This is a genomic window from Flavobacterium sp. Root420 (genome assembly GCF_001427905.1).
Taxonomy (GTDB): domain Bacteria; phylum Bacteroidota; class Bacteroidia; order Flavobacteriales; family Flavobacteriaceae; genus Flavobacterium.
Window position 1 is genome coordinate 1 of the sequence record NZ_LMEF01000007.1, and the last position, 104,569, is coordinate 104,569.

Sequence of the window (104,569 nt, forward strand, 5' to 3'; positions counted from 1 at the left end):
CGCTTACAACGGATCTTTTTAAATCCCGTTATAAGCGTTTTTTTGTTGTCTAAAAAATAAACCTGATTAAAATAAGGGATGTTTTTCAGTGCCCTCTTATTTCTAATAGCGTTTTTTTATGTTCTAAATTTTCTATAGAAAACAGTTAACAAACCAACAACTCTAATCACCAATATCTGGAATATAAAGCTTTGCTATTTTTTCAATGATTTCTTCCGGAGAGCTGCCTGTAAGATTTGTAAAAAGAATGATTGTAAGATTATCTTTTGGGTAAATAATAAAGGCTGCACGGCCACCGCCTATAGGCGCAACTGCGGGATGGTTTTGTCGGGTAATTACTGGCCAGCCTAAAGCATACGCATTTAAAAGTCCGCCAAAACCATCATAAGATCCATTGTTCAGTTTTACAGGCTCCCAAATAATATCGATATCCTCATTTTTTTTAAGAAGTTTCCCTGATTGCAGACCCATTATCCATTTTGCCATTTCCTCAGCTGTGGTAAATGCACCGGCATCGGTTATCATTTTTGATGGAAATTCTTCATATGTTTCCTTTAATTTAGTTCCCTTTATATTTTCATACGTTATTTTGTCCTGATGATAGTAGCTATACGTAGGGCATTTATTTTGAATTACATCATAGGAATTTCCATAGTATATCTCCTTCATTCCCACGACATCGAACTGATTTTTGCGAACAAATTTTTCAAATCCTACAGCGCTGCATTTTTCAATAATACGTTGCAAAATATAATAGTTGGTAGCATTATAATTAAACTTTTCTCCAACTTCAGATTGTAATGGTAATTTTTTGACCATTAACCACGCTGAATCTTGTCCCTTGTCTCCAATAAGACCTTTCTCATCCTCAATATCCGGAAGCCCGGATGTATGGCTCATCAATTGTTTTATTGTTATTTTTTTCCAATTTTCGGGAATAGAGTCTATATATTGGGAAATACGATCATTAATATTGAGTTTATTTTGCTCTTGTAATTGCATTATAGCAACTGAGGTAAAAACTTTAGAGATAGAATTTATCGAAAAGATGGTATTCGTTTTCACAGGTATTGAAAATGCTATGTTAGCAACTCCAACTGCTTCGGATAATAGAATCTTATTGTCTTTAAGGACAACCAGCTGGCAGCCAGGAATTTTTTTCTCCTCCATTTCTTTTTTGAGGCAGTTAATAATTTCCTTTTTTTTATTTTGAGATAAAACCAAATTGCCGGAAAAAATTACTATCAATAAAATATAAATTTTAATTCTCATTATAGTGTTAGGTTTCTCAAAGTTACATATTTATATATTAGTCTAAAATTAATTCAATTCGGCAAAACTGTAAAGGGATAAAGTTGACAAACTAGTCAGGAATTATTTCAGCAAAGCTTCTTAAAATCGTGTATAAAATGGTTCGTAAACAGGTTCTTAAGAACCCTTAACCTATAAAACTCTATAATATTTTTTCACTATATTTGACCTGAATACTGGTTTGCTTATTAACTTCAAAGTAATAAATATCAATACATTAACCAATACTCAATCAATTTTTATAAACCCCAAATTTTAAAAATGAGAAAAAACCTAATTGCGCTCTTATTTGTATTTACTGTTCTAAATATGTCTGGGCAAACGCCAACCCTTTCACAACCTGTCGAAACTAGTGCTACTAATACAGTTTCAGCCATTAGTGATGTGGTCACTAATAAAACCATAAGTCCGGTTAAAAAAGTTCCGTTAGACGAAGCTTTAATCCTAATTTATGATTATGATGGTACCCTTTTTACATTTGATTTAGAATCTGAAACAATTGCCTGGACTGTAAAAGCTACAGATTCACATACTGAAATGTGTGCCAATAAAGTAACACTAAATGATGGAGTTCTATACGTTCCGTTTATTAATGGCGAAATTTTTGCGATTGATAACCAAACCGGTGCTGTTTTTTGGAAATCAAGAATAGGCAATAGCACAGATCAAATTGTTTTAAAAGATCAAATTCCAATTATACAGGATGGGAAACTGTTTATAACAGCTCAAAATCAAAATATTTATGCTCTTAATTTAAAAGACGGCAGTTTACTATGGAACTACAAGCTGGATTCGCCAAATAACGATATTCCGGTTCTCTTTTTTGACAACAAAGTTTTTACCCAAAGCGGGAACTATTTATATAGTTTTGATGCCAATACAGGAAAACTTATTTATCAAAAAGACTTTGGAGAAACGATGCACGGAAAACCAGTTACAGATGGTGAAAATGTATTTATAGCAAATGAAAAAAATGTGCTTTTTGCTTTAAGTTCTACTAAACCAGATATTTTATGGCAATTTAAATTCGATGAAAATCAACATAATGTTAAGGAACGTATATTTTGCAAAGACAAAAAAATATATTTGGCAGCACAAGGCCCGGAAGTTTCTTCTGTATACGCTGTTGATTCAAAAACAGGAACTCAGCTTTGGAAAACGGATTTTAAAAATGAAACTATCGAATACATCATTGAAGAAAGTGATAATATTTGGGGCTATACCCGTAAAGCGAAATTTTTTCAATTGGACATAACTAATGGTGAGATAGCAGCCGAAGCAAAATTAACAACCCAGCCTATTTCAAATTTTGAATTTCCGGTTGATGAGTCCTTGTTTTATTATTCAGATGCCGCTTTAATTCAACTTGATTTAAAAACCAAAGATGAAAACGAAGTTTATTTGAGAACTTCAATTAAGGACAATGCTTATAGTGCATATGTAAAGATAATTCGACAATAAAAAAAGAAGCTGTCTCGATAATGAGGCAGCTTCTTTTTTTTATTTCTCTCCATAAATCACCAAAGCACTTGAGTCAATTACAATATTCCCGTCCGGAAATTTTTCATTAACTGCGGCATACGTTTCGGTTTTTATTTTTTCTTTCATAGTATCATTGGCATTTGCAAGAGCAGCAACTATAGGAGCAGCAACTTCTGTCTGCATACCCCAATAAGCATCGACTGTTTTGCAGTTCAATTTTCCTGACACTTCTACCTGAGAAACATTCTTCAATCCGGCTTGCAAAAATAAATCTGAAATAAATCCGTCTTTGGCACAACGAAATATCCCCGGCGAACCTGGAGGCGGGGCCGGAAGCTCCATATTTCTGTTTATTGTTCCCATAGTAGCAGTGACCCAAAAATTCTTTTCGGGAACATTCCAGACAGCCGTAGCAATTCTTCCTCCGGGTTTAAGAACACGAACCATCTCTTTGGCGGCTAATAGCATGTCTGGAAAAAACATAAATCCAAATCGACAACTTATAGCGTCAAATGTATTATCAGGAAAAGGAAGTTCACACACATCGCAGGTAACGGTTTCAATATTTTTAATACCTCTTGAAGCTGCATTTTCACGGGCTATTGCCAGCATGTCATCAGCAAGATCCGTCATGATTACTTTACCTCCGGATAATTTTTCAGCAATGGTCAATGCGGGCTCTCCAGTGCCCGACGCAACATCGAGGATAAGATCATTATGCTGTGGGTTTAATAACCGAATTATTTCATCTCCCATGGGTTTTAAAAAATCCATTACGAGTTCATCCCATTTCTTCCAGCCTCCTGAAAATTTGTTCCAGGATTGCTTTTGTTGATCACGAATTTGTTCTAGGTCTTGTTCCATTTTCTTAAATTTTTGATGTTTAATAGAATTCTTTCTTCCAATGTGAGAATGGCGTACAACTAATTAATACCAACAATAAAAACAAATCAAATGAAGGAAGTATATGGTATGGAAGAAGATATTTTTTAATAAACAAAGATACAAAATATTAAAAATACAAATCATTGATTATCAGTTTATTAATTTGAATTAATTTCTTCAAATCTTTTGTAAAATGCTTTATCAACCATTGTAAACCACCAAAAACTCCATAATTTGAAATACCCCCAGACAATGTCTAACTTCTTGGGGCATTTCAAATTATGGAGTTTTTTATGAAATTATATGAAAACTATTCTTTTTACATCGGTTCCCAAAGTTCTATTTTATTGCCATCGGCATCCATGATATGAACAAATTTTCCGTAATCGTAAGTGGCAACTTCATCCAGAATGGTTACTCCGTTTTCTTTTAGATTTTCCAAAAGTCCTTCAAGATTCTGAACTCTGTAATTAATCATAAACTCTTTTTTGGACGGTGCAAAATAGTCATCTCCCTTCTTAAAAGTACTCCACTGAAGTGCTTCGATTTCATCCGGATTATTAATGTTTCTGGACTTAAAAGTCGAACCCCAATCATTTACATCTAGTCCTAAATTTTTCGCATACCAATCTTTTGTCTCTTTCGGATTATCTGAAAAAAAGAAAATCCCGCCAATTCCTGTCACTTTTGGTGTTTTATCAGAAACTGAGTTGTCTGATTTTTTTGAGTCTTCCATAGTTTTTGATTTTAGTTATAGTCTTACAAATTTAAGACATATAGCATTTTATATTACTTAAGATGAATTAAATCTTCGTATGCACTTATATTTCCTTTGTTAACCGGTCCATTTCTTTTAGCAAAGTTGGCATTCTAAATTCGCCGGCCATACTTTCCACTTTTTGGAAAGCATCATCCAATTCAATTCCAATTGCCGTAACATATAACGGTTTCTGACTATCGCCTCTAAATAAACTTCTTTTATCTTTTTCTATTGATGCAAAATTGGTTTTAGCAACGCCAATTATTGGAATTTCCTGATTCAGTTTTTCGTATAAATGACCTCCTAAACCATATTTCTTTTCATCATCTAAATAAACAAATCCGTCCACCACAATTGCTTCGACCTTTTTTAAATCGATTTGATTTAATAAACTCAAAATACAAGGCAGTTCTCTTTTGTAAAATTCTCCCGGAATATATTCTGCTACATTATCTATTATTTCTGTGTGAATTTTGAAATCTGTACTTTGATTCCATTCCTGAAATTCCAGACAAACAGTTTTTGCTTTTCCGTCAAAGTAGTAAGTATCGAATGCTACTATCATAAAAATTTAATCTTTATCGGGATAAAACATTTTACCGATTAGGTATTGAAATCCAAAGCCAACAATGAAGCAAATTCCTAGTGGCAACAAGAGCTCAATATATCTGAATTCACTTCTGTTTCCAAAGAAAAAATTAAATGTTACAGGAAATAATCCTGCAATAATTATCGAACGAATCATTCCTGCCAAAGGCTTTTCATTGTATCCCAAATAGCCTGCAATTCCGCACACGATAGCTACAAACAAATACCAGGCTGGATTCGTAACTCCAAATACAGAACCAGAAACAGAAGCAAACAATACAACACAATCTGCAATATGTTTTTCTTTTTCGTTTTCTTTCTTTTCTTCTGCGTCTCTAAAAAGCTCTTCCCTATATTCTTTAATGACTTTATTGACAAGATATTCTGCGGTATATTCATCAAATCCGGCAACTATTAATTTGATAACCTGATTTTCGATTGCGACTTTATCTTCTTTTAAGTGGGCTTCTTTTATGACTTCTATTTGTTGGGGAGAAAGCTTTTTTTCCATAAATTTTATTTCGGATTAAAATATAATGATAGCCGATTTATACTGTTACAGGAATTTCGTTTTCATTAAAACTCACTTTTCCATAAAACACAGAAGGCAACAATGTCATTCCGAGAGCTAATTTGGAATCAAATCCATTTTCTTTAGCAATTTTTTTATTAATGGAATACAGAAAAAAGTATCTGACAAATGGAATAAATACCAATATAATCCAAAGAACAGGTTTTTCGGCAATTTTCAGCAATGTCAATTTATTAAGAATCGGAATTACGCTATACCATTTATTTTGTCCGTATTTTTTGAAAAGAAAAAACAGATTGAATAAATAAAGTACAATCAACAGAACAAATAATTTATTTTGCATTACATTTAAAACTCCAAAGAAATCACCTGAGATTAGTGAATTAAAGAGATTTTGAACAGGGAAAAGAATCGACCCATAAAAAAAGTTAAACTGAGGTTCCATCAACATAAATGGCCGGTCGAAAAGACCCAGTAGCCCTTCGCCATGCGGAATATGAATACTCTCATAGAATATTTTAAAAAAGCTAAAATCAATTAGATAATTTAAAAGATCCGTCAAAAACAAAACAAAAAAAGAAATCACTAAAATATCCTTATAATTGTTTCCGAGTTTAAGATATTCTAAATAGGCTTTTACAATTAAAAAGGCGAAAAAAATCTGATAGAAATATTTAACGTAACTAAAAGGTGTTACTGTCGGAAAATATTTTTCATCTAACGATAAGTGATCATTTATTTTCAATAAAAGGACAAACACAGAAAAAAATAACGAATATTTTAAGGCAATTTTAAGATCAAGTTTTAAATTCATTTATTGGAAGGTTTTAGTTTTTGGTTGGTTTGTTAATGCTAATATAATTTTATTTTTCTTTAAATTCTTAAAAATCAATTTTCCACCAAACAAATCTCAAAACTAGTATTTCCAACTTCACTTTTATACGAAATATAACCGCCGTGCGCTTCAATAATATTTTTGGATAAAGTCAGGCCAATTCCGGCACCTTCGTTTCGTGTCGTAAAAAATGGCAGGAATATTTTGTCTTCTATTTCTTTTTCGATTCCGCGTCCGTTGTCCGTAATTCTGATGAAAGTTCGATTGTCTTTGGCTTCCGCCGAAATTAAAATCTGTTTTTGAGGAATGTCTTTTAAAGCATGAATGCAATTCGTTAATAAGTTGATCAGCACCTGCTCGATTTGCTGTGCATCTACATTAATCGAACTTTTAAACCCAATTCCTTTTACAACTTCAATTCCTTTTTCCTTAAACAACGGATTCATAACCTGAATGCCATTATCAATCAAATGCTGTAATTCTATTTTTTCTTTTTTGGGAGAAGGCAGCATCGCGAGTTTTCGGTAACCTTCAACAAATTTTTGCAGATGATCACTTCGTCTCAACATCGTTTCGACACTGTTTTTTACATCTTCTAAATCTTCTGCCGATAAAGAATCTTGTTCTACTAAATCCTGTAGATTCTGGCAAATTGATCGAATTGGCGTTATCGAATTTAATAGCTCATGCGAAATCACTTTCATCAAATTTACCCAGGCATCTTTCTCTTTTTTTTCCACTACATTTTGAATGGAATCCAGCAAAACAATAAAATAATCTTTTTCAAATATTTCTGTTCTTGAAGCCTGCAAAACAAAGGTTTGCTTGTTTTGCTCATTAATACTGATTTCTACAGAAGTTTTTACTTCCTGAAAATCATCTTCTTCAATAATTTCACATAACGATGGCAACTGATTTTTGAGGTATTTCCATTTTGAAACCTTCGGAACATTAAATTGTTTCGAAAAATATTCATTCATTAAAAAGATATCCCAATCCGAATCCTGTTTTTGCAAAATGATGATTCCGGTTTCGATATTATTTAAAATCGAACGGTAAATAATGTCTTTTGAAACCTGCTCGTTTTGTTTGTTTTTCAGTGTATCATATAATTGAAATAAATCATTGTAGCTTGTGTTGAATTTATGATTAGAAAAATCGGAAGTAAAATCATTCTGCAGGATGGAAGCAATCGTTTTATCGTAAAGCAAAACAAAATTCCGAACATAAAAATACATTTCGCGAATCAGCAAAAAGACAACAAATAGCCCGAAGACACCCGTAAAAAGCAAATCTATTTTAAAAAAATAAATAGCGATTTCGATCATGATAACAATCGCAATCAATCTTAAAAACAGTAGCTTGTATGTCTGAAATGTTTTAAACATAATTAATTAAGATTGATGTTGTATTTCTCTAAACGGCGGTACAAAGCCCCTCTTGACAAACCCAATTCTTCAGCTGTTTTGCTGATATTATTATTGTTCTTCAGCAAAGCCCTTTCAACCGCAGCTTTCTCTACAGAAGAAAGCTGAATATCATCCGCATTTTCTTCGTAAGTCGTGATGGTTTCTAAATCTAAATCAGCAACCGTGATTTTATTGTTTTCACAAAGAATAACGGCGCGTTCAATTTTATTTTCCATTTCGCGGATATTTCCGTTCCAGGCATGTTTTTCAATTTGTTCCAAAACTTTTTTGTCGAAAGTAATTTCGTCTCTTCCGTATTTTGAAATCATTTTTTCTAAAAGATATTCGGCTAGCGGGATTTTATCTTCATTTCGTTCGCGCAACGGAGGCAAAACAATTTCCATGGTATTGATTCGGTAATACAAATCTTCCCTGAAATTTTTATCGGCTACTTCTAACTTTAAATTTAAATTGGTTGCGGTAATAATTCTAACGTTTAAAGGTCTGGGTTTGGTTTCTCCTAATCTTGTTACGGTTTTGGTTTGAATAACCTGTAAAAGCTTTGATTGCAGATGCAACGGAACATTCCCTATTTCATCTAAAAATATAGTTCCGTTTTGCGCCATTTCAAAACGTCCGGGCGTGTCCAGTTTGGCATCTGTAAAAGCACCTTTGGCATATCCGAACAATTCACTTTCGAAAATATTCGAATTCAACGAACCTAAATCAACCGCTACAAAAGGATTATTTTTTCTTTCAGACTGACTAAAAATATGATGCGCCAACACAAATTTCCCGGTTCCGTTTTCACCCAGAATTAAAACATTTGCATCTGTTTTCGCTACTTTATCAGCAAGGGAATACGCTTTTTTAATAATCTCAGAAGTTCCAACAAAAAAGTCATTTTCGACTTCGATGCTCTTGGTTTTCTTTTGATCTTTTCTGGATTTATCAACAGCTTGTTTTACAGATTTCAGCAGTTTTTTGTTTTCCCAGGGTTTCAGGATATAATCAAAAGCACCATTTTTTAAACCTTCAACGGCTGTTTCAACCTTCCCGAAAGCGGTCATTAAAATTACAACGGTTTTTGGCGAAAGCGTTTTTATTTCTTTCAATAAATACAAACCCTCCCTTCCATCTTCAAAACCAATTCGGTAATTCATGTCCAATAAAACGACATCGATAGTTTTTTTCGACAATAATTCGACAATATTTTTCGGATTATTGAGTGTATAAATGTCTTCAAAATACTTTTTCAGGAACACTTTCGACGCAAAAAGGATGTCTTCCTGATCGTCGATGATTAAAATTGAAGCATTTGTTTTTTTCATTGTTGTTCGGTTTTGGACGAAAGCTGTCCAAAAATGGACAGTTTTGATTTCTCTTAAAAAATAAAATTTTAAAAATAAGACAGTTACAATCTTTAAATTTTTGGCATGAAAATCACATTAAGACTAACAAATCATCAAATATGTGAAACATTATTGTTGGTAAAAGTAACAAAAATAGAGAGCTAACAACTATATTGTGAATTATCTTAATTTCGAATTTGTTTCTATTACTTCAATAAAAATTATTAAAAACATCAATCTAAAACAACAATTATGATCAACATTACAAAACTTTCAAAAATTTTTAGAACCGAAGAAGTAGAAACAAATGCGCTAAGCGAAATTTCATTAACCGTAAACGAAGGCGATTTTATATCCATCATGGGACCGTCCGGAAGCGGAAAATCAACTTTATTAAATATCATTGGTTTACTGGACAGTGCTTCTGGTGGAAGTTATCAATTATTGGGTCAGGAAATGATTGGCACAAAAGAAAAAGCAAAATCAAAAGCCAGAAAAGAAAACATCGGTTTCATCTTTCAGAATTTTAATTTAATTGATGAATTAACTGTTTTTGATAATATCGAATTACCTCTTATTTACAACAACGTTCCTGCATCTGAAAGAAAGAAAAAAGTACAGGATATTGCCACTATATTAAATATTTCGCACCGTTTGAAACATTATCCGCAACAACTTTCCGGAGGTCAGCAACAACGTGTGGCCGTTGCAAGAGCATTAATCAATGACCCAAAAATTATTTTGGCCGATGAACCTACAGGAAATCTGGACAGTAAAAATGGTAATGAAGTAATGGAATTATTGACAGATCTGCATGCCAGCGGTTCTACCATTTTGATGGTTACCCACTCCGATTACGATGCTTCTTTCTCTCAAAAAACTATTTTGATGAAAGACGGGATTATACTTTCTGAAAAAGTGAACAATAGAAATGTCGATGTTTTTGCAGCAACTCTAAACAACTAAAGTCATGCTAAAAAACTGGACCAACATATTTATATACCACATCAAAAACAACAAGCTTTTTACAACTTTGAATGTTTTGGGTTTGAGTATTGGAATTGCGGGATTGATTTTCGCAATTTTGTATTGGAATGAGGAACATTCCTATGACCAATGGAATCCCGAAAAAGATAAAATCTATTCGGTAATGAGTAATCTTGGAGGCGGAAATATCTGGGCTGTATCTTCAGCAGTTCCAGCCCCTATTTTAAAATCGACCACTTCGTACTTAGATGAATATTGTTATTTTAGAAATAATTACTCGAAGGAAACGATACAATATCAGGGAAAAACAGAGTTAGTTGATAAGATTCTTACGGCACAAAGCAGTTTCTTTTCTTTTTTTCCTTTCGAATTTATTCGCGGCAGCGCAAAAAGTGCTATTCACGATCGCAACAGCATTGCAATTTCTGAAGAAACGGCTTCACGGTTGTTTAAAGACGAAAATCCGATGGGGAAACAAGTCAGATATGCTGAACGAATTTTCGTTGTTCGGGGAGTGTATCGATTATCAGACAAATCTTCCGTGATGCCTTCTGCCGTTACAACGATAATAGAAGAGGATTTAGAAAAAAACAGAGAAAGCTGGGGTTTGAATTATGGATTAATGCTTAAACTAAAAAAGCAAAGTGACACAACTGCAGTTATTAAAAAACTGGATCAGATCTATCTTGAAGAAAACTACAAAAAACAGGCAAAGAAAGAAGGTTTATCTCTCGAAGCGTTTATAAAAAGATACGGCAAACCTCTTAAAGCAGAGTTATTGCCCCTTACCAAAGCAAGACTGTATCAGGGAAATACCCCGTTTGCGGAAGGAAATGCTAATGTGATTTTTTTGCGAATACTGGTAGGTTTATCGATACTTATTTTGTTATTATCGATTGCCAATTACATTAATCTCGCCACTGCAAATGCTGTAAAACGTGCTAAAGAAGTAGGTATCAGAAAAGTTATTGGTGCCTCAAAATTGCAAATTGTTGTTCAATTTGTATTTGAAACCATACTGATTACGCTTTTTTCCGTATTGCTGGCATTGGTAATCGTAGAACTTTCACTGCCTTTTTACAACGCTTTACTAAACAAAAACCTCATTCTGATCGGAAGCCAATTCTATCTTCAATTAGTATTGGTTTTCATTCTTGTTGTTTTTGTTTCCGGTGTTATTCCTGTGATCTACATCTCCAATTTTGAAGTGTTGAAAGTTTTAAAAGGAAACTATTCGAGGAGCAAAAGCGGTGTATGGCTTCGTAATGGAATGTTGATTTTACAATTTGCTATTGCCACTTTTTTTATCATTGGCTCTTTTATTGTGTACCAACAGGTAAATTTTATGGCTGAAAAAGATTTAGGTTTTAAAGGATCGCAAGTCATAGATATTTCATTTAAGTCTAAAAAAGGAAGAGGACAATTTGAAAGATATAAAGCAATTCAGCAAGAACTTCAAAAAATTACTGGTGTTGAAGCTGTTTCTACAGGATCATTTTCTATTGGAGGTATAGAAAATTCATGGGCTGGTTTACATTACAAAAGTCATCCGGAGGTCATAACTCAGCAAATGGGCGTTGATTTTGGAATGCTGAAGCTGCTGAACATACAAGTGATAAAAGGACGTGATTTAACCGAAAAAATTTCCTCAGACACAATTTCAAATGTTTTATTAAATGAAACTGCAGCGAAAACATTACTGGAGAAAGACCCGATAAATAAGATAGTCAACTGGCAGGATGGCAATTACAGGGTAGTCGGAATTGTAAAAGACTTTAATTATTTTGGGCTTGAAAACCAAATTGGCCCAATGATTTTCTTTCACATTAAAACACAATTATGGACTCAAAATGAAATCCATACGGTCGCCGTTAAAATTTCTCCAAATAATATGTCTCAAACCATTGAAGATATTGGAAAGTTTTGGAAAACAAAGGTCGATGCCGAATATCCTTTTGAATACAATTTTGTGGATAGAAACTTTGCCAGAACGTATAAAAAATATCAGAACCAAAGTCAGTTATTTTCACTCTTAAACGGAATTGTTCTTCTAATCGCTGTTTTCGGACTATTTGCTTTAGCTTCCTTTTCTATGGAAAGAAGGTTGAGAGAAATTGCTATCAGAAAAACATTAGGAGCTGAAACCAACATTTTACTGAAGGATTTATCGAAACAATATGTGATTTTCTGTCTGATTGGTTTTTTCATCGGAATCATTCCAGCCTATCTTTTACTGCGAAAATGGCTTGAAAACTTTGCTTTCAGAATTGATATTCCTGTCCTTCCTTTTTTTGTTGCTCTTATTTCTTTAATGTTTTTGACCTTAACTATTGTTTTGGCAAAAGCCTATCAGGTAACCAAAATTGACGTTTTAAAATATCTGAAATATGAATAAAAAGAAGGCACTTCTTTTTATTCTTAACTCCATAACCAAACTATGATACTAAACTATATCAATATATTTATTTACCAATTAAAGCACAACAAACTGTTTTCGTTCCTTAATATTCTGGGATTATCAATGGGAATTGCGGGTGTAATTTTCGCCCTGCTTCATTGGAACGACGAACACAGTTACAATGAATGGAATTCTGAAAAAGACAAGGTTTATCAGGTTTTGGTTCAGCTAAGTGACATGCCTGCTGTTGCCGAGAATTCGGTTCGCTTAAAAGCCCATTTAGAAAATGATCCAAATGTAGAAACTATTGTTTATGCCGATAGCTGGTATCAGAAAGATAAAATCAGCTATAACGGAAAAAAGGAATTCATTGATAAAATCATCAATGTCGAAAAGGATTTCTTTTCTCTTTTTCCATTTGAGATTATTCATGGAAATGCAATTTCGGCTTTGAAAGACGGAACAAGTATTGCCCTTTCTGAGGCTATTTCCAAACGAATTTTTGGCACTGAAAACCCTATTGGCAAACAAATAAATTGTCTTAATGCCATGTATACCGTTCGCGCTGTATATCGCATTCCCGGAAGTTCCTCCATTGCCCCAAATGTCATTTTAAATCAAATGAAAGATTTGACAGATTTGACTAAAAACAATGGTCTTTTTGTTTTAAAAATACTTTTGAAAGTAAAAGACCCTTCAAAAGTAGATGCGACAATCCGAATGCTGGAAAAAGTTTATTATGATGAAATCATTGTGAAAAGTTCCAGGGAAGCCGGAATGTCACCAGCCGAAATGGAAAAGAAAGTGGGACACTTTAAAGTTTTTATGGAACCACTTTCAAAAGCCAGATTACATTCAATTGTTGAGGGTTATCCGGAAGGAAGAGGGAATTATCAATTTCTGCTAATCATGGCCGGTTTATCGGTTTTGATTCTAATTTTATCGATTGTCAATTATATCAATATGGCAACTGCCAATGCCATAAAAAGAGCCAAAGAAGTTGGAATCCGCAAAATTTTGGGTGCATCAAAAAGTGATATTATTTTGCAGTTTATTTTTGAAACCGTATTGATCAGTTTGTTTTCGATTTTATTGGCTTTAGTTATTGTAGAATTATCTTTGCCTTATTACAACAACTTCTTAGGCAAAGATCTTATGATTGTTGGCGGACAATTTTATCTCCAATTAATTTTGATTTTTATTGTCACTATTTTAGTTGCAGGAATATTTCCGGCCATTTATGTTTCGAATTTTGAAACCATAAAAGTATTGAAAGGCAACTTCTCAAGAAGTAAAAATGGAATCTGGTTTCGAAACGGCATGCTGATTTTTCAATTTGCCATCGCTTCTTTTTTTATCATTGGTTCTAATATCGTATACGAGCAAATACAATATTTAACCCATAAAGATTTAGGTTTTAAAGGCGATCAGGTTCTGGCCATTTCATTACATCTTCCTTCTTCTTATTATGAAGGTAAAGAAATTGGAAAGAAGATTTTCAGCCGATACAATACCATAAAAGAAGAACTGTCTAAAATAAAAGGTGTCGATAACGTTTCGACAGGATTACTTTCATTTAATGGAACTGACAATTCTTTAGCGCCAGTTTGGTATCAGGAACAACTGTTCAAACAAAAGGCAATTGGAGTCGATTTTGGAATGTTTGACCTAATGAAAATCAAAGTGCTGAAAGGACGGGATTTCGACAGCAAGTTGGCTTCAGATACTACTAATTCTGTTTTGATAAATGAAACTGCTCTGAAACTGATGAACATTAAAGATCCTATTAATACTGAAATTAAAATCGGAAATCAGCCGATGAAAATTATAGGTATCGTAAAAGATTTTAATTTATTAAGTCCAGAAGTTGCCGTTGTACCCATGACTTTTTTCCATATCAAAGCCTTAGATATGGCGGAGAGTATGAATGTAGTGTATGTCAAACTAAAATCAGATCAGATTGAAAATAGCATTGCCGATATCGAGAAATTCTGGAACACCAAAGTAGATACCGAATATCCTTTTCAATATGATTTTGTAGACAAGCAATATGCAAGAACTTATGAAACCTACACGAAGCAAAAGAACTTGTTTTCACTTTTAAATATAATTGTAATCGCGATAGCCTTATTTGGTTTGTTCGCACTGGCTTCTTACTCCATACAAAGACGAATGAAGGAAATCGCAATCAGAAAAACACTTGGCGCGGAAACGAATGTTTTATTGAAAGAATTATCCAAACAGTACATTTTGTATTGCATTATTGGTTTTATAATAGCCTTGTTTCCGGTTTATTATTTACTGAACAAATGGCTGGAGAATTTTGCATTTAGAATAGATATCAGCTTATTTCCTTTCCTTTTAGGCTTTACTGTTTTATTAATTCTGACTTTACTTATTGTTCTTTCAAGAGCTTATTCTGCTACGAAAACAGATGTTTTACAGTATTTGAAATATGAATAGAATCATCTTACTTTTTGTAATTTTAATTCATTAAAAACAGAAAACTCCATCAGCCGCGGCTGATGGAGTTTTTGATATTTTATTTTGAGATTTAAACATTTCGCTCTTATGGAGCTTTTAATAAATTGGTTAATTCTTTTCTATAAATATTTCGCTCTTCCAGAGCTAAAAATCTTCTATCGTATATTTTGAAAACTCCAGTGGAGTGTAATATTTATAGAAAATAATAAAGATTAGGATCAAAGCCCCAAAGGAGCGACATATGATTTGACAATTTTAATTTACTTTTACCTTGATCCAAATATAGTAATCAGCAAAGTAGATGAAAAAAAATATTCTTTATATCGTTATGATTTTTGTTTTTTCCAATTGTCAAAACAAAAAAGAAGAAACCAATATTGCTTCTGAAGAAACTAAAAATATCAATGAAATAGTTGAAGCAATCATAATTCAGGACAGCTTGAATGTATTTTTAAAAAGTGAAGACTCTACTATGTTTTGTAACGAACTTAGGAGGTTAAATATATACATTCCGGAAAAAAGGAATGATGGATTAGCTCTACCTCCGCCACCTCAAGATATCTATATTACCGAGTTAATAAATAGTAAAATAAAAGGAGAAAGTTTTTTTTCATCTAAAGATTCTTTATATCTATTAAAACAAAATTCAAACCCGGAAAAACTAAAAATTGAAAAGGATTTAATTAATAGGCTAAACACTATCACAATTGAAAAATTAGAAACACAATATAAAAAAGGTCAGCGAATTAGATTTTATGAAATGACTATTCCTGTTTTCTCTCTTGACAAACAAAAAGCATATGTGCAATTAGGCTATCATTGTGGACGCCTTTGCGGAAATGGAAAAGCTATTTATTTAAAAAAAATAAATAGAAAATGGAAGATCATTACAAAATGGGAAACGTGGATAAGTTAGACATAAGAAAAAACTTAAATTAACATATATAATTCAAAAAACTCCATTACTGCTAATGGAGTTTTTTGGTTTTGTATTTGAGATTTAAACATTTCGCTCTTCCAGAGCTAAAAATCTTCTATCGTATATTTTGAAAACTCCAGAGGAGTGTAATGTTTATAGAAAATAATAAAAATTAGGCTCAAAGCCCCAGAGGGGCGACATAAGATTTGACAATTTAATTTACTTCTACATCTAAAGTAGCAACCGGAATCCCATTCCCCGCCGAAGCCTTAAATTTTATATTTTCATTCTTCCCATTCGACTGAATAATCGCAATACATTTACCATTAAACAATTTACAGGAATTCGCTTTAAAAGAATCCAGATTAGCCTGATAACCGTTATCAACGCCCACTAATTTTCCTCCGCCTGAAACTTCAAAATTGATTAAATCATTCGCATTTGGCAGAAGATTTCCGTCTTTATCTGTAATAGAAGCTGTTACGTAAACCAGATCGTAGCTATCATTTTTGATCGTTTGTTTGTTGGCGCTTAAATCTATTTTGGCAGCCGCTCCTGCGGTATGAATTTCTTTTTCTAAAACTACTTTTCCGTCTTTTCTGGAAATCGCTTTTAGTGTTCCAGGCTCAAATTTTACGCGCCATGAAATATGCAAATCATCATTTTGTTTTGCTTTTTTGCCTAATGACTTTCCGTTGAGAAACAATTCAACTTCATCAGCATTATTGTAATACGCCCAAACGTCAACTTCTTGTCCTTCCTTCCAATTCCAATGCGGAAAAATATGCAAAACCGGTTTAGTTGTCCATTCACTTTGGTACATAAAATAGACATCTTTTGGGAAACCGGCTAAATCTACAATTCCGAAATAAGAACTTCTTGCCGGATACGGATACGGATCCGGTTCACCGATATAATCAAAACCGGTCCAGATAAAAGTGCCCGCCATGAAATCCTGTTTTTTGATCGTCTTCCAGTTTTCTTCGTGCGTCGCGCCCCAGTATGATTTTACCTGATCGAAGGCTGAAACGGTCCAATCTCCATTTCCGTCAAAAGCAGCTCCATGTTTTGTTGGCCAAGCTTTAATGCCATCCGCAGGAAAATCATAATGACCACGCGTTTCTAAAGCCGAAACACTTTCAGAAGCGATGATTTTTTGCCCTTTAAAACGCTTTGGAAAATCTTTGTAATCTTCATGTTTATAATTGAATCCCAAAATATCCAAAGCACCCGATTGATAAATGAAATTTTTCTCAATAACATTTTCTGTCAAGGCCGAAGTCACCGGACGTGTTTTATCCAATGCTTTTACAATTTGAGCCAATTCTCTGGTAATTGCAATTCCGGTACTATCAAATTGTTCCCTGATTTCGTTTCCAATACTCCACATCATTACTGATGGATGATTACGATCTCTTTTGATGAAATCTTCCAAATCTTTTTTATGCCACGCATCCCAATCTTTGTGGTAATCGTTGGTTACTTTTTTCTTTTTCCAGACATCAAAAGCCTCGTCCTGAACTATGAAACCCATTTCATCACACAATTGCATCATTTCCAATGAATGCGGATTATGTGACATTCTGATCGCGTTGGTTCCCATTTCTTTTAAAATGGTCAATTTTCTTTTCACCGCATGAATATTTTCTACAGCGCCCAAAGCGCCATTATCGTGGTGCAGACAAACTCCCAGAATTTTCATCGGTTTTCCATTTAAGGAGAACCCTTTCTCGGCATCAAAATTAAAATAACGAACTCCAAGTGGTGTTTCGTAACTATCGACTAAAGTTGATTTCTCATAAATTTTAGTAACGATTTTATACAAATACGTATTTTCTGTATCCCAAAGAATCGGATTTTTTAATGTGAAATTCTGAATATTTTTTGAAGAAGAATTGGCCGCTATTTTTTGTGTTGATTCGGTTTGGGCGACTTCAACATTATTTTTATTTAAAATGGAAGAAACCATTCTGAATTCCTTTTCCGTTTCAGAAGCATTCTTCACATCAACCTCTAAATGAACCGAAGCTTTTTCTGTTGAAATATCAGGTGTCGTTACAAAAGTTCCCCACTCTTCCACATGCAATTTATCGCTGGCCACCAATCGCACATTTCTATAAATTCCGGAACCGGTGTACCATCTTGAATTGGGCTGAGCCGAATTATCAACTTTTACGGCAATTACATTCTGACCTCCAAATTTCAAATATTTTGATAATTCATAAGAAAATGAAATATAACCATTCGGGCGAATTCCTAAAGAATGTCCGTTTATAAACACTTCACTGTTTTTAAAAACACCATCAAATTCTACACAAACCGTTTTATTTTCCCAATCCTGCGGAATCGTAAATGTTTTGCGGTACCAACCCATCCCCGCAGGCAAAAATCCTTGTGCTTGTTTTGTTTTACTGTCTTTATCAAAAGCGCCTTCAATACTCCAATCGTGAGGCAATTGAAGCATTCTCCAATCCGAAGCATTAAAATCAGATTGAATAGCCGTTGGATAATCTCCTATTTTGAAATTCCAGTCTTTGTTAAAATCTTCAACGATTCTGGCATTTTTACTTTTTGTAGCGCAGGCTGCCAGGAGTAATAATGCTAGTAGTATTGTTGTTTTTTGTAGAATGTTTTTATGTTTATTCATTACAATTATTTTTTTATTCTTTGATGATTTACGCCACGCTTTGTCATTTCGAGGAACGAGAAATCACACTCGGGATTCGACAAAGATTGTTGACCTACTATGCGGAGTTTCTAGTGTGATCCCTCGTTCCTCGGGATGACAAGATTGTGTTTATCGCAATGCGTCAACAATTGGAGCATAGACGCACTGCTGTGCGCCTCTACAATCCTTTGTGCCTTTGTACCTCTGAACCTTTGTGCCTTCCTACTGAAACTCAAAAGAATCCAACAGCAACCCTTTCAAATCATCCCCTTCCAAAGTAATTTTATAAGTACCCGCATTAATATATCCTCCCGAAGTCGTATTCAAAACTTTCCATTTTTCTGTTGCCGGGAAAAATTCGATTGTATCATTTCGCATCAAAATTCCGTACGCATCTTCCATTTTGAATTTTACTTTTAACGGCGTTTCGTTTCTGTTCATGAACTTGAAACGCATTAAATAAATTCCGGCAACGCCAGGTTTTACTTCAAACTCAATGCTGTTATTGGTCTTTTTGGTGAATTCAATATAATCGGCTTTTTTGAAATTTCCTTTTACGATATCGGTTCCTGTTATTTTGGCATTTTCAGCTTCTAAAACTAAGGTCTGGCGCGAGTCATCTTTTTCACCCATATCATAAGTTGGAACAACGGCTATTGAACAACTTTCGAAAAATATTTTTTCTCCTTTTTTTACTTTTTTATGTAAAACAGAAAACGTCATTCCTTTTGAATTTTTAACCATTTCATCCATTCTTTTGTATCCTGAAATAGAATCTTTTGATCGAGTAAATCGATAAACATCTGAATCTTCTTTTGCTACAAATGAACCAAAAGCTTTTGAATTTACGGAAAACTGAAAATAATCTGCGCCAAAAACTTCTGCCGGTAATTGGGTAAAAACAACTTCGGAATCTGAATGTTGTTTTGAATTAATACCAAGCCATGAGCCGATTTTATAGTTCATTTGATTCTCTGAATTAAAAGTAACATTCTGAATGTTTTTAAGAGATTCAGCTGCCGGTCTGGCGTGAATATCTTTGGTCGCGATCGCAATTGCTGAGATAATAGCTTCTCCCACTTTTACATTCGGAAAAGAAATTCTAATTTTTCCTCCTTTGCTTTTTACCACAAATGTTTTCTTCAAAGCTTTGTCGTGTCCAACTTCTGACCAAATATCAAAATCTTTCAAAACGACATTGTCATTAATCGCCACATCAAACAAGCGCCAGCCTTTGCAATCTAAGCCGCCGCCAGTTCCGTACCACGGTTCTGTGAAATACAATTCGACTAAATATTCGCCATCAGCAGTAGGAAATTCATAACTCAATTGATCTGCTCCGTATCTGAAACTTTGAAATAAAGTTTGATCTTTTGTACCCGAAATTGGGTCGAAAGTACTACGCTGACTCGCATAAAAATCCGGCAATTTTTCAAATTTATCGGTCCACGATAAAGATCCCCAGGTATTTTGACCGCTTTTGTGTGTATCCGTCAACCAGGTATTTCCAGTTGAATCTGTAAATTCAGAACCTCCGCAATTGACTCTGTAAATATAATTGTATCCTTTTTTAGCTTTTGTAATATCAGTTTGGTCGGTAAATAATGCGTTTAAATTGGGTGCTTTTGGAAGTGTATTCAAAACAACATAATCTTTCGCAACCGCTTTTCCATTTACATAACCCACAGCATACAAAACATTGTATTGAATATTGACATTATTCCATTGAAAATGCTTTCCTAAACCCGGATTTTTCAATTTACCCAATGAACTTTTATTGACGTCATTGAACAATTCCACGGCATCACAATTCGAATAAATATCGATTCCGTTTTTTATACCTGGCGAATCCCAACGGCTTGGCCACGAATGCGAAACGATATAAACCATCGGATTTGTTTTGTTCGAAACATAATTGGCGCGGTACATATAATACGCGTCAAGTGGTTCTCCCCAAACGGTAAAAAGTCCTTTGTAATTTATTGGGCCAACTTTATCAATATCACGAAAACCTTCGCCATTTTGAGAACGTCCCGGATTTTCATGCGAGGCAAAAAGCCAGTTAAATTGTCCCGCTATTTTATCTTTTACTGATTCGGCTTCACGGACTTTGATTTCCATTAATTGCGAAAAACGGTTTTCGCTCAAAATTCCTTTTTGATCAAATTCGCCTTCGGTATGTAAATCTGCTGTACGCCACGCGCCGTATTCTCCGTTTAGGAGTTGCGTGCTTATTTCGAGATGGTATTTTAAAGGATCACCACCATACGTTCCGGACCAGTTTTGAACGACATTCCAGTCGGTTCCTTCACCACCATTACAAGTCGGTACGATTCTTTGAGAAGCGGATAACGGATCCATTTCACGGATAATTTTCGTGCATTCTTCTGCAAATTCCTTCGGAATCGTGCTTTCATTCTGCAATCCCCACATGACCACTGACGGACTGTTTCTGCGTTCCTTAATCCATTCTCGTAATAAGGTTTTGAAATTCTCCTTGAATTCTGGTGTGTCGTACCAAATATGTGCCGAAAACTGACTCCAAAACAGGATTCCGTTTTCGTCTAATTCTTTTTGGTATACTAAATTATGAGGCTGATGTGCTTCTCTAAAAGCATTAAATCCCGCTGCTTTTATTTGTTCAATTCGAGCATGAATTTCCTGATCTGAAAACGAATGGCTTTTACCAATCAAATGTTCGTATTCGCAGGTTCCGTTTACAAACAGAGGTTCATCATTAATAAAAAACCGATTGTCTTTTCCGTCGCGACTCACTGGCCAACTCACCCAGCGGATTCCGTATGGCGTTATTAGTTCGTCTATTTTTTTTCCGTTTTCATAAACCGAAGTCACCAACTGATATAAATAGGGACTTGCCGGCGACCATAATTTCGGATTTAAAATTTCCGGAAGCGTCTGTGTTATTTCTTTTATTTCTCCTGAAACATTTTTGATATCGCTTTTGCTTATAGCAACTTTCTTTCCGCCAGCATCAAACAGTATATTTTCAATCGTTAAATCACGGTTTGACTTTCCGTAATTTTTGATTTCAGTTGTAGTATGAAGAATCGCTTTTTCTTTAGAAATTGATTTGTCGTTCCAGATATGAACACCAAAAGGCTCGATACGAACCTCATCAGTAACGACTAAAGAAACCGGTCTGAAAATCCCCATTGGCTGAGAACCTTCTGAAAATCCCCATTCGCCTGAACAGCCTCCACAAACCCAAGGAAGATCTGCGATGAAAGAGGGATGTTCTGCTTTGACCATTATATTATTTTCCCCATCAAAAGAAACGGCGTTCGTGATATCGATCGTAAAAGTCGTGCGCCCACCTTTATGTGCGCCCACTTTTTTTCCGTTTACCCAAACTGTAGCGTAAGAACTAACCCCTTCAAAATACAAAAAAAGGCGTTTGCCTTTATCTTTTTTATCAACACTAAATCTTTTATGATACCAGGCTGTTCCGTGCAAATTGCCGTGTTTCATTCTTCGGTAACCGTAATACTGGTCCCAGTTATGAGGCACATCTGTTTTTTGCCATTGCGAATCAATTTTAGGATTGCTCACAAAAGTTTCTTCCTGTTTTACAGAATCGCTTATGATAATAGTTTCCCAAGATGAATTCAGCGAAATTTCTTTACGTAATTTCGCTGAATCATGTTTCACCTGGCTCTCTACCGAGCTAAAAACTAAAAAAAAGCAAATAAAAAAAAATATTTTCTTCATGTTTTTTTACACCATATAAGTGATCTAAAATAATTTTAGTGTTAGTACGTTTTTTTGTGTCGAAATAAACCTGACAGTTTTAAAAACCTGTCTCTTCTAAATTAACAACGAGTTCGCGTGAGGGATTGAGGCGGTATCCTTTTATGTAGCTTCAGCGGAATAAAAGATATAGCCGAAAGCCCGACCCGGAGGGGCACGCCCAAATCATTCTTATTAATAAAACAACCAGTCAATCGCTCCTTTTTCTCCTGCATCAATATAGCCCACATCGCGCGGCGTGATCGTTTGGTTGGCGTCTATAAATCCTAATATCAACACTCTACCTTTTCCTAAATTCAATTCATTTTCTCCCGGTTGAAAAGTATAAGTGTGAATATTTACACGAGGCAATTCTTTAAGATTCATGGCACTTGCCAAAATCACTTCGGCCTGACCGTAAGCATTTCCGGCTGCATCTGTTTCTAAACTTGGCGGAAACAGGAATCTTTTTTGATCTGAATTGAAATAACCTACAACCAATTTTACGGGTTTCGTGTTTTTGAATTTCAAATGCGTTCCTTTTTCGTTTTGTGCGGTTTCCTCAAATGCAATTCCTTTTAAATTTTGCAATTCAGGCGCTATTTTAGTCAATTCTGAAATTGGCGTTCCGTAAACTTTTGTACCATTTTTTACGGCATAAGTTCCTTTACTGTCACTTAATAAAGTTACTTCTGCAGTTTGCCATGGTTTTCCTTCTTTGGTTGCAATTTTACCGTCTTTTGATGCTTTCAGCAATTCCAGATTTCGTTTAAAATTAACCAATTCTCTTTCGTAATGCGGCAATAATTCTGCCCATGTTTTGTTGTTTCCGTCATCGCCGCCAATCGGAATTCGGCGTTGAGCAGTCTGCATACTATTGGCGTACAGATAACTATCTTTTGTTAAATTTACTAAAGTTTCATAATAGGTGATGCTTTTCTCCAAATGCGGAAGTGCTTTATCCAAATCTGAGATATCATTTGAGTAACTGTATCTTAAAACCAATAAGGCCGCTTTTACCTTTTCTGAAAAGAAATCGGCGAAAGCTTTATAGCAATGCATATCGTTTTTAAGACGTAAAAATTCGTCTTTGTCTTTTGTTACTTTTGATTCTGCTTTGTCAATTGCTTCCACAGCCAGTCTTCCGTGTTCCGTGATTTCGGCAATAATCTGCGTTGGAAGTTCACCCACATGTGGTTCGTGATTCCACTCTTTTTTAGAATATTCCAAAAGCAATTCACCAACCGGACCACAAGATTCATGGAAACCAGGATAAACACGCCATTTTGCCGGATTTACCAACTGACTTTCGAACATTCCCAAAAGTAAAGTCTGACGGTTTCCTTCTGTAATTCCGAAACGTCTTAATGTTTTTGGAGCAATTTCTCCGGATTCATCGTACGCCTTTTGAATATTATTGGCTGCTTCTGTATCTGTTCCGTATTTCGCCGCTAAATCTTTATCCCAAAATTTAATTTCTTCCTTTCGGTCTCTTTTACTGTCCCACGCATATCTTGCCCAGGCTTTGTACCAAATCCAGTCGCGATCCATTTCTAATAATCGTTCTCCCGTTTTTGTTTTATCTGCAGAATACGGCCAATCCCAATACGATGCCTGGGGATATAAATGCAGCGCATTTGCACCGTGCACGCTGTGCATTGCCTTTACGGTTTTCTGAATAAAATCTGGCGAACCGTATCTGAAAGGTTCCAGATTGGCCAGAATGTGGACATTCTCAATATGAATCGATTTTAAAGCACTTAGCTGTTTGTGCGTTTCTCCCCAAGGTCCGCCTGGAGTGTAAGTAGTCAAGGATTCTCCGGTATATTTACTTTCTGTATATAAGTTTTTGTAAAGTGGAAGCGATTTTTCCATCACCAAAGGTCCATCGGTATCATGCGAACGCAAAATAATTGGCGGTTCGTCTGTTCTTCCTAATGCTTTCAAACCATCCTGAACACCCGGAATAATCGTTTTGGTAAACCATTCCACATCATCATCCACCGTATTAATGGCTTCTCCCAAGCAAACCATCAATCCCACATTTGGGTATTTTTCGATAAAAGCCGCAATTGATTTTCTGGTATAATCAGAAAGTAAGGGCGTAATTGGACGTGAACGATCTTGTGTTTTGATATTATAATGCTCCGCAAAAGGTTTCGAAACGATAATATTGTAGAACATCTGAATGACCCAGATCCCTCTTTTGTTGGCTTCTACAGTAAGGAATTTATAGACTTCTTCGTTCTTTTTAAAATCTTCGTCGCTTACCTCAACAGCAAAAGGATATTCTTTCAATTTCACCAAGGAAGCGAATGGATGTCCGTTCCATAAATACAAGGAATTCATTCTGTTATCGACCATCATATCCAGATACTTTATCCAAAGCTTTTTATCATAAAACCACGGAAAAGTTTCAGGCGTATACGGATATTCGTAAACGTCCCTTCCCGGAAGATAAGTCGTCTTTTGCATTCCGATACAGGCTCCTCTCAACACCATTTCAGGACTGTCATTAATATTAATTTCTGACGGAAGTTGTCCTGAACTTTTAATACGGTCTGCCAATTCCATTGCGCCGTATAAAGCACCGCTTGCGTCAGTTCCTTCGATATAAATAATATTTTTTTGCGTACGGATCTGGAACCCTTCTTTCTTAGTTAATTTGCTATCATCGATTTTGGCAGACTTCGAATTTTGATTCCAAAAATCAGTTCCTTTTTCGCCAATTACAATGACTTTATCTTTTGAGTTTTTAGCTATTTTATCTTCAGCAATTACTTTGAATCCTTTAGCTGATGCGATTTCAGATAATTTTTCAGCTCCAAACTGAGCTCTTGGCGATTTTGAATCACTAACAATAGTGATATTTTGCGCTGTTGCGAAAGTGGCGTAAAAACATAAAAAAAATAAGGTGATGTATTTCATTGTATTGTAATTTTATTCAACAAGTATGTCAGTACGAAGGACAAATCAAACTAGAAACTCGCCACTCTTTGTCGAGTTACGATTGGGATCCCTCGTCCCTCGGGATGACAAAAAAAGCGATTAAAATCTGCCTAATCCACTCAATCTGCGAGAGTTATTTTTTTTCTCGCAGATTTAGCAGATCTAGCAGATTTTTTTTAAAGTGTGAACTTGTACTGTTTAACTTTTACATATTCAGCACTTTTATTTGAATTTATTAATTCTGAAAAATCTTTTTTAAGTAGGCTACGTTTGCACCATAATTGACTTTTACATTATGCACTTGTGTTACATCTCTGGAGCGCTCCACAATTAGCCAGCCGCTCCATTTCATTTCGTCCAGCGTCTTTTTAATTTCCGGCATATTGATCATCGTGTCATTTTCCAGCCAAACTTTATCGGTGTTTGAAGCGTGAATTTGTGCCAGATGTTTTTTGCCTAATATTTTTAATTCCGAAACTATATCTCTTCCGTTATCTGCGGCATTGGCAAAATTGAAAGAGCTTTTGATATGTTTAGAACCAATTTCTTCTAAAAGTTTTTTCTCTTCAGTAGCATTCAGTGAAGTTTCAATGGCGATAACTCCGCCAATTTTACCTACTTGTTTTCCTGCCCATTTTAGTCTTTCAATAACAATCGGACGCAATTCCGGATTTTTAACCAAATCACTTTCTGTTCCCAACGGAAGATACGCCACTTTTACTTTCATGTCTTTCATTGCTTTTACGCAATCATTAATCATGGGTTCGATGGTTTCTCTTTTCGCAAAAGACTGTGCATAGAATCCGGACATGGCAATAGAACTGATTCCCACATGCAACTCTTTGGATTTATCCAGGAACTTTTGTCTTTCAACCGGATCTCCTAATTTACTATCAAAAGTTGGTCTTTTTCCTAAACCTCCCATGTCCAGTTCTATTCCGTCGGCTTTGATTTCGCTTGCCAAACCAAAAGCACCTAATTTTTGCCTTTTTAAAATCATCCAGTCACAAACCGCAACTTTATATTGTTGTTTGTTTTTTGATGATTGAGCTGTTGCGCAACTATTGAATGAACAGGAAAAAACTGCTAAGATTACGATAATAATGCTTTTCTTGAAATGAGCTAAATTCATAGTTATTAAGTTTTTTTTGCCACAGATTAAATGATTAAAAAAATCTGCTAAATCTGCTAAATCTGCGTGAAAAAATTGACTCTCGCAGATTTAGCAGATTTTGGAGATTTAACTAGAATTAAAAAATCATTTTAATCATTTAATCGGTGGCAAACTTTTTATTTATTCCTCTTCAGCCTTAACAGCCGTTACGGTTTTGTTTTCGTCTCCAGGCCAGATTCCATTTTTAATTGGGAATGCTTTTAATTTACTTGGATCAACCTTTACGTATTTGATTTTTTCTCTTCTCCAGGTATAAACGATATGCACCATTCCATCTGAACTCTGAATCATCGATGGATAGGAGTATTGACTGATTTTTGAATCTTCTAAAACCAGAGCCGCTTTCCAGTGAATTCCGTCATCAGAAATTGAAACATTTAATGGCGTTCTCGGCCCTTTTGCTTCCGTTCCCGGAGGCAATACGTGATTGTAAACCAACAAATGTTTTCCATTTTTAAGTGTCACGGCATCGGTTCCTGAATTGTTATTTGGCAAACCGATTAACTCGATATCTGACCATGTTTTTCCGTTATCTTTTGAGAATGTGCTAAAGATTGCTCTGTTTCTCGTTCTTCCAATTGCCTGAATACTTCCGTCTTTATGGAAAAGAATACTTGGCTGAATCGCATTGATTTTGTTTTTTCCTCTTGATAAAGTATCTCCTAAAACCCATGTTTTTCCGAAATCAGGAGAAGTTTCCATTCGCAATCTCCAACCATCGCCTTCAATACTTGACGGACATAATAAAGTTCCGTTGCTTAATAAAACCGGTTTGTTTTTGATTGGCCCCAAGAAATCTTTACTAGGCATATTCTTAGCCTCAGACCATGTTTTTCCATTATCAGATGAAGTTCTGATCACACCCCACCACTCCGATGGTTTTGGTCCGATTTTGTAGAAAAGCATTAAATCGCCACCCGGAATCTGATATAAAACCGGATTCCATGTTGGTAATCTCGGTCCGTCTTTCATCACACCATCGGCAACATTTATACCTTCAGTCCATTTGTCGCTTCCTTTTGGTTTTCTGCTTACATAAATACAAACGTCAGGATGTCTTTCTTTTGTTCCTCCAAACCATGAAGCTACTAAATCTCCGTTTGTAGCCTCCACAATTGTGGCAGCGTGACAAGACGGATAAGGCGCTTTATCATAGATAAATTCATCAACTAAAATTCCTTCTTTCCAGGTCTTTTTTTCTAAAGCAGATTTACAACTTCCTAAAAGCAATAAACCGAATAAGACAAAAGTTAACTTTATGATCTTCATTCCTAATTTTATTTTGGATTATTTTTTTGAATTTTTATGCAGTACTCTTAATTTTTCGCACAAAAATATTTATTAAGTGTAAAAATGACACTAAAAAATTAAAGATGTATCCTGTACTGTCCCGAAATACTAAAATTAACGCTTTACACTTACATTATAAGCACCTGACGGCAATGTCAAAACAGGTTTAGCTCCTTCGATTTTATAAGTTTCACTAGTTATTTTTTTACCATTTAAGGCAACATCTGAAATATTGTTTGTTGGCAAATAAACCAAAGCCGAAGTGTTCGCCGGAATAGTGATATTCCATTGCAAATTGTTTTTACTTTTCTTCCAGTTGCTTTTTATCAGTCCGTGAATGGATTCATAAGACGCGTTTACGTAAGTTAATCCTGCCTCAAAATCAGGTTTCATAATAATTTGTTTGAAACCCGGAGTTTCAGGATTACTTTTGATTCCGGCCATATTTTCGTAATACCAAATCAATAAATCGCCTAAAAGCATTACGTGATTTTGAGAGTTCATAGTTGGATCTGCTGTATTTCCGTTCCATAATTCCCAAATCGTAGTCGCTCCGTTTTCTACCATATAACCCCAGCTTGGATAGGTTTTATTGGATGCCAGTTTGTACGCCAAATCTCCTCTTCCAAAATTGGTCAGCGTTCGCATCAAAAATTGAGTTCCGATTACACCCGTACTGATATGACCGTTTTTCGTTACCTCAACTTCTTGCACCATATTCTGAAAAACCTTTTCTTTTAAATTTTCAGGAACTAGTCCGAAAGCCAACGGCAATACATTTGCTGTAACCGTATTATTGGCGTACGTATTCGTTGCTGCATTTAAATATTTTGCATTGAAAGCTTTACTGATTCTTTCTGATAAATCAGTATAATGTTCGATATCAGTATCCGCATTAGCGATTTTGGCAAACTTTTTCATAATTCCCAATAACTGATAATAAAAGGCACTTGAAATCAATCCGCCATCTGTTAAGCGAGCCGGATCTTTCGAACGAATTAATTCTAACGATTCAGGCGGCACGCACCAATCGCCGTATTTATCCTTATCCATCAAATCGTTTACCAGGTAATTTTCTTCCATATACAGCATCCATTTTTTCATGTTTGGATATTGTTTTTTAATCACTTCCTGATCTGCAAATTGTTGGTACAACATATCGGCAACCGTAATATAAGTTCCCGGCCAGGTTACATTATCGCCATAATAACGCCAAAATGCTGGCGCTACATCTGGTAATCCTCCATCTTGGGTTTGTGCATTTTTTATATCATCCAGCCATTTGGCATACAAAGTCTGATTATCGAATATAAAACTTTCTCCATAAGCTCCGGTTGTTCGGTCTCCCAACCAAGGCTGACGCTCGTTTCGCTGCGGACAATCAATTGGCATTCCTTTGTAATTTCCTCTGATTCCCCAATAGGCATTTTTGAAAATCTGGTTCATTATCGCGTCTGAAGATTCGAAAGTTCCGGTTGTTTTCATGTCATCATAAACCACTTTTCCAACAAAATTATCTACAGTTGGTTTTGTTGGAAATCCTGAAATTTCTACAAAACGGAATCCGTGATATACAAATCTCGGTTCCCAAATTTCTTCGCCTTCGCCTTTTAAAGTATAAACATCCGTAGTTTTTGCATCGCGCAAATTGGCGATATAAAGTGAGCCATCAGCTTGTAAAGATTCTGCAAATTTCATTGTAACCTGATCGCCACTTTTTCCTTTAACTCTCAATTGCAGCCAGCCCACCATATTCTGCCCCATATCTAAAATATAGGTACCTTTTGCAGTCTCTTTTATAGAAATAGGTTTTACCTCTCCCATTATTTTCATGTTAGGCGTCATTTGCCCTTCATAAAACCCACCAGGTTCTTGCACATATCTGACATTTACCCAATTTTTATCATCAAAATTAGTTGTGTTCCAGCCTTTCATCTCCTTGCGGGCATCGTATTCTTCTCCGTCATATTCGTTGTTGGACAAAATGGGTCCGTCCGTCGTAACCTTCCACGTATCATCTGTTCTGATAATATCCTGACTTCCATCTGTATATTCAACAAACAACTGCAAAGCCATTTTTGGCAAGCCAAATGATTTTATTTTATACGGTTTGTAATCTTGTCGCATGGCAAAAAAACGTCCGTTTCCTAAAATGGTTCCCAACATATTTTTGCCTTCTTTCAATTGCGAAGTCACATCAAAAACATTGTATTTTACGTTTTTAGTATAATCCGTAGGAACGGGTGCCAAAACCTGATCGCCAATTTTATTTCCGTTAATGTATAGCTCGTACAAGCCCATTCCCATGATATAAACCTTGGCATTTTTAACCTGTTTTTTAAGATTGATTTCTTTCCTTAAATATCTAGCCGATAATCTTGCGTACTGAGAAACACTGTCATCTTTCGATAATTTTTCATAACCAATCCAGCGGGTCGATTTCCAGTCGGCATAAGTTAATATCCCAATGCTGAAATGGGCGCTTTCATTTGATTTTATTTCTCCTTTATTGGTCCAGACAATTACTTTCCAAAACGCGTCTTGCCTGTTTTCGAGTTTTTTTCCTTTGTAAATAATATTGACAGCTTCATTACTTTCAACTTTTCCGCTATCCCATAAATCGCCATTGTTAGCATTTAAGTTTCCTAAAGTTGAAGCTACTAAAATTTGATACGCCGTTTGTTTTACATCGTTTACATCTGCATTAATTTGCCAGCTCAGTCTTGGTTTTAAAACATCAATTCCTTCCGGATTGTTCAGCATTTCGCATTGCAAATTGGTAACGCTGATTTTATTTTGGGCTTTCGCCGAAAAGGAAATCGTTGTTACGATGATGCATGTAATATGTAAAAAAAACTTTTTCATAATTTTATTTTAATCAATATAAAGTCCCAGAGGGACGATATATTTATAGATTTTATAATAGTAGGTTCATTAAGCCCCAGCGGGGCGAAATAATTTCCAATATGTGTCGCTCCGCTGGAGCTTTTTAACATTCAGATGTGTATTTGCTATAAATATTATGCTTCTCTGAAGCATGCAAAACTCTATTCCGAAACCAATCTCTGCAATTTCTCAGAAACCGCAATTTCCTTACCGTTTTTAAAAATTCTAAATCCTTTTCCTTTATGATATTTTTCACCGGTTTTATCCCAAAGAATCGTAATGATATTGCCGTGATACAAAACGTTATCTAAACAAAACCAATCCCATTTTTCCTGTGGAATTAACGGATTCACTTCTATCTTTTCATCCGCTCTCGGACGTAAACCTACCAAACCTGTAATCACTAAATCATTAAAAGTGGAGTGATTATAATAACGGCTGCGTTCTCTTTCACCCATTAACCAATATCCTGTGGTTTCATCTAAATATTCGCCCAAATAAGGTCTTCCATGGAAATATTGTGATTCAACATATAAATTCATTTGTTTGAAATAATCCGGTTTACCCACAAAATTCTGGTCGTAATTATTCAAAACATTTGCTAAAGCAGTTAAGGTTTGTGAGCTCGCAAAAGGCCAAATCGCACCGTCCCATTCGCAGGTTCCGGTTCCGTGAGTTCTAAAACGCGAACTCCTTCTTTCTGCCGTTGTTAATCCGAATGGCGCTGAAAATCCTTTTTCATCTTTAATTTGTTCCCAGGCCTTTTCAAAACCTTTGTCTTTTTGCGGCAAATTAAAATACCACGGAATAAATCCGATGGCTTCTCTCACCTGCGCCAAAGTATCTTTCTCTGTAAACGTTTCAAAGAATTCACTTTTAGGATTCCAAAGTTTTGTTTCTACTAATTTCTGAAGTGTATCGGCTTTAGCTTCAAAATAACTTTCTTGTTTTTCATCACCTTTTAGCTTCGCTATTTTAGCTAAAGCCGTTGCATTTCCAAACATATAACTGTTGATTGTCGGTCGTGCATTTCTGAATTTTCTGGCGCCGCTCAACGATTCTTCCATTCCGTCTTTTACATCAAATTGCCAAAACAATCCGTCTTTACGTTTTCTGTCACCTTCCCAGGCTGCATATTCCGCCACTAAATCGGGATACATGTCTAATAAAAACTTATCGCCTTTATTTACCAAATAGCGATTGTACAAAGCATCCGCCGTCCAACTGCTAAAAGTACGAAGCTTTTTCATTGGTTTACCGTCATTTCCTCTAAACCATAAATGAACGTCTTCTTCTAAATATTGCGGATTGTGAATCCATCTGAATTCATTAATGTGATGTCCCAAAGCGCAACTGATCATATTGTATTTATCGGCATACGAACGATCTACCAAAAACTCTGTTATCGCATATCCCTGTGGTGTTTTTTTGATATGCTTTCTCGCACTCCACCAACGGAAATAATAGATCTCCTCAAAATTTTGCTGTGGACATTCAAACAACGGAATATTTTTCTCCATCCACGCCCAAGCAGAATCATTTGGAATGGCGAATTTTAAATTCTCATCTTCCATCGTATTGAAATAATCAACATAATGTTTATAATTTTCTTGTTTTAAAATTGCTGCTGTGCTTTTTGAATGTGGTGATCCTGATTTGCAACTGCTTAAAGTTGCAATCAGGATTATGAAAGCTATTATTTTGTATTTAAGATAATGTAACATATTCAAATTATTATTTTCAAATTCATTGTTTGGGCGTGTTTCGCCGCGGCGAACCGTGCTGTCCGTTCCCGCTTTTTTTTGAAGCTGCAAAATGCTTCCCAAAAAAAGAGCTCCACTTCCATCACTCACGCAAAAGACGTTTACGATTTCTCACTCCTGCAAGGTTTCCAAAACCTTGTAGTGTTTTAACGGCCAATTTATTCACCGTTTTGTTTGTCATTCCGAGGAACGAGGAATCTCCGCAAGTAACTCTATAATCAAAATCGCCAATCTTTGTCGATCCAGCAACGGGGATTGCTTCGCCAGTTCGCTAACGCTCGTGTCCTCGTTCCTCGGAATGACAAACTGGACTTGCTAATTTACTAACAGGTTTTAAAAACCTGTTAGGATAATCCTAATTCCCCTTAAAAGTATAAGTCTGTCCAGCTTTCATCTGAACATCATATTCATTATACTTTGGCAATACTACTTTTTTCAGATTCGCTTTCTCTGAAATAATCGGTTTCTTCACTTCCACATCATAAAACAATGGATTAGAATTCTTCCCTTTTGCTTTTTTAATAGAAGTTCCTTTTCCGGCAGTTAACGTATTTTCAACTTTCAATCGGCAGTTTCCTCCAATTTTAGAATAAATTTTCAATTCAGAGACTTTATTGTTTTTCCACGTCATATCGATTACAAAACCGCCTCGGGATATCAAACCTTTAATGCTTCCGTCTTTCCAAACTGTTGGCAATGCCGGCAATAAATGGATTGCATCTTCCTGACTTTGCATCAACATTTCGGCAATTCCGGCCGTACAACCAAAGTTACCATCAATTTGAAAAGGCTGGTGCGCATCTAACATATTCGGATAGGTCCCTCCGCCTTTTCTTTGTTCAGCAGTAACCAAATGCAATTGGTCTTGTAATAATTTATAAGCATGATTTCCATCTAATAATCTGGACCACCAGCACACTTTCCATCCCATTGACCAGCCTGTTGATTCGTCACCTCTGTAATTTAATGAGTTTTTTGCAGCTTCAAATAATTCAGGTGTTTTGGTTGCCGAAATCTGGTTACTCGGAAACAAACCGTACAAATGAGAAACGTGTCTGTGTTTGTCTTCGGGATTATCCCAATCCGTTTGCCACTCCTGTAACTGACTGTGTTTTCCAATTTTCATTGGCGGCATTTTAGCTAAAGCATCATTTAGCTTTTTATTGAAATTTTCATCCGGAGCAACCAATTTTGATGCTTCGATAACATGTGTAAACAAATCAAAAACGAGCTGATTGTCCATAGTCGTTCCTGATGCAATTGTAGCTTTTCCGGTTCCGCCTGCGTGTGTATTTTCAGGTGAAACTGAAGGAACCACAACCAAATAACCCGTATTTGGATCGATAATCATAAAATCTAAAAAGAACTCCGCTGCTCCTTTCATGATTGGATAAATTTCTGCCAGATATTTTTTATCTCCGGTATACAAATATCTTTCCCATAAATCCTGAGAAACCCAGGCACCACCAGTTGGCCACATTCCTGAAGTAGCATTGTCTACGGGGGCCGTTACACGCCAAATATCGGTGTTATGATGTAAAACCCATCCGTTTGCATTGTACATCATTTTTGCTGTTTCATGACCGGTAACACTCAACTCTTTTGCCATTTGAATAAAGGGCTCGTGCATTTCTGAAAGATTGGTGACTTCTGCCGGCCAATAATTCATTTCGGCATTTATATTTGTCGTGTATTTACTGTCCCATGGCGGTGTTACCATATCATTCCAAATTCCTTGTAAATTGGCAGGTTGTCCGCCCGGTTGTGAACTTGAAATTAAAAGATAACGTCCAAACTGAAAATATAGTGAAGCCAGTTGCGGGTCGAATTGTTTTGAGAAATCCCTGATTCGTTCGTTCGTAGGTTTCTTTGCCGCTTCATTTATTCCTAAATCAAAAGAAACCCTGTTGAAGAATTTTTGATAATAGGCAATATGATCTTTTTTGATGGTTTCGAAATCTTTGGCTTCGGCTTTCGCCAAAAAGCCTTTGCTTTTCGCAACCTCATCTTCTGAAATATCCTGATAATTTTTGAAATTGGTTGCGATCGAAATATAAAGTGTTACCTCATCGGCTTTGTTGATGCTGATGATTCCGTTACTCGAAGAAACTTCTCCTCCTTTATTTTTGGCCGTTAATCTTCCCTGAAATTTAACTTTTCCTTTTTGATTTTCGAAATTAGTTCCAATTCCTGAAAGCAAAATTTGATCTCCGTCTGAAGCCGAAACCGTTTTATCAATCGGACTGTTCATGAAAACGTTGCAGGTAATTTGTCCCGGTTTACTGGCAGATAATTTCACGGCAATAACCTGATCTGAAAACGCAGTCAAAATTTCTCTGGTAAATTCTACTCCGTTTACGCTGTATTTTACTTGTGCAGTAGCGTTTGAAATATCTAAATCTCTGTAATAGTTTGAATATTTCTGATGTCCAGGAAATGAAATATAAACACTTCCAAAAGTTTGGTATGGCATTCCGTCATTGGTTTGCGACATAATATCCTGCGTCGCCAATTCCTGAGCTTCATCAAATTTTCCATCAAAAATCAATTGACGAACAATTGGCAAAGCTTTTATGGATTTGGTGTGCGCATTGCTATTTGGCGACCCCGCCCAAATGGTTTCTTCGTTCAATTGCAAACGTTCCACCGCCGGATCTCCAAAAACCATCGCCCCCAAACGACCATTCCCTAAAGGCAAAGCTTCGTTCCAGATGGCAGCGGGTTTATCGTACCAAAGTTTTAATTCGTTATTGGTTTGCGCCGTTGCTGTAAACGAAAAAATTCCAACACAAATCGCAGTTATTTTTTTTCTTAGGTTCATATAAATATTTTTTTTTCGCCACGAATTCACGAATTGACTCTAATTATTCTTTGCGTTTAATTTCTCAAATTATTATGGTCGCAGATTAAAAAATAATTCGTGAATTCGTGGCTATCTTTTTTTTATCTTACTTCTTAACCTCATAAATCTTGTTATTCTTCTCGCCAAACATTTCATATAATTTGTCGATATCTTTCAGTGCATTTTTAGGTAAATTTTCCGCTTTATTGCCAAAAACATATAATTTGTCATACGGTTCAATCACACAAGTCGATTCGTCGATTTCGCCTTTTGCGTTTTTGACTTTGTTCAAATCCAAACCTAAATATTTCGCCATAAACGGATACAATGCCATACGTTTTGAAACGCCGAAATCATGTCCTTCTTTGGCAAAATGAGCATTTTCTACTAAATCTTTTTTGCCGTAAAGTTCATAGGTTCTTTGGATAAAAGGGAATTCCAATTCCGGAACCGCCAATGTCCAGTCTTTTCCATCAGAAACAATCAATTGTGGTTTTGGCGCCATCATCGCTGAGATTTCAGCATTGTTGGTTCCGTTGCCACAAAGGTGAATTCCGCGACCGCTTTCACATGGACATCCACCGGAAAAATGAGAAGAAACCATTACCACCGGAGCAGAAACTGTAATTCTATCATCCAAAGCAGCTAAAAACATGGTGTGCGATCCACCGCCAGAACCTCCTGTTACACCAACACGCGACATATCAACATTTTTTTGAGTGGACAAATAATCCAATAAACGAATTCCGGTTAAAACCTGTACGGTTGATGCGATACTATTTCTATGTGTTTTTTCTGGAAACTGAAGCAATGATTCTCCCCAGGCAAACAAATCATAACTTACTACAATCGCACCCATTTTCGCCATAATCGCGCAACGGTATTGTTCGTCTTTCCTGTATCTTCCGTCTCCAAAATGTCCATCTGGAGTCAAAATTACCGGAGCTTTTTTATTCAGCGGATAAGGTTTGTAAATCGATCCTGTAGCATAAACCCCTGGAAGAATTTCCAAACCTATATTTTCGATACTGTAATCTTTATAAATCCTTTTTGGCGTTAAAATTGGTTTTGATTTCGGCATTGGCGGTGCTTTATCCAATCCAAAAGACGTAATCATACAGGCTTTTATTTCTTTTTTACGTGCTTCCCATTCCGAAACATTCGAATATAAAGTCGTCAGATAATCTAAACGTTCTCTTCCTTTATCAACTGAAACTTTATGGTTTTCATATTTTCTGATGATGTAAGTTCCGTCCGGCTGTTTGAAGTACATCAATTCAAAAGGAGCTAAAATGTTCGTTAAAGAAATCGCCAGATTGCCCGGTTCGATTCTCCAATCGGCGTAGTCTAATTCTTTTCCTTTTAATAAACCTCTGTCATCATTGATTGTAACATGAAAAGCTGTTTCAATTTTTTTAAGGGTTTCTGAAACCGGTTTTCTGAAGTTTTCATCAGAAGTTATTTGCGCATTTGCAAATGTCACGGCAAAGAATAGTAATATGTATATTTTAATTTTCATCATTTTATTGTGTATTGACAGGCTTAGATTGAACGCGGATGACACGGATTTACTTTGTAAAAACGCGGATAAAAACGGATTTTTTCAATTTTAACTTTGACAAAACGAATAAAAAATCCGTTTTTATCCGCGTCTTCGCTTTAGCGAATCCGTGTCATCAGCGTTCTATATTTCACATTCAATAGTATATTTCCCAGAACCTAATTCTAAATTTCTAGCTATTTTCCCGTTGATTTTTATTTCGGTATTTTTCGGAACAGGCAATTTTATGGTTGCTGAAGTATTCACCGGAATCTCGACTTTCAATATCAATTTCCCCTCTTTCTTTTCCCAGGCCGATGCTATATCTCCGTAAATCGACTTGTAGGTTGCTTTCACAAAAGTCATATCGCCCAACACTTCCGGCTGAATAAAGAAATGTTTGAAACCCGGCTTTTTATTATCCGGAACAATTCCGGCTAAACTTTGGTAAAACCATTCTTCAATTTGCCCCATCATAAAATGATTCCACGAATTTCCTTTTCGCGGATCCCATTGTTCCGTCAAAGTCGTTAATCCGAATTTAATCTGAAAACCATAACCCGGCGCATCATAATGATTGTTCATTTTGTACATCGTTTCGTTCTCGCCATTTTGAGCTAAGGCCTGAAACAAATAGCGATTTCCAACATCACCTGTGGTTAATCTGTCGCCTTTCGCTTTTATATCTGCTAGTAAATTCTGCATTACTGCCGCTTTGTATTGCGGTTCTACAATATCCATATAAACCGGAACGGCATTACTAAACTGGCTGTTTGTGCCATAACTCTTAGTTTGCGGATTGAAGAATTCCTTGTTGAAGGCCGTTTTTATATCAGCAGTCAAAGTTTCATATTTCTGAATATCTTCTGTTTTATTCAACAGCTTTGCTGCTTTCGCTACCAAACTCGCTCCATAAAAATAATGTGAAGTTGCCGAAAGTGCAATCGGACTGTTTTTTGAATATCCCGCAGCGTGTGTTCCGTAATCGTACCAATCGCCCAAGCCGTGCGATACAATATGATTGGTAGCTTTTGTTCCTAAATAATCCACGTACTTTTTCATTACCGGATAATATTTTTCCAATAAAGAAGCATCTCCATAATATTCATAATACATCCAGGGTAGAATTACTCCGGTTACACCCCATTCCGGTGAATCGGTAAAATCACCTCCAAAAACTACGTATTCCGGAACTATGGTCGGAATCAAACCGTTTTCTCTTTGTCCGTCTGCGATGTTTTGCATTGTGGCCGGAATATAACTTTCCAGATTATAATTGAACATTAGACCAGGTCCATTTAAGTGAATTTCTTCCAGCCAACCCAACTTTTCACGCTGCGGGCAATCGGTAAAAACACTCTGAAAATTACTTTTTATGGAATTATTAATCAGCTCATGTGTTTTATTAAAAATGGTATTGGATGATTCAAAAGTACCTGCTTCTCCAGCCGAATTATAAATAAAATTTGATTTTAAATCGACCAGTGTTGGTAAGTTTTTATCTTTCTTTTTTTTGTAATTGATATTCTCAATCTGAACATATTGAAAACCATAATAACTGAATTTCGGCTGCCATTCTTCAACACGATCTCCTTTTAAAGTATAGTCGTAATAGTAGGGTTTCCCGGATCTTCCCTGACCAATTGTTCCATCTTCATTTAATCCTTCACCGACCCAAACACGAACGGTTTGTCCCTTTTTCCCTTTTACTTTTATGGTTGGAAATCCCGAAAGGTTTTGTCCCATATTAAAAACATAAAAGTTGGGTTTCAACTCTTTTACTTCTTTTACATCATAGCGTTTCTGAATCGTAATTGGCGGTGCCGTTTGGGCTCTCAAAACTCCTTTTGGTGCTTCCTGAACCACAATTGATTTCCAGTTTGAGTCATTAAATCCTTTCGAATTCCACCTTTTTTGCTCTAAGTTGGCGTTGTAATCCTCACCTCCAAAAATGCTGTTGTACGTGATTGGACTTTTACTGTATTTCCAGCTTTGATCTGATTTTATGATTTCTTCGGAACCGTCTTTATAAACCACTTTCATTTTGAAGAACAAAGTCGGAGGTCCAAAACTTACAAAAAACTTGGTATATCTTTCAGCCAGCGTATTGTACATTCCGTTTCCTAAAAGAACGCCAATTACATTTTCGCCGTTTTGTAGTTCATCTGCCGATAATTCATAAGTATTATAATTTACGGTTTTATCGTAATCTGTCCATAAAGGTGCAAACTCGCTATTGCCAATTTTCTTTCCGTTGAGTGTCAATTCATAATGTCCTAATCCGGAAATATAAACTACGGCTTCTTTGATTTCTTTAGAAATAGTAAATGATTTTCGAAGCATAATACTTCTACGTGACAATGAATCCGAAGCATTGATTATCGCTTGCTTTTTCTCTCTATTGTAAGTTGCAGAATGGTAACTTCTACCTTCCGGCAAATAACTATCGGCTTTTGTAATTGCTCCGATCCAAATTGGATTTAAGTCGGATTCGTCCGGAGCAATTCTGAAGGAAGCAGTTTTGCTCCATTTAGAAATTTTGCCTTTTTGATTCCATACTTTAACTTTCCAGAAATATTTGGTTTCGGGTTTTAAAGGACTTCCTCCATACAAAATATGGAGATTTTTACTGGAATTTACTCTTCCGCTGTTCCACATATTACCATCGTCATTTTTCAGTTTTTCTTCTGAGGAAGCCACCAAAATCTGATACCCGATTTGTGATGTATTAAATTCTTTCGAAACCAATTGCCAGCTTAATCTTGGTTGTTTTTGTACCGCCAATGGGTTCTCTGTCATCTCACAAGTCAAATGCTCAGCAGCAATCTGCCCATTTGAAATGAAAGTTGTCAGAAGACAAAAGAGGAATAATATGTTTTTTAAATTCTTCATTTCTTATTGTTGAGAATTAGAACGCGGATGAAACGGATTTACTTCGTAAAAACGCGGATAAAAACGGATTTTTTAAATATTTAATTTTAGCAAAGTGAATAAAAAATCCGCGTTAATCTGCGTCTTCGCGAAAGCGAATCCGTGTCATCCGTGTTCTATTTTTTATAACTTTTTCGTCACCAATGATTTAATATTAAATACCGCCTCCGGAATTAGTTTACCTGTATCCGGCAAATCTGTAAAATCTGGTGTGTCTGGTTCTGTATCTGCATTTGGTGTGTAACGCTGATCGCCGGTGCGGAACATAATGCGTGAAATACCATCAACCGGAGCGTAGAATATTTTATTGGTTTCTTTTCCGTCATTTACTTTCACCGTATACGAACGGGAAGTAACATCTAATTTAACTGTTATCGTATATTCTTTTCCGGCTTCGTATTTTGTAAGTCCGCCAAAACGCGCACCGTTTTTCGCTTTCAATTCTCCATCCGAATCAAATACCAATCGGATAGCAGGAAGCCCTTGTTTGTTTTGGAATTCAACTTGCAATAAACCATGATTATTTTGTTCTGGTTTAACCGTAAAAGTCGCTTCCATTTTTTGTGCAAACGGAATTACACGTTCGGCACGAGAATAATCAAAATAATCCTGATCTCTTAAAGTTAACCATTTTACGCCATCGGCTTTCTTTTCTATTTTCGTAGATGCCCATGATAAATCGTAGGTATTCCATAATTTTAATTCATCGCCATTTGGCAAATCATTAAAAACATCTTTTACATCTTCTTTCACTTCGCTGGTTACCGGAACCGGAACCGAAGCCACCCAAATATCTTCTTTATTGACACTGTAACTTACCCAAAGTTTTCCGTCAGGCGGAGTTCCGTCTGTTTCGAGAATACCGCGAACGTATTGCGGTCCTGCAGATTTGTAATTTCCACCGTAACGCATTGGTGTGATTTCGCCATGAACCAACAATAAATCTTTGTAATTTAGTCCGTCATCACTGGTTGAAATTGCTAACGGCCAACGGTATTCTGATGGATTATAAACGGTCGCATAACGATTATCAGACGTTTTTTGTCCCCAGATTTTAGCATTGCTATTTACAAAACCCGGTGCTCTTGTTGGTGTATACTGCCATGTTTTTCCATCATCTTTACTGATCGAAGTCAGCGCAAATTTCCATAAACCTACTACGTTTCCATTTGGTAAATGGTAATAATTGAACGCTTTATATTGTTTTTTCAACGGAATCAACGCGTCATCTCTGTCTGCTTCTTCCACCCATTGCTGCATTAATAAAGGTTTAGACATCATTTCATCACAAGCTTTGATAAATTTCTTGTCTTTGCTTTTCGTGTAAAATGGAAATGTTGTTGGTACTGGATTTCCGTTTTTATTATAACGAACAAAATAAACCGGACCATAACTTCCATCTTTGTAAATTTCTCTTACTACACGACCAATTCCTTTTCCGTCATTTGGATCGTCTTTTTTGTCTAATACCACTCCGTAATAACCTACCGCAAGCAATCGATTATCTAATGAAACATAAAAGCCCATTCGTTGGTGCATAACGGCATCTAAGTTTTTAGCCACACCTTCAACACTTTCTTTTTTAAATCCGTCAGGAACATGGTAAATTGGAAAAAGCACCTGAGGTTTTGTCCACGTCACTCCGTCTTGTGAAGTCATCATAAAGGTCTGTCCCGGTGGAATATGTTCTCCTGACGGATCGCTTAAATAATGTAAATAGAACGTATTATTCCAATACGCCATCATCGGTTGGTGGTTATATGTCCAGCCAAAACCATCTGCTTTTTCAGGATGTTCCCTGCTCGCACGCATAATCTGCGTGGCATGAACACCCACCGCCGGACTTAATTGCCCGTGATGATAATCAACATTTGAAAGTGTTTTGCCAACATAACGCACCGTGTCGTTTTGGGCATTTACAGCTGCACAACTCAATAGAATTGCGGCTGTAGTTATGATGTTGGTTTTTATGTTTTGGAAAGTAATCATTATTATTTTGTTTTTGATTCTGATCAGACCTAACAGGTTTTAAAAACCTGTTAGGTCTCGTCGAGAATTATTTCTTCTCAATTAATCCTTTTAAAACTGCTGCAGAAATTGTCGTTATCGTTCCGTGTTTATGTCCTTCCGGAAGGCTTATTTTTGAAGAGACATCTTCAAAATGAACAAAATCTTTTGTGCTTGAAGCTTTATAGTTTTTCTCGCCATAATTATCATAATAAATTAGCCATTCTTTGCCGACTTTTACAACCGTTGGTCCTTCTGATAAATGCGCTGTAAAAGGCTCAGAACTTTTTCCGAAAGGCCCTAAAGGCGATTTTCCGAAAGCTACCTTTATATTACGCATGGGTCTGGTGTTGTCTTTCAAAACCAAAACATACTCTTTCTTGGCTTTTTTTACAATCACACAATCAATCACGCTAAAGCCCGGTTCGTAATATAATTTCGTATCAGAGAACGTTTTAAAATCTTTCGTTGTTACGTAATACATACGATGATTGTTCTTTTCTTCTTCAATTCCTTTTTCAAATCGAAACGGAATTGTCGATGCCCAAACAATGATATATTCTTTTTTGACATCATCATAAAAAATTTCCGGAGCCCAAACGTTTACCACTTCCGGTTCGTTTTTCATTACCGGAATGTATTCTTGTTTTGACCAATGAATCAAATCTTTAGAACTGGCATATCCAAAACCATTTCCGCCTTTCCAGTCGGTTGTCCAAACCAAATGATAGGTGCCGTCAGCCCCTTTGGTAATCGAAGGATCACGCATAATTTTGCTGGCACCGATTTCAGGTTTTAAGAACGAACCTTCCAAACCTTTCCAGTTGTAGCCGTCTTCACTGTAGGCTAAATACAAACCTTCAGTCGCCGGTTCCCGAAACGACGTAAAAAGATAAATTTCTTTCTTTTTCTGCGAATAGCTTATCGTAGAAAGGAAAAGGATTATTATGATGAATATTTTCTTCATGCTTTTGAAATTAAACACTAATTTCACTAATTAACACAAATTGAATTGGTGTAAATCTGTGAAATTAGTGTTCTATTATTGTGCTATTCTGTAATTGCTTTTTTATCCAGGTCTTTTCCTTTTTTTACGACCGTATTTACATTATGGAATACATTGTTTTTTAGGAAAATATTTTTTGTTTCTTTTCCATCAGCTTCGATGAAAACATCTGTCGCATTAAATGGAAAATTATTGTTGATCATGATATTCGACGCATTTTCAATTTTAATCACCGGGACTCCTTTGATTGGTGTCGATGAACCCGCATTGTCTAAAATAAGGTTTTTAGCATCTGATATTTTGAAAGAAGAACCAACTGTTGCATTTACTTTTACATCGTGAAATTCAATATCTGATGCTGTAATTACCGTAAAACCTTCTTTGCCATCCATATTAATATTCGAGAAAGAAATGTTCTGAATTGGCATTTCGGAAATTCCACGAACAAATCCCGCTTTATTTACATTTCCACCCGTAACATTACTGATGTGAATGTTTCTGAAAGTTGGCGTACGTTCTGTAACCGGTTCTGCCGCATTATCTTTATCATAAAACAAATCCAAAATAATAGCTTCTTCCTTGATGTTTTTCATCACAATATTATCTACACGAATATCTTCTACAACTCCTCCACGACCACGAGCAGATTTAATACGGATTCCACGATCCGTTCCGTCAAAAACACAATTTGAAATCGTGACTTTTTTGATTCCCCCCGACATTTCACTTCCAATAACAACACCGCCATGACCGCTTAACATCGTGCAATTGGTGATGGTTACGTTTTCAGTTGCTTTTCCGTATTTACGGCCATCGGCATCTCTGCCCGATTTAATGGTAATACAATCATCTCCAACACTGATATGGCAATTCGAAATATGAACGTTTGTACAGGAAGAAGGATTAATTCCGTCTGTATTGGGTGAATGCGGATTAAAAATTGAAATTCCGGTAACCGTTACGTTATCACAAAATTCAGGATTGATCGTCCAGAAAGGAGAATTCTGAAAAGTAACACCTTCAATCAAAATGTTTTTACAGCCATACGCCTGAAAGAAAGAAGGTCGGAAAAAGTGTTTGTCAATCGTTCTTTTATAGTAAGGCTCATACACAATTCCTTTGTTTTGCTCGGTCCACATTTTTTGGTATTTGGTTTCGGGAATTGGGCCTTTGGCAGTTTCGATTCGGTACACTTCATTCCACCACGCTTTTCCCTGACCGTCGATTACACCTCTTCCTTTGATGGTGATATTTTCGGCATCTTTGGCATAAAATAATGGCGAGAAAGATTTCATTACCAATCCTTCATAACGCATTTCGACATACGGTAAATAATCATCAAAATTGTCTGAAAACTTCAAAAGCGCACCCGAATCCAAATGAATCGTGATGTTACTTTTTAATTTTAAAGCCCCCGTTAAATATTCCCCGGCAGGGAAAAAAATGGTTCCGCCACCATTCTTTGAAGCTTTTTCAATAGCATTCTGAATGGCTTCGGTGCATTTTATTCCTTTGTTATTTCCGCCTTCATTCAGGATATTCAGCCAGCCATCGTTAGCGAAAGCGGTGTTGAATCCTGTGATGAAGAATAATACTATTATAATGTTTTTGATTTTCATAATGTTTTTGGTTTCTCGCAGATCTTGCAGATTTTGGCAGATCAGCGCAGATTTATTGTTAAAAAAATCTGCAGAATCTGCTTAGATCCTTTTTAAATCTGCGTGAAATTTTTGCTCGCAGATTTAGCAGATTGCGCGGATTTTTTCTAATATTATTGCGTTTAATTAGATCTCAAAATCAAAACCCAGTCATTACCATCTTTTTTAATTCCCAAAGGCTGGAACTCTTTGGTTCCTGTATTATTAATACTTCCAATTTTGATTTCTTTTCCGTTTCTTGGATTGTACCAGCTTGCTTTTACTTTATCACCAGCAATTTTTCCCATATTCACTTCCATTCTTTTCCCGTTGTAAGTGTAAATCAAAGCATAGTTTTGTCCTCTTATTGCTGCCAGATAATCATATCGTGATCCTTGGTTTGCGATTAAAGTTTCATCTGGAACTCCTTCTAAAAACGGAAATTGCAACATCAGCTTTTTAATGTAAATCATTTGTTTAGCGCCCGGGGCATTAATAGCTGAAGTCCATAATTCTTTGTTTCCGTAAGCTGGTTTATCACCTTTTCGGAACATTTGCATTACCGCATTATGTCCGTATGTATAACCTGCAGCGCCTGATAAAACCGACCAATATCCATAACGGCGAACGTCACTTGCTGTCCATTTTGGCTGTAAAGTATCGTGTAAACCATGCGGAATTCCTTCATAAGACGGCTCCCCGTCCAGCGTAGGTTTTGTTGGTTTTAATTCGAAATCTCTTAAAACGAATTTATAATTGTCTTCTTTGAAATTTGTTTTCACTGAATCCTGGTCGTATCTTCTGTGACCCGATTGAAACATATTGAAATCTAACCATTTTGCGTTATGATAATTTTCAGAAGAATCGGTTCTTCCAAAAGGATGAAAAGTCACTAACTGATCTGGATTGCTGGTTTTCAACGTACTTCCAATCGCATTCCAGATATCCATAAATTCGTTTCCGTGTGTATCACCTCCATTTAACCAAATCACGTTGGTTTTGTTTTTATAACGATTGGCCAAAAACGTTGCATATTCAATTGCTTGTTCTTTGCTAACTTTATTTCCTTTTGAAACATTGGTTCCCCAAACAGGAACCATCGCAAGGTAAATTCCGTTCTTGCGAGCTACTTCTAAAGTATAATCTACGTGGTCCCAATAGTCGTATTCTTTTTTGCTATTGAAATTATTTCCAGCCGTAATGAAAGGTTTAGAAACATCCTCGTTAATCAAAGCGGCACTTCCATAAATATTTACAGCGTTGATGTTATGCAAAACCATCACCTGAACAACATTAAATCCTTTTGCTTTTCGGTCCTTAAAATATTTATCTACTCCTGCTCTGTCCAGTTTTCCGAATGTCAGCCAACCGGTATCGCCTAACCAGAAAAACGGTTTCTCGTCTTCGGTTACAAAATAATGCTGGTTTTTTGAAACCTTAATTTTTGGCAAAGCGCCTTTTTCTGCAGATTGAGAATATCCGCTTTGTGCAGTTAGCAGAAAGCTTAGACCGAGGGCGTATAGATATTTAATTTTCAGATTCATTTTGGTTTTATTTTGAATTATTTTTTTTGCGTTTATTAGCCACGAATTCACGAATTTTTTAATTTCAGCACAATTAGAATAATTCGTGAATTCGTGGCTAACTACTATTTTATTTTTTTACTACAAAAAGTACTTTTTCTTTTATTTCAGAAGCCGGAATGGTAGCATTTTTCCCGCCTTTGATGTTTGCTTTTTTAGTGAAATTTCCGGTTGCAGCGTTTATGGCGTAAACTTCGAAATCTCCTTTATAAGCTGAAAGATCAAGGGTTACTTCTTTTTCATTTTTAATATAAAAAAGATAACTGTTTCCTTTATTTTCTAATTTCCAGATGTTGTCTGAAAACGTATTTCCTTCAACTAATTTCATTTGGCTTAAAGCCGAATAAAATTCCGGAAGCGCGATTTTTGGAATATTAGGTAATGACGCTCCTGCCATTAATGCTGGCCATCCAAATCTTGAAGATCCGTCAGTTGAATATAAAATTACTTTATCCCGATATTTTTCGCGGTATTCACGAACGGCGCGATACACCTGATCGTCTGTTTCTTTTCCGGTTTTTAGTTTTCTCGCATGTTGTCTTGGTGCTAAATTTAAACCGCCTTGTGGCGCATACGCTGAGCCGTCTTCTTTGTAATACCAGTAACGAATATCAATTGCGTCTACTGTTTTGGTTCTTTGAGCATCATTCAAAATGGCGTCCTGAACATCTTTGGTAGCACTTAAACCAATAATTCCTTTTTTGCCGGTTTCGTCTTTCCACTTCTGAACTTCATCAATCCAAAATTGCATAAAGTGAAGCGGTCCAGTATATTCGGCACTTGTCAACTGAATTACGTTGCTGTTGTCCTGAAAGTTTTCCAATGATTTACGAATAAATCCCTGATGTAATTTTCTTCTCGCAGGACTGTTAACATCATAAAACTGTTCGGCCATAAAAATACGTTTATCACCTGCATAAGGCGGCGGCTCCGGAAAACCTGTACTATTAATATTATTTGCCGAACGCCATGGAGAGCTTGCCCAATGCGCACCAGCCTCTATAATATTATGCTGAAAATATTGCTGATTGACTAATAATTGTCCTTTGGTTTCTGCCAAATCAGCAAAAAGTGATAGACGATCCCAATACCAGTCATTGAATTTTGTCAAATCATATTTACTCAATTGATCCCAAGCCAAATCTTGGCCGCTTCTTGCAAATGGCTGCTCATAAAACGGAGGCCAGACATCAGCATCAAAGCGGCGAACTCTTTCGTGATCGTCCATTCTGCGCTCGTACCATAAACCGTAGTTATGTTCTAAAGCAACCATATTATTGGTACTTAAATAATCTGTTACTTCACTGATGTTATCCGTAAGTCCGGTTCCTGTTCTTCCGGGAACAAATCTCGTAACATGAGGCAATGACTTTGATAAATCAGTATCTCTCAAACTTCCTCTCCACCAAGGCACACTTAATCTATTTCCGGCAATTACTTTTCCGTCATAAGTCAACCAGCCGTTTTGAGTCACTACTTTAGTATTGGAACTATTATTTTGTGTGGAATTTATTTTTAAATCATTCGCATTTTTTAAACCTGAAGCATTTGTATCGATTGGATTCGCTTTCGAAACTTCGGCAATCCATTCTAATAAACTCTCTTTTGGAGCCACAGAATTTTTAGTTAATTCCTGTGCTACTTCGACAGCCGGACTTGATGACGGTTCAGAACCTAAATCATAAATAAATGCTTTCACAGGAAGTTGTCCCAAGCGACTTTCTAATTGTGCGTAAAACAAACTTCTCGGGCTGATATGACCGTTTACCTCTTTCCAGTGACCATCGCCTGCCATAATTCCGCCCCAAACCCCAAAAGCCCAGTTTTGTGCTGTTGGTGGACTATACAATTCTATTTTAGATGCCGACGTTTCCCAGATCACACTATTCGCTGCTGTCCATCCTGCGCCTCTGCCGTTTTGTTCTCTATTATTATAACTTAAAGCATGTCCGTCTATATAAGTAACATCAAACAATACTCCGGTTGCCCAGCTTCCAATCGCGCCACTATTATTGAAAGGCAAGTAGGATTCGCATTGTATAAACACATTTGGCCCTGTAGTTCCAAATCCACCTACTGCAAAATCGTGGTACCCATATTCTGAATAACAACGTTGAAATAAGGTTTGTTGCCCTTCTGTATAAAAAGTATGACGTCTAAAACCACCGATTTCCGAAACGGGTTCGGTTGCGATACAATCTTCAACGGTAATTTGTTGAGCCGATTTTAATAACGCTACGGCACCACCAGAAAAATGCTTGAAATTCACTTGTTTCACCCAGGCATTCTTCGTGTTTTCGATGCTAATTCCTAACCATCTGTGTTCTTCGTCTTTTGGTTTTGACTGATCATAAGTTGATTTCATCAGAATATTTTCGATTCCGATTTCCTCAATTCTTCCTGGCCATGAATAAACTGTTGCTTTTGACGGTCCGTAAACCTCATCCAAAGTCATAGTCAACGGCGCGTTTAATGTCACTTCATTACCATTGATTTTGGTAACCACTCTGTTCCAGCTAATATCCCAATCATTTTTTTTCCATCCAACCCAACCGGTTTCGGCTCCAAAATCATCCATTTTTAACTCTTTAATCCAATTATCAGTTAAAGGTTTGGTGATGATAATTTCATCAGATGATTTTAATTTAGCAGTATTTTTTAATTGAATTTTTGTTGTTCCAAGTGGTGTATAACTTGTATTGAATTCAACGGTTTCACCCAGTTTTTTATCATCAACGCCTAAAATTCTAATGACAGCCTCTCTTTTTAATCCGGTTCCCAAAAGAATGGTTCCGTCTTCACTGTTTCCGCTTCCGCGTAAAACCACTCCCGATTTTCTGATGAATAAAGTTCCGCCGATTTTAAATGTTCCTTTGTCTAAAAGAACAGCACCGCGAAAACCTGATTTATTGGGTTTCAAATTACTCACATAATCAATTGCAGCCTGAATTCGTTGGGTTGCATCTTCTTCTTGTTTCGGAACAAAAATTTTATTCTCCACATTTGGAATTGCTTTTTCAGAAGTCCTATATCCTGCATACGAAAAATCAGGAATTTGATTTTCTTTAGCATCCATAGTAAAAGAAAGTTTTCCTTCTTTTGTTTTTACGATATCAGGGAAAGTGTTTTGGGCTGTTCCGATGTTTGCATTTAAAAACAAAGCGAAACAAAACACAAACAGTTTGTTTTTTTGAAGAGGGATTATATTTTTTAGATAAGTAAAATTCACCTTAATTTTATTTTAGATTTCTGAGTTTAGATTTTAGATTTAAAATTAGCCATTTAAGGACTAATAAATCTCTAAAATCCTACTTCGCCATCTTGTCAATTTCGACCAAGGAGAAATCACACTAGAAATTCCGCTTTGCAAATCGCCAATCTTTGTCGAGTTACGCGTGTGATTTCTCCTTCGTCGAAATGACAAACTTTGAACTTATTTTAATTTTAAATTTTCGAGTTTAGATTATTTTGAAAGTAGTTTCTCATTTGAGAATCTTGTCTCTTTGCTCTTTATTCTATTCTCTATATTCCATCTTCTAAATTTACTGCAATAACACTTTCGACAATGTATCCGTATTATTTTCAAATTTGGTCCAGTCTACTTTTTTAGTCGGATCGATTCCGTTAAAGTATTTTTCAAGATTGGTATAACCATCTCCATTTGAATCTTTATTAGCATCAGAAGCGTCATTTGGATTCAAACCAAATTTCTTTTCCCATGCATCCGGAATTCCGTCGTTATCAGAATCTTTATAAGCTTTTCCTTTGTATTCCGGATATCCGCCAACCTGATTTGGATTGGTAATAATTCCTTTTTTATACGAATCAGCTGGTAATCTTCTTTTGATAAATGCCGCACCAATTGCATTTTCTAAACCGTCTTTCGCTTCAATTTTCCCTGTCCGAACTTGTTTAATTACGCGTTCATCAACGGCATCTCTTTTTGGTAAAGTTGCTCCAACATTTTTCAATACAAATTCATATGCTTCTTCTGCCTTCATGATTGTAATATTTGGCATTGAGAATGCTTTTGGTTGTTTAATACTTTCTAAATAACCTTTGGTTTCTTCAGCTGAAAGATCTTCTAATTGTATGCCGCCGTTCCAGTTATCTGCTGTAACTTCCGGAGATCCGTCAATATAATTTCCGGCAACATATGCTCTTCCGTATGTTTTAGGTTTCATATATCCAGATTCCGGTTTTAGAATTCTGTAACGAATTGGCTGATCTGTTGGTGTTATGGGTCCCGGTTTAAAATAATTATTGATGATGTTGAACATCGAACGATAATCACCTCCGTCCAAAGAACGATTCCACCAGTTGAAAATCACATTATTTACAAAATTAAAATCACCATACATTCCGATAGAAGCATTTCTTGAAATGTTATCGGCCCATAAGTTACGCATAAATGTGCTATTTAAACCACCAATTGTACTTCCAAATGCATGATTGTAAGTATCTAAGCCTTCAGAAGAGATTGTATTTTGAATGGTAATATTACAGGCAGGCAATTTTTCCAGTTTTGATTTGTCATTTGCCTGAAACTGGTGTCGGTATAAGGAGATGTTTTCATCTAATCCCCAGCTTACAGAACAGTGATCTACAATAATGTTCCCAATAGGATTTCCGCCCAGCGCATCATCTCTACGGGTAACTTCAGTTTCACCTCTGCGGAAACGCATATGTCTGATAATTACGTCGTGTGTATCAATTTCCAATGTTTCTCCGGCAATACAAATTCCATCGCCAGGAGCAGTTTGTCCGGCAATGGTAACATACGGCGCGCGCATGCTGATGCGTTTTTTTAATTTGATGATTCCTGAAACGTTGAATACGATTGTTCTCGCTCCAACAGCTTCACAAGCTTCCCTGAAAGTTCCTTTTCCGCTGTCTTCCAAACTGGTTACAACAAATATTTTTCCGCCTCTTCCGCCTGGTGTAAAAGCACCACCGCCTTCAGCTCCCGGGAAAGCAGGAATATCGGAATGAACAAAATCTTTAGGATAAGAAGCCCAAGGCAAATACGGGCGGCCTAATTTGGCTTCCGCCTGAATCGTACTATAATTAGCTGTCCAGATTTCGGCCAGTCTTTTTTCTTCATCGGCTAAAATCGCATCAGTTTTATCCTGAAGCGGTTTTGGGATTTCTGGGTATTGTGCATACGCTGTAGAGAAGAAAGAACAAAATGACAGGATCATCATTGTTCTTTTCAGGGTGGTCTTTTGGAAATTGTTTTTCATGAGAGTTAGTCTGAAGTTTATAGGTTAGAACAGTTTGACACTATAATTTATAAAAGGTTTAATTTAAAAATGTTAAATTAACACTTATTAAAAATTAGCCTCTATTCCTTCTTTTTATTCTTTTCTCTTTCTTCAACACGTTTGTGCCAATCAGCACTTTCCTTGTTTAAATCGTAACCTTGTTTTGACAAATAGTTATTGATTCTTCCTTTGTATTTACCAAACCAGGCATGTTTTTCTTTAGAGGAACCACCATCCATTGCATGTTCTCTGGCTTCTACTAAAGCTTTATAAATGTAATCTTTTTGTTCTGCCGTTAAATTAGGCAACATATCCTGATATCCCGCATAAGTAATAGGCAAAACACCATACGTCATTCCGTCTTTTACTGCTGTAATTTTATCTTCTGATAATTGAGCTCCTAATTTTTTCAGATAAGCTTTGTGCAGTTTATCAATAGCTGTATCTGCTTTTGATTTTAACTTATCAATTTTCTCGTTTTGTTTCTCTTTTGCTAAACTGGTGTCTTCTTTAATTTTTTTGATTTCAGCATCTCTTTCATCCTGAATTTTACTTAAATCTCTAAATTGTTGTGCAATAATATCGGTTACTGCTTTTTCTTTTGCAGGATTTGCCAACTCGAGTTTTGCAACAATTTTAGAAGCTCTTTCGTTGGTTACTTTGATGTATTCCGGATCTAAATGTTGTTGTGCGATTCCATTAAAGAATACCAATAGCAACATTAAAACACTTATATTTAATTTACTTTTTGACATGATTTTTAATTTTGAAATTTCTGCTTGAAAAAAACATTCTTATTTCACGGTTTTCATCATGAAATAAGAATGTCATTTAAAACTATTCTTGTAAAGGTTTTGTTAAAGTCTCCTGGTTATTACTTAAATCTTTCCAGTCTACTTTTTTAGTCGGATCAATACCGTTGATGTAATCTTCGATGTTGGCGTAACCGTCATTGTTTGAATCTAATTTAGCATCAGCCGGATCATTAGGATTTAAACCATGTTTTTTCTCCCATTTGTCCGGAATACCGTCTTTGTCTGTATCTACATAAGGTTTTCCTTTGTATTCAGGATATCCACCCACTTGAGAGATATCAGTGATAATACCTTTTTTATAAGAATCCATTGGTAAACGTCTGTGCTCAAACTGATAGAATTCTTTTTTCTCTAGTCCTTTTGCATATTCAGGAACTCCGGTTTTAACCGTTCTTACGATTCTTTCGTCTACTTTATCTCTTAATGGTAAAGTTGCTCCAACATTTTTCAACACATATTCATAAGCTTCATCCGCTTTCATGAATGGATGAAACCATGGCATTGGGAAAGGTTTGTCAGCTTTCATTTTGTCGAAATAAACTTTCGCTTCATCATAAGCCATTAACTCTCCTTTTTTATTCTCCAGCTGAATACCGCCATCCCAGTTATCTTTGGTCACTTTATCATTATTAGCAACAATATTTCCATTAACAAAAGCTCTGCCAAAAACCATATAAGGCAATTTACTTCTTCCTGATTCCGGTTTTAAGATTCTGTAGCTAATTGGCTGAGTCAGATCCGTTACAGGTCCTGGTTTGTAATAGTTGTTCATGATGTTGTAGTTCGCTGTATAATCACCACCATCTGTTGATCTGTTATACCAGTTGAAAACTACGTTGTTTGCAAAATTGAAAATACCGTTCCATCCAATTGAAGGATTTCTTCCAGCATTATTTGCCCACATATTTCTGATAAAAGCACAATTTTCTCCACCTAAAGTGCTTCCGAAAGCATGATTGTAAGTATCTAAAGCTTCTCCAAATAAACTATTTTGGATTGTAATATTTACGGTTCCTACTTTAATATCCGGATAACCTGCACCCGGACTGTACATATGTCTGTACATAGACATGTTTTCATCTAATCCCCAAGTCGCAGAAACGTGGTCGATCATAATATTTCCAACCGGATTTCCTCCAATAGCATCGTCACGACGGCCTACGAAAGTTTCTCCTCTACGAAAACGCATATGCCTGATTACAACATCATGTGTATTAATCCAAACCGATTCTCCAGCCACACAAATACCATCTCCGGGAGCAGTTTGTCCTGCAATGGTGATGTAAGGTGCACGGATAATCAATGGACTTTTGATTCTGATAATTCCGGAAACATTGAAAACAATAATTCTGGCTCCACCTTTTTCGCACGCTTCACGTAAAGTTCCAGGTCCGCTGTCTTCTAGACTTGTAACGGTGTAAATATTTCCTCCACGTCCACCAAAAGTGTACATTCCTCCTCCTTCAGCACCAGGAAAAGCAGGAATTTCTGCCTGTGGTAAATCATTTGGTCTTGATGCCCACGGAATAAATGGCTTGCCATGTTTGGCTTCTTCTTCAATAATTACAAGTGCTTTTTCCCAGGCTTCGTCAGAACGTTTTTGAGCCTCATCCATAATAACTTTGGACTGTGCCTGAACTTCCGGAGTGATTTTAGGATACTGGGCAAAACATTGGAAACTTCCCAAAAACAATAGGAAAGCAGCCGATAAAGTGAAATTTTTCATACTAATTTTTTATTATGGTAATCTTTTTAAACAAATCACCTGTATTTTTTAGAATACAGGTGAGTGTTTTTATGTTTTAAATAACTTTTTTTGGGGCAAAAATTATTCTTGGTAATTGTAAGTTCCTGCAGCTCCATTTGCATCTTTCCATCCAACAGTTTGTTTTAACCATGGATTTTGAGCTAACACGGCCTGATTAAGACCCTGAATGTAATAATTTTGCCTCCAGTTTATAGGAGTCGCTACACCACCAATATTATCCATAGGTGTTGGAGGAGCACGGAATTCGAAATTAGCAGTATAAAAAGCAGCTAAAGCAGTAATCTGTGCTTGAAAATTCGCTGCATCAGGGTCTACTGAAATAGAAGCACGAGCAGCTGCTAACGGATCTGTACCAGCAGGACTAATACCATTTTTGTAATGTAAATAGTTTCCAACACGTTGTGTACCATTGATCGGTTCGACACCTAACTTAGCACAAGTTCCTGACTCAGCACCATATAACATCCATCTTTGAATATCCCAAAAACGTTTTCCTTCATAAGCTAGCTCTACTCTACGCTCATATAAACAAGCTTCAAAAGCCTCATATTTAGTCGATAATGTACCAATACCATAATTATTGGCAGAAGGAATTCCTACGCGATTTCTTATTTTTCCTAAATAATTTAAGGTATTTGCAATATCTCCTTTTCCTGCATAACATTCTGCAATGTTAAGTAATAACTCAGCAAAGCGGTAATCAATAATATCCGTACCTGAATACTGAAAATTGGTAGCATTACTTACAGTCGGGCTTGACATTTTACGAACAAAAGCAGGGCTTGCAACATCATTACCCATACTAAAAGCAACACCAGTTGTTGCATTTGTTGACCAACGATATGCCCATACAGTAGGCTGAGCTGCTGTAGTAAGACTATTGTTATATGTCCAGTTACTTCCGGAAAATGCAAAAGTTCTGTAAAAACGTGGGTCACGATCTTTAAAGAATAAAAAATCATTATATCCATTTGCAGTGGTAGGACGTCTACCGTCTTTCATAGGAAACAAATCGATCATTCTTTTTGGTGCTTTAACACCATTTCCTGCTACTCCACCCTGACTAGCAAGTCGAATTGATCTTTCCCAGGAATTATTTGAATTTATTGATGTTGTCCCAGACCCTAAAAGGCGAACTGTAATTGCTTCAGGATTTGCAATATTGTCATTAACATAAAACATTTTTGCCCAATCACTCGCAGAAGCACCATATAAATTATTACCTGAAGCCAATAGTTGTGTTTCAGCTTCTAAACTTGCTTTTAAAGCTACATCCCAACGTTCTGAAGATTCCCAGTTTTTATTAAACAAAGGGCTGGCATAAGTTAATAAAACTCTTGATTTTTGAGCCATAGCAGCGCCTTTAGTATAGCGGCCATAATCAGCAGCACCCCATCCAGATGTTGTAGGTAGTAAACTAGCAGCTAAATCTAAATCACTTACAATTTGAGTAACTAGTTCAGCAACTGTTGCTCTTGGAAGCTGTGTCATTGGGTTATCAGAAACTGCATCTTCAACCGTAGTTACAATTGGAACACCTCCAAAAGTACGCATTAAATCAAAATATTGAATAGCACGTAAATAGTACATTTGTCCTTTTATACGATCACGAAAAACTTGCGATAAATTAGCTCCTTTCGTATCAATACTTGACAACATAATATTACAATCTCTAATTCTATTGTAAGATTCGTTTTTGATAGCATCTGCCAGAGGAGTTCCATAATAAGTTGAAGCATCGGCAGCGTTTTCCCAAGTATAATTAGGATTGATTAAACTTTTGTCGGCGATATTATTTGAAATTCCTCCTACTTCTTCTGTATAAGTAGATTGTGTCGTACTAAATGATCCTACCACAGTGGCCATAGGCGATTTGTAGGCATCAAAAAAGTCATAATACACATTATTTACGTACCAATTTACACGTTCTTCACTTTTAAAAAATTCATCATCAAAGAAACCGTACTGTTTCTTTTCTTCCAGAAAATTATCACTGCACGAAGCGCCCAAGACAACTAAAAGTGCCAGTGTTATATATTTATTAATCTTTGCTTTCATAATAATTAAATTTAAATTTAGAATGTTACATTCAAATTAACTGACCATGTTCTAAGTGTAGGATATCTTGATATAGAATTATCATACATATTACGATAGTGATCAGGATATGGGTTATATAAATCCCAAAGATTGTTTCCTGTAACACCTAAAGTTACTCTTTGAATACCAATTGTTTTAAGAGGTTCTTTTGGAACTTCAAATCCTACTGTAAGGTTTCTAACTGTACATCTAAAATTACTAAGTTCCCAGAAATCTGATGGTGCAAAAGCAGTTCCCTGCTGACCCATATTAGGATATTTACCATTAGGATTTGTAGTAGCATCATACATATCATTCCAAAAAGTTTCGTGTCCCCAATCATTTTGAGTTGAACCAGAACTTTGTTGTACTAAATCAATAGAGTTATAACCTCCCCAAGAAGTAGCAATTTGAGTTTTAAAATAAAATGATTTATAATTCAATCCTAAATTTGAAGTAAAACCATATACTCTATTATTTTTAGCTAATTTAATATAATCTAATTGTTTCGCAATCTGACCATCAGCTGGAGCCTGAGTTTTACTTGTAGCATCATATGCACCACCTACATCCTCATAAGCCAACATCCCTTTTCTCATTAATGTCACATTATTTATTCCTAAATAATTTGGCACTCCACCAACTGCTGTTGCATTGGCTGTCAAATAATTCCAGTAATTAGTAACATCTGCATCTGTACGTAAAATACCGTCACCTGTAGAAGTCCCTTTCCATGTTCTGAATCCCCATACAGGATTGTAACTAGAATACCCCTCCTGAACTGTATTGTATGATGGATGCTGTACTGGTGCCGTAGGATATTTTTTATATTCATTATCAGAATAACTAAAATTCATTCCTATATTATAACTCAAATTTCTGTTAACTTTATCTTTCCAATTCAAGCTAATCTCTGTACCCCAAGCATTTACATCTGCATAGTTTTGTTCAGCAAAAGCACCTCCTGTAGAAATTGGAGTTCCTGCTTCTCCTGCCAGAGAAATTAGCATATCAGTAGATTTGTCGTAGTAAAAATCAGTAGTAACCTGAAGTTTACTTTGAAAAAGACCCAAATCAATACCCAAGTTATGCTTAATAGTTGAATCCCATCTCACGTCTTCATTTGGTGTTGGTCTTGGTGATATACCACCACCTAATGTTCCTCCTCCTAAACCAAACTGGTTTCCTTTATCTGGAATAACATCATAAAGAGTAAGCCAACGCCATGGTTTAATATTATCTTTTCCTGTTTTACCTATAGAATAACGCAATTTCAGGTTACTAATAACAGGAACTGCATCTTTAAACCAACCTTCATTTGAAACTACCCATCCTACCTGAGCTGATGGGAAAAATCCCCAATAATTTTGTGGTGCAAATTTTGTAGAAGCATCACTTCTAAAAAGTACCTGAAACAGATACTTGTCTTTAAAGCTATAGTTCACACGACCTAAATAAGACAAAGTTCCTGATTCTCCTTTAAGTGCTTGTGAATTAGTACTAATTACACCAGCTGTTGTATTAGTACCCAAATAATCTTTTGATGTACCTTCATAAGCTAATCTAACATTATTGAAGTTTGATTCTGATTTCTCTATACCAAATAATGCATCAACACTATGGTCTCCAAAAGTTCTTGCATAAGTAGTAAAAAAGTTTGACTGAATAATTTTATCTGTATCTGTATTATAGTAAACTCTTGAATTACGTACGTTCGTTTCATAAACATACGTAGAATTTGGGTTTACAAGATGATTATCTGCTCTTTCGTAATTTGTAATACGAGCTAAGTCATAAGGTAATTGCACTTGTTCTGAATTTGCACTAGACTGGCTTCTTGCGTAGCTTCCTTTAAGAGCTAATCCTTTAACAAATGGAACTTTATAATTTAGTGACAAATTCACATTATAAGAAAACTCCTGGTCGATTTGTACGCCACTATTTAAACTTGCGAAGTAGTTCCAACCAGCTATTGTATTATTTGCATTTGCACTTCCTAAGTTACGATCTGTACGAGCGATTGGAGATAACCAATATTCTTTGTCATTTTGAGTTACCGACCAAGGAATATATTTTGGCATGTGCAATAAATAGGCGTAATCTGCTTGCTCTCCTCCTCCAGCTGAACCAACACCAGAATCATTTATGTTTGCAGAAGCTTTAGAAAATGATTTTTGAGTATCTACAGTATTTGCAGAAATAGTAGCTGCGAAGTCAAAATCTTTAGACAATTTAGCTGTCATACCTACACGGAAATTCCATTTTTTGTAATCCTGATCTCCAAGATTGGCACCCTGATCAAAATAGGTTATACCTGCAAAATAGGTTGCTTTCTCATTTCCACCGCTGGCAGTCAATGAATGTCTTTGTTGTGTAGCAGGTTTCCATGCCTTCTTTAACCAATCATAATCTAAACCTTTCATTTGCTCTAACTCTGCATTTGAAAAATATTTAGTCTGGTCAGCTTCAAGATTAGAACTTAAAAATCTATTTTTCCAAACACCATGATCATAAGCGTTCATTGTTTTACTATGACTTACGGCATCATTGAATGCAGACTGGCTATAATATGAAAATTTTAATTTACCATCCTGGCCTCTTTTCGTTTTTACAACAATAGCTCCTTGAGAAGCACGAGAACCATAAATCGCAGCAGAACCATCTTTTAAAACAGTAATACTTTCAATTTCAGAAGGATCTAATCTGTTAAAAGTTTCTAGTGTAGCTAATCCGGTTGCTGGATCTATCTGCACCATGTCATCAATTACAATTAAAGGATTAGTTGAATTTCCATCTTTTGAAAAACCAAAGGTTTGACGGATTTGAACACTAGCAGCATCGCCAGGACGACCTGAGCCACCAGAGACATTAAGTCCAGGAGTTTGGCCTCTCAAAGATTCAGATAAATTTGAGACAGGTAAATCCTGAATATCATCTGGCTTTATTGTAACTAATGCACCGGTAATTTTTTGCTTTTTCTGCGTACCATAGGCTACTACAACAATATCATTCAATTCATTAGAATCTGATTGCATTTTATAATCAAGCTTTGTACGTCCTGCCAAAGGAATTTCGGCTTTTCTCATACCAATGTAAGAGAAAACTAATGTTGCATTAGCTTTCACTTTAATTTTATACTGTCCATCAAATCCTGTCGTAACAGTATTTTTTGATGATTTTTCAGTTACGTTAACTCCAGGAAGCAGGCCTCCTAAATCATCCGTAATAGTTCCTGTAATTGTTACATCACTTGAGCTTTGAGCTGAAGCCAAAATACTCATCAGCATAAACAAAAGAAAACTACATCTCTTTATAAGTGTTTGTTTCATAAATGTTTTGTTTTGGTTAGTCATTATTAGTTAGTTAGTTTTTGTTTTATAAAAAAATGCATTCTAAATTTAAATTAACATCTCATATGTTTAAATGTTAAAATCACATTTATTTATTTGCCTCAAAAATATAACGATTGCGAAGTTCAACCGTCCTGTGCTATCCTGCTTTAATTTTATTATTCCAAAAAAAGCTTTTAAAAAAAACCATATCTATAAAAAAATGAAGGAAAAAATATACAGAAACCAAAAATTAAGGAAAAGGTTTGAATATTCAGGAATATCTAAACCGATTTTAATGGAAAATCAGAAAATTATCTAATAAAAACTTTTATAACGTGATTAATTCGCAAAATGAATTCTAAGTTAGATCTGTCATTGAAGTAATTAGCCTTCTTTTTTACAAATATAATTCTTGTAAAAATTATAAAACCTCATTTATCCGAATAAAAAACTTACAGAATAAAATTGAATATTTTTTCTGGATACCTGTTAAATTTGCTTAAAAATTTAACATTTTTTCTGATTAATAAAAGTTAAATCCTACAAAATTAATATCCAGTCAAGACTTAAAAGAAGTTTAATGCGGCATCCAAACCGTCATTTCTGCTGCACCCTTGTTTCCCCAGGCAAAATAGGGGATTAATTTTAACTTATATGCTGCACTTTTCTTAGCAGACACAGGCTGATAAAGCTTTTTATCCCATGAACTATCCTGATCAATTAGAGAAGTTGTATTTATAGTTAGTAATTGTCTGTTATTTACTTCAATAAAATTGGTTGTAAATACTGAATTCGCATTCAAAACAACTTCATTAATACTAGTATTTGCAGGAAGCTGATCAGATTCTAAACAATAAACAATAGGCCCTCTTTTTACGGCAACCTGATTTTTAATTTCTTCTACCAATGGATTGGCTTGCATTAATTCAACCGGCATCGGAATATTTAATTCAATAACGTCGCCTTTTTTCCATTTCTGATTTACTTTTGAATAGGTTCCTGAAGTAACCTCACCCTCTACTTTTTTTCCATTAATCGAAATTACAGCATCCTGACTCCATCCCGGAATTCGTAACAGGAAAGATTGTGCTTCTTTTGGCGCTTTTACAATTTTCAGTGTAATTATTCCATCCCAAGGATAATTGGTTTGTTGCTCAATTTCGATTTTCTCGCCGTTCGGTAATGTAGTTTTTAAGGTATTGCTTCCGTATAAATTGACATATAGACCCTCTTTTGAAATACTATAGGCATAATTGTTAACCTCAGCAATAGTTCTCGTAACATTTGGAGCACAACAATTCGACAAAGCAATGTAACCTTCACGCTGTTTGCTCCATCTTTGCTTAAAAGGTAAATCTTTAGAAACATTTAGCGGATTATTATAACAGAATTTTGTTCCTTCCAAACTCATTCCTGACAAAACACTATTATAAAGTGCTAACTCCACAATATCAGCATATTTGGCGTCGCCGGTAATTTGCAGCATTCTCCAGTTCCATAATACGTTTCCTATATTCGCACAGGTTTCGGTGTGAGCCGTTGCATTCGGTAACTGAAAAGGTCTTCCGTAAGCCTGATGAATTTTCTGTACATCGGTTGGATTATAAGAAGTTCCGTCTGGAGAAACTCCGTCATATAAAGAACCGCAAGCTCCCGTAATGTACATTTTTCGGTAGGTAACATCATCCCAAATCGATTCGAGATTGTCTAACAATTTCTTTTCTCCGGTTTCTGCATATAAATCGGCGACACCGGCATACAGATAATTCGCTCTTACCGCATGCCCCATTGCTGTGGTTTGCTGTCTAAACGGAATTCTATCCTGATTATCATCTGTTCCGTCATTTGTGGTTCCTCTGATATCAATTAAATTATTAGCCAATTCTAAATATTTCGGATTTTTTGTCGTGCGATACATTTCGACAATTCCCATATAATGCGAAGGGCAAATTGCATTTCGGGCCAATTCCGGCGATGCCTTTTTGTAAAAATCATATAGATAATCGGCTACACCTTTTGCAATATCCAGAAAATTGGTTTTTCCGGTAGCACGGTAATGTATACAAGCGGCCGTCATCAAATGCCCCATGTTGTATTTCTCAAAACCCAACTGTTTTTTTACTTCTTCGGGTCCTAAAGTTCCCCAGCGTTCATCAATTAAAACCGGGGTATGAATATAACCGTCTTTACGCTGCACTTTTGCAAATAACGCAATGGCTTTATCCATTTCGGCATCTAACTTTTTATCTTTTGTAACGGCATAAGTAGCCGCCATTCCCTCAAAAATTTTATAAAAATCGCCATCATGAAACGAAGGTCCTTTGAAAGTTCCTTTACTTTCGCCGGCTGCAATTTCAAAATTTTTATAAGCGTGCGAAATCGAATCGTTATGATACAAATCCCACATATAGGGTAATGTACTTTTGGTTTCAACATCAAATTGCTCCTTCCAAAAACCATTTGTCCATTTGACATCTTCTAAACTCACACTTTGTAATTTAGAATAGGGGCTGTTTGAATTTGCCACTAAACCTTTATTCTGAGCAAAAAATGAAGTTGAAATTAAAAACGTTGATATGATGATACTCTTTTTCATTTGATTTGGTATTGTGATGATTTGGAACGCGGATGACGCGGATTGCTAAAGCAAACACAGATTATCGCGGATTTTTTTTATCTGCAAAATCTGCGTGCGAATTATTTTTTCACGCAGATTTAAAAAGATTTAAGTAGATTTTATTTTTGAAAAAAATCCGTGGCAATCCATTTAAATCCGCGTCATCCGCGTTCCTTTTTTTTATTTTACAAAGAAATTAATAGTACGGCTCATAGAATCTCCGTCAGCATCTTTAACAGTGATTACTACTGACGCAAAGCCGTTTTCAATTGCCGTAAACTGAATGTCTTTTCCATTTAAAATTACTTTTCCATTTTTAAGATCTGAGAAAGTATATACCGGCGTTTTCTCGTATCCTTTAAAATAATCAGCCGCTGAAAGTTCTTTAGTTCCACCTGAAGTGATAAAAAAATGAGGTTGTGCCATCCAGTCTAAATACTCGTCCAATTGTGTGAAACCATCTTTATCGGCATCTAAATTCGTATCAGCAAAATCGCCAGCTTTCGAATTTTCATTCAATCCTTTTGCTGTTTCCCACCAATTCGGCAATCCGTCATGATCGGTATCCCAATCTGCTGCACGTTTTTCGGTCGCATATTCACCTAAATCGCCTAAATCTTTTTCAGAATCGATCATTCCGCCTAAACCGCTTTTGCTTCCTTTATAAGTAAAAGTGCCTTTTAAGGTTTCATCTATAATTCGGTTATCGTGTTTGTCGAAAAACGGTTCGCTCGCTCCAACATCCGAAAGGACATTTTTATAAGCACCTGTCGCACTTTCTGTTTTTACATATGATTCGAAGAATGGTTTATCAACAAAAGTTTCATACTTCACAATTTCATTATGCGAAATGGTAGAGGTTCTTCCTTTTTCCTGACTTTTCTCATCAAAATAACCCTGCATGATATTTCCATCAAAATAATAACGCTGCATTCCTTTTCCAACGCCTTCATGTTGTGCATTCAACGCAAAGAAATACTTAGTTGAAGCTCCCGGTTTGTAGTAATTATTTACAAAATTAACTTCATTTGCACCTCCGTCAGTTGTTCTTTGTCCCCAGTTGTAAACGACATTATTTCTAATGTCCAGTCTTCCTGTGTAATATCCGTCGCCATTCAAACCTCCGCCAATACTCCAGTTTCTACCGTAGTTATGTGCCAATAAATTATGATGAAAACTCCCCACATCACCACCAATGGTAGCAGCAAATCCGTGCATTTTTCCTTCTGGATATTTATCATGTCCTGCCACATTCAATGCTTCAGAAATCAAAGTACGTTGCAAAGTAATGTTGTGTGCACTACGTGAACTGAAAGATTCATCAATTGTCCAGCTAATAGAACAGTGGTCAATAATACTATGATTGGCACCAGTAAGTCCCATTCCGTCATAGGTTTTTCCGCTTCCAATTCTAACTTTCAAAAATCGGATTATACCATCGTTTCCGGTTAATCCAACCGGTGCTTTACTAATCGTAATTCCTTCACCCGGAGCCGTTTGCCCTGCAATGGTAATGTTTGGATTGTTTACCACCAATCGATCTGTTAATTTTATATTTCCTGAAACATTAAAAACAATAGTTTTAGGACCAATTCCTTCGTTTACAGCAGCGCGAAAACTTCCCGGACCGCTATCATCCAAATTCGTAACCTCAACAACTCTTCCGCCTCTGCCACCTACAGCAAAACGTCCGGAACCTTCAGCGCCCGGAAAAGCCAATTGTGCCGGTTTAAATGACCAAACTGTTCCTAAAGTTGTATTTCCTTTTGCATCCACTTCGTCAACACGCCAGTAATAGGTTGTCATACTATATAAATCAGCAACTGCAAATTTTGTATCGGTTTGTTTTCCTTTAAACTCCGGTGATTTATCCGTAGCGTCTGTAACTCCTTTCAAATTTGTTCCGAAGTACAATTTATGAGCCACAGCCTCTTTTGAAGCTTGCCAGTTCAACATGAATTTTTCACCCAAAACAACATGTGCATCTGCATCTTCCGGTTTTGGAGTATGTGCTTGTTTTTTAAGATTTGGTGTATCAATTTCAAATCCGTTAATGACCAATTGCTGAATTAAACTAGCATCTTTAGAATCTAATTCAAAACGAATCACTACATTTTTACCGGTCTGAGCATTAAACACAATGTAAGCAGTTGCCGCCTCAATAGTTGAAGTTGCTCTGTTACTAGAAATTACAGTTTCTACTAATTTATTGTTTACAAATATTTTAATTGGAGCAAATGACTTTCCTTCAATCTTGTCAAAAGTATTGTGGAAAGTAAGCAATGAATGTTGTCCAGTTTTTAATCCACTAATGGTAAGTTCTAAGTTTTTATCGCTTACCAAACCGTCACTTGTTAATCGGCCGTAAAATGGTGCGTTCATTCCGACTTTAAACCATTTCGATGAAAAATTTCCTTTTAATTTGAATTTTACGTTATTAAAAGATTTCTCTGCTTCTGTTTGTTCCGTGATTGGCCATGAATTGTAATTTGGGTCACTTACTTCTTCCGCTCTTCTTCCCGAAAAATCGAAATCGACCTTGACGATTTGTTTTTCAGCTGTTTTTCCAGCCGATTGCGCCTGTCCGTTTGTTGTCAACAGCATTGACAAAACAACAGCGCTTAATAATTTCTTTATCATTGTAATTGGTAATAGTTAGTTAGTCTAATTTTTTCTTTTCTTCTATTGAAATCCCTAACAGATTTATAATGTCTTTTTCTCTTTCCTGAGGAATTACTTTAATAATTTTCGTAATTCCGTTTTGAAGCTCGGCTTCTATCATAGTGTTTTGAGAAGCATGTAATTTAAAATGAACATTCCAGTCTTTTGGCCAGGTCGGAAAAAGATATATTTTTCCATTGGCTTCCTGCAGCAGCATTTCCTGCATGCCAATCATGCCGGCACCACCCCAGTTATGATCCGGAACCCAGTCAAAACCAGGACCCCAAAATGCCGAAAATCGTCGCTCGGAATCACTCATTTTTAAGAGATTATATTTTGCAGCTTCTTCGGTTAAACCTAATCTCGCAGCAAAAATATTATCTTGTTTCCAACCAATATGGCTTCTGAATTTAATCGCATCAGCATCGTATTTCCAGGTATTCAAAGCCGTTTCTAAATCTGGTTTTCCTACTCCGTAAATTCCCCACGGATAAACCGGATACAATTGCGGTACTTCAGAATTATTCACTCTTTCCCACGATTTTGCAGGAACTAATACTTTATGATTTTCTATTATTCCAAAATTTAAAGGCGGAATTCGGGTTTGAAAGCCTTTTAAATAATCAACATTTTCTTTCGATAATTGTTCCGAAGAAAGATTTAAAAGCTTTTCTGTAATCACCTGCAAAGCTGCAATGGTACTATTAGAATTATTAGCCATTTTATAGGTTTCGGCACCTGAACCCGGAAATAAAATTAATTTTCCGTTTCCATCCAACGCTTTTCTGCCTCTCTGTTTGGCCAGATATTGATAGTGTTCATCAAAAAATCGAAGACAGCTTATGATGAACGAATTGTATTTCTGAATATCTTCTTTTCCAAATTCCTTTTGCTGCAACATCATTTGACAGAATTCAAAAACAGTATCCCATTCATATTCCAGCCAGGCGTTATATTCCATTCCCGGATCATAATCTGCAGGGCGTTTCCATTCGTATTCTGCCGGATTTGGCAAACCAAAGTTTTCCAATTGTTCTGTGAACGCTGCTCCGTTATGATTCCAATACACCTTGCTTCTTAATTCGGCATTCTTCTGAAGGCTCAGATAATAATCCAATTGTGATTTCATCATATCGAAATCGCCGCTTTTTAGCATCGGAAAATAAACTAATCTTTGATTTTGAGCCGTCATGGTTCCTCCACCCCAATTTCTGAAATCGGGTGTGAAATTTAAATCCGCATTGGTAAAAACCGGATCAACGGTAAATAATCCGCCGTTGAATTTTGTTGGATATTTTCCGTAAGCGTTACATCCCAGCATGTACCGGAACAACTGATAATTTTTTCCTATTTGATAAACTGAATCTTTTTCAGCAACATTATTTTTTTGGGTATAAATAAAACTGCGGTTCCAGAAATTATTCCACCAGGCGATGGTATTTTTCTCCGCTTTTTTGGAGTTGATTTTATAGTCCGAAATTTGATTCTTCAAACCATTTTCCCAAGAAGATTGTTGGGGAGATTGATTGGTATATAAATGAATTTGAAGTTCCTGCTTTTTGGATGGTTTTATACTTGAAAGCGAATAACCTTTAAAATCGGTATCCTGATATTTTCCTAAGTAAGTTCCATCTGATTTTAAATTGGTTCCTGACATGAATCCGCCAAAAATCAAATTCGCCAAAGGATTCATCATCTGATCTTTTACCGATTCCATTTTTTGTTGTTTTACAGCAACATCAAAAACGGTTTGTTCTCTATTTCTATGATAAAATTGGATACCATTATTTCCAACCGAAACCGAATCTTTAAAGGTGAAAATTTCTCCCTGTGGAGCCCATTTATAAGAATTGGCATTATTTGCTTTTCCTTTTGATGGACGATTGAAATGGCGCCAGGTTTCATAAGAAGCCGTCATTCTCAACGCAGTTTTACTTTCTAAATCCAGATGAATTACCGGTTTAAAAACATCAACCCAAAGTTTGATTTTAGTATTATTTTGCGCAATTGAAATATAGCCATCTTTCAGAACCAGTTCCTGATGAAAATCGTCATTATCCTTAAATGGGTTTGGTGTTAAAGTGACTTTTACACGACCTAATTTTAATAAGGTATTATGCTCGTCGAAAGTGCCGCTACGCGAAAAATAAAAATATAAATCGCCTTTTTCGACCCAAACATTCAAACCAATATCGCCGCCGCCTAAAGGCATGGATTCTGATGAATTAGTACTTTGTGTATGCCAAACGGGATTGTAATTTTCAAGCACAGGAGTTTGCGCCTTTATGAAAAGCGTTGTGAAAAGAAAAAATAATATTATTGTATTTTTCACACTTATTTGTTTAGACGTAAATATTCTTAAAAGTAGTGCGCTACTTTATATTTCATTTTTCAAGACAAACCTAACAGGTTTTTAAAACCTGTTAGGTTTAAAAAATCATTAACTAATTAAGTATATAACTTAAATGAATTAGTTAGACCCACTATATTATAAAAGGTTTAATCGACTACCACTCATCTGTTCGAAAAGACGAAACAGGTAAACCTCCTGCACTAAATAATTCTGCTTTTGCAAAGTCTTTAAACAGGTAACGAACCGCAACTGGTTTAGCAACTTTGTCTGAAGTCAAAACCACTGATTTTCTGCGAACTACCGTTTTTGCAGGGTAAAAAACTTTGTCTTCTCCTGCCAATTCAAAACCTGTAACTTCTTTATCATAAGAGGTTATTCCATTCGCAACATCATCAAAAGAAACGATTACCGAGTTCTCTTTTATTTCCATTGATTTGTATTTTGGGCTCTCAAATTCGAAACCTTCAATACCATAAGTTCTCGCCAAAGCCTGATACGCCAAACGACTTCCGCCTTTTTCCTTATCCATTGGATGGATGCTATTTTCTTCTCCAATATCCATTAAAACTGCCATTGCCGAATTCGGAATTTCCTTTGTAGCTTTTAATTGCGCTTCTCTCAAATAAGCCGAATTGTATTTATCCAAGTAATCTTTCGGATGAAATGACGCATAATTAAAAGGTGCAATTTGAGCGTAATAAAAAGGAAAGTCACCTTGTTTCCACAAAGCTCTCCAGCTGCTTACCATTTTTTTCATCAACTCTTTGTACTCAGAAGCTCTCTCGTAATTTGATTCACCCTGATACCAAATACAACCTTTGATTCCGTAACCAATAACCGGCGACAACATTCCGTTAAATAAAGTCGTAGGAACACGATTTGGATCTTTTGCCAATTCTTCTTTTGTGGTTGGAATTTTAGCGCTTGCAAAATCTTTCAGCATTTCCTGATTCATCCAGGCTTCCATGCTTGAACCTCCGTACGAAACATGAATCAATCCCACCGGAACATCTAAAACTTCCTGTAAAAGTGAACCAAAATACCAGGCCGTCGCACTAAAATTTGATGTCGTTTTTGGAGAAGCTACTTCCCATTTTCCTTCAAAATCAGTTAAAGGTTCTAAAACAGTAGCACGCGGAATTGTTATTAACCGAATATTTTTATTGGTTGATCTCACAATAATATCATTACCATTTGTTACAGGTTGTCCCTGAAAACCTTTCAAAGGCATTTCCATATTCGATTGTCCTGAACACAACCAAACTTCACCGATCAAAACATTTTTCACAATTACTTTTTCAGTTCCTTCTGTAACTTCAATGGTGAACGGTCCTCCGGCAACCGGCGTTTGCAATGCTGTTTTCCATTTTCCCTGATTGTCGGCTTTTGCTTTGTAGATTTTAGAATTCCACGACGTTTTTATCGTGATATTCCCGTTTTTCTCTGCCCAGCCCCACATTGGTGCGTTGGCTTTTTGCTGCAGTATCATGTTGTCTGAAAACAATGCCGGCAATTTGATTTTTGCGTTGATTTGAAGGCATGCCAAAAGCGTAATCAGTGCAATAAAAATGTGTTTAAAATCTTTCATTTAATTTTATTCTTTAAATTATCTTAGAGAGATGTCGCTCCTCTGGAGCTAAACTAATCTCAACATTCTTTTTCTATAAACATTTCACTCCTATGGAGCTTAGTCCCATCGGGACGAAATATTTATAGAAAGAAATAATAGCTCCGAAAAAATAGCTCCGTAGGAGCGATATATTCCTACTTAATCTTTTATTCTTTTGAATTGCCTCCAGCTTTAGCTGGGGGAATAAAATTGATCTGGCATTGGCTTTAGCCTAATCTGTGCATTTTGGCTAAAGCCCCCCACTTGCTCTTCATTATTTACATCCCGCTAAAGCAGGACGCTACTCATTTTTTTCCGCCACGAATTCACGAATTTATTCTAAATCTTTATCCACAATCATTCGTGAATTTGTGGCTATTTTATACACAGAATTAATCCTTTTAATCTGTGAAATCTGTGGCTATTTTTTCTTTTTTTCTTTTACAATCGTAACCGGCCCTAACAATCCCGCTTTCAATAATATTCCTTCCTGTAATCTAAACGGCGCTGTTGTCCAGGTTAATCTCTCTTCTTTTGGTAATTTTTCATCACCAATTAATCGGTTTGCCCAAGTATTTGTGATTTTAATTTCAATCGTGTTTTTTCCTTTTTTCAAAGCTTCAGAAATATCTGTTTTGTATGGAAAAGTCCAGATTGTTCCGCAGTTGATTCCGTTTATAGTTACCTCAGCAATATTGGCAATTGTTCCTAAATCAAGCCAGAATTTTTCTTTATTGTTTCCTTTCCAGACGAAATCTTTTTTGTAAACTGCTGTTCCTGAATAATATTTAATCCGATCATTTGCTGAAGTACTCCAATCAAACAATTTGTTTGTTTGTACCACTTCATTTGGTCCGTGAAATTCAGGATCAAATTGTAATTCCCAATTTTCATCTAAAGTTTGAACTGACTCTAACTCAGCATAATTCTGCTTTTTATTCGAAACTGATTCTTTTGTATTTTCTTTAAAGATGATAAAACAAGATTCATTTGCATCTAATACAATTGGAATAATCGTTCTTCCGTTTTCTACTTTCCAATCAGACAAAAAAGTTTTTTTATCTGTTACCGGATTATATAATTCGGGAATTTTTCCGCTTACGCGAAAGGAAGCTTCAAAATTTCTCTTTTCTACTTTCTGATTCGAAAGAAAATAGATTTCTTCTTCATTCGATTTTCTGTGTGTCCAGGCAATTGTTTCTGAATCGGCTCTGTTTAATTTAGGAAAATAAATATCCTGCTGAATTCCGATTGAAGCAAAATCATTTCCTAAATACGGCAATTTAATAAGCATTCCTTTTCCGATTTTCCAGGTTGATGCATTAGAAGTATTAGTCCAAATTTCATCAACAACATTTTGCCATTTTTTATGATCTGCTTCTGATTGCATTCCCGGCTGTAAATTCGGTTTTTCATCAACAAAAATAGTTGCACCCTCTTTTACTAACTGCAGTATTTTTTCGGCTACAGCCAAAGAAATCATTTTATTCGGCGCCATTTTATGACTTCCCGGAAACAATAACGCACCGTATTCAATTCCGGCTCCAAAAGAGATTTTTCCGTTTACAACTTTGGCATTGTTAATTAAAACATCGGCATTAAAGGAATCGTATTGATATCCATTTAAAGGATTTATCCATTGCGACAAATCAGTATTGTTTTTAGAATAGGTAACTTCTTTGGGCATTTTAGTTGTTGGCTGTCCCTCATTTTCCAAACGTATTTTTTCACTTTCCAGTCTTTCCTTTCCAAATACATTCGGAATAAAAGGCACTAAACGATCCGGAACAAAAGAGCGTGACGGAAAATCTTCGCCAATAAAAACCGCTAAATCAATCACCGGTTTTCCTTTTTGCAATTGTAACTGTACTCTTTGGCAATAGTCAAACCATGCTTTTCCAGGTTTCCACCAGGTCTGGTCCCTTTGGAAAAAACTTCCGATATCATCCAAAGTCATTCCCGGTTTTCTATCCGTCCACGGGTTATGTACAAAAACGTGGTAAAACAATCGGTTAATTCCTAAAGCGTAATTACGATCTGCGGTTGTTTTCAAATTCCCCGGATGTTCGTCCCAATCCATTCGTAACGCCGTGAAAGATTCTGCCTGAATAATATCTTTTCCGTAAATATGTCCGCCAGAAATGGCATCCATCATATCAAAAGGTTTATCGTGCGTTGGGCTTTTTAGCCAAAATTCGCCACTCGGATAATCGACATATTTAAAATGTAATAATGCATCGCTGGTTACAACAGGCGCTACATTTTCTGAACTTAATTTTACATTATTTTCTTTGGCGATTTGAGCGACAGTTCCGTAGAAATTATCGGCAACCAATTCGGCAATTGTTTTTCGAACATCGTATAAAACTTTCTCTGAAACAGCGGCACTTTCTATTGGAATTCCAGCCATTACAGGCAAATAATCTACCAAATTATAACCGCGTCTTTTTTGAAATTCAGCCTGAAAAACGGACGACCAGTTTTGGCTTCCGCATTCCCAACTATCAAAATGCAAAATTTCTAAAGTTTTAGCAGCCAGATCAGGTCCAATCGTGCGAATCATTTCGCCAAACCAATGATCGAGTTGAAAACGAATTAACTCCGGATTAAATTTGTCTACTTCTAAACCTTTCCCTGCTCCACCCGTCGCATTTTCATGTCCGGTCGAAGTATGCCCCATTCGGATAATTTTCCATTTTCCTTTTGGCGCTTTCCAATTTAAATTTCCATTTGCATCAATTAAATTTGAGATATTAAGGATTTCCGATTTTTTGAAAGATTCTGTATCCGAAATTTGTTTTGCAGAAGTTTCAGGACTCAAACGCCAAACAGCTCCTGATTTTCCTTCGTAATTATCTATCAACGCCTGATTTGAAAGTGTAATTTTACTGACTTTTAAATTCTGTTTCCATTTCGCAAAATCTAAATCTTCTGCTCCTGGTTCAGTTCCAACAGGATCGTAAACAAATCTGAAATATTTTGCCGTAACTGGTGTAATTGTATGTGTATGCGCATAATCCATATCCTGCCAGCCGTGACGTGGCGCAACCATTCTTTTGTGGAATTTAAAATTAATCCCATCATCGCTTACTTCAACGATTAAGCGCTGCGCCTGAAAATCTCTTCCTTTGGTTTCAATCACAATGGATTTGCAGGTAAAAGGTTTTTCAAATTCATATTGAATCCATCCTTTTTCAGCAAATTTGAAATTCTCATCTTTTTTAGGATCAGTCAAAAAGGAAGCATCCGTGTTATTTGAAGTGGTAACTTTTGGTAATTGAATTTGCGAATTAGTTTGAAATTCTTTTATCGGAATAGCAAAAGTCGCAATGTCTTTATAATACTCTTTGTAATGTTCTGGAACGGGTAATTTTGAAGTAATCGTTTTTCCTCCGGCAATTTCAGTTGTTGACCAAACGATTTTTTGCATTGACATTTCCGGCGTGATCCATGGGCCACCGGCAACGGCAAAACCATCAGCCCCGTGAAAAGCCATTTTTAATCCTAATCGGTTTGCTTCTTTAAATGCCCAATGAATCATATCCCAAAATTCAGGTGTCAATTGCAAAACGGGCGGATCAATTAATGGCGGATTTGCCGGACCTTTGATTGTCATTAAATAGGCACCTGCGATTCCGGCTTGTTTCATGGCTTCTAAATCGGCTGTGATCCCTGCTTTAGAATAGGCTGATTTCATCCAATACCAATACACCCAAGGTTTTGAGGATTTGATGGTGGGCTGGAATTCCGTTGTTTCTTTTTTATGAAGTTCCTGTGCGGAAACGAATCCTGCAAAGAGTAACAAAAAGACAGTCGAAAGTCCGAAAGTCGAAAGTCGAAAGTCCCTTTTAAAAAGAAGAAATTGTTTTTTTTGAAACATTATTACTGTTTTTGTTCGGTTGTTTTGTCATTCTGACGGAGGAGGAATCCCCGCAAGTAACTCCTCAACGAAAATCCAATCTTTGTCGAGCTTCTCGCGGGGATTCCTCCTCCGTCGGAATGACAAACTATAACTTTAATCTTTAAACGAAAATACCTAACAGGTTTTGGAAACCTGTTAGGATACATCATAAATTAATATTTAAACTTCTTCAAGCTTTCCTCCAATCCATTTTTCGTGGTAGAAAAAGGAACCAAATAAAAACTGTATTGATAATCTCCTGACTTAATTTGATATTTTTCTAAAGGCTGTGCAACTGCTGTCCAGCTGTCATTTCCTCCCACTCCCATCTGAATCAAATCGATATTTATGGTTAAAAATCCCGGATCTTTTAAGTCGAAAGTATGTTTGGCGGCGCTTAAATTTTCTTGTGTATAAGGCCACGCACTCATGCTTAAAACTTTTGCATCATCAACAACCAATAAACCTTTATTTTTTTGAGGCGTTGTAAAAGCCATCCATCTTACTTCGGTTCTGTTAGCATTTTCCTGAGGTTTTACGTAATGCTCCAGAAAATCATTAATTGGCAATGAATATTTCCCTACAAATGATCCAAAACTTCTGTCGATATAGTTTTCTAATTCGCCTTTTCCGTACCACGAAATCTGATCAAATTTTCTTTGAACTCCCATTTGCATTCCGATTTTTGGAATGTTTGGTAATTTGTTTGTGGCTTTCAAACTGTAATCCACTTTTATAATTCCGTTTTCATTGATTTTATAAACGACTTGTACTTGCGCACTGTCTTTGATAACTTCGTAATCACTGGTGATTATTGTTCCATCAATTGCTATTCCCCTTTTTGTACTCAACAATTTTGGTTTTGCCTGATACCATGGCTTTAAGACTTTATGGGATTTCCATCCACGTTTATCATTATCCGTTAGAGGTCGGACGAAGTTAGGCAACAACGGAGCAAAAACCTGTTCTTCTCCATTAAAAATGTAAGAGCTCAACGCGCCATTTTCGAGACTAATTTTGATCTCAAAAGTTTTTCCTTTTATTATAAAATCTGAATCCGTTTCTATTGATTTATAATCTGATTTATCTTCTTTTTTAAATTCTACTATAGCTTCTGATTTTTTCAACAGAAATTGATCTTCCGCGACAGCGTAACCTTTAGAAGCCCACAACTCATCCTTTGAAAGTTGGAATTCAATATTCAGAAAATATTCGGCATCCTTTTTCAATTTTGGAAAATACTGTTTTACATCTAAAACGGTAGATTGCCCGGCTTCTAAATTGAAAGGTTTTAAAATTTGAGTTTTAATAACATTTCCGTTTTCTAAAATTTTCAAAACCGGAGTATAGTCTGCGAGAGATTTTACCGCCTGACGATTTTTAATTTCTAATTGGAAGTTGTCTTTTAAAGTACTTGTCGCTGGCTGATAAATCCATTTGTTTTCATAAATCGAACCTTTTGGTTTTCCGTTAGAATCAACAATTCCTTTTGTATTGAAATTTCCATCGTGGTATTTTTCACCAAAATCTCCACCGTGAGCAAAAAATTCCTGACCCGTTGCAGGATCTTTTTTCACTAATCCCTGATCCTTAAATTCCCAGATACAACCTCCGATAACTCTTGGAAGTGAACGGAATTCATCCCACAATTCTTTTAAATTCCCAACGGAATTCCCCATGGCATGAGAATATTCCACGAAAATAATTGGCCGTGTATCTTTCTTTTGATCCACCAAAAATTTTGGTGTAAAAACGCCCGGATAAAAACGGCTGACCATATCAACATACGGTTCGTCCTGCGGATTTTCAAATCGATACGCGTGATCAATTGTTTTAGGATATCTCGGATCAAGCGGATCGATATAACCTTCTAATCTCGGATTTCCCTGCGCCGGTTCGTAATGTACGGGACGTGTAATATCAAAATCATGAACCCAACCCGACATTGCCGCATGATTTGGTCCTTTTCCTCCTTCGTTACCTAAACTCCAGAAAACTACTGATGGATGATTTTTATCTCTTTCCACCATTCGGGTCATACGCTCTAAATAGGCATTGGTCCATTTTGGATCATTGGCTAATTTTCCACCAATACCATGTGTTTCCTGATTCGCTTCATCCATCACCATGATTCCGTATTGATCGCATAATTCATAGAAATAAGGATCATTAGGATAATGACTGGTTCGGATCAAATTGAAATTGAATTTTTTAATGGTTGTAATATCTTGTTTGATATCTTCTCGATTTACGGCTTTCCCTTTTGTCGGATGCTGATCGTGACGGTTCACGCCATACACATAAGTTTCTTTCCCATTGATGAGCATTTTTCCATTCTCCTTGGAGAATTCAATAGAACGGAAACCAACCTTACAGCTTTTTGCTTCTGTAATATTTCCGTTGGCATCTTTTATAGACATTACCAAAGTGTACAAGTTTGGTTCTTCTGAACTCCATTTTTTTGGATTGGTGATGTTTTCCTTGAACATGCCAAAACGCACATTATCCAGACGAGGATAACTTTCGTTGATCATGTCGATCACCGGTTTTTGAAGCGGTTCTTTGAATAAAGCCACATTATTGGCATCGTATAATTGTGCCTGAAAAATATAATCTTTGATTTTTTCACCTGTTAAATTCTCCACTTTTGGTCTTAGCTGAAAAGAAGCGTCTTTGTATTCTTTATCTAATTTTGTTTGATAAAAGAAATCCTGAATACGCAATTTTGGCTCGGCCATAATAAAAACTTCACGCTGGATTCCGCTAACGCGCCAGTGATCCTGATCTTCCAGATACGAACCATCTGTCCAGCGAATTACCTGTACCGAAACTACATTTTCTCCCTCTTTCAAATAAGGCGTAATATCAAATTCTGATGGCAGACAACTATCCTCACCATACCCTAAAAATTCGCCATTCAGCCAAACCTGAAAACCAGAACTTACTCCTCCAAAATGCAAAGTAACTGTCATTCCTTTCCAGTTTTCCGGAACGGTAAAAGTGCGTTGATAAGAACCAACACCATTATAATCTTTAGGAATAAAAGGTGGGTTTATAGGTCTGAACGGATAAACCGCACTTTTGTAAATTGGAATATCGTAGCCTTTCAATTCCCAGTTGGATGGCACTTCGATTTTATCCCACCCGGCAACTCTTCCTTTATAAAAATCTTTAGATGCTTCTTTTAAGTTTGATGCATATTTAAAATCCCAATCGCCGGTTAACATTTTCATTCGGCTTTTTGTTCGGTCTCCTTTTAGGGCATCTTCAATATTGGTGTATGAATAAGCCGTTGCTCTTGAGGGTTGTCTGTTGATGCTTGTTACCGTCGGATCTTCCCATGGAGCAAATTCGTATTTTTTAGGTATTTCTGGAATTCCCGCAGGTTCGCCGGTAACGGATTGGGCCTGAATGTTACATGTTACAAGTAAGATTACAGTCAAAAAGCCGAAAGTCGAAAGTCGAAAGCTAAAAAAATGACGATTATAAATTGACTTTAACATTAAAAATGCTTTTAAATTATTTCTTAAATTCCATTGAATCTGATTCAAACCAAATTTTTTCATTATACTAACTTTTGACTTTATGACTTTCGACTTTATGACTTATTTCTTCTTCTCTGGCGGTGCCACAAAATTCATTTCGCTTTTTCCTAAATCCTTAGAAGTTGCAATGGCAATTCCTCTTTGTTCTGCTTTATTTACCGCACAATAAAAGTGATACACTACTCCATCGTGTTTTACTACGAATGATTTGTGTGCAAACATATCGTCATAAGGTTCAGATGATTTGATTAAATCTTCGCCTTTCCAGTCGATCCAGTTTACTAAATCATTCGAAACTGCAAAACGGTTAAATGCACCTTGATTCCAGCCCGTCCAAAAAGCTCCAAAATAGAACATCACCCAAGTATCATTAATACGCTGAATATAGGCATCTCCAGAGATTCCTTTATGATGATTGATTAAAGGTTTATTGCCATAACGCTTCCATTGTTTCATATCATTCGATACTGCCATAGCAATACGCTCTGCGCCTTTAGCAGGATTTAAACTATCACCACGGGCATTGTAATACATGATAAAATTGTATCCTGTCAATTTATCCTTATCGCGAATAACACTATTTTTATACATCGTACTATTATCCCACCATCTGGCGTCTTTGTCTTTTGGAGTTAAAACTGGTTTTTCCAAACGTTCAAATTCGTGTGGTTTTGTAGGTGCTTCTTTTGTATACGCCATTCCGATTGACAAAACTCCCGCTTCGTACCCTTTACTGTCTCCACCAAAATAACTCATCCAATATTTGTCATCGTATTTTTCCCATTTATAGCTTCCGCCCCAGGTTGGATCCTGCAATGAAATATATCCTGCTTTTTGGTTGACATCCCACTGTTGTTCGTTTTCGGAGAATGACATTACTTTTCCTAAATGTTTCCAATGCAATAAATCATCACTTTCAGCCAGCCAGGTTTCATAACCTCTTCCACCATAAATCAAATAGGTCATGAACCATTTTCCGTCTTTTCTAAACACACTCGGACAATCCATTTTATAAGAGTTGTCTGTTGGCACCATCACCAAACCGTATTTATAGGGCGTTTTGATTTCGTTGTATATCTCCTGCATTACAGTTTCGTTGATTTCTCTCTTCTTATATTTTTGAGTAGCGCAGCTATTGATGAAAAATGCTGTAATGACAATGATTAAATATTTAATTTTCATTCTTTATGTATTATAGTACGTTTTTTGAACGCGGATGACACGGATTTACTTCGTAAAGACGCGGATAAAAACGGATTTTTTTTTCTTCGGCATCTTTGTCAAAGTTTTGAACTTTGACAAAGATTACACGCATTAAACAATTAAGAAATCAGCGAAAATCCGCGTCTTTACGAAGTAAATCCGCGTCATCTGCGTTCTTCCTTATTTCAGTTCTAATAATCGAGATTCCATTACGTCTTTGTTCAGTTTTACTTTTACCATTCCTGTCGGGTGAAATCTTCTTTTCAGATCGATGGCGTTGTATACGATTGTATAAACGTCGTTTCCTTCAGGGATTAGACAAAGCGGTGTTCTCATGATATCCCACCATTTATTGACTTTTGTTTCTATGGGAAGGTATCTTGCTTCTGACCAGTTTTTTCCGTCTTTTGATAAGGAATACGCCATCATATTGGGTAAATGATGTCCCCAACCGTCTGGGCCTCCATCAAAAACGGCGATATATAAACCGTTTGGCAACTGACTCACAATTGGATTTTCTACAAAAAAAGGATGCATCGATTTGATCGGATTACTTCCGTCTTTTATTCTTGACCACGGGCCTTCTAAACTTTTAGATTCGGCCAAAGCCACAAACCAGCCTTTTGAGGTTTTCTTCGGATAATCTGCCCATGAATTAAATGGGTAAGCTCCGCTATAAAAACCAAAATAGTTGTCGCCAACTTTATACGGAAAAAATGAAGCCACACCCTGACGTCCTTCCCATGGCTCCGAGTCTAAGCCCGGTTCCATAATGATTCCCATATCTTTATATGGACCGCCAATTCCGTCAATTCCATCTACTGTTGATTCGCAACGCCAGATTCTTCCGAAAGAATGATTCGGTTCTATTGTTTTACTAACTGTATACGCTAAATAATAGCCGTACCATTTGTTTGCCTTTTCGTTAAAAACCGGCATATACGACCAAATTGCGGCACGGCGATCATTCATTGGGTTGTCGTCTTCAGTTATAGCGTAAGTTCCGCTTGCCTGAAATATTGTCGATTCTCTTTTCCAGTGAATGGCGTCTTTACTGGTCCAGTGACCGATTCGGGTTTTTACGCGATCGTAATAATAATCTACTCCTTTTTCTCCGGCTCTTTCTGTTGGAAACATGTGATACGTATCGCCAACTTTTACAACGCGACCTCCTTCAAAACCGCCTTGAATTCCTTCCGTTCCTGGCATTCCTTCATCTATAACAGCTTTATTTTCTCCTCCAATAATTTCGAAAAGTGGCTTTTCATCTGAAAATCCTTCAACGATAAAAGTGGGGTTCCAAAGTTTTCCGTCTGGCAATTCTGCATTTCTAAAAGTTAATTGCTGATTAGCTTTTACAACTCCTAAAACGGTAAATAAACCCTTGTATTTAAGGAAATAAGTTCCTTTTGGAAAAGACACTGAGTACACGTTTACTGGTGGCAATCCAGTTATGGTTACTCCATTTTCCAGAACCAATTTAATATTAGGATCATTATTTAATTGAAAATATTCGTCATTATCTTTTTCCTGAAAGATTCCAATAAGGATTTTTACAGACTCTTTAAATTTTAATTTTAAAGGTGCATTTATTCTAATTTTATGATTTTCAAAAGGAAGTTCAAGTCCTGTTAATCCTTCCAGTTCAGGAGCAAGTCTGATTATATTATGTTTACTTCCAGAAAAAACATGAGCATATTGGGTTGTTTTGAAGGTTTTGTATTCCGAATTTAATACTTCAAAAGAGGCTGCTTTCCATGTTGAATTTTGAGCTTTTACTGAAAATTGAAAAGCAGAAAACAACAGTAGAAAAACTGTTTTTACTTTGAAATTGTATTTTGTATTTTTTGAAAACATTGTTTTTTATATTTAAAACTTAAGTTCAATGAAATTACACTCAATCTTGTCATTTCGAGGAACGAGAAATCACATAACGTAACCACACAGTGCGTCGCTCTCTGGATGTGATTTCTCGTTCCTCGAAATGACAAACTGGACGTTACAAACTAAGAACTAAGGACTAATCACTAAGAACTTAAATCGCCTTATAACTCACTTTATACTCAACATTCGGCTTCACAATTAATTGATATTTATTTTTAGCCAAAGTCGTAATCGTTCCTGAATTCGTTTTCGGTTTGCCTGAACTTTCGAAAATCAATTTTCCTTCGCCTTCCCCTGCTTTTACTTTGATTTCTTTGGTGCTGCAGTATAATTCTACTTCACCATTTGGTGTTGGCACTTTTCCTTCCATCCATTGTAAACCGCCTAAATTGGGTTTGATTTCATATTCTGCATAACCCGGAGCAGTTGGTTTTACACCCAAATAATATTTCCCTAATAGATAAATCGGACTAGAACCCCACGCATGGCAAAGACTTTTTCCATAAGGGCGTCCATACATCGCTAGATGTTCTGTTCCTTTTTTGATTGGATTGTATTCTTCCCAAAAAGAAGTTGCGCCTTCTTTTAACATTCCGCCCCAATACTCTTTCATTTCCTTCAACACATAATCCTGTTCGCCCATTGCACACAAGGCTTCCAACTCGTAGAAACGCATGTAGGGTGTTGTGATTTTAAGAACATTATCATTCAGCAACACCTTCTTTTTTATGCTCTGTTTTTGTTCTTCATTAAAATAATTGAAAAAAATACCGAACATATTAGCGTATCTGGTTACGATATCCTGCATTTTACCGTCTATACGCTGGTGCTTCATCACGTTTTCTTTTTTATCCCAAAAGACATCAAATAATTTTGTTTTTAAATCATCAGCTAATGTTTCATATTGTTTTTGGTCATCCTTTTCACCTGCAATTTTAGCACTAACTGCCATGGCTTCTAAACTTCTGGCTAAAAGCATTTGCTCAAAACTGACCTCTCCGGTTTTTGGTAATCCGTCTGCCCAATCAATAAAAACCCAATCGCCTTCTAATGGTTCCAGGAATCCGTTTGTGTTTCTTCTTTTTAAGCAGAATTCCATCAGTGATTTCATTCGTGGATAAAAAGCTTTGATAAATTTCGTATCGCCTGTGTGTAAATAATAATCGTAAACACCTACAAACCAATACAGTGAATAATCCATTATGATATTAATATGAGCCGTCACAGGTTCTTTACCACGAAGTGCCAACAGCGTTCTTTCTACCGAAGCCGAATCAAAGAATAAATAATAATTCATTAAATAACTTTGATAAGCATCACCAGACCAAACCCAACGATCGCGTTTAATCCCGTCTATAAAAAATTCGCGAGTTGTTAGATGCATCGTGTAAGCTGACACATCCCAAATTTGATTCAATTGTTCATCCGAAGATTTGAATGCTCCGCGATAATCTAATGGCAAATATTCATAAAGCATCGATATAGAATCATATTTTACCGTTGCATCTGCTTGTACCTGAACATATCGGAATGCTTTCGATCCATCATGTGTGTAAGTTTCAGGCTGGTTTCCATCAAAAGATAAATGGTCTAGTGTTTCACATTTGGCAGAATCCAGCGCTTCCTCACGAGATTCGCCATAATAAAGTGCTACTTTACCTTTTCCTTTTAAACCGTGAATTTTAATATAACCAAAAGTTTCTTTACCAAAATCTACCAACTCACCAGCTCCTGTTTTTTCTGTTTTTTTTGCGTTCAAAGGTTTGGTTGTTAGTTTAAATCCGGAAGGCTTATTCTCTGGTGAATAAAAATTCCAGGAACCAACAGGTACCCATGGTGTGCCTGACTGTTGTGCTTTTCCAGCTTCGTCAATCCAAAGCTTATCTTCATTGGTCACCTTCCACGATGGATCTGATTTAACATACTTACCGGCAATATAAATGGCTGGCAACACTTCCTGATTGTATACTTTAAAGGAAATTTTATGTTTCCCGGCAGGAATTTTTATTGATTTTGGTTGCCCGTAAACCTGAACACCATCTAAAAGTAACTGAAAAGAGCCTTCCGAGTAGATTTTTACCTCGTCTGGTTGTGGAATATCTACTTCTGTTTGAAAAGTTACCAGGGCATAAGGACTGTAATATTGCCAAAGCGGTGGAAATACTGCTTCGCGTTCTGTACGTCTTACCTGCATTTTATTGCTTAACCAAACTTCGAAATCTCCGGGATACCAGATCCAGGTTTGCGCCGAAGCAGCTTCCGATAAAAAGAATAACGCACCAAGACAAACAACAGTTTTTAAACTTTGGTGTAAAGAAGATAATCTTTTCATATTAATTAAAATTAAAAATGAGGTATAAACTCAAAATGACGATTCCTAAGATAGCAAATAATAATTTGACCTTTTTACTGGTTTTCGGAACATCAGTTTCACTCACAAAATTAGTTTCCGGACTTTTATCTAACAACGAAATAACAATTGCCGATACTAATAAAGTCGCAAAAATGTAAAATGAGATCAATAAAAAGTGAGGCCAAACTGGATATTTATCTGCAGGGAAAATCCATAAATATAAAACCCCAACAAATAAACTAAAGGCTGAACCCCAGGATAATGTTGCGTTTACTGCTTTCTTTGTGGTACGTTTCCAAAAAATACTTAACAGAAAAACAACAGATAATGAAGGCGCCAAAAATCCTAAAACGGCCTGAAAAATATTAAATAAATTTTGTCCTTTTATATTGTCAATCGCAACAGCAATCAAAATGGCGAATAAACATCCGCCTGCAATTGTGATACGGCCAATTTTAATTTGTTCTTTGATACTCGCTGTCGGATTGATTTTCTTCACATAAATATCATTAGTAAAAACGGTACTTAAGGCGTTTAAGGATGAACCAATTGTCCCCACCAAAACCGCAATCATAACACAAATCACCAAACCGTTCATTCCACTTGGGAATAAATTAGTCACCATGGTCATATATGCGAGATCAGAATTAGTGCCTAATTCCGGATATAAAACGTAACACAGAATTCCAGGTAAAATAAATAAAGGCAATGCCATCACTTTTAACCAGCCAATGAAATTAACTCCCAATTGTCCGTGCTCTAAATTCTTCGCTCCCAAAACACTCTGTACCATTGATTGATCAGTACAGAAAAAAGCAACCGCCGCAACCGGGTATCCCAACAAAATAGCAGGCCACGGATAATGTGCGTCGCTTGCAGGCTGCACTAAATTCCAAAAGTTAGAAGGTGTTTTGGCAATTAAGGCGCTGATACCTCCCACTTTTTGCAATCCTAAATAGGATAATGTCAATGAAACAACGATCAATAAAATCATCTGGAAAACATTCACTTTTGCAATGGCTTTCAAACCTCCTGCGAAAGTAAAAATTCCGGAAAAAATGACTAAAACAGTAACACTTTGCCACATCGGAATTCCGAGAATCTGGCGTACCAAAATTCCTCCGCTAAATAATCCTAACGATAACCAACTTACCAAAATTTTCACCAAAGCATACCAGGCCAAAATATTTTGTGTGCTGTCGCCATAACGTTTTCCCATATATTCCGGCATGGTGCTGACTTTGCTCGCAATATAACGCGGCGCAAAAACCATAGCCAAAAGCAGTAAGAAAACAAAGGCGTACCACTCAAAATTTCCGGCTACAATTCCGGTTGCGTAACCAATACTTGCAAACGCCAATAATGAGGATGGACCAACATTGGTTCCCCACATATTAAACCCAATGCTGTACCATTTTAGCGAATTCCCAGCCAGAAAAAGTGTTTCGTTTTTCTTGCTTTGCTTGACACTTACTACGTAACCAATAATTAATAAGGCCACTAAATAAACGGCGACAATAATAAAATCAAAGGTGGTTAACTTATCGTAGATACTGTTCATAGCTTATATTCTTTTAAAACATCAGCTATTTTAACTGGCATTCCGGTTTGTAAAGATTTGTCCATCGCCTGTAATAAAGCCACAGTTCCGATACCTTCTTTCATATCCGGATAGGCTGTGAAATTTTGTTCAATACTGTCTACAAAATATTCCAGATAATTTTGATATTCTCCTGCATGGTGGCTTTGACCTTCAAAACGGAAATAATGTTTTAAGGTTGCATCGCCCCAGGTTATTACTTTTTCTTCTCCATCTTTTGTCGTTACGGCATAACGCAATTCATGATAATCAGCCTGGCTTGCGCCTTCAGTCGCTCTTAGAATTGTGCTCATTCCGCTGTCTCTTTGAGCTGGTTGTGTTGGAGAGGTATAAACCCCGCTAACTCTGGCGATTCTTCCGTCGGTTGCCTTGAAGATGAAATGCATTGTGTCCTCATTTTTTAGTCCAGCGACACTTCCGTTACTGCTGATCATGCCATAACCCATCACTTCTTCAATGTTTGGCAAATACCATCTGATGAAATCTACAGGGTGACTTAAACCTCCGTAAAGCCATTTAAACGATTGTAACAACGACCATTCTTTTTCTAAAAACCATCTGTGATCAGCGTGATAATGCGCTTCGATTGTAATTAAATCGCCAATTAATCCTGCTTCAAAATCATTTCTTTGTCTTTTTGCAGGTTCAAAAAATCTTGAACTTTGACCGATGAAAACTTTCTTTCCCGTTTTTTCGCTCAGGGCTAATAACGCTGCTGCATCAGCCAAATTATCGATAAAAGGTTTGGTACACACTACATGTTTTCCATGAAGTAAAGCTTGTTTCACATGATCAGCATGAAGATGATCCGGTGTATAAATAGCAATAATATCAATTTCGGAATCATTTAATAAATCATCGTAATTGGTGGTATATGAATGAAAATCAAATTCCTTTGCTCTTTGTTTACACAAATCTTCATTTCTGTCACATACTTTTACGAGCTCCAATTTCGCGCTTTTTAAAGCTGCCGACATGGTACTGCGACCTTCTCCAAGTCCTAAAATGGCAATTTTTAACATCTCTATTTAGAATTTTGATAGTTATCCTAACAGGTTTCCAAAACCTGTTAGGTATTATTCTTTTGCCACAGATTAAACGATTTTATAGATTTTTTTTATCTGTGTTAATCCTTTAATCTGTGGCTAAATATTTCTTTTTGGTTTCAAAAGATACCTAACAGGTTTTGGAAACCTGTTAGGAGACTTATATTTTATTTAAGAAAATCCAGGTTTCATCAGGTTTTGCTCCTTCTATTCCGGTTTGGTATTTTTTCATTAGGGCATTCCAATCGTCTACACGTGGATTATTTTCTGTTGTTTTTGGATTCAGTTTGTCCAGATTTTCTCCTTTCGGAATACTGATTACCAACATTAATTGTCTTCCGTTTTTGAAAACCTGTAATTGTTGAAAATCGGCGTTGCAGAAACCTTTTGCGATTTCAGGCCATTTTTCAAATTGAGTAGTATGATAATCTACATACTCTTTTTGCAATTTTTCGTCATTTACCAAATTGACGGTTAAAACAATATTTTCCCATTCAGATGCCGGTTTAGAATCTTTACATCTTTCAAAATTTTGAAAATCGTAAATCGGTTTTTCGTAAATTTTTATTTCTGCCGATGGATAAGCGAGCGCCAACTTCTTTTTCGTTCTTTCCGGCTGATTCATTTTTCCGTAAATCACCAAATGATTTTTCCACTGATAAATGGATTCACCTACAATTCGGAAACCTTTGATAGTTGATTTTACTTTCTCAATATCAAAATCAGAACCGATCATTTCGATGACTACCGATTTAGGTAATTCCTGTAAACCCCAGGCTTCATCAACAATTGCCTCTTTTGTTAAAGCTGCATATGGTGCTCTAATTCCCGCCGCCTCTTTAATTTTTGTGCTGACATACGGATTATTATTCTCCCAAATATTTCCTTCCGGACCGTTATTATTTTTTAGGATTTTCTCTGTTGCAATCCAGTTATTTTTGATGGTAAAACCCTGACTCCCTTCATCTGTATACAAATACAACCATAAAAACGGATCGTGTGCATAGGGACTGTTGTACACTTTATCAATATAATTTCCTTCTATTCGGCTGTTTGGCTGAGAAGAAAGCGTGTAAATTCCGGAAACATCATGAAGATGTTTGGCATAATGATGAATTTTATTGGATAGAATTTTGTTGTTTTCCATCACATTTTTGGTGTGCGTCCAACCCCATCCCATTGAAATTCCGCTATACGCCACATCCGAAATTTCGTTGTGTTCAATAGTAAGGTTTTTTATAAAACCGGCTGCAATTCCTAAACATCCCCAATCTTCGTTCGCGACATTGGTAATTAAATTGTCCGCAATTACTTCATCGGAACAAATTTCTCTTTCATCTTTTATAACTAAAGGTAAATGGGCCTCAAAAGCTTCTTCAGAAAAAACACCAATACTTATAGCATTTCCGCCAATATCTTTAAATAAATTTCCTTTGATTATATTATGATTGCTACCTTTATTCAAATCTAATCCGGTCGAAGACAAATGTTCAAAATGACAAGATTCAAATTGATTATGATTAGCATAATTAACTTCAACAGCTGCTCTTGGTCTCCCAACCCAACCCTGATTTTCCAGATTGGCCTGATTTGGAGTTCCGGGAACTTTCAATTTATAAGCATCCAGTAAATACATTCCGGCCTGCAACGGAACGTGACCTTGTTGCGAAGGACGAAGCCAGTTACTGTATTGAAATGAAATTCCTTTGAAATTAAAATGATGAACCGGAGAATCAATTGTTCCTTTCATCTCCACTAAATTTTCCAGAACGGGAACGATAACTTTTGCAGAAGTCAGATCTTCACCATCTCTCGGAATATAATAGATTTTGGCATTTTTTTTATCTAAAAACCATTCTCCGGGTTCGTTCAACATGGAGACTCCGTTGTTTAGAAAGAAAGCTGAATTTCCGTTGTTTTTTGAAATCCATGGCGCTGGCCACGGATGTTCGCTTTGAATGCGGCTTTCCGGTTGTTCAAAAGAAAGTCGGGCGCTGTCTTTTTGAACTTCGATATTTTTGATACGAAGATTGGCCGTTGACCACCATTGAATGATAAACATTTCCATTCCGGGTTCGTACTTTATGGATTTATCTTTAAAAGGAATCCAGCAAGTTTCTGTTGCCGCATCCCAGGAAAGAATTCTATCCATTTGGTCTCCAGCAGTACTTTTGGCTCGCACGGCTTTTTTTCCGTTGACCCATAATTGTCGGTAATTTATAATTTCACCCGCTTTTTGAGGCACATCAGCTACCCAGACATTTCCTTTTTTTTGTCCTTTAATTATGGTTGTAGATTTTTTCCAATTTTTTATTTCTAATCCGCCGCTGATTATTGGCATTGCACTTACATCAGCTTCAATTGTGGTTGGACTTTCCGGAGTTCCTGAATCTTCAGGTCTTACGAATAAAGGTTCGTTTAGATAATACGTTCCGTCTGTTACAATAATATAAATACCGTCTTTTATTGATGGATCTTTTAAGCGACGTAATTCTCTGGCTTTTCTTATGGCCATGTTTACAGTTGCTAACGGACTTGCTTTTGTTCCGGGATTGGTATCTTTTCCATTGGTCGAAACCCAAATCTCGGCTGCTGTTGCTGAAAAGACAGAACAGATGATCAAAAAAAGGATAAGTACTTTATTATGAATGAGTAAACGCATTTTATATTTTTACTTTTAATAATGCTTAAATATAATTCAGAATGTAAATTTTCTTAGTAAAAAACTTATATTCTAAAGAATTTTAACATTTTATACAATAATTAGGCACCAATTTAAAGTAACCTTAAAATATAAGCATCCTGTACCCTCCTGCTCTCTGTTAAAATAAGTGTGTTTTTCACACATTATTAGTTTTTCCAACAAAAACAAATAATGGGAGGCAGGATCAATTCTTAAAACTTGTGGAAATCTGAATCAGGGATGATTTTTTTACCACAGAGAACACAAAGATTTTTATCTAGGAATACTTGTAAAAACACAAAGTTCACAAAGCTATGTTTAATTTAGCCTTGTGAACTTTGTGTTTTTTTTAAAGTTAAGAAGAAAAAAATCTTTGTGTTCTCTGTGGTAAATAATTACAAAAAAATAACGCCCGAGGGCTGTCGGACGTTAAATTCACAAAAAACCACTTTTGCTTAAACAAACTTAAAAAAAACTATTTTTATCTATAGAAGCCCATTGCTACNAACGCCCGAGGGCTGTCGGACGTTAAATTCACAAAAAACCACTTTTGCTTAAACAAACTTAAAAAAAACTATTTTTATCTATAGAAGCCCATTGCTACTCCACCGTCTACGTTCAGGGCATTTCCTGTTGATTTATTCAACAATCCCCCTGTAAACGCAAAACATGCATTGGCAATATCATCAGGCAATATGATTTCGTTTAATAGTGTGCGCTTGGCGTAGTAAGCCGGCAGTTCTTCTACCGTAATACCATACGCTTTGGCACGACCTTCTGCCCAGCCTCCAGACCAGATGTTTGAGTCTGAGATCACAGCATCAGGATTTACCGTGTTTACACGGATTTTATCAGCTCCAAGCTCTGCTGCCATAAGGCGCGTTAAGTGTGCCTGTGCCGCTTTGGCCGATCCATATCCGGGATTGTTCGGACCTGCAACAACAGCATTCTTCGATACGATATTTACAATATCGCCTCCAAAGCCCTGTTTTCTCATTACTTCAATTCCGGCTTTCGATACAATAAATTGTCCTTTTACCAAAATGTCATATAATCTGTCCCATTCTTCAAGGGTATGTTCAGCAATAGATTTTGAGATACTGATTCCGGCATTGTTTACCACGATATCTACTCCTCCAAAAGCAAGACAAGCTTCGTCTAATGCTTTTTCTGTACTATTTTCGTCAGTAACATTTAATAGTGTACTAGAAACGGCATCTTTTCCAAATGACTTGACAAAGTCTTTGGTTGCTTCTTCGAGTCTTTCTTCGTTGATATCGTTGATAATGACACAAGCTCCTTCCTGAGCGAATTTCTTTGCAATAGCTTTTCCAATTCCTCCGGCTGAACCGGTGATAAGGGCAACTCTTCCTGAAAGTGCTTTTGGTTTTGGCATTCTTTGCAATTTTGCTTCTTCCAATAACCAATATTCGATATCAAATGCTTCCTGATGTGGAAGGGATGTATACTCTGAAACCGCTTCTGCGCCTTTCATAACGTTCACGGCGTTCACATAATATTCTGATGCCAGTCTTGCCATGGTTTTATCCTTGGCAAAAGTGAACATTCCAACTCCCGGATATAAAATAACCACCGGGTTTGGGTCACGCATTGCCGGTGAATTTGATTTCTTGCAGGCATTGTAATAATCCTTGTACATCGCTCTGTAGCTTTCAAAANTATAAAATAACCACCGGGTTTGGGTCACGCATTGCCGGTGAATTTGATTTCTTGCAGGCATTGTAATAATCCTTGTACATCGCTCTGTAGCTTTCAAAAGCAGGTTGTAGTTTTGTTTTGATGGCCTCTACATCTGACAAGTCCTCGTTTGGATCCAGTTCCAAAACTAGCGGACTGATTTTGGTTCTTAAAAAGTGGTCCGGACAAGAGGTTCCAAGCGGGGCCAGTTTCTCCAGATCATTGGAGTTGATGAATTCCAAAACCCTTGCGTCATCAGTGTAATGTCCGATCATCTGGCGTTCTGAGGAACAGAATCCCCTCAAAATCGGAGCTACCTTTGCAGCTTTCAATCTTCTTTGGTCCAGCTCAAGGCTTTCTATTTTTTGTCCTCCAAAAACAGGACGTTTTTTTCCGTAATTGTTCTCAAGATATGTTGCACATTTCTCGATTACTTCAAGGGTGTTGATATAACTTTCGTATGAAGTGTCTCCCCAGGTGAAAAGTCCGTGGGAACCTAGCATAATTCCACGTAATTTTTTTCCTTTTTTCTCTGCTTCTTCAAGGCAAGATCTTAATTGTAATCCAAGATCAAAGCCCGGACGTTGCCAGCCTACCCAGCCTATTTCACCATTGAATAATTCCTCGGTGATTTTTGCCCCGTCTTTGGCAGCTGCAATAGCAATAGCCGCGTCAGGATGCAGGTGGTCAATATGTTTGAAAGGTAAAAACCCGTGCAAAGGTGTATCGATTGACGGCGCTTTTGAAGCCAGATCAAAAATACAGTGGTTGAAAAGTTCCACCATTTCATCTTCGAATTCAATTCCTCTGTAAACATTCTCCAGATTACGAAGTCTCTCTAAATAAAGTGCCGCACAACCCGATTTTGTAAGTGTTCCGATATCTCCTCCGGAACCCTTGATCCACATTACCTCTGAGCTTTCTCCCGTTAACGGATCTTTGTCCGTGATTTTAACTGAAGTATTTCCTCCTCCGTAATTGGTTAATCGCAAATCAGCTCCCAGTAAATTGGAACGATAAATGAAAAGCGCTACTTCATCTCCTGCCAAAGCGGCTGCCTTAGACTCATCCCACAGGTAGCTTACATGCTTAAAATTCATAGGTGTTGTATTTATATTCGACATTTATATCTTTTTAACAATAATCTAAAATATTATGGTGTAAAATAAGAGAATGTAAAAAACATAACTATCCTGTACTATCCTTGTACAAAAAGAACGTATTCGATTGATAACTAAATCTTAACAATGGAACTAAATAACAAAATGAGAATAATAATTCAAGAAAAAAAGAAGCAAAAACATATCTAATTACATGAAAATTAGATAGAAAGTCTAAAACTAAATTGGTAAAAAGGAAGTAAAAAATAACGTCGAGAAGTCTTTTTAAAATGCTTTTAAAATATACTTAATCTATCGAAATTCTAAAAATTTAACTGTAGAAATTTCGATTATTTCTATTCTTATTGAAAAATCAGATTTTCTAATAACGAATAGAACGCTAAAAATAATATTGGAGAAATAAAAAGTGCTTCCAAATTTCATCAAAAAAACCAGATAGAAACTTATGGAAGCACTTTTAAAAATTAAGTTTTATCAATTTAAAACTAAAGTTTATAAAATGATGTAGCATTTTCATGCCAGATTTTATTTTGATTTGGAAGTGAAAGTTGAGAAATATAATCTTCCAGCGTTTTTACCACTTCTGCATAATCGGAAGCGACATTACAAACCGGCCAATCCGATCCGAACATTAATTTATCGGCAGAAAAATTTTCAAAAACAACATCTAAATACGGTTTTAAATCATCCGTTTTCCATGTTTTCCAATTGGCTTCGGTAACCATTCCGGAGATTTTACACCAAACATTTTCGGCTTTGGCAATTTCTTCAATTCCTTTTTTCCAGGATAAAACATCCCCCGATTTTATATCCGGTTTTGCGATATGATCGATTACAAAAGACTGATCGGGAAACTGATTTGCCAAACTTATGGCAGCCGGTAACTGGCGATGAAAAATAAGAATATCGTAGGTGTAATTAAATTGTTTCAAAGCAGCAATTCCGTTTTGGAAATCTTTTCTCAGCATAAAATCATCTGATTCGCCCTGAACTACATGTCGAAAACCTTTTATTATTTTATTCGAAGAAAAATCTTTTAACCGTTCTTCGATTGTTACATCACGCAAATCAACCCAACCGACAACTCCTTTTATAAAATCATTTTTTGCTGCTAAATTCACCAAAAAATTAGTTTCGTCTTCAGACTGGCTTGCCTGAACAGCAACACAACCTGAAAACTGATTTTCCTGAAGCAATGGCAAAAGATCTTCGGGCAAAAAATCTCTTTGAATTTTCTGCATGGTTTCATCAATCCAGCTGTCTCTTACAGGATCAAATTTCCAAAAATGTTGATGGGCATCGATTCGGTTATTCATCTTTTTTAATTTACGTCATTGATTAAAGCGCGGTCTAAATGTACGTAACCTCCATCAACAAAAACAAATTGTCCTGTTGTGTGCGATGAACGATCTGAAATAATGAAAAGCGCTGTATCTGCAATTTCTTCTGTTTGGGTCATTCTTCCTTTTAACGGAATACTTTTGTTGATTTTTTTCAAAACAACTTCACCGTCTGGTACTGTTTTAATCCAGTCTTCGTATGCCGGAGTATAACTTTCAGCAATAATAATCGCGTTCGAACGAATTTCGTACTGAATCAAATCAACCGCCCATTCTCTGGTCAATCCCAGAACTCCACCTTTTGCAGCAGCATAACCAGAAGTTCCGCCTTGTCCGGTCAGAGCTACTTTAGAACCAATATTCAGAATATTTCCTTTTGATTCTTTTAGATAAGGAAGCGCGTATTTCACCAATAGAAAATAACTTACGACATTTAGTTTCAAAGAATTCATGAATTCCTCATAAGTCGAATCTAAACCGGCACCGTCATTTACACCAACGTTGTTAATTACAGCATCAATTCGTCCGTATTTTGCAACTATAGTTTTAACAGCGTTTTCGATTTCAATAGGATCGGTTACATCCGTTTGTACAAACAAAGCGTCGATTCCTTTTTTTTGAAGTGCTTCGGCATAACCAAAACCTCTGCTGTTTCTGTCTACCAATACCGGAATTGCACCTTCATCTGCCAATCGGTTAATGATGGTTTCTCCAATACTGCCTTGTTTTCCTGCCGAACCCGACACGACTACAATTTTATCTTTTAATTGTAAATCCATTTTTTGTGGTTATTGAGGTTATCAATAGATTTTTTAAACACATAGAAACATAGATCCGCATGTTGAAATTAGACGTTTCACTTGTTTTAAAACACAGAGCTATGTGTGGGAAACTAGTTTCTTTTAAAAACTCTTTTGTAAAACTAAAAATCTATGTTCCTATGTGTTTAAAAATTTCAATTGTTTTGTTATTCTATTTCAATCAACGCTTTAATTACATTATTCTTCGGATCAATTAATTGTCCAAAATCGGTAATCATTTCTGAGAAACTTGTTCTGTGTGTAATATATTTTTTAGGATCAATTTTCCCATTTTTAAGACATTCCATTACATATTCAAAATCTTCAATAGTGGCATTTCTACTGCTCATTAAAGTAGATTCTCTTTTATGGAAATCAGGATGGCTAAAACTCAATTCTCCTTTTTGAAGACCAACCAAAACAAATCGGCCTCCGTGAGAAATGTAGTTAAAAGCGCTATTCATGACATTGCGATTTCCTGTTGCATCAATCACAACATTGGCCATATCGCCATTTGTAATTTCAGCCAGTTTTTGAGCGACATCATCGTGCAACGGATTTATAGTTTCATCAGCATTCAATTCATTTTTACAAAAACCTAATCTGTATTCGTTGATATCCATCACGATTACTTTAGCTCCTGCAATTTTTGCGAATTGAATCAATCCGATACCAATTGGCCCCGCGCCCATTACTAAAACGGTATCAGTAGGTTTTACTGCCGCTCTTCGTACGCCGTGTGCTGCAATTGCCAAAGGCTCAACTAATGCCAACTGATCATAATCCAAACCTTGTCCATGAAGTAAATATTGCTGCGGAATAGTCACATATTCTGCCATTCCGCCATCAATATGAACTCCAAAAACTTTAATATTTACACAGCAATTGGTTAGTCCGTTTCTACAGGCAACACATTTCCCGCAATTAAAGTACGGAATAAAAGTTACTTTATCACCCGGTTCAAAACCTTTTGCATTTCCTTTTACATATTCTGCAGCAAGTTCATGACCTAAAATTCTCGGATATTCGAAGTAAGGCTGAGTTCCACCAAAAGCGTGAATATCAGTTCCACAAATTCCTATTCTTTTAATCTTCAATAAAACTTCACCTTCTTTTGGTTCCGGAATTGCTTTTTCTTTTAGAATAAATTCCTGCGGTTTTTCACATACTATAAATTTCATCTTAGCATTTTCTTTTAAATTATTTTGAGTATGCAACAGCCGTTTGTTTACTACTCCCTAAACCTTCAATTCCTAATTCTACCACATCACCGGCTTTAAGGTAAATAGGATCCGGTTTAATTCCCAAACCAACTCCCGGAGGTGTTCCTGTACTGATGATATCACCAGGAAGCAGAGTCATAAACTGGCTTAGATAATGTACTAAAAATGGAATTTTGAAAACCAGATTCAGTGTATTACTATCTTGATATTTTTTACCATTTACAGTCAGCCACATCGATAAATTGTCAACATCCTTTACTTCATCTTTTGTAGCTAAGAATGGTCCAAGTGGTGCAAAGGTGTCGCTTCCTTTTCCTTTTGCCCATTGCCCTCCACGCTCGATTTGAAAAGCTCTTTCACTATAATCGTTCAATAATGCGTAACCTGCCACATAATCCAAAGCTTCGGCTTCTTCTACATAACTTGCTTTTTTACCCACAACAAATGCCAATTCTACTTCCCAGTCTGTTTTTTCACTGTTCTTTGGAATGATCAAATTGTCATTTGGTCCGCACAAAGAAGTAGTCGATTTAAAAAAGATAATCGGCTCGGCTGGAATTGGTGCATTGGTTTCCAAACAATGATCTACATAATTCAGTCCAATACAAATTATTTTTGAAGGTCTCGCCACTGGAGAACCTAAACGTATATTTGCATCCACTTCTGGTAAAGTCGGATTACTGTCTAAGGCTTTCTGTAATTTCTCCAGGCCATTTTCTTCAAAAAAAATTTCGTTAAAGTCAGTTACAATTGATGAAACATCATATCTCTTTTCACCAATTAAAACTCCTGGTTTTTCTTTTCCTATTTCTCCAAAACGTATTAATTTCATTTTTTTTCTTTTTTTAAGGTTCTAAGGTACTAAGTTCCTAAGGTTCTAAGTTTTTTTTCTTAGTACCTCAGAACCTAAGCCTCTCAGTTCTTTTTTTTATTAATTATTTTTTTCGGTGCTGAGAAGCCAAAATGCTAAGAAACCTTAGTCTTTTAGCACCTTAGTACCTTTTTTTTATTAATTATTTTTTCGGTGCTGGGAAGCAAAAATGCTAAGAAACCTTATTCTCTTAGTACCTTAGAACCTTAGCCCCTTTTCTCAATTATTTAACTTGATAAATCCTCCGTCGATTGGGTAATCGCAGCCGGTTATAAATCCGGCTTCGTCGCTGCATAGGTACAAGGCTAACGCTGCGATTTCGTCTGGTTTTCCCATTCTTCCTATTGGTTGTGACTGTGATAATTTTTCGAACATTTCGGCTTCTTTTCCGGCATAGTTTTTTGAAATAAAACCATCAACAAAAGGCGTATGAACCCTTGCAGGCGAAATAGAATTACAACGGATATTTTCTTTTATATAATCTTTTGCTACAGATAAAGTCATAGCCATAACAGCGCCTTTTGCAGTTGAATAGGCAAATCGGTCCGGGATTCCAACCCAGGCCGCAATTGACGCCATATTGATTATTACACCACCATTTGAAAGTCGGAATTGTGGAATCGCCGCAAACAGGCAGTTGTACACTCCTTTTACATTTACCTCCATAACACGATCAAAATCTGCTGCCGGTGTAGTGTCTACTTTTCCAACATGTGCGATTCCAGCATTGTTGATTAAGATATTAATGTTGCCTATTTTTTCGAATGTTGCTGCAACTTCTTCCTGGTTGGCTACATTGCAGGCATACGAAAATACTTTTCCGCCATTTGCTTTTATTTCGTCAACAGCAGTTTTAGCACTTTCTTCTGTTAATTCAATAATATGGACTTCAGCTCCCTGCTTTGCAAATAAAACCGAAATGGCTTTCNGCTTTTATTTCGTCAACAGCAGTTTTAGCACTTTCTTCTGTTAATTCAATAATATGGACTTCAGCTCCCTGCTTTGCAAATAAAACCGAAATGGCTTTCCCAATTCCGCTTCCGCCACCGGTAACAACCGCTTTTTTGTTTTGTAATGAAAACATTTCTATCGTTATTAAGTCTTTTTATTTATCGTTTTATTTTTAAAAATCTATTAGAAATTAATAAATGTAAAAAATACAATTACAAAAGTATATTTTAATATTAATATTTGAGATATATTTTCATCTGAATCTCCCAAAATGACTAAACTTTAATATATTATAACACTTTTTACAAAATTTGTAAAAAAATTCCAACTTACTTCAATATACTTCAAAAAACTACTGTTAATAAACACCTCTTCTATTGTTCAATTCAATCTTATTTCTATTTTTGTAATTGTATTTTTTACATTTATTAATTTCCGAATAAAATCATCCATATAAATTTTATTAAAAATGACACTATTAAAAGGGATAACCTGGAATCATACAAGAGGTTTATTGCCAATGGTCGCAACAGCTCAACGTTTTACAGAATTAAATCCGGGAGTTGAGATTAGCTGGGAGAAAAGAAGTTTACAGGAATTTGCAGATGCTTCCATCGAAGATTTAGCAAAGCGTTTTGATTTACTTGTAATCGATCATCCCTGGACAGGCTTTGGAGCACACTCAAAAAGCATCTTGCCATTATCAGATTATTTATCATCAGAATATATAAAAGATCAGGAAGTAAATACCGTTGGACGCTCTTACGGAAGTTATGTTTTTGACAACAAATTATGGGCATTGCCAATTGATGCAGCGACACCTGTTGCAGCGGCGCGTTTGGATATTTTAGAAAAACAGGGATTAAAAGTTCCGCAGACTTATGATGATTTATTGGCTTTAGCCAAAAAAGGATTAGTTGCTTTTGCCGGAATTCCGGTTGATGTTTTAATGAGTTTTTATATGTATTGCTGTAGTTTAGGTGAAGCACCTTTTCAATCTACAGAAAAAGTAATTCCTACTGAAACAGGAAAAAAAGCGTTGCAAATGTTTAGAGAATTGGCACAATTAATTGATCCTGCAAACTTTAATAGAAATCCAATTCAGGTATATGAAGCAATGGCAAACTCAGATGAAATTGCCTATTGCCCTTTTGCTTACGGATATTCAAATTATTCAAGAACAGGATATAGCAGAAAATTGCTTCACTTTTATGATTTAGTTCGTTTGAATGATCAGCCGATGATCAGCTCTTTGGGCGGAACCGGTTTGGCAGTTTCTTCCTTTAGCAAACATATTCCGGAAGCTATTAAATATGCAGAATTTACAGGTTCATCTTTAGTTCAGCAAAATATTTTTGCCGATAATGGCGGACAGCCCGGACATCTTCAGGCATGGAAAAGTGACAGAATAAATTCAGTAACACATGACTATTTCAAAAACACTTTACCAACTTTAGAACGAGCATTCCTGCGCCCAAGATATTCCGGACATATGTATTTTCAGGATCATGCGGGAGATGTGGTTCGTAATTATTTAATAAATGGCGGAGACGAAGCATTGGTTTTAGAAGAAATGAATTCTCTTTATGCGAAATCTTTAAACTTAGTAACAACATGAAACCATTAGAAGGATTAATTGTTTTAGAATTCTGTCAGTTTCTGGCGGGGCCTTCTGCCGGTTTAAAACTAGCCGATTTAGGTGCACGAGTTATTAAAATCGAGCGACCTGTAAAAGGTGAAGCCTGTAGACAATTAAGCATTAAAGATCTTTTTGTTGATGACAGCAGTTTGTTATTCCATACGATTAACAGAAATAAAGAATCTTTTGCGGCTGATCTTAAAAATCCGGAAGATTTAATTCTGATCAAAAAATTAATTGCCAAAGCTGATATTATGACCCATAATTTCAGACCTGGAGTAATGGAAAAAATAGGATTGGATTTCAGCGAAAGCTTAACTATCAATCCAAAAATAATATACGGAACAATTACCGGTTATGGAAATATTGGCCCATGGGCAAAAAAACCCGGACAGGATTTATTGCTACAATCGCTTTCCGGATTAAGCTGGTTAAGCGGTAGAAAAAGTCAGGGACCGGTTCCGTTTGGTTTGGCTGTAGCCGATTTAATGTGCGGAAATCATTTCGTTCAGGGAATTTTAGCCGCTTTATTAAAAAGAGCCAAAACCGGAAAAGGTGTTTTGGTAGAAGTAAGTTTATTAGAATCTGTTTTGGATGTACAATTTGAAGCCATTACATCGTTCTTAAATGATGGCGGGCAATTGCCCCAAAGAGGTAATATTAAAGGAAGTGCGCATGCTTTTTTGAGTGCGCCTTATGGCATTTACCAAACTCTTGATGGTTATATTTCACTGGCAATGGGTGATTTACTTTTCATTGGAAACACTTTAGGAGTTGATCTAAATAAATATGCTGATAAACAAGACTGGTTTACTTTCAGGGATGAAATTAGAGCATTATTAGCTAAAAAATTAGCAACTCAAACATCTGATTATTGGTTAGAGCTACTTCAAAAAGAAGGAATTTGGTCAGGAAAAGTTTTGAATTATGAAGAATTGGATAATCAGCCTTTTGTAGATGAATTACAATTAAAACAAACGGTTCAAAATGCTGCCGGAGAAAAATTAGTTACAACGCGAAGCCCAATTCAGCTTGACGGAAAAATTTTAACAAGCATAAAAGCGGCTCCCTCAGTTGGAGAAGATAATATAAAAATACACGAACAATTTTTAAGCGAATGAAACCTTTAGAAGATTATTTAATAGTAGATTTTAGCCAGTTTCTTTCGGGCCCGTCAGCGAGTTTACGCCTGGCTGATTTGGGCGCGCGCGTTATAAAAATTGAGAAACCGGAAACGGGAGATATTTGTCGAACCCTATATACTTCTGATTTGATTATGAACGGAGAATCATCTGTTTTTCATACTATCAACAGAAATAAAGAATCTTTTGCAATTGATTTCAAGCAACCCAAAGAACTTGAAAAATTAAAAAAATTATTGGCTAAAGCCGATGTTGTGATGCATAATTTCAGACCCGGCGTAATGGAACGTGTCGGTTTAAGTTATGAGGATGTCAAAGCAATAAATCCAAATGTGGTTTATGGTTCGATTTCGGGTTTTGGGGAACATCCTGATTTGAAAGATTTACCCGGACAAGATTTATTATTACAATCCTTAACGGCTTTAACATGGCTGAGCGGAAATCAGGAAGATGGTCCGGTTCCGATGGGATTGTCAATTGTAGATATGCTGGCCGGAGCACATTTGGCTCAGGGAATTTTAGCTGCTTTGTATCGAAAAGCAATTCAAAATATTGGAGCTTCAGTTCAGGTGAGTATGTTAGAATCTGCTTTCGATTTTCAGTTTGAAACTATTACCACCTTTTTTAATGATGGTGGAGAATTGCCTGTTCGGACCAAAACCAATAATGCGCATGCTTATTTAGGAGCACCATACGGAATTTACAAAACCAAAAATGGCTATTTAGCTTTGGCAATGGGTTCTATTCCAGTTTTGGCTACACTTTTAAAATGTGATGCCTTATTGCAATTTCCTGAAAACAAGTTTCATCTAAGAGATGAAATCAAAAATATTTTGGCTGAGCATTTACAAACTCAGAATACAGATTTTTGGTTGAATATTCTAGAACCGGCAGATATTTGGTGTGCAGGTGTTTTAAACTATCAACAACTTTTTGCAGAAGAAGGTTTTAAAGTTTTAGATTTTACGCAGAAAGTAGAAATGTTAGATGGGTATTCCTATCAAACCACAAGATGTCCGATTAAAATTGATGGTGAATATTTAACTTCTGGAAAAGGTTCTCCGAAATTAGGACAAGACAATGAAAAAATTATTAAAGAATTTATCGCTGTCTAAATGGAAAAGTTAAGAATCGCAGTTAGAAAATTTGATCCCTTTGAAAGTACACTTCAAAAGTTATGGAATTCATTTTGTCTGAAAAACAATATTACTATTGAAGCCGAAATGATTCCACTTGAGTTACATGATCTTTATGAAGAAACAATTTCAAAAAAAGGTTTAAAAAAAGGAAAATGGGATATCGCCCACCTCAATACCGATTGGATTTTTGATGCTGCCAATGAAAAAGCGGTTCTTGATTTAACTTCATTTATCAATCAAAATCCACCACAGGATTATCCTGAAGGATGGCATCAGTCGTTATTGAATTTACAGCAAATTAACAAAGGAACTTACGGGTTGCCGTTTCACGATGGACCTGAATGTTTGATTTTTAGAAAAGATTTATTTGAAAATTCGACAGAGAAACAGAACTTCAAAATCAAATTCGGTTACGAATTAAATCCCCCAAAAACCTGGGAACAATTTGTTCAGATAGCGGAGTTTTTCAATCGTCCGGACGAAAATATATACGGTTGTGTTTTTGCCAATTATCCGGACGGTCATAATATGGTTTTTGATTTTTGTTTACAATTATGGACGCGAGGCGGATCTTTATTAAACGACAAAAATCAGATTGATATTAATCATTCTACAGCAATTGAAGCTTTAGATTTTTATAGAAATATGGTAAACAATAAAAATGCGGTTCACCCAAAATCGAAAAGTTTTGGTTCTGTCGAAGCGGGAATGGCTTTCGCCGAAGGAGAAGCTGCGATGGCCATTAACTGGTTTGGTTTTGCTTCGATGTGTGAAGTAATTGAAGAATCAAAAGTAAAAGGCAAAGTCGATATTACCGAACTTCCCTCCGATCCAAATCACAAAACTGCTTCTTTAAATGTTTATTGGTTGTATACAATTGGTATTGGAAGTAAACACAAAGAACTTGCATACGATTTTTTACGATTTGCTATTTCTCCAAAAAGCGATAAATTATTGACCAATGAAGGTGGAATTGGTTGCAGAAAATCAACCTGGAATGATATTGAGATCAATAAAACGATTCCATTTTACCATAAATTGGAAATGCTTCACGAAAATGCTTTGACTTTACCGCAAACTCCAGTTTGGCCAAAAGTAGCAGAAATAATAGATCATATGGTTTTGAAAGCATTGGAAAGCGATATTCCATCCAAAAAATTAGTAGAGGAAACTCAAAGTACAATTCAAAAAATTATTTAAGTCATGAATATCCCATATAAACCTTTATTGCCCGAAACAGATCAGCCCATAATTATTATTGGCGCAAGTGGTATTGTAAAAGATGCCCATTTGCCTGCTTATCAAATGGCTGGTTTTACTGTTTTTGGTATTACAAACAGAACAATTTCGAAAGCCCATGATTTGGCAAAGCAATTTAAAATTGAACATGTTTTTGAAAATGTTGCCGATGCTGTAAAAAACGCTCCTTTGAATGCAGTTTATGATATTACCGTTCTTCCCGATCAATATATCGAAATTTTAGAACAACTTCCGGATGGCGCAGCCGTACTTATTCAGAAACCAATGGGAAATGATTTGGCACAAGCCCGCGAGATTGTAGCTGTATGCGAAAGAAAAAAGTTAGTTGCCGGAATTAATTTTCAATTGCGCTTTGCCTCTTTTGTTAGTGCCGCAAGACATTTAATCAATGAAGGAATTATTGGTGACTTGTATGATTTAGAATTTAAAGTTACGGTAAATACGCCATGGGAATTGTTTCCTTTAATTAAGGAACACCCAAGATTGGAAATTCTTTTTCACAGTGTTCACTATATCGATTGCATCCGTTCCTTTTTAGGAAACCCAAAAAGTGTAATGGCAAAGACAGCGAAACATCCCTTAAAAAAACTATCCTCAAGCCGATCAACCATTATTTTAGATTATGGAGAAGACAAACATGTTGTGATTAACACAAATCATGATCATCATTTTGGACCAAAACATGAGGAAAGCTACATTAAATGGGAAGGAACAAAAGGCGCCATTAAAGCAAAAATGGGCTTATTGATGAATTATCCTGATGGATTGCCAGACGAATTTGAATATTCAGTAGCAAATGAAAATGGTGAATACGAATGGAAAAAAATCGAATTGGAAGGTTCGTGGTTTCCTGAAGCATTCATTGGCACTATGTCAAACTTAATGCGTTTCAAAGAAGGCACAGACCCTAAATTATTAGCAAGCGTCCAGGATGTTTTAGATACCATGAAAGTAGTTGAAGCCTGTTACATCAGCAATAAAAATGGAGGAGTTTCCCTAAATGAATTATAATTAAGCCGAAAGTTTAAAGTCGAAAGTCAAAAAGTATTGACCTTCGACTTTAGACTTTACAACTTTCAAACTAAAAATATATGTATTTCAAATCAACATTTTTTGAAGATTATCAAATTGGCGACAAACGCGTCACTTTTGGAAGAACTATTACGGAAACCGATTTTGTGGTTCACGCGGGTCACACAGGAGATTTTTTCCCACATCATATGGATGAAGAATGGTGCAAGACACAGCCTTTTGGACAACGCATCGCGCATGGAACTATGGTTTTCAGTATTGGCATCGGCCTGACCGCATCTGAAATAAATCCGGAAGCTTTTTCTAAAGGTTACGATCGTATGCGATTTGTAAAACCGGTTCATATCGGCGACACCATCCATTCTGAAATTACAATTTCTGAAAAAGGCGAAGCCAAAAAACCAGATATGGGTACTGTAACGGAGCACGTAGAAATTATCAATCAAAGAGGTGAAGTCGTTTTGGTTTGCGATCATTTATTATTAGTAAAAAAGAATCTTTAATTTGAGGTACAAAGATTCAAAGTGACAAAGGAACAAAGTTGATCAACTAGAATTAGCTTTTACCTCTGAGCCTTTGCATCTCTGAACCTTTAAAAAAAACTAACCAATGCAAATAACCAATCAAACAGGCGACCAACATGAAGTCGCTACAGAAAAAGGTACAGGAAAACAATATCTTTTGCCTTTTATTTTAATTACCAGCTTATTTTTCCTTTGGGGAATGGCACATAATCTGGATTCTATTTTAATTCCGCACTTAAAGAAAGCATGTGAATTAAACAATCGTCAATCTACGTTGATTGATACTTCAGTTTTTTTCGCTTACTTTATTATGGCAATTCCGGCCGGAATGTTAATTAAGCGCTTTGGTTATAAAAACAGTATTATTACTGGCTTATTAGTTTTTGCAACCGGAGCTTTTCTATTTGTTCCTGCTGCAAACACCAGAACTTATGAATTATTCTTATTTGCTTTATTTGTAATTGGATGTGGTTTAACTATTTTGGAAACCAGTGCAAATCCGTATGCAGCCATTCTCGGGCCAGCCGAATCATCATCCAAAAGACTGAATTTAGCTGCTTCATTTAACGGTTTAGCTGCCATGGTAGCACCAATTGTAGGTTCTCTATTTATCTTATCCGGAAAAACACTTACTCCAGAACAAATGGCAGCAATGCCTGATGCTACAAAATCAGCCTATTTATTAGAAGAAGCTTCATCTGTAAAATTGCCTTATATTATTTTGGGAAGTGTATTGGTTTTAGTTGCTATCCTATTTTATTTCATGCATCTACCAGCCATGAAACCACAACATACAGAAGTCGAAGTTAAACCTGGTTTTTTCTCCGTTTTAAAATTCTCCCATTTAAGCTGGGCAGTTGTAGCGCAGTTCTTTTATGTAGGTGCACAAGTTTGTATTACAAGTTTCTTTATCAGAATTGCACAACAAGGCGCAGGATTAGATGAAAAAACAGCTGGATATTATCTTGGCATTTATGGTTTCCTTTTTATGGCCGGGCGTTTTATCGGAACTTTCTTTTTGAAATTTGTTAAAGATTATCTTTTGCTTTCTATCTATTGTATAATTAGTATTTTTCTATGTTTAGTAGCCATTTACGGAACCGGAATTTATGTTATTTATGCACTTGGCGGAATCGGATTTTTTATGTCCATCATGTTCCCAACCATTTTTTCATTAGGACTTGTTGGATTAAAATCAAATACCGAAACCGGTTCATCATGGTTAGTAATGTCGATTGTAGGTGGAGCAATTTTACCTTACGGAATGGGAACTTTAATCGATATGAATCATGATGATATCCAATCAGGATATATAATTCCTTTAGTCTGTTTTATTATCATACTTTCTTTTAGTGTTTTTGGACATAAAGTAAAAACTCAAATTTCAGCATAATTAATTTCCATTTTCATAAATTACCAAGGTTGTTTTTCTCAATTGAAACTAACAACCTTCGTAATTGCATTTTAAATCAAATTTCAGATGAAAAAGACATTCCCAATTCTATTTTTCCTCGTCGTTTTTAGTAGCACATTGTTTACTCAAAAAGACAAAATTACTTATGATATCATTGTAGCTAAAGATGGAAGCGGAAATTTCACTAAAGTGCAAGATGCATTTGATGCAGTTCCTGATAATAATTCCAAACGAACTATCATTTTTGTAAAGGCAGGAATCTATAAGGAAAAATTGAAATTGGTTTCCACCAAGAAAAATGTAACCTTAATTGGAGAATTCTATAAAAACACGATTCTAACTTACGATGATTACGCTGAAATAGCGGGCGGCACAAGCAAATCATTCAGCACCCTCATTGAAGCAGATGATTTCTATGCTGAGAATATCACCTTCGAAAATACAATAGACAGCAATTTACCTCAATATAAAAAAGGGGGTCAGGCAGTAGCTTTAATGGTTAATGGTGATAGATGTATTTTTCATAATTGTAAAATAAGCGGTTTTCAGGACACTTTTTACCTTAAAGCAAATAAGAGAACCTACATAAAAGATTGTATCATTGACGGCACTACAGATTTTATTTTTGGTTCTTCGATTGCCTTATTTGAAAATTGTTTTATTCAAAGTAAAAGAGATTCCTATATCACAGCCAGCAATCAAGATGTTGGAAAAAATAAATACGGTTTTGTTTTTAAAGATTGTGTTATTATGGCAAATCCAAACGGTGATGCAACAGAAGTCTCTTTAGGAAGACCATGGGGTGCTGGTGCCAATGTAGTTTTTATTAATTGTTTCGAAGAGTCCCATATCATCCCTGAAGGCTGGTCGGTATGGTCAAAAGATCCGGAACACAAAGCATTCAATAATTGGAAAACTACTTTTTATGCCGAATACAATTGTTACGGCCCAGGTTACAAACCAAATAATCGTATATCATGGTCTCATCAATTAAATGAAACCGAAGCTTCCAAATATACCAAAGAAAAAATATTTGCTGCAAATACGACAACAGCAAACAATCTTGAAGGAGACTGGAATCCTATAATTGAAGATGATAACTGTAAAATTATATTACCATCAAAAAAAGCTAAGAATGCAGATTCAGTTTTTAAAAAGGGATTTTAATTATAAAAACTATCCTAATCTTTATCAGATAGCGAGTATTTTTATAACCTAAAAAGTATTTTCGGTCCCATTACTACCGCGGTTTAAGTAAACAAGCATTATAATTTTCAAGATAATACCAATTTTTAAATTGCTTAGTTTATTTGCTGGCTCTCGGGTCCAAATTCCAATCTGGTAATGTCATTGCCTTTAAAATTCCTGTTCTACTAACTTAAATTCAAGTAATATTCCAAAAGAAATCAGCTACAGCAACCGCTATTTAACCGCAAAGTTCGCAAAGGGATTACGCAAAGCTCGCGACGATCAGCCTTTGCGAACTTAATACAGCCAACTGTAAGCACAACTAAAAAAAAATCTTTGCGTGCTTTGCGGTAAAATTTCTGCGTCGCTTGCGGTTAAAAAAACAAGAAGTGTCTAAAACAAAAAACCCCTCATCGACAGATGAAGGGTTTTCAAAAGAAAGGCGACGACATACTCTCCCACATAACTGCAGTACCATCTGCGCAGGCGGGCTTAACTACTCTGTTCGGGATGGGAAGAGGTGAGCCCCGCCGCAATAACCACCTTAAG

The 104,569-nt window shown here is 36.1% G+C and carries 59 protein-coding genes, 1 rRNA gene and 2 pseudogenes; 13 read left to right on the plus strand and 49 right to left on the minus strand.

The features are described from left to right. Positions 1–162 precede the first annotated feature (162 nt). Positions 163–1,272, minus strand: coding sequence for a serine hydrolase (locus ASC72_RS06060; protein ID WP_056188376.1), 1,110 nt, complete (start codon positions 1,270–1,272; stop codon positions 163–165). 300 nt (positions 1,273–1,572) lie between these two features. Between ASC72_RS06060 and ASC72_RS06065 the strand changes: the two genes are divergently transcribed. After that, complete coding sequence (locus ASC72_RS06065) at positions 1,573–2,772, plus strand: PQQ-binding-like beta-propeller repeat protein (RefSeq protein WP_056188380.1); 1,200 nt, start codon at positions 1,573–1,575, stop codon at positions 2,770–2,772. Positions 2,773–2,811: 39 nt separating this feature from the next. Here the strand turns inward: ASC72_RS06065 and ASC72_RS06070 are convergent, their stop codons facing one another. From ASC72_RS06070 to ASC72_RS06100, 7 genes are all read right to left on the minus strand, one after another. After that, positions 2,812–3,657 (minus strand): class I SAM-dependent methyltransferase, encoded by an 846-nt coding sequence (locus tag ASC72_RS06070; protein WP_056188382.1) that lies wholly within the window; start codon positions 3,655–3,657, stop codon positions 2,812–2,814. A 340-nt stretch (positions 3,658–3,997) separates the two neighbouring features. Then, complete coding sequence (locus ASC72_RS06075) at positions 3,998–4,414, minus strand: VOC family protein (RefSeq protein ID WP_056188384.1); 417 nt, start codon at positions 4,412–4,414, stop codon at positions 3,998–4,000. A gap of 85 nt (positions 4,415–4,499) precedes the next feature. Further along, positions 4,500–5,003 (minus strand): endonuclease V, encoded by a 504-nt coding sequence (locus tag ASC72_RS06080; protein ID WP_056188387.1) that lies wholly within the window; start codon positions 5,001–5,003, stop codon positions 4,500–4,502. Positions 5,004–5,009: 6 nt separating this feature from the next. Continuing rightward, positions 5,010–5,537, minus strand: a complete 528-nt coding sequence (locus tag ASC72_RS06085; RefSeq protein ID WP_056188390.1) for a hypothetical protein — start codon at positions 5,535–5,537, stop codon at positions 5,010–5,012. Positions 5,538–5,574: 37 nt separating this feature from the next. Next, the gene (locus tag ASC72_RS06090; RefSeq protein WP_056188392.1) at positions 5,575–6,372 is read right to left on the minus strand and encodes a DUF5684 domain-containing protein; all 798 of its coding nucleotides are present in this window, start codon (positions 6,370–6,372) and stop codon (positions 5,575–5,577) included. A 74-nt stretch (positions 6,373–6,446) separates the two neighbouring features. Then, the gene (locus ASC72_RS06095; RefSeq protein WP_056188395.1) at positions 6,447–7,781 is read right to left on the minus strand and encodes a PAS domain-containing sensor histidine kinase; all 1,335 of its coding nucleotides are present in this window, start codon (positions 7,779–7,781) and stop codon (positions 6,447–6,449) included. A 2-nt stretch (positions 7,782–7,783) separates the two neighbouring features. Then, entirely contained in the window at positions 7,784–9,133 is a 1,350-nt protein-coding gene (locus ASC72_RS06100; protein ID WP_056188399.1) for a sigma-54 dependent transcriptional regulator, read from the minus strand. A 273-nt stretch (positions 9,134–9,406) separates the two neighbouring features. Between ASC72_RS06100 and ASC72_RS06105 the strand changes: the two genes are divergently transcribed. The 4 genes from ASC72_RS06105 to ASC72_RS06120 all read left to right on the plus strand — a co-directional run bounded on the left by ASC72_RS06105 (position 9,407) and on the right by ASC72_RS06120 (position 15,939). Next, positions 9,407–10,120 (plus strand): ABC transporter ATP-binding protein, encoded by a 714-nt coding sequence (locus ASC72_RS06105; protein WP_082564248.1) that lies wholly within the window; start codon positions 9,407–9,409, stop codon positions 10,118–10,120. A gap of 4 nt (positions 10,121–10,124) precedes the next feature. Beyond that, positions 10,125–12,536 carry an ABC transporter permease gene (locus tag ASC72_RS06110; RefSeq protein ID WP_056188405.1) on the plus strand — a complete coding sequence of 804 codons (2,412 nt, stop codon included), beginning with the start codon at positions 10,125–10,127 and terminating at the stop codon, positions 12,534–12,536. A 42-nt stretch (positions 12,537–12,578) separates the two neighbouring features. Then, a complete protein-coding gene (locus ASC72_RS06115; RefSeq protein ID WP_056188407.1) occupies positions 12,579–15,002 on the plus strand; it encodes an ABC transporter permease in 2,424 nt (807 codons plus the stop codon). A 322-nt stretch (positions 15,003–15,324) separates the two neighbouring features. Continuing rightward, positions 15,325–15,939, plus strand: a complete 615-nt coding sequence (locus ASC72_RS06120; protein WP_056188410.1) for a hypothetical protein — start codon at positions 15,325–15,327, stop codon at positions 15,937–15,939. Between the two features lie 217 nt (positions 15,940–16,156). Here ASC72_RS06120 and ASC72_RS06125 read toward each other — a convergent pair whose 3' ends face one another. The 40 genes and pseudogenes from ASC72_RS06125 to ASC72_RS06320 form a co-directional block, all read right to left on the minus strand. Beyond that, the gene (locus ASC72_RS06125) at positions 16,157–18,589 is read right to left on the minus strand and encodes a sugar-binding domain-containing protein (RefSeq protein ID WP_056188413.1); all 2,433 of its coding nucleotides are present in this window, start codon (positions 18,587–18,589) and stop codon (positions 16,157–16,159) included. A gap of 243 nt (positions 18,590–18,832) precedes the next feature. Next, the gene (locus tag ASC72_RS06130) at positions 18,833–22,339 is read right to left on the minus strand and encodes a malectin domain-containing carbohydrate-binding protein (protein ID WP_056188416.1); all 3,507 of its coding nucleotides are present in this window, start codon (positions 22,337–22,339) and stop codon (positions 18,833–18,835) included. Between the two features lie 213 nt (positions 22,340–22,552). Next, positions 22,553–25,285, minus strand: coding sequence for a glycoside hydrolase family 20 zincin-like fold domain-containing protein (locus tag ASC72_RS06135; protein ID WP_056188419.1), 2,733 nt, complete (start codon positions 25,283–25,285; stop codon positions 22,553–22,555). A 256-nt stretch (positions 25,286–25,541) separates the two neighbouring features. Further along, positions 25,542–26,438 (minus strand): sugar phosphate isomerase/epimerase, encoded by an 897-nt coding sequence (locus tag ASC72_RS06140; RefSeq protein WP_056188422.1) that lies wholly within the window; start codon positions 26,436–26,438, stop codon positions 25,542–25,544. Positions 26,439–26,600: 162 nt separating this feature from the next. Next, positions 26,601–27,749, minus strand: coding sequence for an exo-alpha-sialidase (locus ASC72_RS06145; RefSeq protein ID WP_056188425.1), 1,149 nt, complete (start codon positions 27,747–27,749; stop codon positions 26,601–26,603). Between the two features lie 135 nt (positions 27,750–27,884). Next, on the minus strand, positions 27,885–30,635 hold the full coding sequence (locus tag ASC72_RS06150; protein ID WP_056188428.1) for a glycoside hydrolase family 78 protein: 2,751 nt from the start codon (positions 30,633–30,635) through the stop codon (positions 27,885–27,887). Positions 30,636–30,817: 182 nt separating this feature from the next. Beyond that, complete coding sequence (locus ASC72_RS06155) at positions 30,818–32,509, minus strand: glycosyl hydrolase family 65 protein (protein ID WP_241775649.1); 1,692 nt, start codon at positions 32,507–32,509, stop codon at positions 30,818–30,820. A gap of 265 nt (positions 32,510–32,774) precedes the next feature. Continuing rightward, positions 32,775–35,240 (minus strand): glycoside hydrolase N-terminal domain-containing protein, encoded by a 2,466-nt coding sequence (locus ASC72_RS06160; protein WP_056188535.1) that lies wholly within the window; start codon positions 35,238–35,240, stop codon positions 32,775–32,777. Between the two features lie 127 nt (positions 35,241–35,367). After that, positions 35,368–36,783 (minus strand): S9 family peptidase, encoded by a 1,416-nt coding sequence (locus ASC72_RS06165; protein WP_056188431.1) that lies wholly within the window; start codon positions 36,781–36,783, stop codon positions 35,368–35,370. Positions 36,784–36,945: 162 nt separating this feature from the next. Beyond that, positions 36,946–39,693, minus strand: a complete 2,748-nt coding sequence (locus ASC72_RS06170; RefSeq protein WP_056188435.1) for a glycoside hydrolase family 78 protein — start codon at positions 39,691–39,693, stop codon at positions 36,946–36,948. 162 nt (positions 39,694–39,855) lie between these two features. Then, a complete protein-coding gene (locus ASC72_RS06175) occupies positions 39,856–41,721 on the minus strand; it encodes a six-hairpin glycosidase (protein WP_056188438.1) in 1,866 nt (621 codons plus the stop codon). A 67-nt stretch (positions 41,722–41,788) separates the two neighbouring features. Continuing rightward, positions 41,789–42,706, minus strand: a complete 918-nt coding sequence (locus tag ASC72_RS06180; RefSeq protein WP_056188442.1) for a glycoside hydrolase family 43 protein — start codon at positions 42,704–42,706, stop codon at positions 41,789–41,791. Between the two features lie 83 nt (positions 42,707–42,789). Further along, positions 42,790–44,364 carry a glycoside hydrolase family 28 protein gene (locus ASC72_RS06185; RefSeq protein WP_056188444.1) on the minus strand — a complete coding sequence of 525 codons (1,575 nt, stop codon included), beginning with the start codon at positions 44,362–44,364 and terminating at the stop codon, positions 42,790–42,792. A gap of 161 nt (positions 44,365–44,525) precedes the next feature. Further along, positions 44,526–45,926 carry a glycoside hydrolase family 140 protein gene (locus ASC72_RS06190; RefSeq protein WP_056188538.1) on the minus strand — a complete coding sequence of 467 codons (1,401 nt, stop codon included), beginning with the start codon at positions 45,924–45,926 and terminating at the stop codon, positions 44,526–44,528. A gap of 109 nt (positions 45,927–46,035) precedes the next feature. Then, positions 46,036–49,194, minus strand: a complete 3,159-nt coding sequence (locus ASC72_RS06195) for a DUF6298 domain-containing protein (protein ID WP_056188447.1) — start codon at positions 49,192–49,194, stop codon at positions 46,036–46,038. 313 nt (positions 49,195–49,507) lie between these two features. Continuing rightward, positions 49,508–51,208 (minus strand): hypothetical protein, encoded by a 1,701-nt coding sequence (locus tag ASC72_RS06200; protein ID WP_056188450.1) that lies wholly within the window; start codon positions 51,206–51,208, stop codon positions 49,508–49,510. A 101-nt stretch (positions 51,209–51,309) separates the two neighbouring features. After that, positions 51,310–51,984, minus strand: a complete 675-nt coding sequence (locus ASC72_RS06205) for a DUF3826 domain-containing protein (RefSeq protein WP_056188453.1) — start codon at positions 51,982–51,984, stop codon at positions 51,310–51,312. Between the two features lie 82 nt (positions 51,985–52,066). Beyond that, complete coding sequence (locus tag ASC72_RS06210; RefSeq protein ID WP_056188457.1) at positions 52,067–53,770, minus strand: hypothetical protein; 1,704 nt, start codon at positions 53,768–53,770, stop codon at positions 52,067–52,069. A 102-nt stretch (positions 53,771–53,872) separates the two neighbouring features. Then, positions 53,873–55,870, minus strand: a complete 1,998-nt coding sequence (locus tag ASC72_RS06215; protein WP_056188460.1) for a RagB/SusD family nutrient uptake outer membrane protein — start codon at positions 55,868–55,870, stop codon at positions 53,873–53,875. 17 nt (positions 55,871–55,887) lie between these two features. After that, positions 55,888–59,220, minus strand: a complete 3,333-nt coding sequence (locus tag ASC72_RS06220; RefSeq protein ID WP_056188539.1) for a SusC/RagA family TonB-linked outer membrane protein — start codon at positions 59,218–59,220, stop codon at positions 55,888–55,890. 580 nt (positions 59,221–59,800) lie between these two features. Beyond that, positions 59,801–61,819 (minus strand): glycoside hydrolase family 127 protein, encoded by a 2,019-nt coding sequence (locus tag ASC72_RS06230; RefSeq protein ID WP_056188468.1) that lies wholly within the window; start codon positions 61,817–61,819, stop codon positions 59,801–59,803. A gap of 201 nt (positions 61,820–62,020) precedes the next feature. Further along, positions 62,021–64,480, minus strand: a complete 2,460-nt coding sequence (locus tag ASC72_RS06235) for a polysaccharide lyase family 1 protein (RefSeq protein ID WP_056188471.1) — start codon at positions 64,478–64,480, stop codon at positions 62,021–62,023. A 19-nt stretch (positions 64,481–64,499) separates the two neighbouring features. Then, positions 64,500–66,833, minus strand: coding sequence for a DUF5703 domain-containing protein (locus ASC72_RS06240; RefSeq protein WP_056188473.1), 2,334 nt, complete (start codon positions 66,831–66,833; stop codon positions 64,500–64,502). Between the two features lie 175 nt (positions 66,834–67,008). Then, positions 67,009–68,442: a sialate O-acetylesterase gene (locus ASC72_RS06245; RefSeq protein WP_056188476.1), complete on the minus strand. Its 1,434-nt coding sequence runs from the start codon at positions 68,440–68,442 to the stop codon at positions 67,009–67,011. 442 nt (positions 68,443–68,884) lie between these two features. Continuing rightward, the gene (locus tag ASC72_RS06250; protein WP_082564250.1) at positions 68,885–72,343 is read right to left on the minus strand and encodes a glycosyl hydrolase; all 3,459 of its coding nucleotides are present in this window, start codon (positions 72,341–72,343) and stop codon (positions 68,885–68,887) included. 194 nt (positions 72,344–72,537) lie between these two features. Beyond that, complete coding sequence (locus ASC72_RS06255; RefSeq protein ID WP_241775651.1) at positions 72,538–75,930, minus strand: glycoside hydrolase family 2 TIM barrel-domain containing protein; 3,393 nt, start codon at positions 75,928–75,930, stop codon at positions 72,538–72,540. 39 nt (positions 75,931–75,969) lie between these two features. Continuing rightward, the gene (locus ASC72_RS06260; RefSeq protein ID WP_056188480.1) at positions 75,970–77,091 is read right to left on the minus strand and encodes a glycosylase; all 1,122 of its coding nucleotides are present in this window, start codon (positions 77,089–77,091) and stop codon (positions 75,970–75,972) included. A 201-nt stretch (positions 77,092–77,292) separates the two neighbouring features. Further along, a complete protein-coding gene (locus tag ASC72_RS06265; RefSeq protein ID WP_056188483.1) occupies positions 77,293–78,969 on the minus strand; it encodes a hypothetical protein in 1,677 nt (558 codons plus the stop codon). A gap of 178 nt (positions 78,970–79,147) precedes the next feature. Beyond that, positions 79,148–81,328: a family 78 glycoside hydrolase catalytic domain gene (locus ASC72_RS06270; RefSeq protein ID WP_056188486.1), complete on the minus strand. Its 2,181-nt coding sequence runs from the start codon at positions 81,326–81,328 to the stop codon at positions 79,148–79,150. 1 nt (position 81,329) lies between these two features. Next, positions 81,330–82,910 carry a sodium:solute symporter gene (locus ASC72_RS06275; RefSeq protein WP_056188491.1) on the minus strand — a complete coding sequence of 527 codons (1,581 nt, stop codon included), beginning with the start codon at positions 82,908–82,910 and terminating at the stop codon, positions 81,330–81,332. Continuing rightward, the gene (locus ASC72_RS06280) at positions 82,907–83,971 is read right to left on the minus strand and encodes a Gfo/Idh/MocA family protein (RefSeq protein WP_056188494.1); all 1,065 of its coding nucleotides are present in this window, start codon (positions 83,969–83,971) and stop codon (positions 82,907–82,909) included. The genes ASC72_RS06275 and ASC72_RS06280 overlap by 4 nt, the downstream gene beginning before the upstream one ends. Before the next feature lie 184 nt (positions 83,972–84,155). Further along, positions 84,156–86,657: an L-rhamnose mutarotase gene (locus ASC72_RS06285; protein ID WP_056188497.1), complete on the minus strand. Its 2,502-nt coding sequence runs from the start codon at positions 86,655–86,657 to the stop codon at positions 84,156–84,158. A 601-nt stretch (positions 86,658–87,258) separates the two neighbouring features. After that, positions 87,259–88,357, minus strand: a 1,099-nt coding sequence (locus tag ASC72_RS24480; RefSeq protein ID WP_241775652.1) for an SDR family NAD(P)-dependent oxidoreductase, incomplete at its 5' end; no start/stop codon positions are given. Position 88,358: 1 nt separating this feature from the next. Then, positions 88,359–89,500, minus strand: a pseudogene (locus ASC72_RS24485) (class II aldolase); the annotation flags it as partial. A gap of 482 nt (positions 89,501–89,982) precedes the next feature. Next, on the minus strand, positions 89,983–90,813 hold the full coding sequence (locus ASC72_RS06295; protein WP_056188499.1) for an amidohydrolase: 831 nt from the start codon (positions 90,811–90,813) through the stop codon (positions 89,983–89,985). A gap of 5 nt (positions 90,814–90,818) precedes the next feature. Continuing rightward, entirely contained in the window at positions 90,819–91,616 is a 798-nt protein-coding gene (locus ASC72_RS06300) for an SDR family oxidoreductase (protein WP_056188501.1), read from the minus strand. 188 nt (positions 91,617–91,804) lie between these two features. Further along, positions 91,805–92,818, minus strand: a complete 1,014-nt coding sequence (locus tag ASC72_RS06305) for a zinc-binding alcohol dehydrogenase family protein (RefSeq protein WP_056188548.1) — start codon at positions 92,816–92,818, stop codon at positions 91,805–91,807. A 19-nt stretch (positions 92,819–92,837) separates the two neighbouring features. Then, positions 92,838–93,692 carry a fumarylacetoacetate hydrolase family protein gene (locus ASC72_RS06310; RefSeq protein ID WP_056188504.1) on the minus strand — a complete coding sequence of 285 codons (855 nt, stop codon included), beginning with the start codon at positions 93,690–93,692 and terminating at the stop codon, positions 92,838–92,840. Between the two features lie 258 nt (positions 93,693–93,950). Next, on the minus strand, positions 93,951–94,652 hold the full coding sequence (locus ASC72_RS06315; protein WP_082564251.1) for an SDR family oxidoreductase: 702 nt from the start codon (positions 94,650–94,652) through the stop codon (positions 93,951–93,953). Positions 94,653–94,660: 8 nt separating this feature from the next. Then, positions 94,661–94,815 (minus strand): annotated as a pseudogene (locus tag ASC72_RS06320) (SDR family NAD(P)-dependent oxidoreductase); the annotation flags it as partial. A gap of 336 nt (positions 94,816–95,151) precedes the next feature. Between ASC72_RS06320 and ASC72_RS06325 the strand changes: the two are divergent. The 8 genes from ASC72_RS06325 (at position 95,152) to ASC72_RS06360 (ending at position 103,999) form a co-directional block, all read left to right on the plus strand. Continuing rightward, the gene (locus tag ASC72_RS06325; RefSeq protein WP_056188510.1) at positions 95,152–96,300 is read left to right on the plus strand and encodes an ABC transporter substrate-binding protein; all 1,149 of its coding nucleotides are present in this window, start codon (positions 95,152–95,154) and stop codon (positions 96,298–96,300) included. Beyond that, positions 96,297–97,442 carry a CaiB/BaiF CoA-transferase family protein gene (locus ASC72_RS06330; protein WP_056188514.1) on the plus strand — a complete coding sequence of 382 codons (1,146 nt, stop codon included), beginning with the start codon at positions 96,297–96,299 and terminating at the stop codon, positions 97,440–97,442. Before ASC72_RS06325 ends, ASC72_RS06330 begins: the two co-directional genes overlap by 4 nt. Continuing rightward, positions 97,439–98,578, plus strand: a complete 1,140-nt coding sequence (locus ASC72_RS06335) for a CaiB/BaiF CoA-transferase family protein (protein WP_056188517.1) — start codon at positions 97,439–97,441, stop codon at positions 98,576–98,578. Before ASC72_RS06330 ends, ASC72_RS06335 begins: the two co-directional genes overlap by 4 nt. Then, positions 98,579–99,802, plus strand: a complete 1,224-nt coding sequence (locus tag ASC72_RS06340; RefSeq protein WP_056188520.1) for a sugar ABC transporter substrate-binding protein — start codon at positions 98,579–98,581, stop codon at positions 99,800–99,802. It begins immediately after the preceding gene. 3 nt (positions 99,803–99,805) lie between these two features. Continuing rightward, positions 99,806–100,873, plus strand: a complete 1,068-nt coding sequence (locus ASC72_RS06345) for a Gfo/Idh/MocA family protein (protein ID WP_056188522.1) — start codon at positions 99,806–99,808, stop codon at positions 100,871–100,873. A gap of 80 nt (positions 100,874–100,953) precedes the next feature. Continuing rightward, the gene (locus ASC72_RS06350; protein WP_026983107.1) at positions 100,954–101,397 is read left to right on the plus strand and encodes a MaoC/PaaZ C-terminal domain-containing protein; all 444 of its coding nucleotides are present in this window, start codon (positions 100,954–100,956) and stop codon (positions 101,395–101,397) included. Positions 101,398–101,503: 106 nt separating this feature from the next. Continuing rightward, positions 101,504–102,811, plus strand: a complete 1,308-nt coding sequence (fucP, locus tag ASC72_RS06355) for an L-fucose:H+ symporter permease (RefSeq protein WP_056188525.1) — start codon at positions 101,504–101,506, stop codon at positions 102,809–102,811. Between the two features lie 87 nt (positions 102,812–102,898). Then, the gene (locus ASC72_RS06360; protein WP_082564252.1) at positions 102,899–103,999 is read left to right on the plus strand and encodes a pectinesterase family protein; all 1,101 of its coding nucleotides are present in this window, start codon (positions 102,899–102,901) and stop codon (positions 103,997–103,999) included. A gap of 458 nt (positions 104,000–104,457) precedes the next feature. Here ASC72_RS06360 and rrf read toward each other — a convergent pair. Next, a 5S ribosomal RNA gene (gene rrf / locus ASC72_RS06365) occupies positions 104,458–104,567 on the minus strand. Positions 104,568–104,569: the final 2 nt, after the last annotated feature.

Bases quoted from the DNA above. Each gene is read 5' to 3' on its own strand.
- ASC72_RS06150 (WP_056188428.1), bottom strand. From the start codon at position 30,635: ATGAAAAAGTTTTTTTTACATATTACATGCATCATCGTAACAACGATT.
- ASC72_RS06185 (WP_056188444.1), bottom strand. From the start codon at position 44,364: ATGAAAATCAAAAACATTATAATAGTATTATTCTTCATCACAGGATTC.
- ASC72_RS06200 (WP_056188450.1), bottom strand. From the start codon at position 51,208: ATGAAAAACAATTTCCAAAAGACCACCCTGAAAAGAACAATGATGATC.
- ASC72_RS06165 (WP_056188431.1), bottom strand. From the start codon at position 36,783: ATGATGAAAATTAAAATATACATATTACTATTCTTTGCCGTGACATTT.
- ASC72_RS06285 (WP_056188497.1), bottom strand. From the start codon at position 86,657: ATGCGTTTACTCATTCATAATAAAGTACTTATCCTTTTTTTGATCATC.
- ASC72_RS06265 (WP_056188483.1), bottom strand. From the start codon at position 78,969: ATGTTTTCAAAAAATACAAAATACAATTTCAAAGTAAAAACAGTTTTT.
- ASC72_RS06345 (WP_056188522.1), top strand. From the start codon at position 99,806: ATGAATATCCCATATAAACCTTTATTGCCCGAAACAGATCAGCCCATA.
- fucP (WP_056188525.1), top strand. From the start codon at position 101,504: ATGCAAATAACCAATCAAACAGGCGACCAACATGAAGTCGCTACAGAA.
- ASC72_RS06280 (WP_056188494.1), bottom strand. From the start codon at position 83,971: ATGTTAAAAATTGCCATTTTAGGACTTGGAGAAGGTCGCAGTACCATG.
- ASC72_RS06305 (WP_056188548.1), bottom strand. From the start codon at position 92,818: ATGAAATTTATAGTATGTGAAAAACCGCAGGAATTTATTCTAAAAGAA.
- ASC72_RS06360 (WP_082564252.1), top strand. From the start codon at position 102,899: ATGAAAAAGACATTCCCAATTCTATTTTTCCTCGTCGTTTTTAGTAGC.
- ASC72_RS06140 (WP_056188422.1), bottom strand. From the start codon at position 26,438: ATGAATTTAGCTCATTTCAAGAAAAGCATTATTATCGTAATCTTAGCA.
- ASC72_RS06220 (WP_056188539.1), bottom strand. From the start codon at position 59,220: ATGAAACAAACACTTATAAAGAGATGTAGTTTTCTTTTGTTTATGCTG.
- ASC72_RS06255 (WP_241775651.1), bottom strand. From the start codon at position 75,930: ATGAAAAAATTTGGTTTGAATCAGATTCAATGGAATTTAAGAAATAAT.
- ASC72_RS06260 (WP_056188480.1), bottom strand. From the start codon at position 77,091: ATGAAAATTAAATATTTAATCATTGTCATTACAGCATTTTTCATCAAT.
- ASC72_RS06175 (WP_056188438.1), bottom strand. From the start codon at position 41,721: ATGATTACTTTCCAAAACATAAAAACCAACATCATAACTACAGCCGCA.
- ASC72_RS06250 (WP_082564250.1), bottom strand. From the start codon at position 72,343: ATGTTTCAAAAAAAACAATTTCTTCTTTTTAAAAGGGACTTTCGACTT.
- ASC72_RS06295 (WP_056188499.1), bottom strand. From the start codon at position 90,813: ATGAATAACCGAATCGATGCCCATCAACATTTTTGGAAATTTGATCCT.
- ASC72_RS06235 (WP_056188471.1), bottom strand. From the start codon at position 64,480: ATGATAAAGAAATTATTAAGCGCTGTTGTTTTGTCAATGCTGTTGACA.
- ASC72_RS06085 (WP_056188390.1), bottom strand. From the start codon at position 5,537: ATGGAAAAAAAGCTTTCTCCCCAACAAATAGAAGTCATAAAAGAAGCC.
- ASC72_RS06270 (WP_056188486.1), bottom strand. From the start codon at position 81,328: ATGAAAAGATTATCTTCTTTACACCAAAGTTTAAAAACTGTTGTTTGT.
- ASC72_RS06310 (WP_056188504.1), bottom strand. From the start codon at position 93,692: ATGAAATTAATACGTTTTGGAGAAATAGGAAAAGAAAAACCAGGAGTT.
- ASC72_RS06060 (WP_056188376.1), bottom strand. From the start codon at position 1,272: ATGAGAATTAAAATTTATATTTTATTGATAGTAATTTTTTCCGGCAAT.
- ASC72_RS06080 (WP_056188387.1), bottom strand. From the start codon at position 5,003: ATGATAGTAGCATTCGATACTTACTACTTTGACGGAAAAGCAAAAACT.
- ASC72_RS06275 (WP_056188491.1), bottom strand. From the start codon at position 82,910: ATGAACAGTATCTACGATAAGTTAACCACCTTTGATTTTATTATTGTC.
- ASC72_RS06180 (WP_056188442.1), bottom strand. From the start codon at position 42,706: ATGAAGAAAATATTCATCATAATAATCCTTTTCCTTTCTACGATAAGC.
- ASC72_RS06215 (WP_056188460.1), bottom strand. From the start codon at position 55,870: ATGAAAGCAAAGATTAATAAATATATAACACTGGCACTTTTAGTTGTC.
- ASC72_RS06075 (WP_056188384.1), bottom strand. From the start codon at position 4,414: ATGGAAGACTCAAAAAAATCAGACAACTCAGTTTCTGATAAAACACCA.
- ASC72_RS06340 (WP_056188520.1), top strand. From the start codon at position 98,579: ATGGAAAAGTTAAGAATCGCAGTTAGAAAATTTGATCCCTTTGAAAGT.
- ASC72_RS06335 (WP_056188517.1), top strand. From the start codon at position 97,439: ATGAAACCTTTAGAAGATTATTTAATAGTAGATTTTAGCCAGTTTCTT.
- ASC72_RS06110 (WP_056188405.1), top strand. From the start codon at position 10,125: ATGCTAAAAAACTGGACCAACATATTTATATACCACATCAAAAACAAC.
- ASC72_RS06070 (WP_056188382.1), bottom strand. From the start codon at position 3,657: ATGGAACAAGACCTAGAACAAATTCGTGATCAACAAAAGCAATCCTGG.
- ASC72_RS06325 (WP_056188510.1), top strand. From the start codon at position 95,152: ATGACACTATTAAAAGGGATAACCTGGAATCATACAAGAGGTTTATTG.
- ASC72_RS06350 (WP_026983107.1), top strand. From the start codon at position 100,954: ATGTATTTCAAATCAACATTTTTTGAAGATTATCAAATTGGCGACAAA.
- ASC72_RS06100 (WP_056188399.1), bottom strand. From the start codon at position 9,133: ATGAAAAAAACAAATGCTTCAATTTTAATCATCGACGATCAGGAAGAC.
- ASC72_RS06125 (WP_056188413.1), bottom strand. From the start codon at position 18,589: ATGAATAAACATAAAAACATTCTACAAAAAACAACAATACTACTAGCA.
- ASC72_RS06105 (WP_082564248.1), top strand. From the start codon at position 9,407: ATGATCAACATTACAAAACTTTCAAAAATTTTTAGAACCGAAGAAGTA.
- ASC72_RS06130 (WP_056188416.1), bottom strand. From the start codon at position 22,339: ATGAAGAAAATATTTTTTTTTATTTGCTTTTTTTTAGTTTTTAGCTCG.
- ASC72_RS06330 (WP_056188514.1), top strand. From the start codon at position 96,297: ATGAAACCATTAGAAGGATTAATTGTTTTAGAATTCTGTCAGTTTCTG.
- ASC72_RS06090 (WP_056188392.1), bottom strand. From the start codon at position 6,372: ATGAATTTAAAACTTGATCTTAAAATTGCCTTAAAATATTCGTTATTT.
- ASC72_RS06205 (WP_056188453.1), bottom strand. From the start codon at position 51,984: ATGTCAAAAAGTAAATTAAATATAAGTGTTTTAATGTTGCTATTGGTA.
- ASC72_RS06190 (WP_056188538.1), bottom strand. From the start codon at position 45,926: ATGAATCTGAAAATTAAATATCTATACGCCCTCGGTCTAAGCTTTCTG.
- ASC72_RS06135 (WP_056188419.1), bottom strand. From the start codon at position 25,285: ATGAAATACATCACCTTATTTTTTTTATGTTTTTACGCCACTTTCGCA.
- ASC72_RS06145 (WP_056188425.1), bottom strand. From the start codon at position 27,749: ATGAAGATCATAAAGTTAACTTTTGTCTTATTCGGTTTATTGCTTTTA.
- ASC72_RS06230 (WP_056188468.1), bottom strand. From the start codon at position 61,819: ATGAAAAAGAGTATCATCATATCAACGTTTTTAATTTCAACTTCATTT.
- ASC72_RS06170 (WP_056188435.1), bottom strand. From the start codon at position 39,693: ATGAAGAATTTAAAAAACATATTATTCCTCTTTTGTCTTCTGACAACT.
- ASC72_RS06095 (WP_056188395.1), bottom strand. From the start codon at position 7,781: ATGTTTAAAACATTTCAGACATACAAGCTACTGTTTTTAAGATTGATT.
- ASC72_RS06160 (WP_056188535.1), bottom strand. From the start codon at position 35,240: ATGAACCTAAGAAAAAAAATAACTGCGATTTGTGTTGGAATTTTTTCG.
- ASC72_RS06115 (WP_056188407.1), top strand. From the start codon at position 12,579: ATGATACTAAACTATATCAATATATTTATTTACCAATTAAAGCACAAC.
- ASC72_RS06120 (WP_056188410.1), top strand. From the start codon at position 15,325: ATGAAAAAAAATATTCTTTATATCGTTATGATTTTTGTTTTTTCCAAT.
- ASC72_RS06245 (WP_056188476.1), bottom strand. From the start codon at position 68,442: ATGAAAGATTTTAAACACATTTTTATTGCACTGATTACGCTTTTGGCA.
- ASC72_RS06300 (WP_056188501.1), bottom strand. From the start codon at position 91,616: ATGGATTTACAATTAAAAGATAAAATTGTAGTCGTGTCGGGTTCGGCA.
- ASC72_RS06065 (WP_056188380.1), top strand. From the start codon at position 1,573: ATGAGAAAAAACCTAATTGCGCTCTTATTTGTATTTACTGTTCTAAAT.
- ASC72_RS06210 (WP_056188457.1), bottom strand. From the start codon at position 53,770: ATGAAAAATTTCACTTTATCGGCTGCTTTCCTATTGTTTTTGGGAAGT.